The organism is Shewanella frigidimarina, from assembly GCF_003797125.1.
Classification (GTDB): domain Bacteria; phylum Pseudomonadota; class Gammaproteobacteria; order Enterobacterales; family Shewanellaceae; genus Shewanella; species Shewanella frigidimarina.
This window is the reverse complement of sequence record NZ_RKKE01000001.1, coordinates 1-115,343: the sequence shown is the minus strand read 5'-3', so window position 1 is coordinate 115,343 and position 115,343 is coordinate 1. Positions and strand designations below refer to the sequence as shown.

93 protein-coding genes, 3 tRNA genes and 1 riboswitch are annotated in these 115,343 nt (G+C 41.3%); of the genes, 38 read left to right on the top strand and 58 right to left on the bottom strand.

Features of this window, described 5'->3' with window-relative positions; all coding sequences use genetic code 11:
- The first annotated feature begins 377 nt into the window (after window positions 1-377).
- Together EGC86_RS00485 and EGC86_RS00480 are read left to right on the top strand one after the other, a co-directional pair.
- Window positions 378-1,112 (top strand): MlaA family lipoprotein, encoded by a 735-nt coding sequence (locus tag EGC86_RS00485; protein ID WP_425376018.1) that lies wholly within the window; start codon window positions 378-380, stop codon window positions 1,110-1,112.
- 46 nt (window positions 1,113-1,158) lie between these two features.
- Window positions 1,159-2,280, top strand: coding sequence for a response regulator (locus tag EGC86_RS00480; RefSeq protein ID WP_123776291.1), 1,122 nt, complete (start codon window positions 1,159-1,161; stop codon window positions 2,278-2,280).
- A gap of 358 nt (window positions 2,281-2,638) precedes the next feature.
- Here EGC86_RS00480 and EGC86_RS00475 read toward each other — a convergent pair whose 3' ends face one another.
- Window positions 2,639-4,147, bottom strand: a complete 1,509-nt coding sequence (locus EGC86_RS00475) for a peptide MFS transporter (protein WP_123776290.1) — start codon at window positions 4,145-4,147, stop codon at window positions 2,639-2,641.
- Window positions 4,148-4,680: 533 nt separating this feature from the next.
- Between EGC86_RS00475 and EGC86_RS00470 the strand changes: the two genes are divergently transcribed.
- The 5 genes from EGC86_RS00470 to EGC86_RS00450 all read left to right on the top strand — a co-directional run bounded on the left by EGC86_RS00470 (window position 4,681) and on the right by EGC86_RS00450 (window position 8,497).
- Window positions 4,681-5,328: an OmpA family protein gene (locus EGC86_RS00470; RefSeq protein WP_123776289.1), complete on the top strand. Its 648-nt coding sequence runs from the start codon at window positions 4,681-4,683 to the stop codon at window positions 5,326-5,328.
- 25 nt (window positions 5,329-5,353) lie between these two features.
- Window positions 5,354-6,187 carry a mechanosensitive ion channel family protein gene (locus tag EGC86_RS00465; protein WP_425376016.1) on the top strand — a complete coding sequence of 278 codons (834 nt, stop codon included), beginning with the start codon at window positions 5,354-5,356 and terminating at the stop codon, window positions 6,185-6,187.
- A gap of 67 nt (window positions 6,188-6,254) precedes the next feature.
- The gene (gene tpx / locus EGC86_RS00460; RefSeq protein ID WP_123776288.1) at window positions 6,255-6,848 is read left to right on the top strand and encodes a thiol peroxidase; all 594 of its coding nucleotides are present in this window, start codon (window positions 6,255-6,257) and stop codon (window positions 6,846-6,848) included.
- A gap of 46 nt (window positions 6,849-6,894) precedes the next feature.
- A complete protein-coding gene (ltaE, locus tag EGC86_RS00455) occupies window positions 6,895-7,905 on the top strand; it encodes a low-specificity L-threonine aldolase (protein WP_123776287.1) in 1,011 nt (336 codons plus the stop codon).
- A gap of 223 nt (window positions 7,906-8,128) precedes the next feature.
- Window positions 8,129-8,497, top strand: coding sequence for an acyl-CoA thioesterase (locus EGC86_RS00450; RefSeq protein WP_101086475.1), 369 nt, complete (start codon window positions 8,129-8,131; stop codon window positions 8,495-8,497).
- Window positions 8,498-8,637: 140 nt separating this feature from the next.
- On the opposite strand, the gene EGC86_RS00445 is transcribed toward EGC86_RS00450, so the two are convergent.
- Both EGC86_RS00445 and yiaY read right to left on the bottom strand, forming a co-directional pair.
- Window positions 8,638-9,003, bottom strand: a complete 366-nt coding sequence (locus EGC86_RS00445; protein ID WP_101086476.1) for a cytoplasmic protein — start codon at window positions 9,001-9,003, stop codon at window positions 8,638-8,640.
- A 267-nt stretch (window positions 9,004-9,270) separates the two neighbouring features.
- Window positions 9,271-10,419, bottom strand: a complete 1,149-nt coding sequence (yiaY, locus tag EGC86_RS00440; RefSeq protein ID WP_101086477.1) for an L-threonine dehydrogenase — start codon at window positions 10,417-10,419, stop codon at window positions 9,271-9,273.
- 402 nt (window positions 10,420-10,821) lie between these two features.
- Here yiaY and EGC86_RS00435 point away from each other — a divergent pair, with 402 nt between their 5' ends.
- The 3 genes from EGC86_RS00435 (at window position 10,822) to EGC86_RS00425 (ending at window position 16,382) form a co-directional block, all read left to right on the top strand.
- Window positions 10,822-13,884: an EAL domain-containing protein gene (locus EGC86_RS00435; RefSeq protein ID WP_123776286.1), complete on the top strand. Its 3,063-nt coding sequence runs from the start codon at window positions 10,822-10,824 to the stop codon at window positions 13,882-13,884.
- Between the two features lie 141 nt (window positions 13,885-14,025).
- A complete protein-coding gene (locus tag EGC86_RS00430; RefSeq protein WP_123776285.1) occupies window positions 14,026-15,297 on the top strand; it encodes a DEAD/DEAH box helicase in 1,272 nt (423 codons plus the stop codon).
- Window positions 15,294-16,382 (top strand): CobW family GTP-binding protein, encoded by a 1,089-nt coding sequence (locus EGC86_RS00425; protein ID WP_123776284.1) that lies wholly within the window; start codon window positions 15,294-15,296, stop codon window positions 16,380-16,382. The genes EGC86_RS00430 and EGC86_RS00425 overlap by 4 nt, the downstream gene beginning before the upstream one ends.
- A 183-nt stretch (window positions 16,383-16,565) precedes the next feature.
- On the opposite strand, the gene EGC86_RS00420 is transcribed toward EGC86_RS00425, so the two are convergent.
- The 3 genes from EGC86_RS00420 to nadK form a co-directional block, all read right to left on the bottom strand.
- Window positions 16,566-19,370 (bottom strand): FAD-binding and (Fe-S)-binding domain-containing protein, encoded by a 2,805-nt coding sequence (locus EGC86_RS00420; protein WP_123776283.1) that lies wholly within the window; start codon window positions 19,368-19,370, stop codon window positions 16,566-16,568.
- Between the two features lie 91 nt (window positions 19,371-19,461).
- Window positions 19,462-21,114 carry an L-lactate permease gene (locus EGC86_RS00415; protein WP_123776282.1) on the bottom strand — a complete coding sequence of 551 codons (1,653 nt, stop codon included), beginning with the start codon at window positions 21,112-21,114 and terminating at the stop codon, window positions 19,462-19,464.
- A 330-nt stretch (window positions 21,115-21,444) separates the two neighbouring features.
- Window positions 21,445-22,323: an NAD(+) kinase gene (gene nadK, locus EGC86_RS00410; RefSeq protein ID WP_041413134.1), complete on the bottom strand. Its 879-nt coding sequence runs from the start codon at window positions 22,321-22,323 to the stop codon at window positions 21,445-21,447.
- 163 nt (window positions 22,324-22,486) lie between these two features.
- Here nadK and grpE point away from each other — a divergent pair, with 163 nt between their 5' ends.
- Window positions 22,487-23,092 carry a nucleotide exchange factor GrpE gene (gene grpE, locus EGC86_RS00405; RefSeq protein WP_011638240.1) on the top strand — a complete coding sequence of 202 codons (606 nt, stop codon included), beginning with the start codon at window positions 22,487-22,489 and terminating at the stop codon, window positions 23,090-23,092.
- 183 nt (window positions 23,093-23,275) lie between these two features.
- Here the strand turns inward: grpE and dxs are convergent, their stop codons facing one another.
- The 3 genes from dxs to xseB are packed head-to-tail and all read right to left on the bottom strand — an operon-like array spanning window position 23,276 to window position 26,321.
- Entirely contained in the window at window positions 23,276-25,141 is a 1,866-nt protein-coding gene (gene dxs / locus EGC86_RS00400; protein WP_123776281.1) for a 1-deoxy-D-xylulose-5-phosphate synthase, read from the bottom strand.
- A 22-nt stretch (window positions 25,142-25,163) separates the two neighbouring features.
- Window positions 25,164-26,045 (bottom strand): (2E,6E)-farnesyl diphosphate synthase, encoded by an 882-nt coding sequence (gene ispA, locus EGC86_RS00395; protein WP_011638238.1) that lies wholly within the window; start codon window positions 26,043-26,045, stop codon window positions 25,164-25,166.
- A gap of 39 nt (window positions 26,046-26,084) precedes the next feature.
- Window positions 26,085-26,321, bottom strand: coding sequence for an exodeoxyribonuclease VII small subunit (gene xseB, locus EGC86_RS00390; RefSeq protein WP_011638237.1), 237 nt, complete (start codon window positions 26,319-26,321; stop codon window positions 26,085-26,087).
- A 339-nt stretch (window positions 26,322-26,660) separates the two neighbouring features.
- Between xseB and pomA the strand changes: the two genes are divergently transcribed.
- From pomA to thiI, 3 genes are all read left to right on the top strand, one after another.
- Window positions 26,661-27,428 carry a flagellar motor protein PomA gene (gene pomA, locus EGC86_RS00385; protein ID WP_011638236.1) on the top strand — a complete coding sequence of 256 codons (768 nt, stop codon included), beginning with the start codon at window positions 26,661-26,663 and terminating at the stop codon, window positions 27,426-27,428.
- Between the two features lie 3 nt (window positions 27,429-27,431).
- The gene (locus EGC86_RS00380) at window positions 27,432-28,358 is read left to right on the top strand and encodes a flagellar motor protein MotB (RefSeq protein WP_011638235.1); all 927 of its coding nucleotides are present in this window, start codon (window positions 27,432-27,434) and stop codon (window positions 28,356-28,358) included.
- Between the two features lie 363 nt (window positions 28,359-28,721).
- Window positions 28,722-30,176 carry a tRNA uracil 4-sulfurtransferase ThiI gene (gene thiI / locus EGC86_RS00375; RefSeq protein ID WP_059744317.1) on the top strand — a complete coding sequence of 485 codons (1,455 nt, stop codon included), beginning with the start codon at window positions 28,722-28,724 and terminating at the stop codon, window positions 30,174-30,176.
- A 190-nt stretch (window positions 30,177-30,366) separates the two neighbouring features.
- Here thiI and EGC86_RS00370 read toward each other — a convergent pair whose 3' ends face one another.
- Complete coding sequence (locus EGC86_RS00370; RefSeq protein ID WP_011638233.1) at window positions 30,367-30,591, bottom strand: hypothetical protein; 225 nt, start codon at window positions 30,589-30,591, stop codon at window positions 30,367-30,369.
- Between the two features lie 179 nt (window positions 30,592-30,770).
- On the opposite strand from EGC86_RS00370, the gene EGC86_RS00365 reads away from it, so the two are divergent.
- The 4 genes from EGC86_RS00365 (at window position 30,771) to rlmM (ending at window position 34,114) form a co-directional block, all read left to right on the top strand.
- Complete coding sequence (locus EGC86_RS00365; protein WP_011638232.1) at window positions 30,771-31,682, top strand: transcriptional regulator GcvA; 912 nt, start codon at window positions 30,771-30,773, stop codon at window positions 31,680-31,682.
- Window positions 31,663-32,373 carry an alpha/beta family hydrolase gene (locus tag EGC86_RS00360; RefSeq protein ID WP_123776280.1) on the top strand — a complete coding sequence of 237 codons (711 nt, stop codon included), beginning with the start codon at window positions 31,663-31,665 and terminating at the stop codon, window positions 32,371-32,373. The genes EGC86_RS00365 and EGC86_RS00360 overlap by 20 nt, the downstream gene beginning before the upstream one ends.
- Window positions 32,374-32,548: 175 nt before the next feature.
- A complete protein-coding gene (locus EGC86_RS00355) occupies window positions 32,549-32,929 on the top strand; it encodes a DUF423 domain-containing protein (protein ID WP_011638230.1) in 381 nt (126 codons plus the stop codon).
- 96 nt (window positions 32,930-33,025) lie between these two features.
- Window positions 33,026-34,114, top strand: a complete 1,089-nt coding sequence (gene rlmM / locus EGC86_RS00350; RefSeq protein ID WP_123776279.1) for a 23S rRNA (cytidine(2498)-2'-O)-methyltransferase RlmM — start codon at window positions 33,026-33,028, stop codon at window positions 34,112-34,114.
- Window positions 34,115-34,216: 102 nt separating this feature from the next.
- Here rlmM and EGC86_RS00345 read toward each other — a convergent pair whose 3' ends face one another.
- Window positions 34,217-35,227, bottom strand: a complete 1,011-nt coding sequence (locus tag EGC86_RS00345) for an isocitrate dehydrogenase (protein WP_011638228.1) — start codon at window positions 35,225-35,227, stop codon at window positions 34,217-34,219.
- Between the two features lie 439 nt (window positions 35,228-35,666).
- On the opposite strand from EGC86_RS00345, the gene EGC86_RS00340 reads away from it, so the two are divergent.
- Entirely contained in the window at window positions 35,667-38,510 is a 2,844-nt protein-coding gene (locus EGC86_RS00340; protein WP_123776278.1) for a S9 family peptidase, read from the top strand.
- 96 nt (window positions 38,511-38,606) lie between these two features.
- Here EGC86_RS00340 and EGC86_RS00335 read toward each other — a convergent pair whose 3' ends face one another.
- From EGC86_RS00335 to EGC86_RS00315, 5 genes are all read right to left on the bottom strand, one after another.
- Complete coding sequence (locus EGC86_RS00335) at window positions 38,607-39,005, bottom strand: DUF3192 domain-containing protein (RefSeq protein ID WP_011638226.1); 399 nt, start codon at window positions 39,003-39,005, stop codon at window positions 38,607-38,609.
- 247 nt (window positions 39,006-39,252) lie between these two features.
- Window positions 39,253-40,020, bottom strand: a complete 768-nt coding sequence (xni, locus tag EGC86_RS00330; protein WP_123776277.1) for a flap endonuclease Xni — start codon at window positions 40,018-40,020, stop codon at window positions 39,253-39,255.
- Window positions 40,013-41,377, bottom strand: a complete 1,365-nt coding sequence (gene ppnN / locus EGC86_RS00325) for a nucleotide 5'-monophosphate nucleosidase PpnN (protein WP_011638224.1) — start codon at window positions 41,375-41,377, stop codon at window positions 40,013-40,015. Before ppnN ends, xni begins: the two co-directional genes overlap by 8 nt.
- 62 nt (window positions 41,378-41,439) lie before the next feature.
- Entirely contained in the window at window positions 41,440-42,996 is a 1,557-nt protein-coding gene (locus EGC86_RS00320) for a sensor domain-containing diguanylate cyclase (RefSeq protein WP_123776276.1), read from the bottom strand.
- A 202-nt stretch (window positions 42,997-43,198) separates the two neighbouring features.
- Complete coding sequence (locus EGC86_RS00315) at window positions 43,199-45,355, bottom strand: tetratricopeptide repeat protein (RefSeq protein WP_123776275.1); 2,157 nt, start codon at window positions 45,353-45,355, stop codon at window positions 43,199-43,201.
- Between the two features lie 201 nt (window positions 45,356-45,556).
- On the opposite strand from EGC86_RS00315, the gene EGC86_RS00310 reads away from it, so the two are divergent.
- A complete protein-coding gene (locus EGC86_RS00310) occupies window positions 45,557-47,383 on the top strand; it encodes a M61 family metallopeptidase (protein ID WP_123776274.1) in 1,827 nt (608 codons plus the stop codon).
- A gap of 90 nt (window positions 47,384-47,473) precedes the next feature.
- Here EGC86_RS00310 and EGC86_RS00305 read toward each other — a convergent pair whose 3' ends face one another.
- Window positions 47,474-48,031, bottom strand: a complete 558-nt coding sequence (locus EGC86_RS00305) for a glutathione S-transferase family protein (protein ID WP_011638220.1) — start codon at window positions 48,029-48,031, stop codon at window positions 47,474-47,476.
- Between the two features lie 17 nt (window positions 48,032-48,048).
- Entirely contained in the window at window positions 48,049-48,960 is a 912-nt protein-coding gene (gene rdgC / locus EGC86_RS00300; protein WP_011638219.1) for a recombination-associated protein RdgC, read from the bottom strand.
- 315 nt (window positions 48,961-49,275) lie between these two features.
- Between rdgC and EGC86_RS00295 the strand changes: the two genes are divergently transcribed.
- From EGC86_RS00295 to EGC86_RS00275, 5 genes are all read left to right on the top strand, one after another.
- A complete protein-coding gene (locus tag EGC86_RS00295) occupies window positions 49,276-50,220 on the top strand; it encodes a porin (protein WP_011638218.1) in 945 nt (314 codons plus the stop codon).
- A gap of 569 nt (window positions 50,221-50,789) precedes the next feature.
- Window positions 50,790-51,479 (top strand): phosphate regulon transcriptional regulator PhoB, encoded by a 690-nt coding sequence (phoB, locus tag EGC86_RS00290; protein WP_011638217.1) that lies wholly within the window; start codon window positions 50,790-50,792, stop codon window positions 51,477-51,479.
- 176 nt (window positions 51,480-51,655) lie between these two features.
- Window positions 51,656-52,951: a phosphate regulon sensor histidine kinase PhoR gene (phoR, locus tag EGC86_RS00285; protein ID WP_011638216.1), complete on the top strand. Its 1,296-nt coding sequence runs from the start codon at window positions 51,656-51,658 to the stop codon at window positions 52,949-52,951.
- 474 nt (window positions 52,952-53,425) lie between these two features.
- Window positions 53,426-54,397: a PstS family phosphate ABC transporter substrate-binding protein gene (locus tag EGC86_RS00280; RefSeq protein WP_011638215.1), complete on the top strand. Its 972-nt coding sequence runs from the start codon at window positions 53,426-53,428 to the stop codon at window positions 54,395-54,397.
- A gap of 562 nt (window positions 54,398-54,959) precedes the next feature.
- Entirely contained in the window at window positions 54,960-56,741 is a 1,782-nt protein-coding gene (locus EGC86_RS00275) for a M1 family metallopeptidase (protein ID WP_123776273.1), read from the top strand.
- Window positions 56,742-59,092: 2,351 nt separating this feature from the next.
- Here the strand turns inward: EGC86_RS00275 and EGC86_RS00270 are convergent.
- Window positions 59,093-59,578 carry a glutathione peroxidase gene (locus EGC86_RS00270; protein WP_011638213.1) on the bottom strand — a complete coding sequence of 162 codons (486 nt, stop codon included), beginning with the start codon at window positions 59,576-59,578 and terminating at the stop codon, window positions 59,093-59,095.
- A 150-nt stretch (window positions 59,579-59,728) separates the two neighbouring features.
- Here EGC86_RS00270 and EGC86_RS00265 point away from each other — a divergent pair, with 150 nt between their 5' ends.
- A complete protein-coding gene (locus EGC86_RS00265; RefSeq protein ID WP_011638212.1) occupies window positions 59,729-61,126 on the top strand; it encodes a magnesium transporter in 1,398 nt (465 codons plus the stop codon).
- Window positions 61,127-61,281: 155 nt separating this feature from the next.
- Here the strand turns inward: EGC86_RS00265 and EGC86_RS00260 are convergent, their stop codons facing one another.
- From EGC86_RS00260 to EGC86_RS00230, 7 genes are all read right to left on the bottom strand, one after another.
- A complete protein-coding gene (locus tag EGC86_RS00260; RefSeq protein ID WP_041413129.1) occupies window positions 61,282-61,443 on the bottom strand; it encodes a hypothetical protein in 162 nt (53 codons plus the stop codon).
- Window positions 61,444-61,597: 154 nt separating this feature from the next.
- Complete coding sequence (gene rfbD, locus EGC86_RS00255) at window positions 61,598-62,500, bottom strand: dTDP-4-dehydrorhamnose reductase (RefSeq protein WP_123776272.1); 903 nt, start codon at window positions 62,498-62,500, stop codon at window positions 61,598-61,600.
- Entirely contained in the window at window positions 62,497-63,528 is a 1,032-nt protein-coding gene (gene rfbB, locus EGC86_RS00250) for a dTDP-glucose 4,6-dehydratase (RefSeq protein ID WP_123776271.1), read from the bottom strand. Before rfbB ends, rfbD begins: the two co-directional genes overlap by 4 nt.
- Entirely contained in the window at window positions 63,525-64,094 is a 570-nt protein-coding gene (rfbC, locus tag EGC86_RS00245) for a dTDP-4-dehydrorhamnose 3,5-epimerase (RefSeq protein ID WP_123776270.1), read from the bottom strand. The genes rfbB and rfbC overlap by 4 nt, the downstream gene beginning before the upstream one ends.
- Window positions 64,081-64,968, bottom strand: coding sequence for a glucose-1-phosphate thymidylyltransferase RfbA (gene rfbA / locus EGC86_RS00240; protein ID WP_123776269.1), 888 nt, complete (start codon window positions 64,966-64,968; stop codon window positions 64,081-64,083). Before rfbA ends, rfbC begins: the two co-directional genes overlap by 14 nt.
- 77 nt (window positions 64,969-65,045) lie before the next feature.
- On the bottom strand, window positions 65,046-65,474 hold the full coding sequence (locus EGC86_RS00235; protein ID WP_123776268.1) for a copper resistance protein NlpE: 429 nt from the start codon (window positions 65,472-65,474) through the stop codon (window positions 65,046-65,048).
- 275 nt (window positions 65,475-65,749) lie between these two features.
- Window positions 65,750-66,883, bottom strand: coding sequence for a patatin-like phospholipase family protein (locus EGC86_RS00230; RefSeq protein ID WP_011638205.1), 1,134 nt, complete (start codon window positions 66,881-66,883; stop codon window positions 65,750-65,752).
- A gap of 356 nt (window positions 66,884-67,239) precedes the next feature.
- On the opposite strand from EGC86_RS00230, the gene EGC86_RS00225 reads away from it, so the two are divergent.
- The gene (locus EGC86_RS00225) at window positions 67,240-68,802 is read left to right on the top strand and encodes a response regulator (protein WP_207893025.1); all 1,563 of its coding nucleotides are present in this window, start codon (window positions 67,240-67,242) and stop codon (window positions 68,800-68,802) included.
- Between the two features lie 10 nt (window positions 68,803-68,812).
- On the top strand, window positions 68,813-70,177 hold the full coding sequence (locus tag EGC86_RS00220) for a sensor histidine kinase (RefSeq protein WP_165872313.1): 1,365 nt from the start codon (window positions 68,813-68,815) through the stop codon (window positions 70,175-70,177).
- A 65-nt stretch (window positions 70,178-70,242) separates the two neighbouring features.
- On the opposite strand, the gene EGC86_RS00215 is transcribed toward EGC86_RS00220, so the two are convergent.
- The 5 genes from EGC86_RS00215 to EGC86_RS00195 form a co-directional block, all read right to left on the bottom strand.
- The gene (locus tag EGC86_RS00215) at window positions 70,243-71,958 is read right to left on the bottom strand and encodes a proline--tRNA ligase (RefSeq protein WP_123776266.1); all 1,716 of its coding nucleotides are present in this window, start codon (window positions 71,956-71,958) and stop codon (window positions 70,243-70,245) included.
- Between the two features lie 114 nt (window positions 71,959-72,072).
- Window positions 72,073-72,687, bottom strand: coding sequence for an acyltransferase (locus EGC86_RS00210; RefSeq protein WP_011638201.1), 615 nt, complete (start codon window positions 72,685-72,687; stop codon window positions 72,073-72,075).
- A 4-nt stretch (window positions 72,688-72,691) separates the two neighbouring features.
- The gene (tsaA, locus tag EGC86_RS00205; RefSeq protein WP_123776265.1) at window positions 72,692-73,441 is read right to left on the bottom strand and encodes a tRNA (N6-threonylcarbamoyladenosine(37)-N6)-methyltransferase TrmO; all 750 of its coding nucleotides are present in this window, start codon (window positions 73,439-73,441) and stop codon (window positions 72,692-72,694) included.
- Between the two features lie 152 nt (window positions 73,442-73,593).
- Window positions 73,594-73,989, bottom strand: a complete 396-nt coding sequence (gene rcsF / locus EGC86_RS00200; protein WP_102036337.1) for an Rcs stress response system protein RcsF — start codon at window positions 73,987-73,989, stop codon at window positions 73,594-73,596.
- Window positions 73,990-74,150: 161 nt separating this feature from the next.
- Entirely contained in the window at window positions 74,151-74,561 is a 411-nt protein-coding gene (locus tag EGC86_RS00195; protein WP_011638198.1) for an H-NS histone family protein, read from the bottom strand.
- A 435-nt stretch (window positions 74,562-74,996) separates the two neighbouring features.
- Here EGC86_RS00195 and EGC86_RS00190 point away from each other — a divergent pair, with 435 nt between their 5' ends.
- The 4 genes from EGC86_RS00190 (at window position 74,997) to EGC86_RS00175 (ending at window position 79,667) form a co-directional block, all read left to right on the top strand.
- Window positions 74,997-75,746 (top strand): electron transfer flavoprotein subunit beta/FixA family protein, encoded by a 750-nt coding sequence (locus EGC86_RS00190; protein ID WP_059744357.1) that lies wholly within the window; start codon window positions 74,997-74,999, stop codon window positions 75,744-75,746.
- A gap of 1 nt (window position 75,747) precedes the next feature.
- Window positions 75,748-76,671 (top strand): electron transfer flavoprotein subunit alpha/FixB family protein, encoded by a 924-nt coding sequence (locus EGC86_RS00185; protein ID WP_123776264.1) that lies wholly within the window; start codon window positions 75,748-75,750, stop codon window positions 76,669-76,671.
- Between the two features lie 401 nt (window positions 76,672-77,072).
- Window positions 77,073-77,289, top strand: a riboswitch (Lysine riboswitch).
- Window positions 77,290-77,369: 80 nt separating this feature from the next.
- Window positions 77,370-78,929, top strand: coding sequence for a Na+/H+ antiporter NhaC family protein (locus EGC86_RS00180; RefSeq protein WP_123776263.1), 1,560 nt, complete (start codon window positions 77,370-77,372; stop codon window positions 78,927-78,929).
- A 159-nt stretch (window positions 78,930-79,088) separates the two neighbouring features.
- Window positions 79,089-79,667: a thymidine kinase gene (locus EGC86_RS00175; protein ID WP_101086537.1), complete on the top strand. Its 579-nt coding sequence runs from the start codon at window positions 79,089-79,091 to the stop codon at window positions 79,665-79,667.
- 127 nt (window positions 79,668-79,794) lie between these two features.
- Here the strand turns inward: EGC86_RS00175 and EGC86_RS00170 are convergent, their stop codons facing one another.
- The 10 genes from EGC86_RS00170 to EGC86_RS00120 all read right to left on the bottom strand — a co-directional run bounded on the left by EGC86_RS00170 (window position 79,795) and on the right by EGC86_RS00120 (window position 89,396).
- Complete coding sequence (locus EGC86_RS00170; protein ID WP_102037835.1) at window positions 79,795-81,585, bottom strand: acyl-CoA dehydrogenase C-terminal domain-containing protein; 1,791 nt, start codon at window positions 81,583-81,585, stop codon at window positions 79,795-79,797.
- Between the two features lie 529 nt (window positions 81,586-82,114).
- Window positions 82,115-83,416: a proton-conducting transporter transmembrane domain-containing protein gene (locus EGC86_RS00165; protein ID WP_123776262.1), complete on the bottom strand. Its 1,302-nt coding sequence runs from the start codon at window positions 83,414-83,416 to the stop codon at window positions 82,115-82,117.
- Window positions 83,416-84,909 carry a complex I subunit 5 family protein gene (locus EGC86_RS00160; protein ID WP_123776261.1) on the bottom strand — a complete coding sequence of 498 codons (1,494 nt, stop codon included), beginning with the start codon at window positions 84,907-84,909 and terminating at the stop codon, window positions 83,416-83,418. The genes EGC86_RS00165 and EGC86_RS00160 overlap by 1 nt, the downstream gene beginning before the upstream one ends.
- On the bottom strand, window positions 84,906-86,354 hold the full coding sequence (locus EGC86_RS00155) for a complex I subunit 5 family protein (protein WP_123776260.1): 1,449 nt from the start codon (window positions 86,352-86,354) through the stop codon (window positions 84,906-84,908). The genes EGC86_RS00160 and EGC86_RS00155 overlap by 4 nt, the downstream gene beginning before the upstream one ends.
- A 289-nt stretch (window positions 86,355-86,643) precedes the next feature.
- Window positions 86,644-86,952 (bottom strand): NADH-quinone oxidoreductase subunit K, encoded by a 309-nt coding sequence (locus EGC86_RS00150; protein WP_123776259.1) that lies wholly within the window; start codon window positions 86,950-86,952, stop codon window positions 86,644-86,646.
- Entirely contained in the window at window positions 86,952-87,608 is a 657-nt protein-coding gene (gene mbhE / locus EGC86_RS00145) for a hydrogen gas-evolving membrane-bound hydrogenase subunit E (protein WP_123776258.1), read from the bottom strand. The genes EGC86_RS00150 and mbhE overlap by 1 nt, the downstream gene beginning before the upstream one ends.
- Before the next feature lie 173 nt (window positions 87,609-87,781).
- A complete protein-coding gene (locus tag EGC86_RS00140; RefSeq protein WP_123776257.1) occupies window positions 87,782-88,114 on the bottom strand; it encodes a Na(+)/H(+) antiporter subunit B in 333 nt (110 codons plus the stop codon).
- A complete protein-coding gene (mnhG, locus tag EGC86_RS00135; protein WP_123776256.1) occupies window positions 88,102-88,401 on the bottom strand; it encodes a monovalent cation/H(+) antiporter subunit G in 300 nt (99 codons plus the stop codon). The genes EGC86_RS00140 and mnhG overlap by 13 nt, the downstream gene beginning before the upstream one ends.
- On the bottom strand, window positions 88,388-88,666 hold the full coding sequence (locus tag EGC86_RS00130; RefSeq protein ID WP_123776255.1) for an MrpF/PhaF family protein: 279 nt from the start codon (window positions 88,664-88,666) through the stop codon (window positions 88,388-88,390). The genes mnhG and EGC86_RS00130 overlap by 14 nt, the downstream gene beginning before the upstream one ends.
- 178 nt (window positions 88,667-88,844) lie before the next feature.
- Complete coding sequence (locus tag EGC86_RS00120) at window positions 88,845-89,396, bottom strand: Na+/H+ antiporter subunit E (RefSeq protein WP_123776254.1); 552 nt, start codon at window positions 89,394-89,396, stop codon at window positions 88,845-88,847.
- Between the two features lie 1,233 nt (window positions 89,397-90,629).
- Here EGC86_RS00120 and EGC86_RS00115 point away from each other — a divergent pair.
- A complete protein-coding gene (locus EGC86_RS00115; protein ID WP_123776253.1) occupies window positions 90,630-91,511 on the top strand; it encodes a universal stress protein in 882 nt (293 codons plus the stop codon).
- 138 nt (window positions 91,512-91,649) lie between these two features.
- On the opposite strand, the gene EGC86_RS00110 is transcribed toward EGC86_RS00115, so the two are convergent.
- The 8 genes from EGC86_RS00110 to EGC86_RS00075 all read right to left on the bottom strand — a co-directional run bounded on the left by EGC86_RS00110 (window position 91,650) and on the right by EGC86_RS00075 (window position 100,267).
- Window positions 91,650-92,306: a 3-oxoacid CoA-transferase subunit B gene (locus EGC86_RS00110; protein WP_123776252.1), complete on the bottom strand. Its 657-nt coding sequence runs from the start codon at window positions 92,304-92,306 to the stop codon at window positions 91,650-91,652.
- Between the two features lie 13 nt (window positions 92,307-92,319).
- A complete protein-coding gene (locus EGC86_RS00105; RefSeq protein ID WP_123776251.1) occupies window positions 92,320-93,024 on the bottom strand; it encodes a CoA transferase subunit A in 705 nt (234 codons plus the stop codon).
- 66 nt (window positions 93,025-93,090) lie between these two features.
- Window positions 93,091-93,981, bottom strand: coding sequence for a hydroxymethylglutaryl-CoA lyase (locus EGC86_RS00100; RefSeq protein ID WP_123776250.1), 891 nt, complete (start codon window positions 93,979-93,981; stop codon window positions 93,091-93,093).
- A complete protein-coding gene (locus EGC86_RS00095) occupies window positions 93,982-96,012 on the bottom strand; it encodes an acetyl/propionyl/methylcrotonyl-CoA carboxylase subunit alpha (RefSeq protein ID WP_123776249.1) in 2,031 nt (676 codons plus the stop codon).
- Window positions 96,012-96,827 carry an enoyl-CoA hydratase-related protein gene (locus EGC86_RS00090; protein WP_123776248.1) on the bottom strand — a complete coding sequence of 272 codons (816 nt, stop codon included), beginning with the start codon at window positions 96,825-96,827 and terminating at the stop codon, window positions 96,012-96,014. Before EGC86_RS00090 ends, EGC86_RS00095 begins: the two co-directional genes overlap by 1 nt.
- A gap of 38 nt (window positions 96,828-96,865) precedes the next feature.
- The gene (locus EGC86_RS00085; RefSeq protein WP_123776247.1) at window positions 96,866-98,473 is read right to left on the bottom strand and encodes a carboxyl transferase domain-containing protein; all 1,608 of its coding nucleotides are present in this window, start codon (window positions 98,471-98,473) and stop codon (window positions 96,866-96,868) included.
- 88 nt (window positions 98,474-98,561) lie between these two features.
- Window positions 98,562-99,731, bottom strand: a complete 1,170-nt coding sequence (locus tag EGC86_RS00080) for an isovaleryl-CoA dehydrogenase (protein ID WP_123776246.1) — start codon at window positions 99,729-99,731, stop codon at window positions 98,562-98,564.
- A gap of 125 nt (window positions 99,732-99,856) precedes the next feature.
- Window positions 99,857-100,267, bottom strand: coding sequence for a MerR family transcriptional regulator (locus EGC86_RS00075; protein WP_011638175.1), 411 nt, complete (start codon window positions 100,265-100,267; stop codon window positions 99,857-99,859).
- A gap of 318 nt (window positions 100,268-100,585) precedes the next feature.
- Between EGC86_RS00075 and EGC86_RS00070 the strand changes: the two genes are divergently transcribed.
- Both EGC86_RS00070 and gndA read left to right on the top strand, forming a co-directional pair.
- The gene (locus EGC86_RS00070; RefSeq protein WP_123776245.1) at window positions 100,586-102,502 is read left to right on the top strand and encodes a propionyl-CoA synthetase; all 1,917 of its coding nucleotides are present in this window, start codon (window positions 100,586-100,588) and stop codon (window positions 102,500-102,502) included.
- Window positions 102,503-102,755: 253 nt separating this feature from the next.
- Window positions 102,756-104,285: an NADP-dependent phosphogluconate dehydrogenase gene (gene gndA / locus EGC86_RS00065; protein WP_123776244.1), complete on the top strand. Its 1,530-nt coding sequence runs from the start codon at window positions 102,756-102,758 to the stop codon at window positions 104,283-104,285.
- Between the two features lie 70 nt (window positions 104,286-104,355).
- Here the strand turns inward: gndA and EGC86_RS00060 are convergent, their stop codons facing one another.
- The gene (locus EGC86_RS00060; RefSeq protein ID WP_123776243.1) at window positions 104,356-105,249 is read right to left on the bottom strand and encodes a 1,4-dihydroxy-2-naphthoate polyprenyltransferase; all 894 of its coding nucleotides are present in this window, start codon (window positions 105,247-105,249) and stop codon (window positions 104,356-104,358) included.
- Between the two features lie 207 nt (window positions 105,250-105,456).
- On the opposite strand from EGC86_RS00060, the gene tesB reads away from it, so the two are divergent.
- From tesB to EGC86_RS00045, 3 genes are all read left to right on the top strand, one after another.
- Entirely contained in the window at window positions 105,457-106,317 is an 861-nt protein-coding gene (gene tesB / locus EGC86_RS00055) for an acyl-CoA thioesterase II (protein WP_011638171.1), read from the top strand.
- 9 nt (window positions 106,318-106,326) lie between these two features.
- Window positions 106,327-106,728, top strand: a complete 402-nt coding sequence (locus tag EGC86_RS00050) for a YbaY family lipoprotein (protein ID WP_123776242.1) — start codon at window positions 106,327-106,329, stop codon at window positions 106,726-106,728.
- A 102-nt stretch (window positions 106,729-106,830) separates the two neighbouring features.
- Window positions 106,831-108,066 (top strand): MFS transporter, encoded by a 1,236-nt coding sequence (locus EGC86_RS00045; protein ID WP_059744391.1) that lies wholly within the window; start codon window positions 106,831-106,833, stop codon window positions 108,064-108,066.
- Here EGC86_RS00045 and EGC86_RS00040 read toward each other — a convergent pair.
- From EGC86_RS00040 to EGC86_RS00005, 8 genes are all read right to left on the bottom strand, one after another.
- Window positions 108,063-109,436, bottom strand: a complete 1,374-nt coding sequence (locus tag EGC86_RS00040) for a sigma-54-dependent transcriptional regulator (protein ID WP_123776241.1) — start codon at window positions 109,434-109,436, stop codon at window positions 108,063-108,065. The genes EGC86_RS00045 and EGC86_RS00040 overlap by 4 nt on opposite strands.
- 2 nt (window positions 109,437-109,438) lie before the next feature.
- Window positions 109,439-111,235 (bottom strand): sensor histidine kinase, encoded by a 1,797-nt coding sequence (locus EGC86_RS00035; protein ID WP_123776240.1) that lies wholly within the window; start codon window positions 111,233-111,235, stop codon window positions 109,439-109,441.
- A 100-nt stretch (window positions 111,236-111,335) separates the two neighbouring features.
- On the bottom strand, window positions 111,336-112,733 hold the full coding sequence (locus tag EGC86_RS00030; RefSeq protein WP_123776239.1) for a TRAP transporter large permease: 1,398 nt from the start codon (window positions 112,731-112,733) through the stop codon (window positions 111,336-111,338).
- The gene (locus tag EGC86_RS00025) at window positions 112,733-113,392 is read right to left on the bottom strand and encodes a TRAP transporter small permease (RefSeq protein ID WP_041413121.1); all 660 of its coding nucleotides are present in this window, start codon (window positions 113,390-113,392) and stop codon (window positions 112,733-112,735) included. The genes EGC86_RS00030 and EGC86_RS00025 overlap by 1 nt, the downstream gene beginning before the upstream one ends.
- Before the next feature lie 65 nt (window positions 113,393-113,457).
- Window positions 113,458-114,477 (bottom strand): TRAP transporter substrate-binding protein, encoded by a 1,020-nt coding sequence (locus EGC86_RS00020; protein ID WP_123776238.1) that lies wholly within the window; start codon window positions 114,475-114,477, stop codon window positions 113,458-113,460.
- 401 nt (window positions 114,478-114,878) lie between these two features.
- Window positions 114,879-114,954 (bottom strand) — tRNA-Ala (locus tag EGC86_RS00015).
- Between the two features lie 36 nt (window positions 114,955-114,990).
- A tRNA-Glu gene (locus EGC86_RS00010) sits at window positions 114,991-115,066 on the bottom strand.
- 132 nt (window positions 115,067-115,198) lie between these two features.
- A tRNA-Glu gene (locus tag EGC86_RS00005) sits at window positions 115,199-115,274 on the bottom strand.
- Between the last annotated feature and the right edge of the window lie 69 nt (window positions 115,275-115,343).

Here is a 115,343-nt window from a genome sequence, read left to right as displayed (position 1 = left end):
CAAACGAACATGTTTGTCTATTGAAATCAATCTACTTGTCAGTGAACAATATCAACTTCATTTACAATTTTTTGATTGATATTGTCAAATGGCACAGTATCCTTAGCTCCCTGTTACCTTTATTGGGACAACATATTGGGTTTTATTACCATTATAGTGAATGATTGCTGGTAACAAAGACGTATGAGTAAGGTCTGATTGCTAAATAGTGAATGATAACAGCCTTACACTTGCTTGCTAAATTATATCGACTTGAACAAAAATTGCTTTAATAAAAAGACAAAAATAGCAGTTTGTTGAGTAGTACCTTTTGTCATTTTAAAGAGAATTATATGAAGTATAAATGGATATTACTTCAGGTGTTTGTTGCAGTTAGCATGCCCGCGTATGCCGAAATCGAAGCACCTCAAGTTACCACATCATCACGACCTGCGGTTGAAATTAAATATAATGATCCTCGCGATCCATTTGAAGAAGTTAACCGCACAATGTGGGACTTTAACTATCTGTTTTTAGATAGGTATGTTATTCGCCCGGTTGCTCATGGTTATAAAGACTATGTTCCTAATCCTGTCAGAACAGGGGTTAATAATTTTGTTTATAACCTAGAGGAACCTAGCTCTCTGGTGAATAATACCTTACAAGGAAAATGGGTGTGGGCTGCTAATGCAGGAGGTCGTTTTACGGTTAATACCACCATCGGTTTACTGGGTTTAGTCGATGTTGCTGACATGATGGGGATGCACCGTAAACAAGATGATTTTAACGAAGTGTTAGGTTATTACGGTACACCAAATGGTCCTTATTTTATGGCGCCGTTTTATGGCCCAATTGTGACAAGAGAAATCGCCTCTGATTGGGTGGATGGTCTATACTTTCCTTTATCAGAGTTAACGATGTGGCAGTCAGTATTAAAATGGGGCTTAAAGGGCTTAGATGCACGTTCTAAAGCCATTGATCAAGAAAGATTATTAGACAATGCTCTTGATCCTTATGCTTTTGTAAAAGATGCCTATTTGCAGCATATGGATTACAAAGTTTTTGATGGTGATGTGCCATCTAGTCAAGCGGACGATGAGTTACTTGACGAATATTTAGATGAACTAGAATAGTCGAGGCATACAGGCACCTCGGCAGTGTAGTTTGCGAGGTTGTTGTATGGCGCTTACTGATGTCGAGATCCTCTTCGTTGAAGACGACCCGATATTTCGCCATGTCGTTGCTGATTTTTTGCAGGGACAAGGTGCTCGGGTTCAACAAGCATGTAATGGAGATGAAGGTATAGCCCTTTTTTCCGATGCTATTTTTGATATTGTTATTGCAGACTTAAGCATGCCTGGCCTTCATGGTTTGTCGATGCTTAAACAGATGCAGGATATTAATCCTGCTATACCCGCTATTGTTATTTCTGGTAATGATGTGATGTCTGATGTTGTTGAAGCATTGCGCATCGGTGCCAGTGATTATCTGACTAAACCTATTGCTGATTTATTCATTATTGAGCAGGCAATCATCCAAGCGATGATGTCAGCCGCTACGCCGATGAATGTTTCTGGGCAATCGCATTTACAAGAAATGAATGAGTTATCTTATCAAGAGCTCACTGATAACTTATGTTTACTTGAGCAAAATGCTCAAGCGGCCAAAAGTGTTCAGCAGCAGTTATTTCCTGCTTCGCATATCTATTATCCTAAAGCCGAAATCAATTACAGTTTATTTAAAAATAATGATGTTAGTGCTTACTTCATCGACTCTACTATGGTGGGGGAGCATCATTTAGTGATGTATATGGCACACTTTTCGCCTGAGGATAATAGCGCTGCTTTTGGCTGTGTCTTATTGCGCAGTTTTATTAATCAGAAACTTAAGCTGTTTAGAAATGGTTTAAGCAATACCTTAATCGAACCTAATAATATGCTGTCTTATCTTCATCAGCGTATGGTGAAGTCTGGGTTACATATTAATACCGATATTATTTATGTGTGCCTCGATTTAAGCGGCTACCAATTATCAATCGGACAATCAGGTAAAGGACTAAGGTGTTATTTACGTAACGGTAATGAACTCACTCCTCTTGCATTGCCCGAATCAGTACCTCTTGGCAGTTCAGGGTGGGATAAGCCGAGTATGCAAACTAGAACCTTATTACGGGATGAACAGATTTGTATTGGTACACATTTTTATGAGCATAAACAACAACTGCTTGAGAACCGCTTTACAGGGCTTGTTTATCAATCTGATATTAAAGCGGGTGGCTTCATGCAGTTAGCGTGTCGCTGATCATTGTTTGGACACTAGAAACCTAGAGCGCTGCTAGGACGCTTCGCGGCTAGAGGCTATAAAAGCAAACAGCATAGCGAAGCGATCCTAGCAGGATGAAGTCAGCTCTAGCAGCTAAGCGATCCTAGCAGGACGAAGTCCGTTCTAGTAGCGAAGCGACTCTAGCAGGACACAGTCCGTTCTAGCAGCGAAGCGATCCTAGCAGGACGAAGTCCGTTCTATTAGCTAAGCGACTCTAACAGCCGCAGGCGTTCTATTCCTTGACACTAGCAGCCCTTGATGTGGGTATATAAAAAATCCCCTCACAAGTGAAACTTGGAGGGGATTTTATTAAGAATAACAATTACATCAAAACCAATTAACGTTGAATTCCTTCGTGTTCGGCCGTGACTGCAATTTCTTCTTCTAAAACTTGTTCTTCAGTATCATTTTTGTTTTCTGCACCGTGCATCCAGTCAACTAATTTATCTGACATTAGGTATAAAATAATACCTGAGACGACTGCGGTAATACCGATCCCAGCAAAAATTGCCATTGCGTTTGCGAGTTGTTCTTCGACTTCGCCGCCATGACCAATTAACGAACCTACTAGGCCGCCAATTTTGTTTGCTGCAGCAATAAATAGGAACCATGCACCCATCATTAATGATGCGATACGCAGTGGAGCCAGTTTAGTTACCATAGATAAACCAATAGGTGATAAACATAATTCACCCATGGTATGGAAGAAGTAAGCTCCTACTAACCACCACATGCTTGATTTAACTGAAGCGTCGCCGCCCATTTCGAATACTGCGCCCATCATGAATAAGAAACCGATGGCCAGTAAGAATAAACCTAACGCAAATTTAACGGGTGAGTTAGGTTCGTTTTTACCTAAGCGGATCCAAATAGAGGCAATCACTGGAGCAAAAACAACAATAAAAATAGCATTGAGTGATTGGAAGTAAGTGGTAGGTACTTCCCACGAACCAATCATACGATCAGTGAAATTGTTAGTGAACAAGTTCATTAATCCGCCTGCTTGTTCGAAGCCAGCCCAGAAAATAATGGTGAATAATCCCATTACCATAATGACTTTAATACGGTCACGTTCAATCTTTGTTAGCGGTTCACTTCTGGTTTCACCTTTAGCTGCATTTTTTCTTTGTTCTACTTTAGCTGCCGGTTCGACACCGATGTCGCCAAGTAATTTTTGCGCAAAGAAAAACTGAATAATCAATGATAAAATCATACCAACACCGGCGCAGAAGAAACCTGCTTGCCAGTTGTTGATAAACACGTCTTCACCACCAATAACAACTTCATGACCAAATGAAGTGTAAGCCCAAGCAACGATAAAGCCTGACAAGGCTGCACCCAAGTTGATACCCATATAAAATATGGTGAATGCGCCGTCACGACGATGATCACCAGCAGGGTATAAATCACCTACCATAGTGGAGATATTTGGTTTAAATAGACCGTTACCTATAATTAACGTCCCTAAACCAATATAAAACATCATGGTTTCTAAACCCGGCATCCAACTATGTGGTGCTGCAAGCGTAAATTGCCCCGCTGCCATTAAGAAGCCACCAATATAAATGGCTTTACGTTGACCCAATACGTTATCAGCTAGCCAGCCACCAATTAATGGTGTTAAGTAAACTAAACCGGTAAAAGTACCATATAGTGATAATGCGTCTGCTTGGCTCCAGCCTAAACCACCACCTGCTTCATTGCTTTGGACTTTATCTACCAAATAAAGTACTAAAATTGCACGCATTGCGTAATAGCTAAAGCGTTCCCATAGTTCTGTTGTAAAAAGTAAGAACAGCCCCTTAGGGTGTCCAAACAATGTACCTTGTGGTTTTGCGTCACTCATTAAGTCTTCCACCTTAAGCTTGTGATTGCCTGTGAGAAAATATCGTCACAGAAATAATTGTTTGCAAGAGTTGTCTATGACTGCTTTATCAACTAACACCTGAAATATCGAGTGTTTGACCGTGATAACGCAGTACTGAGCAACTTTATTGTTTATTTTTTATAATAAATAATGTCAGTTTGACGCTGAATGTTAACCAAACATCAAAAAGCTAACCTTATATACCCTTTTCATGCCGATAAAGTCAATGTTAATGCGGGGAACAGAGAGGTTAAGCTTGTTATAAAATGTGTCAATACAAACAATCAACTACCAGCAATGTTAGCGGTTTGTTTTGTTTTTGTTGCTAAGCTGGCCGGAAGTTAATAAGGTTTTCAGGCATGGTGCCGATACCTATATCACGCTTTAGTGAGACTTTAGTTAAGCGTGATTGTGCAAGGTGTTGATTATAAAGTGTTGTCTTTTAATTTAAGTCATAAACAGTTAAAATACGATTCATTAACAAATTTCGATGTCATGTCGAAGGGGTATTTATGACTTTTGTTCGAACGGTGACATTGATCTTAATTGGCTGTTTTATCTGCACTGCCCATGCCTGGGTTGACACAGATTTTGACGGCGTTCCTGATAAAAAAGATGCTTGTAATGATACCCCTGCTAATAGCGTTGTTATGGCAAATGGTTGTATTGATACTGAGTTATTGATTGTTGATGAGGATGCCGAAGAGGATGCTGAGTTTGATGAAGCTGAATTAGGCGCGACAGTAACAAATAATTCGGCCCTTATTGCTGAACAATGTCGTCAACAACGAGATGTTTCTGTGGCAGTAGATTGTTTTGGGTCTATTCTTCAACCTGTGTATTTTGATTTTGATAAATCAGTAGTGTTGTTAACTCAGCGACCAACCTTGGTTAGGGTGCAGCAATACATTGAGCAACATCCTCAAGTGGCTATTCGTTTAGAGGGACACACTGATAATATTGGTAGTGATGCTGTTAACCGCTCACTATCACTTAAACGTGCAGCCACCATTAAAGATTTACTCGTAAATGAGTACCAATTTCAACCGACGTCGATTGAGATCGTTGGCATGAGTAACAAAATTCCGGTCGCGGATAATGCCACTATAGAAGGGCGTCAGCGTAATCGACGAGTAGAATTTATTATATCGGCAGAATAAGACTGCTATTAAAATGGAGAAAGAAATGGAACATATAGAAGGTTTAGATGCTTTAGTGGAGCAGGCACCTGAGTTTTTGATGACTTATGGTCTTAAAGCGCTAGCTGCTATTGTTATTTTTCTCATCGGTAAGTATTTTTCCGGTGTAGCAAAACGCATAACAACCAAATTATTGACCAACCGCAAAGTGGATACAACAGTCGTTTCGTTTGTGGCAAACTTAGCGTGGATGTTGGTGTTTGTATTTACTATTGTCGCCACACTGGGTCAAGTTGGTGTGCAAACTGCGTCATTGGTTGCGGTTATCGGTGCCGCTGGTTTAGCGGTAGGTTTAGCATTACAAGGTTCACTTTCTAACTTTGCATCAGGTGTATTAATGGTGCTTTTCCGTCCATGCCGCGTAGGTGACTTTATTGAAGCCGCTGGTGTTGCCGGTGTCGTTGATGAGATTACGATTTTCTCAACACGTTTACGTACTGGTGACAACAAAATGATTATCGCGCCTAACTCAGCGATTATGAATGGCACTATCACTAACTATTCAGCACTAGAAAAGCGTCGTATCGATTTAACGATTGGTGTTTCGTATACTGCTGACATCGCTAAAACTAAGAAGGTATTAGCGGATATTTTAGATAACAACCAGTTTGTGTTAAAAGATCCTGGTTATACTATCGGTCTAGCTGAGCTTGCTGATTGTTCAATTAACTTTGTCGTACGTCCGTGGGTTAAAACACCAGACTATTGGACTGCGCGTTTTGAATTACTTGAGCAAATCAAGAATGCATTAGATGCTGCTGAGATTGAAATTCCATTCCCACAAATGGATTTACATGTGAAAGAAGTTCCAGCAAAATAATCTAGCAGGCAACTTAATATTTTAAAAAACCAGCATTTGCTGGTTTTTTTATACAAGGAATTTTTTCATGAAGCTATTTTCAACCTTTGCAGCAATCACATTATTATCTTCATCTGTTATGAGTGTTTCCAGTTTTGCCGGCGAAAAAACCATGATTACCATGGGCGGTAATCCTGTTGCTTTAGAAGGACGCATACCGAAAATTAATACGGTTGCGCCATTATTTACTGTGGTAGATGAAAAGTTTAATCCGGTTAGCCTGAGTGATTTTAAAGGTAAGACCGTGTTGATTAGCGCAGTACCGAGTTTAGATACTGGTGTGTGTGCATTACAAACCAAGCGATTTAATAAAGAGTTTACTAAATATGATGCTGATGTGGTTATGTTAACCATTAGCGAAGATTTACCGTTTGCTCAGAAGCGTTTTTGCCAAACCGAAAATGTGGATAAAATTAAAGTGTTGTCTGACTCTGTATGGCGTGATTTTGGCGAAAAGTATGGCTTGTTAATTAAAGACCGTGGTTTATTAGCGCGTTCAATTTTTATTATTGATCCTCAAGGCACATTGAAATATAAAGAGTTAGTGACTGAAGTAAGTGAACATCCAGACTACGATGCTGCCTTAGCGGCATTAACAGAAATATCATCAGCGGCGAAGTAGTTGCTTAGCTTCGATAAAGTTGAGCGAGAGAGGATAGATATGCAGCATGATTGATTTTCGAAGTGATACGGTGACTCAGCCGACAGAAGCAATGCGTTTAGCCATGTCGAGAGCGGAGGTAGGTGATGATGTTTATGGTGATGACCCGACCGTCAATAATTTACAAGATATGGCCGCAGAGATGTTTGGCTTTGATGGAGCTTTGTTTGTCAGTTCTGGTACACAAGCTAATTTATTGGCGTTGATGTCTCATTGTGAGCGCGGAGATGAGTATCTTTGTGGCCAACAAGCTCATAACTATAAGTTTGAAGGTGGCGGGGCGGCGGTATTAGGCAGCATTCAACCTCAGCCTTTGAATAATCAAGCTGATGGCAGTATTTTATTAAGTGATATTGAAGCTGCGATTAAGCCTGATGACGTGCACTTTGCTCGAACACGGTTATTGAGCTTAGAAAATACCATTGGCGGCAAGGTATTAAACCAAGATTATTTATCCCAGGCACAAAGTCTTGCGTTTAATCGTGGGCTTAAAATCCATTTAGATGGTGCCCGGGTTGCCAATGCTGCGGTAGCGCAGGGCATTGCTATTGCCGATATTACTCAATACTTTGACTCTGTATCGATTTGTTTATCAAAAGGCTTATGTGCACCGATTGGGTCGATTTTGTTAGGCGATGAGCGATTAATTGGTAAAGCGACACGTTGGCGTAAAATGCTCGGTGGTGGAATGCGTCAAGCAGGTATTATCGCTGCAGCGGCTAAGTTGGCGTTAACTGAGCAGGTCGATCGTTTAGCGGATGATCATTACAATGCAAAAACCTTGGCTTTGTTGTTGGCTGAAATGAGTGAGTTTGCTGTCGATGTTAGTTTGGTGCAGACCAATATGGTTTTCGCCACACTCGCAGAACATATCGACCCTAAAATGCTTACTGCCAAACTGGCCGATAAAGGTATTATCATTAGTCCGAGCCGACAGTTGCGCTTGGTGACTCATAAAGATATTAGTGCTAATGACATCAGTGTTTTTGTGAATACGTTGAAGCAAATTATTCGCTAATCAATATCAGTTAATATTCATTTTAAAGGCCATACTCAGTGTGGCCTTTTTCTTTTTTGGTGCGAAGATGCATTTATTTTGGGCATTCTGAGAGTTTTTTAATTTAAAAATTTATTTATCACATTGATTATTAAAGCTTAATATACTTGGCTTGATCGTTGCTACTTATTTAGAGGTATGCGCTTAACAACGCAAAATTAATAAGTCAGATAATGAGGTCACTATGAAATATTTCTCACGTCATATCATCATGCCTATTCATCTTAATAGCACTCAAAGCTTATGTTGTGGCCAGTTATTAAGTTGGGTTAATGAGGAAGCAACAATTTTTGCCAGTTGCCAAATGCGCAGCCAATTCCATATTGCCAAAGTGATATCGGAAATTAATTTTATGGCACCGGCACAAACAGGCGACATTATCGAGTTTGGATTTGAGCTAGTAAGCTTAGGTCAAAGTTCAGTCACTGTTCGCTGTAAAATACGTAATAAAGTCAATCATGCGCCGATTGCTTTCATCGATAAGATGGTATTTGTCAACGTGAATGAGAATGGCTTACCCATTCCGCACGGTATGCGAGCCAATGCCGCTTAATTGTATTTCTATTATCGTGGGTTCGTGTTCGTAAGTATGTGTTACGACAGGGCAAGAACTTATAGCCATTGACAATAAAACCGCAAAAAATAAGGAGCTATGATAGCTCCTTAATGTTGATGGTAAATCGACTTGATGTATTATTCGACTTTAGCGATACGCTGTTGATAATCATCGATTAAATGCTCCATTATTTGATTCGGAGAAGCATCTTGGCAGCAGTTGTCTAAATAGATTTTAAAAGTGACAAGGGCATGGCCATCATGCTTAAGGCGGCTACTTTGCATGGCAAAATAAGCTTCTTCATTATCGGCCTTTCGAACCACAAAATCGTCTAGTTCAAATGATTTGGTGCCAGAGAGGTTGTGCCATTTAGTGATACGGTCTAGAGCAATTTCACAAGATTGGTTTACTTCGATATGGTTGAGCCATGTTGCAGCTTGTTCGTTTTCTTTATAGTGCGGGCATCGAACGGTGTAATTATATATATGAGTGATTGCTGTCATTGTTTACCTACCTATTCGCTATCTAAGTGTTTTCACTATAGACCTTATTTTTTATATTGGTCAATCCTTATTTCAAGAACTTAGATCTAAGCATCACTTTTTACTAAATTAAAAATAAGCTGTTGTCATTGTTGATTTTTTACATTAAACGGCAGATAAAAAAGCCCGTAATAAAATACGGGCTTTATGCTGTGCTATAAAACGAGTTTAGCTTAATTCTGGTTAATAACTATTTGATAATTGCTTATTATCCCTTGTTGAGGTTAGTTATAAAGCGTTTGTGAAAATTTGACAGATCTCTTGATGTGTCGCTTGTTTCGGGTTAGTAAAGCCACAAGCATCCTTGAGAGCATTGTCTGCTAAAGTTGGGATGTCTTGTGCTTTTACGCCTAGCTCGGTTAAATTAGCAGGAATGTTAACCGCTTTTGATAATTGCTTAATGGCGTCGATGGCCGCTTTAGCGCCTTGCTCGTCTGTCATTGCTGCTATGTCGACACCCATAGCTTTTGCGACATCAGCTAAGCGTGCAGGCACAACTTGGGCGTTATAGGTTTGTACATGAGGTAGCAATAATGCGTTACAAACCCCGTGTGGTAAGTCATAAAAACCGCCAAGTTGATGTGCCATAGCATGCACATAACCAAGGCTGGCATTATTAAAGGCCATGCCCGCTAGAAATTGTGCATAAGCCATGTTTTCTCTGGCTTGAATGTCATCGCCTTTTTTAACTGCATTAATTAAATTGGCTTGGATCAGTTCAATAGCTTTGATTGCACACGCGTCGGTGATGGGATTGGCTGCAATAGATACATAAGCTTCAATTGCGTGTGTTAATGCGTCCATCCCGGTTGCAGCAGTCAGTGATGCTGGCTTTTCTAGCATCAGTTCAGGATCGTTTACAGATAGAATAGGTGTGGTATTTTTATCGACAATGGCCATTTTAATGTGCCTTGCCTCATCGGTAATAATACAAAAGCGGGTCATTTCACTTGCTGTGCCTGCGGTAGTGTTAATCGCGACTAAAGGCATTTGTGCTTTAGTTGATACATCCACACCTTCATAATCTTTAATGCTACCGCCGTTGGTGGCCACGAGTGCGATTCCTTTAGCGCAATCGTGCGGTGAACCGCCGCCTAAAGAAATAATCACATCACACTGATTGGCTTTTAGTAGTTCAAGGCCTGCAGCAACATTACCTGTTGTTGGGTTAGGTTGAACGCCATCAAAAATAACCACTTCAATACCATTGGCATTGAGTTTATCTGCAACCTTCGCCACTAAACCAATACTCACTAGTGGTTTGTCGGTGACAATAAGTGCTTTGGTAAATCCAAACGCGTTGATGTCTTTAATCGCTTCATCTACGCTGCCTTGACCCAGAATGTTGACGCTTGGAATGAAAAATTTAGTCGCCATATTGATTGTCCTTTATATAGAATTAAGTTTTCTCTGAATTAAACATACCAATAACATTGCAGTTATTATGTGACGTGAAGCTCGTTAACGTCGATTAAGTCACAATCAATAGGCCGTTTTATTACCAACACGACATTTTCCAAGTAACTGTGATCTAGGGTGATATTTTTGACACCGACACTATGGTTGGTCGGTTATTGCGCATTTTGTTGTGTTGGATAGGATGACAATTTCTCTTAAATAATATTATCGAAATTTCAGATGAATATTATGCCCTTTATATATAGAATGGTTTACGGTATAAAGACGAAAAATCATAGTGTTAGTTTACTTCTACTATACTAAATAGAGACAGCTTGGATGCTAATGTGCTTGTTAAGGATGGATAAGGGAAATGTATAGATGTTTGGTCTAAATGTTTTTTTCTCAATTTTAGAAAATGCAGCGCTATTACTTGCGCTAGTTTATGTTTACTCACTCTCTCCTACGCATCAACGTAAGGTGACGCCTTTTTTATGGCAATTTTTAATGGGCGCAGTTATTGGCACTATTGGCGTTGTTATTATGATGGATCCCTTGGTTCATCAACAGGAAATATTGTTTGATGCCCGCTCGGTAGTACTCTGTTTAAGTGGACTGTTTTTTGGAGGTATTCCAACACTTGTCGCAACCATTATCATGGCGCTTTATCGCTATCATTTGGGCGGCGTTGCTGTATGGGTTGGTATATTTGCGTTAAGCAGTAGTGCTGTCATTGGATTAGTGTGGCGTCGGTACCGTCGGCATGAATTAGATCAAATTCGTTATCGTGAATTCTACCTTTTTGGCGTTTTTGTTCATTCCCTATTGTTGTTATGGCTATTTTTATTGCCATTTGATCAAGCGTTACACGCTATCAGTGTTGTGTCTTTGCCTATCATGCTGGTATTACCTTTATTGACTATGGTCATCGGTCATTTACTTGCAAAAATAGTGTTTCGTGGGCGCGATATTCAAGTCAAATTACAAGAAGATTTTCTTTTCAACAATCAATTTGATATTGGCAATATTGGTATTTCTATTACCACTAAAACTAAGCATTGGTTGAGAGTTAACCCCTATTTATGTCGAATGTTCGGTTACAGCGAAAATGAATTAAAGGCGTTAACGTGGGCTGAATTAACACACCCAGATGATTTGAATAAAGATTTATTATTATTTGAGAAAATGAGTAAAGGCGAACTCAATGAATATGAAATTGATAAGCGTTTTATTGCCAAAGATGGTTCGGTCATTTATACCCATGTGACAATTGCCTGCCGCCGTCATGTTCAAGACAATACTTTTCTAGTGATTGCCGGTTTTCTCGATATCACTCATCAGAAACAAGCCGAGCAAGATTTATTGCAAAGTAACGAACAGCTTGCGCTAGTACTTGATAGCAGTGAGCTAGGAGTGTGGGACTGGGATGTACAACACAATCGTATTAGTACTAATCGATACAGTGCTGACATTTTAGGTTGTTCAATGGAAGAGCTTAATCTACACCCTAAACTATGGATAAATGCGATACAGCTAAAAGATAAATTTAAGTTTCTTCGCAGCATTAATGAAATTGTAAAAGGCCGCTGCATAAGCCAACGTGTAGAATATCAATTAACTAACATGGACGGCGACAGTCGATGGATTTTGCAAACTGGAAGGGTCGTTGATGTTGATGATAAAGGTAAACCGCTTAGAGTGTGTGGCACTCATAGCGATATTACTGATATCAAGCAGGTTGAAGATTCGCTAAGTATTGCAGCATCTGTATATCAAAACTCCAGTGAAGCCATGAGTGTGTTTACTGCAAAGGGCATTATCATTGATTCAAATCCTGCATTTTCTTTTATCACTGGATTCAGTCAACAAGACATACAAGATAAACATTTACGTATGTTTGAAACAGATCTTCAACCCCAACATTTTTATCAACAATTAAGCCAACAGCTTAGTCAGCAGGGACATTGGCATGGTGAAGTGTGGATGCGCCGTAAAAATGGTGAAAATTACCTTATCTTATTAACTATTAATTCTATCATTCGAACAAAGTCGCAGGGTGCGCGATTTGTTGCGTTATTTTCCGATATTACCGAGAAAAAGCAAACTGAAGAGTTGATATGGCGCCAGGCTAATTATGATGCACTCACCGGTTTGCCAAATCGTAGGATGTTGTTAACATTTTTGAATCAAGAAGTATTTCATTCTGACCGACAGCATAATCACTTTGCTTTGATGTTTTTAGACTTGGATTATTTTAAAGAGATTAACGACACCTTGGGCCATGATATGGGGGATGTGTTGTTAATTGAGACGGCGGAACGTCTTAAAAACAGCGTACGCGAAACCGATGTTGTTGCCCGTCTTGGTGGTGATGAATTTACCATAGTGTTAACTAACCTTGAAGATACTCATGGAGTCGAACGTGTTGCACAACAAATACTTAAACGACTTTCCGAGCCTTATTTATTAGGTGATCAAACGGCCTATATTAGTGGCAGTATTGGTATTACTTTATTTCCAGACGATGCCAAAACAACCGAAGCATTATTAAAGAATGCCGATCAAGCCATGTATTCGGCAAAATCCCATGGTCGTAATCGGTTTAATTATTTTACCTCCGCAATGCAAGACAATGCACAAAAGCGAATGTCGTTGATTCAAGACCTTAAAGTGGCGATTATCCAGCAGCAATTTGAGTTGTATTATCAGCCTATTGTGGATTTAAGCCGTCAGCAGATCATCAAGGTTGAAGCGTTAATACGTTGGAACCATCCAACCATGGGGTTAATCCCACCTGCAGATTTTATCTCTATTGCTGAAGAGACTGGGATGATAATCGACATTGGTAATTGGGCTTTTTATCAAGCCTGCGAGCAAGCCGCTAAATGGAAGGCACAATTTAATTGCGATATTCAAATTAGTATTAATATGTCACCTGTACAGTTTAAAGACGAGTCGACCGATGTTGATAATTGGTTTAAGCAGATGTCTTTGCTCGCACTGCCAACCAATAGCATTTGTATTGAAATCACTGAAAGTTTACTGCATGACATTGAACCTAATGTTGAGGCTAAATTACAGGCTTATGGTAATGCTGGTATGCAATTGTCGCTTGACGATTTTGGTACTGGTTATTCATCCTTACCTTATTTAACCAAATATAATGTTGATTACCTTAAGATAGACAAATCTTTTGTGGGTCGTTTGGCTGCCAAAAATAATGATATGTGTTTGTGTGAAGCCATTATCGCAATGGCGCATAAACTCGGCATCAAAGTCATTGCTGAAGGTATTGAAACCGAAAGTCAACGGCGTTTATTGGCGTTTGCTGGCTGTGATTATGGCCAAGGATATTTATTTTCGCATGCCTTGTGCCGTGATGATTTTGAGCAAAAGTATTTAGTGGAGAAAGCAATACCATTGCAGGCTAGTCAGCAGATGTAACGCTCATGCAGTGACTCTTATTTCAAATCCTGCATGATCCATCGTGATGATATGGCTAATGCCATTACTAATGTAATAGTTAATGACGTTTAGATTAGTATACAATAGCGACCTATTTTTATTTGTGTTATTGGGTCTGTTATGTCATTTACGTCGCTAGGGTTACCGCCATTATTATTAGATGCGGTTAATCAATCTGGGTATCAAACTGCTACTCCTGTCCAACAAGCTGTGATCCCACTAGCGCTAGATGGCCGAGATGTGTTGGCCAGTGCCGAAACCGGTACCGGAAAAACAGCTGCTTTTGCGTTACCTTTACTAAGCCATTTGATGAATCAAGATCATTCAGACTTATTGCCAGCAAATCGTTTACGCGCATTAATTATGACTCCGACTCGTGAGTTAGCGATTCAGATTGAGCAAAATTTAGTTAAGTACAGCCAGTTTATCAATCTGACCAGCTTAGCCGTTTATGGTGGCGCGAGTATCAATCCTCAGCGTAAGGCATTAGAGCAAGGCATAGATATTTTAGTGGCAACGCCAGGACGATTGTTTGACATTATTGGCCAGCATGAATTGGATTTATCTTTTGTTACCCACCTAGTGATTGATGAAGCTGATCGCATGCTTGATCTTGGTTTTGTTAAAGATATTGAAAAAGTGAAGCGTTTAATCGCCAGACAACACCAAACTATGATGTTTTCTGCTACTTTTTCTGAAGACGTTAAAACCCTTGCCGCTAAAATGCTAAACAACCCTGAATACGTTCATGTTGAAACCCAAACTACAGCCGCTAATGTTGTCCAGCAAGTGTACCAAGTGGATACCCGCCGTAAAGCCGAACTGTTATCTGAATTAATTGGTAAGCATAACTGGCAGCAAGTTATGGTATTCACCAGCCGCAAAGAAACAGCAGATCATTTATACCGTGAGTTAAGCTTAGACGGCATTAAGTCATCGGTATTTCACGGTGATAAAAGCCAAGGGGCTCGAAATCGTGCCTTGGAAGAGTTTAAAACTGGTCAATTACGGGTGTTAATCGCTACCGACTTGGCCGCTCGAGGACTTGATATCCAAGCTCTGCCAAGAGTCATTAACTTTGAATTACCTGAAGAATGTGAAGATTACATTCATAGAGTAGGGCGTACTGGCCGTGCGGGATTAGGCGGTGAAGCGATTTCTCTGGTGAGTCCACAAGAGCTTGAGTTGCTTGGCGCGATTGAACAACTTATTGAACAATCATTGCCGATATTGGTGCCGACAGGATACGAGGAAGGGGCGCCATTACCTGCTCGATATCGCGATGTTGCGGCAGAGAAACCGAAAAAAGTACTTAAGTACAAACGTGGTAAGCCATCGCAAACTGATGTGAAGCCTACTCGAAAGGGCAAATACGCTAAAGCGAAAAAATGATCACCAAACCGATTAACACCAATATTATTACTGGTTTTCTGGGCGTGGGTAAAACCACGCTCATTAGCCAGTTATTAGCTCATAAGCCCAAAGGCGAAGTGTGGGCCGTGCTGGTAAATGAGTTTGGCGAAATAGGTATTGATGGCGGGTTGTTAAATGCTACCGCTGCTGGTAATGAAAATAGTGATCCTGATGCTACACCAGCAAAACCTGCCAGTATTGTCATAAAAGAAGTGCCAGGTGGTTGCCTGTGTTGTGTCTCTGGCTTACCTACTCAAGTCGCGATAAATCAGCTTATTCAGCAGACTAAACCGGACCGGTTATTGATAGAGCCTACTGGGCTTGGACATCCTGCCGAAATCGTGAAGTTATTAACATCTGAATATTATCGAAATGTTATTACTTTGCAAAGTAGTGTATGTCTGGTTGATGCGCGTAAAGTCAGCGATCCGCGCTATCAAAATCATGGTACGTTTGCGCAGCAATTACAAATGGCGGATGTGCTGTTGGCCAACAAAGCACAGCATTACACTGAAACAGATCATGTACAGTTACAGCAATTTCTCAGCACGTTACATTTACAACAGGCACCACTTATTAATGTCGATAATCATTTTACTGATGTTGACCTAATCCAACAGCTATTGTTGCGCTTAAATACCCCGACAAAGTATCAAACGATGCAAGCGGGACAACGGCTATTAGGGCGGAAAACGCTTATGGATAACTGGCTGTCTAACGAACCACCACTGAGCGATATCGATACTCCTGAATTTTCTCCAGCGGGGGTTATTCACAAAACTAACCAGGGTGAAGGCTGTTACAGTAGTGGTTGGGTATTTTCAGCAGAACATTGTTTTCATTTTGAGCAATTCATGGCGTGGGTAGACACGGTTAAAATGGAAAATGTGCTGAGATTAAAAGCTATTGTTATCACCTATGATGGGGTGTTGAGTGTCAATATGGTGGATGATAAGTTGATGCTTAATGAGCTTGATGATGCGTTAGATACTCGGGTTGAAATTATTAGTGATATGCCACTTGAACATCAACGATTACAGCAACAGTTACTGGCGTGTTTATAGGCTTAGTCTGAGTTGGACTGCTCGTTTTGATAGGACAATTTGATTGGATAGGACAATTCGTTGAGTCCAATAATTAACGTTGAATATGAGAATTAGTGTTAAGTATGCAAACAAAAATTAAGGGCATTGATATAATATCAATGCCCTTATTGTTTACGCTATTTACTGTGATTGTCCGTTAGTTTAACGAGTACATTCTTCTAGTAAATAAGCTAAATGGCGATAAGAAATACCACTGTGTTGGGTTAAGCCTACTTCACACATTCTGTTAGCGTAGTAACCTTCTTTCGTTTCTGCTGGGATGAGTTTCTTAATGTTACGCAGTGCGCTGGCATTAATTTCAGGTTTATAAAGTCCTTTCTCACCCGCATAACCACAACAACTAATGCCTGCTGGCAACACTACATGATTAGCACATGCATCAGCAATGGCTTGTTGCTTAGGTTCTAATTTCATCTTACGGGCACTACAGCCTTGGTGTAAGGTGACGTTCGATTTCTTGGTGATAGCCATATTAGGTAACAATTCGTCGTGCATAAACTCGACTAAGTCAGTTATTTTGACCTTAGGATTACCCGTTAATGTGCGATAAGTACAAGATAGTGCATCAACCACCACAGGTACTTTGCCATTTTCAGACAATTTACTGAGTGCTTCAATCAGTTCATCACGCTTAGCATCAGCGTTTTTAAAATCACCTTTTGATTCCCACATCTGTCCACAACATAAATGACGGGTATTCTCTGGAATAATTACATTGTAGCCAGCACGTTCAAGTAAAGTGATAACCACTTCTGGCAGAGTGCGGTTGTCAGGATCTTTTGGTGTTGGGCCAAAGGTTCTGCCACCACAAGCAGGGAAGTATAAAACCGTTTGCTGACCCGGTTTGTGGGCTGATGGCTTAGCCACTTTGCCACCTTTAGGGAAGTCTGGATTCCAATAAGGCACTTCTTTCGTAATTAAACGACCGGCTTTCATCAACGAGTTGGTAATGCCATCGCCAGTCACTTTGTGCAAAATACCTAAGATGTCAAAACCTGTGCTGATCACTTGGTTTACTGCACCAAAATGCTTGGCCTGGAAGTCGAGTACTTTTTGTTCTGTAGTGGTGATGTAAGGTGTACGTAATTTGCGCACTAACTGCCCCATGCTGTTATCAACAGGGCAAGCAATAGTACACAACTGACATGCTGCACAGGTATCAATAACATCGTATTTAGAGCTAGCACGCATTTCTGCTGCCGCTTTTTTATCACCTGATTGTTCTAAGCGTTCAATTTCTCGTAGTACCGCAATACGTTGACGAGGAGAGAAATTTAGCGCCGATGTAGGACAAGTTTTCTCACAAAATCCACATTCAATACATTTGTCGACAAAGTCATCTACCACTGGACAAGGTTTGATGTTTTTTACATGTACTAGCGTGTCATCATTGAGGATTACCCCAGGATTTAACAATTTACTTGGGTCGAAAATCTGTTTGATTTGCTTCATTAACGTATAAGCGTCAGTGCCCCATTCCATTTCGACAAAGGGGGCTACAGCTCGACCAGTACCATGTTCTGCTTTCATAGAACCATCGTACTTATTGATCACCATTTCAGCGACATCTTGCATGAAGTCTTGGAAACGATTGATGTCATCTTGAGAGGCAAATGTTGGCGTAATAATAAAGTGGAAGTTACCCGCTAAAGCATGACCATAAATGACCCCTTCAGGGTAACCGTGTTTATGGAATAATGCGGTTAAGTCTGCTGCTGCACTGGCTAAATGCTGTAATTCAAATGCAACATCTTCAATAATAACCGATGTACCTTTAGGTCTTGCGCCGCCAATAATTGGGAACAAACCAGAGCGCATAGCCCAATATTGGCCAAATACTGCTGGATCATTACTGAATTCTGTTGGGCGTTCAGTGTCAATGTGAGCGATTTTTGTGATTACATCTTGCGTATATTGCACTAATGTTTCTGGATCATTAGCACGACACTCAATTAATAAAATAGCTGAACCTTCTGGTAGATCGCTTAACCATTTAGGCATGCCTGTTTTACCGGTAACCGACTTAATCGATGCCCAATCAAGTAGTTCTGCTGCGGCTACACTATCACCTTTAATCGGTGGTATTGCGCTTGCGGCATCTTCCATATTGAAGAACACCGCCATAGCAGAAGCTTTAAATTGCGCTTCTTCAACCGTGTGGTAAGTAACTTCATTGACAAACGCAAGTGTGCCTTCTGAACCCACAATTAAGTGATTAATGATGTCAAATGGATCGCTAAAATCCACTAATGCATTAATGCTGTAACCCGTGGTGTTTTTAATTGAGAACTTTTTATGGATCCGAGCTGATAGTGTTGGGTTATTCTGTGTCAGTTGTGCCAAATCGGTTAACGCAGTTAGCAACAATGGATGCGACTTGCTAAACGCCGCTTTTGAATGCGGGCAACCTGTGTCAAGTTCAGTACCATCGGCAAGCATTAATTTAACTGATTTAATGGTTTGATAACTGTTCTGTGCGGTACCACAACACATTCCAGAGGCATTATTTGCCACCATACCGGCAATTTGCGCAGAGGCTAGTGTGGCAGGATCGGGACCAATTTTTTTATTGTAAGGTTTTAATGCCATGTTGGCATCTGAACCAATGACCGCAGCACCTAGAGTGATTGAATTTCTATCTTCACTAATTTCAATGTTTCTAAAACCATCATGACCCAAAATAAGTAAAATGCCATCACCAATTGCTTGGCCAGATAAACTGGTGCCGGCAGCGCGAAAGGTTACGGGCACATTATGTGCTCTGGCGATATTAAGGGTTATTTTAACTTGTTCTGGAGTATCTGCGTGTACCACAATTTCAGGTACGATACGAAAGTAACTGGCATCAGTTGACCAAGCAAAACGACGCACTGGATCATTAGATACGGCGTGACTGCCGAGCTGTGACGTTAACGTATCCATCACTACTTGATAATTAATAGTCATAACATGCTCTCTTTACACTCGAATGAACGGCAGGCATTTTGTGCCTGCTGTTGTATTGTTATCGTTAGAATATAAGTAACTTTATCGTTAATTAGAATCCACCCCAGATAACAGCAATAGTGCCTGCAACTAGGGCATAACCCAGTGCTATAGGCATTGTTTTACGAATAATTTCAGATTCACGACCAGCCATACCTACCACAGTAGCAGCAGCCACGACGTTCATTACACACATCATGTTGCCCGCATTGGCTCCAATGCCTTGCAACGCTAACGCGATGGCGTGATTCATGCCGATATTATCTGCAACTGAATACTGCAAGCCTGAGAACATCATGTTTGAGAATGTCGCAGAACCCGATAGGAATGCACCAAAAATACCGACAATAGGTGAAACCCAAGCCCAAACTGAACCCATGCTATTGGCCAGTAGGTCTGCTAATGCAACAGGCATTGAAGCTAGACCTGCACCATTTTCTCCTGAATTTAGGAATATTTTCACCATAGGTACTGATGCACCTAGTGAAATGATTGTTGGTAACATTGAGCGACAAGAAACGGTTATTGATTGCTTCATCGCAGTTGGTTTCATTTTAAATAAGATAAAACCGAATAAACATACAACAACAAAGAAGATCCCCGGTGCATATAATGTAGCAAAGCCAGCTTTAAGCTCTGTGCCTAATAAACCTGTCCAGCTGATGTTAAAGCCGAGTAACCAGCTTTTAAATGGAGCAACGACACGAGATAAGACTAATAGCGACGCCATAATGATGTATGGAGACCAAGCGGCAATTTGTGAAAATTTAACCGGTGTTTGGTTAATCGCTAATTCTTCATCTGATTTATTGTCGTTTTCGGTAAAGTCACACCAAGGTGTTGATGGCAGTAACCAGCCTTTTCTCGCGACAGGGATAACTAACGCCATACCGACAAGTGCGCCAATAACCGATGGAAACTCAGGACCTGCAAAGTAGTTAATTAACCATGCTGGTATGGTAAAGGCAAAACCGGCAAATATTGCAAATTTCCAAACTTGTAAACCTTCTTTAATTGATTTGTTGCGACCAAAAAAGCCTGTTAATACGCAAACCATCACTAACGGAATTAATGTACCTGTTATTAAGTCGATGGTGATCATGTGTTTAGCAATATACTGTGCATAACCAGCGAAGGTGCCACCATGTTCAGCAATTTGAGCTGCCGCCATGTTAACACCGCCTTCTGTTAGGCCTTGTTCCATCCCAAATAGCACTGGTAAACCAATTGCACCAAATGACACTGATGTTGAATCAGCAATCAAGGCCACTACGGCAGCAGCAATGGGTGGGATACCTAATAATACTAGTAGCGGTGCGCCGATGGCTGCTGGAGTACCGAAGCCTGCAGAACCTTCAATAAACGAGCCAAACAACCAGCAAATAATAATCACCTGAACACGTGCATCTGCACTGATGTTGGTAAAGCCAGAACGAATCGTGTCCATGGCGCCAGAATATTTAAGGGTATTTAACAAAAATACCGCGCCAAAAATAATGGTTAGCGGCGTTAACGCAGCGAGAAGACCTTCAACTACAGATGCCGCAAGAAGTTGCGTATCCATTTGCCAAATAAACATTGCTACAAGGCCTGTAGCGACCATGGATATGGGCATTGCTTTAGACGCTGGTAAGCGCATAAGCACTAAGAATACCATTACGCTAATAATGGGGGTTAAGCTTGCTAGTATTTGTAATATTGTCATGCATACCTCGTATCACTATAAGTGGGTACTAAATTGTTATTATTTGTTAGCATTTGGCTAACTAGGGCGTAATAGACGTTATTTAAGTGTTAAAAGTGTTGATCGAGATCATCTAACACACGAGAAAGTGCATTAGCCGACAGAACTGTGAAGCGAGTCTGATACGAGGTTTTTAGTGCGTGTTTGAAGTCACGTTTTTTAGGGATGTGGCAGTTCATATAAAGTAAAACCAAGCGAGTTATCGATTGGCTTACAATATAATTAATTAGCATTTGGTAATGTGAAGGGGCTCACTAGAAAAGTGATAGGGTTGTGACCGAGCTCAAACTGTTAGAAAAGTTTACTTCCCCAACCTAATTTGTTACGTAATACGTGAAAATAATTATGACCTTTTGGATGGATGAGTCTTAGGCGTTCATTTGAACGGCGAATAAAAATTTCATCACCGGGTAATACGGCTAAATGGACATGACCATCACAGCTGACTTCAAGGTTTTCGCCATTTTCAGGTGATACCACTAATTTAATGGTGCTACAGGCATCGACTACAATGGGTCTGCAAGACAAGGTATGAGGAAACATGGGTACTAAAATAAGTGCTTGCAGATTAGGGGTTAATATTGAACCGCCAGCGGACAAAGAATAAGCTGTTGAACCTGTCGGCGTGGACACGATCATGCCATCAGCGCGTTGGCTATACATAAACTGTTCGTCTATATAAACCTCAAACTGGATCATATGAGCAATTTTTCCAGGGTGAAGTACTGCTTCATTTACGGCGGTATTACTGGCAGTAATTTTACCGTGGCGGTGAACTTCAGCCTCCAATAAAAAACGATGCTCAGTTTCAAATTCACCGCTGAGAACTTTAGACAAGGCCTCTTCGAAGTTATCGGGAGGTAAATCGGTTAAAAAGCCTAAGTTACCCCGGTTTACACCAATCACTGCAACATTGAAACGAGCCAATACTCGGGCTGCACCTAGCATATTGCCATCACCACCCACTACGATGGCTAAGTCACAATGCTCACCCATTTCAAGTAGGTCCATTGAGCACACATCTGCTCCTAGCTCTGCAGAGACACGTCCTTCAACGATCACCTTAAAGCCCTGCATGCTTAACCAATGATGCAAACGAGTTAACGTGAGGTTAGTCCCTTGATGATGTGGTTTACCGATGAGACCGATAGTCTGGAACATTTTAGTCATATTCGAGTTTGTTATGCCTTTAGGCCTTGAAACATAAGAATTGATCCCCATAATATACTCAAACTTATTAAAAGTGTGAGATTTGCTGTTAAATTATCAGTAAATGGCCACTTTATTTATTGTCGTAGAATACGAAATAACGCATTTTTTAGCTGGAGTGAAAATGAGCAACGAATCGAACAACACATCGCAAGATCAAGTGGAAGAAGCGGTAACTCCTGAAATCGTAGTTGATGAGGCAAGTTTGATGGATGAATTAACCCAAGCAAATTTTCGAATTGAAGAACTAGAGCAACTATTGGCTGAGTCTGAAACTGCGTTAGCTGAGCGTAAAGATGTTGAAATGCGCGCAGCGGCAGAAACACAGAACATTCGTACTCGCGCGGCAAAAGATGTCGAGCAAGCACGTAAGTTTGCCTTGGAAAAGTTTGCTAACGAACTATTACCTGTAATCGATAATATGGAACGCGCCTTACAGGGTACTAACCCTGAAGATGAAGCGACTAAAGCGATTTATGAGGGTGTCGAACTGACCATGAAAGGCTTTTTAACTTCGGTTGAGAAGTTTGGTGTGACTCAAGTTAATCCACAAGGCCAAGCATTTAACCCTGAACATCATCAAGCTATTGGCATGCAGCCAAGTGCTGAGTATCCTGCGAACACTGTGATGATGGTAATGCAGAAAGGTTATTTATTGAATGACCGCTTACTGCGTCCAGCGATGGTGATGGTATCTCAAGGCGGTGGCAGTGTGGATGTTGAAGCTTAACGATAACGTTAATCTCAATACTCGCTTGTTGACTCTAGCGTTGTAGTCAATAGCATTGTAGTGCTATTCGACTTAGTGCTATTCATCTAGTTACCGGCACTATGATAACTAGAACGTTAGCAACAAAAAAGGACTGAATTTTCAGTCCTTTTTTGATTATCTGCCAGTAAGAATAGCGAAATATTAAGCCATAAAGGCTTGGATTTGCGCTAAAATACCTTGGGCATCAAGTTGCAACTCTGCGGTGATTTCATCAGGTGCACCGTGTTTAATAAACTCATCAGGTAAACCAATCTGTAACACAGGTTTCACAATCCGCATTTTGTGTAATGCTTCAATCACTCCTGAGCCTGCACCGCCCATAATCGCGTTTTCTTCAACGGTAACGATGACATCATGGCTATTGGCAAGTTGTTCAAGCAAGCCTAAATCTAGTGGCTTAACAAAGCGCATATCGGCAATGGTTGCATCCAGTTTTTCAGCTGCATCGGTAGCAGCCTCTAGTGTGGTACCAAAGTTAACAATAGCAATTTTTTGACCTTGACGGGTTAACACCCCTTTACCAATGGGTATCATCGTCATGGTGTCAATTTGTTCCGCCCCTGTAGCAAAACCACGAGGGTAACGTACTGCAGTCGGCCCATCTTGATAGCAATAACCGGTATAGAGCATTTGGCGACATTCATTTTCATCTGATGGCGCCATAATAATCATATTCGGAATACAGCGCATAAAGCTTAAATCGAATGCACCTTGATGAGTTGGGCCATCTGCACCAACAATGCCACCACGGTCAATGGCGAATAATACTGGTAAACGTTGTAAAGCCACATCGTGGATAAGTTGATCGTATCCGCGCTGTAAAAAAGTCGAATAAATAGCGACTACAGGCTTTAGTCCTGCACAGGCAAAACCTGCTGCTAATGTGACTGCATGCTGTTCGGCAATGGCAGCATCAAAATATTGGCTTGGGAATCGTTGTGAAAATTCAACCATACCTGAGCCTTCACGCATAGCGGGCGTAATAGCGACTAACTTGTCGTCTGTTGCGGCCATGTCGCATAACCATTTACCAAATACTTGTGAAAACGTAGGCAAACCTGGTTTAGTTGTCGGTTTCTTAAACTGGCTGGGATCAAACTTAGGCACCGCGTGCCAACCGATAGGATCTTTTTCAGCAGGTTCGTAACCACGACCTTTTTTGGTCATGATATGCAGTATCTGTGGGCCTTTGAGGTTGCGCATATTACGCATTGTTTCAACGAGCGAATCAACATCGTGGCCATCAATTGGGCCAATATAATTAAACCCTAGCTCTTCAAATAGCGTTGCAGGCACAACCATGCCTTTAAGGTGTTCTTCGGTACGCTTAGCCATTTCTTTAATGACTGGCATCCCTTTAAGAACTTTTTTACTGTTTTCTCGAATGGTGGTGTAAAAACGGCCTGACATCAATTGTGCTAAATGATTATTAAGCGCGCCAACATTTTCAGAAATCGACATTTCATTGTCATTCAGTACCACGAGCATGTCATTGTGCAAGTCGCCAGCATGATTAAGGGCTTCAAATACCATTCCCCCCGTCATGGCACCATCACCAATTACAGCAACCACTTTTCGACCCGCACCTTCTTTTCCTGCTGCAATCGCCATGCCTAATGCGGCACTAACAGAGGTGCCAGAGTGACCCACACTAAAGGTATCGTATGGGCTTTCTTCACGCCATGGGAAAGGATGTAAGCCATTCTTTTGTCGAATGGTGTGCATCTGTTCACGACGATTGGTCAGAATTTTATGTGGATAAGCTTGATGCCCTACATCCCAAACTAACTGATCAAAAGGGGTATTGTAGACATAATGAAGTGCCACAGTTAATTCAACTGTGCCTAGGCCAGAAGCAAAATGTCCGCTAGAAATAGCAACAGACTGAAGTAAGAACTGTCTGAGTTCATCAGACACTTGTGGAAGTAAACCTTGAGGTAACTTCCTTAATTCTTCTGGTGTATTAGCTTTCGCTAGTACTGGAAATTTAGAAATATCGAAGCTCATAGCGAGATTGTCTGACTCTTTATTATAATCTTCGCTCAATAATGTAGTGGGCGAAGTCTGCAATTAACTGGCTATTGTATGGTAATTTAGTCAGCGCTGATAGTGCATCTTGTATTAGTTGTTCTGCACAGGCTTTGGCACCATCGAGACCTAATAGTTTCGGGAAAGTGCTTTTATTCGATTGCTGATCGCTGCCTTGTGGTTTGCCTAGCTCTTCGGTGCTAGCGGTAATATCTAAAATATCATCTTGCACTTGAAAAGCTAGCCCAAGCGTATGGGCATATTTCATCATTAATTTGTAATGCTCATCGGGTACGTCAGCAGCAATTAAGGCAAGCTCAACCGCACAACTGATTAACGCTCCGGTTTTTTTATTATGTAATTCGGTTAATCGGTCTAAATTTATACTGTGATCTGTAGCACTCAAATCAATCGCTTGCCCACCGCACATACCCTGATAGCCTGATGCTTTCGCGAGTACTCTGACCATCGCCAGTTGTTGCTTCGGATGTAAATCATTACAAGGGGCTGTGATAATTTCAAAAGCCAATGTTTGCAATGCATCACCGGCTAAAATAGCGGTGGCTTCGTCAAATGCAATATGCACAGTAGGTTGGCCACGACGAAGAGCATCGTTATCCATTGCCGGTAAGTCATCGTGTATTAACGAATAGGCATGAATACACTCAATGGCAGCAGCGGCTTTATCAAGTGCATTAATGTTAACACCTAACATGTCACCTACACTGTAGACCAAAAATGGTCTTATGCGTTTCCCGCCCAATAGCGCGCCATGCAGCATCGCTGCTTTTAAATCTGGTGCAGCGTCATCGAGCAGCGTTAAATGTTGGTTAAGAATTCCATTAACGCGATTTTGGTATGTTGTTATTGCTTCAGCTAACACGTATCAATACCTATTATTCAATACACACTATGTTGACGATTATTCACTTTCAACAGTGAACGACGCTAATTCGGCATCATCTTCATTTAATAAGATAGAGACTTTTTGCTGTGCTTGCTCAAGTTTGGCTTGGCTTTGACGAACTAACTTAATGCCGCGCTCAAACTGTTTAAGTGCATCATCCAGCGACACTTCACCTTGCTCCAAATGAGCAACAATGGTTTCAAGTTCAGTTAATGATTGTTCAAAACTGAGATTTTCAGGTTTTTTAGCCACGAGTTATATTCCTTTCATTCAGCGTGTGACAAGGTATATCAGCCCAGCGTATCGGTCAAATACAGTCGCTGGTTATTTGCTCAACAGCACGCTTTGTTATTGAATTTTGTTTAGAATGTACAAAAACAAGCTAAACTTGAGCCAAGTTTGTCCGATAACAAGTCATGATTTAACATTACTAGCGAAAAATAGTATTGAAACTTTTGCTGTAATACATAACGATGGGCATTGTTATCAACACAAAATGCTGACGGATTATTCGGGTCGTATAACGTGCGCTAACAGCACGGTGGAAGTAGCACAAATAAGCAGCGTAATGACTGCGATTGAGGAGAGGTTGTGGATTTAGCTACCCTAATAGGTATTATCGGTGCTTTTGCATTTATTATTGGTGCAATGATCACCAGTGGTGGTATCGGATTATTTATCGATGTACCGTCAATTTTGATTGTTGTGGCAGGCTCTTTATTTGTGGTGATGATGAAATTTAACCTAAAGCAATTTTTAGGTGCAATAAAGATTGGTATGAAAGCCTTCATGTTTAAATTAGATAAACCTGAAGACTTGATAGAACAAGCTGTCACCATGGCTGATGCTGCCCGTAAAGGCGGTTTTTTAGCATTAGAAGAAGCGGTTATTACCAACACCTTTATGCAAAAAGCCGTTGATATGTTAGTTGATGGCCATGACGGTGATGTGGTGCGCAACGCATTAGAAAAAGACATTGCATTAACTGAAGAGCGTCACAAAACCGGGGTGGGTATTTTTAAAGCCATGGGCGATGTGGCACCTGCAATGGGCATGATTGGTACTTTGGTTGGTTTAGTGGCGATGCTATCTAACATGGACGACCCCAAATCCATTGGCCCTTCAATGGCAGTAGCATTGTTAACGACTCTCTATGGTGCGGTGATTGCCAACATGATCGCCATCCCGATGGCGGATAAATTATCATTACGAATGAACGAAGAATTGCTTAATCGTAATTTAATTATGGATGCGGTTTTAGCGATTCAAGATGGGCAGAACCCACGAGTTATTGAAGGATTTTTGAAGAATTATTTGGCTGAAAGTCTGCGAAAAATTGATACAACGGACGGAGAGTAACTCATGGCTAAGGCCAAGTGTGATTGTCCACCCGCTGGCGCCCCTATGTGGCTGGCCACATTTGCAGACTTAATGTCGTTGCTGATGTGTTTCTTCGTGTTGTTGCTAGCGTTCTCTGAAATGGACGTGATGAAGTTTAAACAAATTGCTGGCTCTATGAAGTATGCATTCGGGGTGCAAAATAAAGTTGAAGTGAAAGACATTCCTAAGGGGACGTCTGTTATTGCGCTTGAATTCCGCCCTGGTCGCCCCGATCCCACGCCTATTGAGATCATTAATCAACAAACCAATGAAATGACTCAGCCGACGATAGAATATCAGGCGGGTGAAGAAGACAGTGCTGGTGGTACTCAAAAGCAAAGCGGTGAGCAACGTGGTGGCAATGCAGCCGCAACAGCGCAACAAGAAGCTGAAGCTGTTAAAAAAGACGCAGCCTCTTCGCAAGAAAACATTAATGATCAAGTTAAAAAAATGGCTGAAAAACTCAATGAAGAAATTGTTGATGGTGCCATTGAAATTGAATCTTTAGGCCAACAAATTATTATTCGTATCCGTGAGAAAGGCTCTTTTGCTTCTGGCTCAGGTTTTTTACAACCTAAGTTCAAACCGATTGTGCGCTCTATTGGTGAGTTATTAAAAGATGTTCCCGGCATTATTACTGTGTCAGGTCACACTGATGGTGCAGATATCAATAATGAGCTTTACAGCTCAAACTGGGAACTTTCAAGTCAACGAGCTGTTGCTGTAGCTCATGAGTTAAGAAGAGTCTCTGGTTTTGATGAATCCAGGATGAAAGTAGTTGGAGAGGCATCTAATCGACCATTAGTCGCCAATGATTCCAATGAAAATCAAGCTCGAAACCGTCGTGTTGAAATCTCTATCGAGCAAGGTAAAGCTAAAGAGTCGAATGAAATAATAGTGACTAAATAGTTTGCCATCAAATGTTAAGCGCAATCTCTGTAGATTAACGAGGTTGCGTTTTTTTTGTTCTAGCAATATGGTTTTTAGTCATAAAATGGCTTTTAGCTATCGATATTCACAAGCCGAACACTATCAACTATGTCTCGACCTATGACGAATAACAGATAAACAAAGTGAATATGTTTGGTTAATAGGCATCCTTTGGTATAATCCGCAAATTATTGCATACGCTTTACTCTGCGCTTGATGGCTTAAGCTAACCGAGTAGACAGAGCTTTGCTGTTTTTTTATTTATTATCAATGTATTACTATCTCTTTACCGAGTAACACCGAGTGTAGTTTTATTGTGATGGTTATACCTGTGGACGCCCCATGAAGTTTATTGTAAAGCTGTACCCTGAAATTATGATGAAGAGCAAGTCGGTAAGAATGCGCTTTACCAAAATGCTTGAAACTAATATACGTAATGTGCTTAAAAATGTGGATGAAGGTGCAAAAGTACAACGGTTATACGATCGTATCATCGTGCAAGTACCGAGCGATAAACCTGAATTGTGTGACGTTTTTGCAGAGCGACTAGCGTGTATTCCAGGTATTGCTCATGTGGTGCAAGTGAGTGAGTACAGTTTTGATTCGATCGATCATATTTATCAGCAAGCTTTGCCTAAATACCGTGATGAAATTGCCGGTAAAACTTTTTGTGTCCGCGTAAAACGTTCTGGTAATCATGACTTTAATTCAATTGATGTTGAGCGTTATGTCGGTGGTGGATTAAATCAACACACTGAGGCGCTAGGGGTAAAACTTAAAGACCCTGACGTAACCGTTAATCTTGAAATCAATCAAGATAAGCTTTACATGGTTGAACGTCGCATTCAAGGTTTGGGCGGTTTTCCTATGGCGACACAAGAAGATGTGTTGTCACTTATTTCGGGTGGTTTCGATTCTGGTGTGTCGAGTTTTCAGTTTATTAAAAAAGGCGCTCGTACCCATTACTGTTTCTTTAATTTAGGTGGCGCTCAGCACGAAATTGGCGTTAAGCAAGTCGCGTATCACCTGTGGAAAAAGTACGGTGAGTCTCACAAAGTACGTTTTGTGTCAGTGCCATTCGAGCCCGTGGTTGAAGAGATTTTAGAGCGTATTGATAACGGTCAAATGGGTGTGGTACTTAAACGTGTAATGATGCGTGCAGCGACACGTATTGCTGACAAATACGGTATTCAAGCGTTAGTCACAGGTGAGAGCTTAGGTCAAGTATCTAGTCAAACACTGACTAACCTAAATGTTATCGATCGCAGTACCGATTTATTGATTTTACGCCCGCTTATCGCAATGGATAAACAAGATATTATTAATCAGAGCCGTATTATTGGCACTGAAGATTTTGCGAAGTCTATTCCCGAGTATTGTGGTGTGATTTCACAAAAACCTACAGTTAAAGCGGTATTATCTAAGGTTGAAGCAGAAGAGCTGAAATTCTCTGAAGATTTAATCGACCGTGTAGTAGCATCTGCTGTGGTAATGGATATTCGTGATATTGAAGCTGAAATGAACCAACAAGTGACCGAAACTGAAACGGTTAAAGACGTGGCTTCAGGTGAAATAATCATTGATGTTCGTGCTCCTGAAGAAGAAGAGCGTAGCCCATTATTAATTGATAATGTAATGGTTAAAGCGATTCCATTCTTTAAGTTAGCGACCCAATTTGCCGATTTAGATAAGTCTAAAACGTATTTATTGTATTGTGACCGTGGTGTGATGAGTAAGCTGCAAGCCTTATACCTTGTAGAGCAAGGCTATACTAACGTTAAAGTGTATCGTCCTTAAGTCTTCGAAACGACACCGTCTTTGCGGTGTCGTGACTTGGAGCTATTTGGGGACTTATCCTCTTTAGTGTTGGTTGAAGCGGTGAGCTGGAGCAGTAATACGCTTTGAGTGCGACGAATCACAGACAATAAAAAACCGCATTTAATGCGGTTTTTTATTGTCTCAGTAACGTGCTTAAGATGAACTGACTCTAATTAGCTTGAACCGCTTCTGAAGTTTTTTGTTGTTCATCATTGTCAGCAACTAAAATGCTGTTAACATCATAATTGATATCAATTTGCATCGCTTCAATGCTTTGCGATAATTCAGCATGTAAATCGATCATATCGATAGGTTCTAGTTCAGTCGCTTGAGCAGAAGATAAACCCATTATGGATGTTAACGCGACTGCAAAAATAGTGTTTAGGTTGAACATTGGGGGTGAGCCTCCAGGCTAATAAGTCACATTTGCCGGACTATCCCAGTAACATCGTAGAGATTGTCCAACTGTATTTTCAATGATGCTAATTTAACCAAACACAGTGTTCTTTACAAACGACAAAAAATAACGATAATCATTAGAAAAACTAATTAAAAAACGAGAGATTGATCACTATGTCTAGACGATTACCTCCTTTGAATGCAGTTAAAGCATTTGAAGCTGCAGCACGACATTTGAGCTTTACCCGCGCCGCAGAAGAGTTGTTTGTCACTCAGGCTGCAGTGAGTCATCAAATTAAAGCATTAGAAGATTTTTTAGGGCTAAAACTATTTAGGCGTAAAAATAGATCATTATTGTTAACAGAAGAAGGCCAAAGCTATTTTCTGGACATTAAAGACATTTTTATTGAGCTCGGCGAGGCGACTAATCGCCTGCTTGCCCGAAGCGCGGTGGGATCGTTAACGGTGAGTATGTCTCCGAGTTTTGCTATTCAATGGTTAGTGCCTCGTTTAGCTAAATTTAGCGAAAAAAATCCTGATATTGATGTGCGTATTAAAGCGGTAGACAGTGATGCCAGTTCGTTAACGGATGATGTCGATGTGGCTATTTATTACGGTCAAGGTAATTGGCCTGGACTACGTGCTGATAAACTGCGTAATGAAGTACTGATTCCCGTATGTTCGCCATTATTACTCAATGGTCCTAAGCCATTAATTCAGCCTAGTGATTTAAAACTCCACACTCTATTACATGATTCCAGCCGTCAAGATTGGCAGGCATGGTTTAGGCAATGTGGCGTAACTGACATCAATGTCAATCAAGGGCCTATATTTAGCCATTCTTCATTGGTGCTACAAGCAGCTGCGCATGGTCAAGGTGTGGCATTAGGATATAGCGTACTAGCAAGACCTGATATCAAAGCTGGGCGCTTAGTGTGCCCGTTTTCTGAGGTGCTGGTGAGCAAAGATGCTTATTATTTAGTGTGTCAGCAAAATCATTCTGAAATAGGTAAAATTTCAGCTTTTAGAGAGTGGATGGTTGATATGTTTGCAGAGGAGTCGCGTAGTGAGTTGCTTACCGGATAATACGCCAGTGTTAGCTGATGATTTTCTTTTGCAAGGTCCTAAAAGTGACACTTTGATTGTTTTTGCTCATGGTGCTGGGGCGAATATGCATCATCAATATATGACTTCGATGACCGATAAGTTAATCGCTCAAGGCTATCAAGTGTACCGATTTAATTTCTTGTATATGCAGGCCAATATGCAAGATGGTAAACGTCGTCTGCCTGATCGAGCACCTAAATTACTCGCGCACTATGAACAGGTGCTGCTAGATATTCAACAAAAAATGACGCTGGGTCTTATTAATTGTCAGCGAATAATCTTAATGGGCAAGTCAATGGGTGGCCGTATGTCGGCAATATTGACCAGCTCAGACCATCAATTACAACAACCTCTTGTTAAAGATGTTGCCAATAAAATTAGTGCAATTGTGTGTTTAGGCTACCCTTTTATTCCCCTCAAAGGTGGAGAACCAAGACTTGCGCCTATTCAGCACAATTCAATTCCGATGTTGATTGTTCAAGGTGAGCGAGATAAATTTGGCGATCTTCAACAAGTGCCCAATTGGGCTTTGGGTGAACATGCAGAAGTCTGTTGGATTGGTGATGGTGACCATAGTTTGCAACCGCGAAAATCTTCTGGTTATACCCTTGAGGGCAATCTTAATCATGCCATCGAGAATATTAGTCAGTTTATTACCCGATTAGGTTAATGCTGTAACGCTATGTTTTACGCATATGCGGTGTCTATTTTGCTGATAGCTTGATCAACCCCAGCATCAATATTAACACTACATGAATACTAACGGTGATGGTTTAAGTCACGAAAATCAGCTTGCTTCAATAGTATGATGCATTGTCGATTTATGTTGTATGAGGTTAAGTAAAATGAATAAAGGTCTATTATTGTTTGCCACATTAAGTGGTTTTATGGCTGTTGCACTGGGTGCTTTTGCTGCTCATGGGCTTAAAACTATCGCACCACCGGAATTAGTGAGTATTTTTAAACTCGGGGTCGATTATCAGTTTTATCATACCTTCGGATTGATTGCGTTGGCTTTTTCTGCTCATTGGATCCCATCTAAGTTGATCAACTGGGCTGCTTATAGCTTTATTGCCGGGATAATATTGTTTTCTGGTTCGCTATACCTTTATGCCTTTACGGGGGCTAAATGGATTGGCCCAATTACGCCTATGGGCGGGTTATGCTTCTTAGTGGGGTGGTTGTTATTTGCTGCGGCGATTTGGCATGCAAAATCAGCAGAATAATGCCTTAGCTAAATTCTCCCACCTTGAGCATTTTTGAGTATAATAGCGAGATTATTGTCTCGCTATTATGCGAATATCCTTACGCTAAGGCTCCAAATGAAAAACCTATTCCTATTTTGTCGCTCAGGCTATGAAAAAGACTGTGCGGCAGAAATTCAACAACGGGCAACTGAATTAAATGTGGGTGGTTTTGTTAAAACCAACATCAACGATGCCTATGTGATCTATCAATGTTTTGACGATAATGGTGCCGATACGTTAGTTAAGGAATTGGCGCTTAGTTCATTAGTTTTTGCGCGTCAGATGTTTGCCGCTGGTGAGTTGTTGAGTGATTTGCCTGAACAAGATCGAGTAGGGCCTATTGTGGCTTCATTGGTCGCGCTCTCAAAATGTGGTGAGCTACGCGTTGAAACGCCTGACACCAATGAAGCAAAAGAATTATCTGCATTTTGTCGCAAATTGACAGTGCCGTTACGTAAAGGTTTAAAAAAGAGCGGCGCATTGCTTAACGCTGAGAGTGACCGTCGTCCAATTATTCATGTGTGTTTTATCGGGCCTGGCAAAGCGTATGCGGGTTATTCGTTAAGCCACAATAGTTCGCCACACTTTATGGGTATTCCTCGGTTAAGAATGGCTGCAGATGCGCCTAGTCGTTCAAGCCTTAAGCTAGACGAAGCTTTTGGAGCTTTTTTAACTAAAGAAGAACAAGAAACACGTTGTCGTAGTGGGTTAAATGCTGTTGATTTAGGCGCTTGTCCTGGTGGTTGGACTTACCAATTAGTTCGCCGTGGGATGATGGTTGCTGCTGTTGATAACGGTCCAATGGATCCAAAATTGATGGAAACAGGCCAAGTGAAGCATTACCGTGCAGATGGTTTTCGTTTTGAGCCACCGCGTAAAAATGTGTATTGGTTAGTGTGTGATATGGTTGAAAAGCCAGCCCGAGTTGCTGAATTAATGGAAGCATGGGCGATTAATGGTTGGTTTAAAGAAGCTATTTTTAATCTTAAGTTACCAATGAAAAGCCGCTATAAAGAAGTTAGCGTGATTTTAGAAACCATTGGTGCCATTTTAACTGAAAATGAAATTGATTTTAAAATGCAGTGTAAGCACCTTTATCATGACCGCGATGAAGTGACCGTGCATTTATGGATATTTCCTGAAAAGGGTGTGAGCTACGCATAAAAATACTATTGCGCCGCTAACAAAAAGCCCCTTATGCAACATTGCATAAGGGGCTTTTTAGTTAATGACAGATAACTCAGTCATTAACGTAACCATATGGAATTATCCTAGACGATCGAGTACCGCTTGAGTGAAGTCGGTAGTGCCGTGAGTACCGCCTAAATCGCGGGTAGTACGGTCGCCTTCTTCAATAACAGCCGATACTGCGCTACGGATCATCTCAGCTTTATCAGACATGCCTAAGTACTCTAGCATTTGAATCGACGCTAAAATTACTGAGGTTGGATTGGCTAAGTTTTTGCCTGCGATATCTGGTGCACTGCCGTGTACCGCTTCAAAAATAGCGGCATCGCGACCGATGTTTGCACCTGGAGCCATGCCTAAACCGCCTACAAGACCGGCACATAAATCAGACAATATGTCGCCAAATAGGTTAGTGGTAACGATAACATCAAAGTTTTCTGGGTTCATAACCAGTTTCATACAAGTGGCATCAACAATCATTTCTTCGGTGGTGATGTCTGGGTAACGCAGGCTCACTTCACGAGCCACTTTCAAGAATAAACCTGAAGTTGATTTCATGATGTTAGCTTTATGAACGATAGTGACTTTTTTACGATTTTCTTTACGTGCAAGTTCGTATGCGAACGTGGTGATTTGCTCTGCACCTTGACGAGTAATGATACTGGTTGCTTCGGCTGTTTGACCATCGTCAGAGATTTTTTGACCTAAGCCTGAGTACATACCTTCAGTGTTTTCACGGACGGTAATAATATCAATGTTTTCATAACGCGCTTGGGTTCCCTTAAATGAAATCACCGGGCGCACGTTAGCATAAAGACTGAACTTTTTACGTAAGCTCACATTAATAGAGGTAAAACCTTCACCGACAGGTGTGGTTAATGGTCCTTTAAGCGTAATGCGATTTTTCTCGATAAGGTCTAAAGTACGTTGCGGTACTAATTCACCGTGTTTTTCTAACGCCGTTAACCCTGCATCAGCAAATTCATATTCAAAGTTACATCCTGCTTTATCGAGGATTTTTAATGCTGAATCGATAATGCTTGGGCCAATCCCATCACCTGGGATCACGGTTATTGTACGTTTTGACATGAATAGTCCTTCCACGGTTGTGGTTACTGCAATTGATAGACCGCATATATGACACGGCTAGGTGACGATAAAAAGCGTCGTTTTTCTGCGGCGTATTTTAACGACTTTTAATGTTTATTTACAGAAAATAGTGAGTATTATCACATTATTTCCGTTATTTTTAAGTCAATTCTAATTTGATTGTTTTACTATGAACCTTTGTTACAAATCGTTTACTTGTAAAGTACCTTAATGCTGAAGATTTATCGGCGGTTCAATGTTTTATTGGCAGCATTAGCTTATTCTGTAAGCATTTTTTATAAAGACGACTTTGGTCGCATGTCGTGTTTTTTGCTGGTTGGCTTAATGTTAACTGGTCAATATTGAGATAATCCAACACGATGATCTATTGCGGTGATCTATAACAATAATCAATTAACGTTACCATTAGAGGAAAACTGTGAAATTATTCAATTTAATTCCATTGGCAGTCTGCCTGTCATTTAGTGCCCATGCGGCCCCGCAACGTGCACTGTCCCTTGATGACATTATGCATTTTGAAACCCTACAACAGCCTGTTATTTCTGATGATGGCAAAGTGATTGCAGTACAGGCTACTCCTGATAGAGGCGATAGTCGTGCATTAATCCGTTTTAGTGATAACAATAAACAGTATGAAATTGCTAATGGCACCGATGTTAATGTCAGTGCTGATGGAAAATTTGTGTTGGCGACTATTGAAGCGAGCTTATTTGAACGAGAAACCGAGAAGAAAGCCGATTTACCTCATGAAGTGGTCTTACTGAATACTCAAAATGGCAAACAGCAGAAATTTGAAAATGTAGATTCCGCCTTGTTTAGCGACAATGGTCATTTTTTAGTGGTGAAATTTAACGTTAGCAAGCCTGAATCTACCGATGAGAAATCGGAGTCTAAAGCGTCTGAATCCACTGCCTCTGAATCTATTATCTCTGAATCAACGGTAGCCGAAAATACTGCTCAATCTGAAGATGATACTCATGCTGAAATTGAGGAAGCTGATAAAGGTGCTGATGTTCGGTTAATTAATCTGGCTACCAATCAACACTCGCAGCTATCTGATGTGACACAATTCGCTTTTGATAAAACTGGGAAGCATTTTGTTGCAGTCGTCAATCAAGGTGAAAATCAACTACACCAAGTTGTATTGGTGACATTGGATGACCAAAAACAGCGTCAGCTTTATGGTAGTAGCGATGAACATATTGAAGCATTAGCGATCAGCGATGATGGTCAATATGTTGCCGTGACGAAAGGTGCCGCGAGTATGACACGCTATGGCCGTGAGCATGATATGTTGCTTATTGATGTAGAGCAGAATAAACAACAGCAATTTGCTCAGTCTGAAGGTTGGACATATAACCAATACTCAAGCTTACAGTTTTCAAAAGACGGCCAGCGTTTGTATGTTGGTCGAGTCCCCAAAGTCGAACAGCAAGCTGAATTAGCTGATTATCAAAATGCCAATGATGTCTTTAATCCAAATATTATCACGGCAAAAAAGCAGTTACGTATTTGGCATGGCGATGATGCCAAAATTAAGCCTCAAGAAGTCAAAGAATATGAGCAAGAATTAAAACGCACTTATTTAGCCGTTTTACACTTAGATTCAAATAAGTTAGTCCAGTTAGCCGATAAAATGGTGCCAGATGTCACTTACGGTGAACAAGCACGTTTTTTATTGGCCAGTTCTGATGTGCCATATCAAAAAATGATCACCTGGGCAGGCTTTTATCGTGATGTGTATTTGGTTGATGTAAACAACGGTAATAAAATTCCTGTGTTAACTCAGCAACCCAGTGATGCAATGCCTACACTGTCACCTAATGCTAAGTTTCTGGCTTATTATCAGCAAGGTAACGTGTTTCTGTTAGATATTGCATCTCAACGTCGAGTTAATTTGACTTCTAATATTACGACACCTTTTGCTGATGAAGACCATGACTATCCCAGTGCTGCACCCGGTTACGGTTTTGGCCCTTGGTTAGCCGATGATAGTGCGATAACCGTTTATGATAAATATGATGTATGGCAGTTTAGTACCACATCTAACCAAGGGTTTATGCTAACCAATGGCGAGGGGCGAAAGCAGAAAACTCAATTCAGGCTAGTTGGCTTAGTGAAGGATGAATTGTTACCCGCGGTAGTGAGTGATGCTGAAACTGTACTATTACAAGGTTATAGTCATCTATCAAAAGCAAACGGATTTTTTAGCGCTCAAATTGGCATAGCGGGTGTGAAGCGCTTAACCGAAAGCAACAGTAAATTAACGTTGCTTGCCAGAGCGAATAAAGCCTCGACAGTGGTGTTTTCGAAACAGCGCTATGATTTGTATCCTGATTTATATATTGCAGCTAATACCTCACCACAGAACGCCCAACAGGTGACCCAACTGGATAAGCAGCGTAAACCCTTTAAATGGGGAAATGCGGAGCTAGTACATTGGCGAGATGGTGACGGCGTTAACATGGATGGAGTCCTCATTAAGCCAACAAATTACCAAGCCGGTAAACAGTATCCAACCTTAGTGTATTTCTATCGTTTTATGAGTGATAGGTTGCATGCGTTTCCTGATATGAAACTCAATCATCGACCTAACTTTGCTTGGTATGCAGATAATGGATATGCGATTTTCTTACCTGATATTCGTTTTGAAATTGGTTATCCGGGGATTTCCTCAGTTAAAGCCTTGACCGCTGGCGTCCAAAAATTGATAGCGATGGGAGTTGCCGATCCTGATGCTGTTGGTATTCAAGGGCATTCTTGGGGCGGCTATCAGAGTGCTTATGCGGTAACCCAAACTAATATCTTTAAAGCGGTTGTTACTGGTGCTCCGGTGTCGAATATGACCAGTGCTTACAGTGGTATTCGCCATGGTTCAGGACTAGCAAGACAATTTCAATATGAAACCGGTCAAAGTCGAATGGGTGAGAGTCTGTTCAAGGCACCACAAAGGTACATTGAAAACTCGCCTATTTTTTATGTTGATCGCATCCAGACACCCATGATGATTATGTTTGGTGATAAAGATGATGCAGTGCCTTGGGAGCAGGGGATTGAGTTGTATCTAGCAATGCGTCGTGCAGGCAAGGATGTGGTGTTTTTACAATATGAAGATGAGCCACATCATTTGAAAAAGTATCCCAATAAACTTGATTATACCATTAAGATGAAGCAGTACTTCGATCATTACTTGAAAGGTGAGCAAGCCCCTAATTGGCTTCGCCAAGGTGAAGCTTATCAGGAATATAAAAAAGTAGATTAAACAGCTATCAATGTTTATCTAAATGAACAAAAAAAACGCCCTATGCTGATACAGATAGGGCGTTTTTTATTATTGATACCACAGATATAGAACGAGTTATTGCGGATCTTGATGGGTTATTGGCACAGCAAAATATTGATCTTCAGTGTCTTGTCCCCATGCAATCAGCAGATTATCTCTGAATAACAATGGCGTGCACTCTTCTTTAGTGGTTTCACCGTCTGATTTTATATGGTGGGTACGGTAATACATCACTTGATATTGTCCATCTATGCCGGTTTTGGCTTCGACAAAATCTGCACTGCCTAATAATGTTCTGATCTCATCAAGGCTTTGACCAAAGCTGACTTCGCTCATTTTTTGTAAATTGAACGCCTGGCGATCATCCCAAGCTCTGTCTTCTGGCTGTGGTTCATAAACAAAAATCACCACGGCAACAAACAGTAAATAGGCAGTGAAAATTCCACCGATGATATATGTCACTTTATTGTTCATAATCTGGATAATCCATTATGGTATTAATGTCGTTGACTGTATGTAAGCTCAACTCTGGATAATAAACGGTTATCATCTAGTATTTAGTTCCGCTATCTGCATTGTATCGGCTTACCATAAACCTACTATTATGAAGTAAAACCCTTGGTAACATCCGTGGCAAGAGTGATATAGCAGACTCTAAATACATTCGTTTTAACGCTATAGCCCATCCTTTATCCAGAGTGGCAGTTAGCTTATTATGACATTAGTTTGTTATCGGATTGATCCTAAATTGTTTCAAATTAATATTCAGTGGAATATCGCATTGTAACTGGGCTAATTTATAACTAATTCTGGCTATCTCTTTTCCTTCGGCTAATTTAAGTGCTTGCTTGGCGCCAAGGTTATCTAAAGAGCGATATAAATTAGCCAGCGTTCTAAATTTATTGAGTAAATCAGCTGCTGACTTAGGGCCTATCCCCATAATTCCAGGTATTTTATTGCCGCTGTCACCTGCTAGTGCAATAAAGTCGAGCATTTGGTATTGCTCTATTCCCAGTTTCTTTTCATATTGTTCAACATCAAAAACCTGTTGATTAAAATGATCCCACAAGGTGAGATTTTTAGTTGGTAACTGGCTAAAGCCCTTGTCGGTTGACACGATAATCACTTCTCCCTTATTGCTGATCATTTTCATCGCAATGGTGGCGATAACATCATCGGCTTCAGATTGAGCGTCAAAGGAGTTGATATCGTGTTCTGCAAGTGTGGCTTTGATATTTACTAGGCCATCACTTAATGCCGTTGGCATGGGTTTACGACCTTTCTTGTAATCGCTGTACAGTGTTTTGCGCCAGGATGGCTCATTGCCATCCCAAACGACCATGCAATGGGTTGGTTGATGTTGCAGCAACATTTTTTTAGATGCAGCTAAAACGCGTTCTTGAACGCTAGTAATATCGTTTTCATCAGGTAACACCGCATGAATGCGGCGTACGAGGTTGAGTCCGTCAATTATGAGTAGTTTATTCATTTGTTTTTATTATGTCGTAGCAGGGCACGTAAGCGCTTCCTGGCAGTTTCATTCGTTGTTGTTTAACAAAAGCGTTTAATAGCTTATCCATCATGAGCATAAGCTTAGCATCACCTTCAATCTTAAAGGGACCAAACTCTTGAATCAACTTGATGGTGTCGCCTTTTACATTACCAGCGACAATACCTGAAAACGCTTTACGTAAGTTAGCGGCAAGCTCTGCCTTGTTTTCTTGAAAATAGAGATTTAAATTTGCCATAACTTCATGGGTCGGCGCAAAGGGTAATTGAAATTCGGGTTCAATTTTGAGAGACCATTGATACTGGTAAGCATCGCATTTTTCTTTACGGTAGATTTTTACCTCTTCCATTCCTTGCTTCATTATTTGCGCCACTTTGGCTGGATCATCAATAATGATTTGATACTTACTCTGTGCTTCTGCGCCTAATGTCGCCCCGATAAACTCATCGATAACGGTAAAATACTCTGCACTTTCAGCTGGTCCAGTTAACACTAGTGGAAAGGATGCATGGCAATTGTCTTTATTTAATAAAATACCTAAAAAGTAGAGTAATTCTTCAGCCGTTCCGGCTCCGCCAGGGAAAATGACAATACCATGGCCTAAACGGACAAAGGCTTCTAGGCGTTTTTCTATATCGGGTAAAATAACTAATTCATTAACAATTTGGTTGGGTGGTTCTGCTGCAATAATACTGGGTTCGGTTAAACCTATATAACGGGCATTATGAACACGTTGTTTTGCGTGGGCTATTGCTGCGCCTTTCATTGGGCCTTCCATTGCGCCAGGGCCGCAACCGGTGCAAATATCTAATCTACGAAGCCCTAGTTGGTAGCCGACATCACGGGTATATTGGTATTCAACTGCATTGATGCTGTGTCCTCCCCAACAAACGACTACATTAGGATCTTTCATTGGCGAGATAGCTTGAGCATTGCGTAAAATATCAAACACAACATTGGTAATGTGGCTAGCATTGCTTAAGTCAATATGCTTTAAATTTTCGTACTTGTTGCTGATGTATATAATATCGCGGAGAACTGCAAACAAATGTTCTTGAATACCGACAATGATTTCACCGTCGACGAAGGCTTGTAGAGGAGGGTTGATGAGTTCAATTTGTATGCCTCTTTCGCGCTGTAAAATATTAAGGCTAAAAGATTCATAGCGAGTAAACAGTTCTTCAGAACTGTCGCTGATAAGCCCTGAAGCTAACACTGCGAGTGAGCAATTTCGATATAATTGGTAAAGGTCACTTTTTGCGCCTTGTTTTAGGCGCTCGACTTCTAATTGAGAAAGCTGATCTAGACTACCACGTGGACTAATTTTTACTATCATAAGCAACTCCTTTGGACTCGAGTATTTGATGCCGAGTCCAAAGAAAATCGTCTTGGGATGGGCTAGATATCAATTACGACTCGGTCTCTGCCGTTGTTTTTTGCTTGGTATAATGCAGCATCGGCTCTTTCGAAAGCTTCTTCAAGCGTTTCGTTTTCCATGACTTGTGCAGCACCTATAGATAATGTAACTGTAATTCTCTGATTTTTAAACTTAAACGGAATATTTTTGATTTTCTCTCTTACTCGATTCAATAATTGAGAGATATGCTCATCAGTAACATCAGGTAATAGTAATACAAATTCCTCACCGCCATAACGAGCGACAAACTCACTATCACGTAATGAATTTTTTAATGCCATAGCGATGACTTGCAAGGTTTTATCGCCGGTACTGTGGCCAAAGTTATCGTTAATATTTTTAAAGTGGTCTATGTCTGTAATGGCTATCCACAGTGGCGTTTTAAAGCGGACATGGTTGCGATATTCTTGCTCCATGCGATCTTCTAATGCCGTACGGTTTGCCAATTGGGTAAGCGGATCGAGAAGGTTGAGCTTTTGATGTTCAAATAGCTTTTCTTTGTAACTATTCGCTTCCTGGCTCATTGAATTGAGCTCTTTACGCATTGACTCTATTGATTTACGTAAGATGGTTTGCTCACGTTGTTCTAATGCCTCTTTACGAGACAGTGAATCGCGAAGTGAAGATAACTGCACTGTCAGTTGAATCTTTAATTGGCTAAGATCATAGGCATCTACCACTAACTCGTCGGCGTTATTGACGCGTAAATTGATTTCTTTATTTAATTGGCCTTTAAGTTGCTCACAACGTTGGTTATTGTTATGGGTGTTATTGACCACATCGCGAACGATAGTCAGAGCATCATTGAGGGCAAATAAAAAGTCTTGTGATGCGTTTTTTTCGCGAGCAATATTCTCTAACAGCAGGCTCAATATCGATTGGTAAGATTCCAGTAAGTTATTTAAGCTGATATCACCAAGTAACACTTCTTTTATAACTAGAATTTGGTCGCGTTGATCTTTTCTAAATTCAATTTCAGCAATTTTAGCGGCAAGCTCTTTAGCTAGCTGAACATGGTGAGGCAAAATTTCGTAATTATCGGCATCAGCAAATTCGTGTTTTAAAATTTCTTCATAGAAAAAAATCAATTTTTCTACTTTAGGGATATATTCCCATACGGTATGGAATGGTTTGCCTAATTCTTGTTTAAAGTAGGTGATTTCTTTTTTGAGTTTGTCTGGCGCAGAGTTAATTCGTTGGATCTGACGGATCACTCGATTGAGCCCATTACGACTGTCTTCTAAACGAGTCATGGTATGGCTATATTGAGATTTTAATAGTCTTTCGATATCGACGAGTTCTGGCAGTGCCTCGTCAATTTGCTCAAAATCGTGCATATGATGGCGCAATTTAGCCAGTTTATTATCAAGTTCTAAATTTTGCCCTTTACAAGCAAGACTCAGATGAGTAATAAATTGAATCAATGTTTTCAATTTATCATTGCGATCGATATTAATCTCTTCCAGAGCAAGTTTAGCTGCATAGAGCTTTTGCTTCATCAACGAAATTTGAGTTATCGCTGTATTTGACTCATTCATTTTGCAGTGCCTACTTTCATTCTTCAGCTAAAGGCATCAATTGCCGTGATTAGGATATTAATTTAGACAGCAAATGGAATTCACAGTAACTAACCTATCATCGGCTAACATTATAGTAATGTTATCTCAATAATGTTGTGCAGCAAATCCAATTACCGTACTAAATCTCATAACTGGCTACAGTTGCATGTTTATTAAACGATTAGTTTTTCGGCCAGTTGATATCTTGGGTGTTACGATTACTTTCCGCACGAATGATGCCGCGATTAAGTGCTTGAGTCAGATTTAAATATAGTGGGCGCATAAAAACAGCCGCTGGTGCAAAATTAAGTGGTCGCAATGACACATAAGCGGGTTGCTCGGTTATCTCCATTGCTGCAGCTAGTGCGAATTGCAATGTTTCAAATTGTAATTCTGCACTGATGCTGGCATCTGGGTTGCCCAGTAATGGTAAATTAATGTGGCCAATACTGGCATGTTGAACCGCGGATAAGCTAGCAAAGTTAGGAATGGTAAATTGGGTCTCTTGTAATTGTTTAAGACACTCAATGACAGCATGTAGGATATTTTCGGCGTCATATTGCTTATCAAAATAACATGCAATTAATCCTGAACGAATGATAAACACTTCAGTATCTAGATGTTTACAGAACTGGCTATTAAAATGTTGCATTAATACTACAGACTCAGTGAGGCCAAGCTGAATATCAATATTGTTTAATTTATTAATATTCACAAGCGCAAGCGTTTTAGATTCTGTGTGTTTTAGTGTGCTTATCCGTTGAATAAATGCCCTGTAACCTTGTGCTTGTGTTATTGGGTCTATGGTATTTAAACGTTGGGCGTTAAGGTATAAAGTATTTCGTTGCTGAAATTTTCTGTAGATAAATATCAACACGATAATCGCAATACTAAAACCGAGAATTAATACTAAAATGATAAATTGATTGTATTTATTTTTCGCAGTTTGTTGTTGTAGTTTATTTTGCAATAAACCCAGCTCGAATTTTAGTTTTTGTTCAGTGAGTTCAGAGAAATCATTTGTTTGTTCGGTTTTTTCTTGCGATGTATTGATCAGTTCAACAATGGCATCGACTGTTGCAAGTGCTGCGTTGGGATTGTTAGTTTTTCGATATGCGGTAGATAAATAGCCTAATGCTTCTGTTTGCACATCATTTAAATGTTTCTTTTTAGCCAGTTCAATAGCCTTACTCGCATGATCAATCGCCTCATTCCACATGCCTTCACTAGTATTTATTTGGGCAAATAGTAGTTCGTTGTGTACTAAGTAATGTTCTACTTTTCGAGCCCTAAATATATCATTTGCACGTTGCATTACGTTCAATGCTGCTTGGATATTATTTAATTTGAAGTAAGCTTCGCCTAAGTTGTTGTAGGTGAGTCCGATGGCTATTTCATTTCCCATACGCTCATTGACTTGCTGGACATTTAAATAATAGTCAATGCTTTTATTCCATTGATCTTGGCCTGCGTAAATCATTGCGATAACCGTTAAGGTCTCGGCTAAGTAGACATCTTGGCCTATCGCTTGAAGTATTTCGGCCGCATTATGAGCATATTTTAGTGCATCATCCCATTGTTCTAAATCTCGGTATGTACGCGCAAGATTAAGTTGTGTATGTGCTTTAATTCCTGGGTAGTCTAGGCTATTAGCTAAACGAAATGCTTCACTATAATGCTGTAGTGACTTGGCTTGGTCGCCATTAAGATTGTAATAACGACCTAACTGGGTTTCGGCATCGGAGATAAAATAATTATTGTGTAATTGGTAAGCAATATCGCGGTAACGATTTAAGTGAGAAAATGCTGGAGTAGGTTGAAGGAGCAGTGAATGTAACATGCTGAGTTGTTCATGAAGCGTTGATTTAAACAGCGTGCTTTCTAAACTGACATCTGTGTTTACCATATTCAGCGCATCATTATATTCAACTATCACCTGATTATATTCTTGGTTTTGACGCCCTTTAATCCGCGCTTTAAGCATAATGACGACAGCTTGTTCAAGTGTGGTTGATGCTATCGCGTCTAATTGTGTTATGAGCAATTCGGCATCTTGATATTTAGTTGGTGATGTCAGTTTTGCTTCTAAATTGAGCCTAGCTAATAGCTCTAAATCACGATGGAGTTCATTTGGAGGGTAACTTAATTCATTAGCGGCTTGCTCAAACTCCACATTATTTGAAAATTGTAACGGGAACTCGGTGGCCCTCATTAGCTTTGTATAAAGCTTTTGTGGATTTTCTTTGAACAATATTTCTTGCTGCTCAATATCCCTTGCCGAAACCATTGAACTTAATAGTATCGAACATAATATGACCAAATAAAAGCAACGCAGCATAGTCAGAAATACCTTTTATAGTGTTAGTTAACGTGGACTTCATTTCACGTGATATGAATAAATAAACGTACGTTGATCTGATGTTCGTAGAGAGTGTTTTTCACTAAGTTGCAAATTGCCACTGTGTTAATGAGTCTAGATCGTTATAATTGTTCGGAATTTAAAATAAAAACAATAGAATCATACCAGAAGGAACCTAGAGTGAAACCTACTTCTCTTGCAATTTTAACCAGCAGTGCCATTTTTTCGATGAGTTGGGCAATGCCAGCACTTGCAGATGTCGATTACCATATCGATATTAATCAACCTACACACCATTTAGCTCAAGTGAGTGTTTCATTTCCTCCGTCGGATTTGGACGTATTAACGGTTAATTTACCGGTATGGCGAACGGGTCGTTATCAAGTATTACCCGTTGCAGATGGCATAAGATTGTTTCATGCGACCGACAGCAAAGGGAAGTCATTACCTTGGAAGCGTACCGCCAGCGGTGAATGGCAAATCGCCTTAACTAAACCTACATCGGTGAAGGTTACATATCAATTGCATGCCAATGAGCTTGGTGAGCGTTTACGTCACATTGATAGTAGTCATGCTTTTTTAGATGCCAGTGGTGTCTTTATGTATAGCCCTGAATTTCGTCAGCAACCTGTTACTGTCAACATGGAAGTACCAGAAGGTTGGAAAAGCTATTCTGGCATGGATAAAGGCAACACATCACATTCATTTAAAGCAGCCAATTATGATGTGTTAGTTGATTCGCCGATAGAAACCGGCATAAACCAGCATGTCAGCTTTGAGGCTGATGGTCGTGATTACGACGTGGTATTTTGGGGCGAAGGCAATTACGATACTCAAAAAATTGTCGCAGATCTCACTAAAATCAGTGGCCAGGCATCGGCTATTTGGCCTGATTACCCGTTTAAGCGATATGTTTACATGGTGCATGCAACCAGTGGTGCTCGTGGCGCAACAGAACATCTCAACTCTACCATTATCCAACTACCACGATTTAATTTTCGTGAACGCGAAGATTATTTGCGTTTTATTAGTACCGCTTCGCACGAGTTTATTCATACCTGGAATGTTAAAGCTTACCGACCTCAAGGGCTGGTTCCGTATGATTATCAGTCGGAAAATATGACCGATTTACTGTGGATGGCTGAAGGCTCCACCAGTTATTTCCAAAATCAATTATTGTTACGCGCTGGAGTGATAACAGCCAAAGAGTTCTTTGACGATTTAAGTCAACGTATTGTGCTTAATCAACATAACCCAGGTCGTGAAGTCCAATCTGTAGCAGAAGCAAGTTTAGGCCAGTGGAGTAGCACTTGGGGCGATTATGCGGTTAATCACAGTGTGAATATTTACTCTGAAGGTTACTTGGCTTCAATGGCACTTGATTTTAGTTTGCTAAGCGATACGCAACTTGCTCATTCATATAGAGATGTCCATAAAGCGCTTTATCAACAATACAAAATTCCATTAAGTTATAACGTCGCGGACGTGCAATCTATTTTAAAAAACCTTTCTGGTAAAGATTACCAGTCGTGGTGGACTGAATATGTAAACCAACCATTTAGTTTACCTTTTGATGACTTGTTGGCACATGCTGGTTTGATCACGACTTATGGTCAATCTCCTAAAACAGAAGTAGATGCTGGAATGATGTTGTCTGGCTTATATAACGATTTAATCATTGCAAGTGTGCTAAAAAATGGCCCAGCTTGGAATGCGGGTGTTGCTGCCGGAGATGAAATTGTTGCGGTTAATGGTTTAAAGGTTACCGCGGATGGTTTAACTAAACGTCTTAATGATTTTAATGTTGGTGATACGATTAAACTAAGCATATTCAGGGATGAGCGTTTAAAAGAAGTGAGTTTACTCCTAACTGAACAACCCAAAGGTGACTTATCAATTGCGCCTGTGGATAAGGTGACTGATGCGCACAAAGCGTTTTATAAAGCGTGGTTGGGGGTTAAATGGCCGTTTAATGACGAGGGTGAGTGGATTAACACTACTGACTAAATCAACTAGGGTCACAGTGCTTTGAGCACTGAGATACCAGCATTGAAGAAAATAAAATGCCCTGTTATCAGGGCATTTTTATGTCAAGGATTACACCGGTGGAGCCGTTTCGATAAAAAATGGCTCTTTTTCTATTGTGGCTAAAAATATTTTCAGTTTTGGATAATCTTCGATATCAATCCGTTGGCGGAAAACCGCCCAACTTAAATAACAACCTAAGCGCAATTGCACATCATTAAACGGTCCGTATAGCGGTAGTTCGAATTTTTCAAATTCAGCTAGTGTTGCGTTAATGCGTTGGGCTTGTCTGATTGTGTAATCAAAACGCTCAATATCAACGCCATCACGAGATAAGAAAAACAAGTTAATTGAACTGTCTAGCGCAGTATTGATCATGCAAAACTGATCTAGTTCTACCACGGTATCAAGGTACGTTTTTGATGACTTGTGACGGATGTAGCGCAAGATAGCGCTTGAATCCGTTAACGATAGCTCACCATCGTGTAAAAAAGGTACCCGCTTAGTTGGGGATAGCTTTGCGCTGCTAGCCTGATCTGTTTCAATAAATTGATAATCTAATGTTGATTCCAATAAGGCTATTCGGCAATGCCGAACAAAAGGAGACGTAAAGCTACCGTAAAGTTTCATGGGTTACCCTTATGGTATTAGACGCTCTGCTCTAAAGGACCAAATGCTTGATTTACCGCATTGACGAAAGCTACTAACTCACTGCCCATTAAGGCAAAATCAGCGTCTAAACGTGCTAATGGATCTTCAGTACCAACTTCATCATTACCTGCTCTAAACTCTTCAGAAAACTTAAGTCGTTTAATACTGGCATCAGACTGCATCAAAAAGGCAATTGACTGGCCAAAATGTAATGCCAATTTGTGCACTTGCTTACCTGTTGCAATATGGGCTAGTACTTCATCTTCTTGCAGCACTTGTTGTTTGAAGCGAACAATACCGCCTTCATCAGAGTCTGATTTAAGTTCGGCTTCATCCTGCATTTCAAAAGGTGCAGGCGCTTCACCCGCTTGTAACCATTGCGTTAGCGTTGACTCGATTGGTGTGGCATAACTTAGCGGGATTACCGGTAAGCTGCCTAAGGCTTTGCGCAATAACGCTAATAGTTCTTCTGCTTTAGTTGCACTAGAACTATCGACTAAAATCATCTCTAGCTCAGGCATGATAAGAGCATGAGTTTGGCTACGACGAGAAAATGCACGAGGTAATAATGTTGTGGTGATTTCGTCTTTAATGGTGTCTTTTTCTTTTTTAGTGACTTTACGATTTTCTAACTCTTCAATCTCTGCCACTTTTTCATCTAGCGCTTCTTTTATCACTTGACCTGGAAGAATTTTTTCTTCTTTGGTGACACAGAGTAAGTGACGGTTTTCAGCGCTGTGTACTAATGCCTGGCCTTTTTTACCTAGGGCATTTGAGAAACCAAATTTACTGATATCTTGGCTTGAACAAGGTGAGAAGGTGAAATCTGCTAAGGCATTTTCTAATGTTTCAGTGTCGGTTGTGAAAGGTTTGTTGAAACGATACAAGGTGAGATTTTTAAACCACATAGAAGGCTCTCATTAATTAAAGAAGAAAAAGACAATAAGCTAAGTTTACGGGATAGAAGCGAAGCGGTAAACCTCCAAAAAAGTGCTCTGCAAGGCTAATTGCAATCGTACAAATCAGAATTCATCAAATTGTCACAATTGAATTTAACATCCTGAAACTACTGTTATAGCTAGGTTTCGAATATTTTTATCGCTGAAATGTCGACGAATATAAGTCATTAATCAAGTAGTGAAATATTTCTGAAACATTTTAGAGGCAGAATTCCGCTCGTTCCAAACCAATAACCATGACGAATTTAGCGTCGAAAGGATGAAATGATGAACGTTTTTTGTAAAACTCTATTAGCCTCTGCAATGGCAGTCTCAGTAGCTTCAAGTGCATACGCCGCAGATCCTCTTCAAGTTTACGGCAAGTTAAATGTAACAGCACAATCAAATGATGTTAACGATGAAACTGAAACGACTATTCAAAGTAATGCATCACGCTTTGGTGTGACTGGTGAGTTCGAATTAAGTCAGAAGCTTGAAGCTTTCTACACTATCGAGTATGAAGTCGATACCGGTGACGATACTAAAGAAAACTTTAAAGCCCGTAACCAGTTTGTTGGTTTAAAAGGTAACTTTGGTGCCGTATCTGTTGGTCGTAACGACACGATGTTAAAAGTTTCACAAGGTAAAGTCGATCAGTTCAACGACCTTGCTGGCGATATGAAGACCATGTTTAAAGGTGAAAACCGCATGGCACAAACTGCCACTTACTACACGCCAATGTTTGGTGATTTCCAAGCAGGTGTGACTTATGTTGCATCTGGTGATTCAGACCAAGTTGTTGGTGACAACACTACTGGTGAAGATGGTGTGAGTATGGCTGTTATGTACGGTGATGCAGGCCTAAAAAGCACACCAATATATGCAGCGATTGCCTATGATTCAAAAGTAAAAGGTTACGACACTGCTCGCGCCACGGTTCAGGGCAAAATAGCAGGTCTAGTCATTGGCGGTATGTACCAGCAACAAGAAAAACTAGACAGTGGTATCAAAGATGATGGCTTCGTATTAAGCACGGCTTATGGAATCAATGATGTGACCTTAAAAGCCCAATACCAAGACATGGAAAATAAAGGTAATTCATGGTCTGTCGGCGCTGATTACAAATTAGGTAAGCCTACTAAGTTGTTTGCTTTCTACACTGCCAACTCATTTGATTCAAATGATCAAGATGATAGTTATATCGGTGTAGGTTTAGAGCACAAATTTTAATCTGAATGAGTATGTGGATTTAGGTAATAACCAAAAAAGGGCTTAGGCCCTTTTTTTCGTTTAATCTTCACCACTGGAATAAAATAGCAGAGGAGTCGATAGTAACGATGTTATTTTGTGTCTGAAACCTCAAATAAGTCTATGTATTGCTCACAAACGTATTGGTGTGTAATGGAATACCTGTTGTAAGCTGGTGCTGCGCTGATAGCGGAGTAAAGGGAATTAGTGATCCACTTATTAGCTTGAGTTGAGATTACTGAACCTCACAGTGGTATTAAAGTGCCCTATAAATAATATCTTTTAGCCTCCATTTCACCGTTATTCTTTTGTGTTGATAAGCTTTATTTACCCGTTTTATTGGCGTTATGGCCAATGGAATACGCTATATTACCGGGTTAGCAGGTTATTTAAAAACGGCTTGCTGCTTGTTTTAAGTTACATCACATTAACAGCAATGAATTTTTTATGACAAAAAGGCGTATTTAATGCCAGTATTAGCTGTTAGATCATAAATCTGTAACAAAAGTGTCCAATAATAGTCTCGTGGCAAATTAACGTAGAAACCCAATATGACAGCTAGGATATTAATAGTAGAAGATGAATCAGCAATCCGTGAGATGCTGACATTTGTGATGGATCAACATGGTTTTACGACAGCTGCAGCTGAAGATTTTGATTCTGCAATTGAGTTGCTTAAAGAGCCATACCCTGACTTAATTTTATTGGATTGGATGTTCCCTGGTGGTAGTGGCATCCAATTAGCTAAACGTTTAAAGCAAGATGAATTTACTCGTCAGATCCCCATTATTATGCTGACAGCACGTGGGGAGGAGGAAGATAAAGTAAAAGGCCTTGAAGTGGGCGCTGATGACTATATAACTAAACCTTTTTCACCTAAAGAACTCGTCGCACGAATTAAAGCCGTTTTACGCAGAAGCGCACCTACGCGATTAGAAGAAACCATTGATGTGCAAGGATTACAACTCGACCCTGTGAGTCACAGAGTGACCGTTGGTGACGCCGTGCTCGATATGGGACCGACAGAGTTTCGTTTGTTGCATTTCTTTATGACTCATCCAGAGCGAGTTTACAGCCGTGAGCAGTTACTCGATAACGTTTGGGGCACCAATGTGTATGTTGAAGATCGAACTGTCGATGTGCACATCAGACGTTTACGAAAAGCCGTAGAAGAGGGTGGACATGATAAATTGATCCAAACTGTTCGTGGTGCTGGTTATCGATTTTCAACCAGAATGTAATTCGTATTGGCTGCTTGAAAAGTTCTGCTATATTAAGCAGGGCTTTTTAAAAACTGTTTTTTTCGCTGTCTAGCCATAATAGTCGATTTAGGCTATCTTGTGGTTCCTCGTTAGCCCTAATAATCAGTAACGGCACTGAATGTGTTGGCGGCGTTACTTTCGTATTTAGGTAGCCTATGTTTATCTCGTACTCTGGATATCGTTTATTTTTCCGGTTAGCTTTATTGCTTGTTTTATTTATGCTTATCGGCGCTTTATTCAATCAAGTTGTTATCGTAATGCTATTAGGCTCGATTGCATTACTTGTGTGGCATTATCGTCAACTTACTCGTTTAAACTTCTGGTTATGGAAAGATAAAAAGCTTACGCCTCCTCAAGGGCGTGGAAGCTGGGAGGGGGTATTCAATGGAATATATCGCCTGCAAGGCAAGAATCGTCGTCGAGTGGGTCAGTTAGCGACTTTATTAGCTCGTTTTCGTCAAGGCGCTGAGGCCTTACCAGATGCGGCAGTAGTACTTGATGCAGAACATAATATCTTATGGTGTAACAAGCTCGCTCAATTAATCTTAGGCTTTGTTTGGCCTCAAGATAATGGTCAGAGAATTGATAACCTTATTCGCCATCCTGATTTTTCGACTTATATAAAGAAAGCACAATACAAAGAACCATTAGAAATCCCTTCTCCGGTGTCAGATAAGCGATTACTTGAAATTCGAGTAATGAGCTATGGCGATCGACAATTGTTGTTAATTGCTCGAGATGTCACTCGAATTCATCAGTTAGAAGGTATGCGCAAAGATTTTGTGGCTAACGTTTCCCATGAACTTAAGACCCCACTGACAGTATTGCAGGGGTATTTAGAAATTATGCAAACCATGGAAGACGCAGACTCTCCTAATCACAAACCACTATCGTTGATGCAGCAACAGACGACTCGAATGCAATCTATGGTTGAGCAATTGTTGGCCCTGTCGCGCATTGAAGATGCTGTGGATATTGATTTATCGCAAACGGTTAATATGTCATTGATGATGGAAATTCTTAAAGAAGAGGCCAAAGCCCTTGCTGGCACCGACTATACATTAGTGTTTAATTGCGAACCGGGTTTGAATACCCATGGCAATGAATTGCAATTACGCAGTGCTTGCTCCAACTTGATTTCAAATGCAATACGTTATACCAGCCCTGGTGGAACGATTTCGGTTAATTGGCAAAGTGTTGCAACCGGAGCGTTGTTTTCGGTGGCAGATACTGGGGTGGGTATCGCTCCACAACATATTAACCGCTTAACTGAACGCTTTTATCGAGTAGATAATGCGCGTTCAAGTAAAACTGGCGGCAGTGGTTTAGGGTTAGCGATAGTAAAACATGCTTTAAACCATCATCACAGTGAGCTTAAGGTGACGAGTGAGTATGGCAAAGGCAGTATCTTCAGTTTTGTTATTCCATCGCACTTGTTAGTTCGGCAATAGATAGCATCTAGATGTGCAATCCTTAAAAAGCAGCATTCGTGCTGTTTTTTTGTTGCTGCACCTTAATTCAAATAACTAATAATAATGACCTAATCAGTTCAAAACAACTAAGGAATGTTAATGTAATTAGTCTTAGGGGGATAGTGTTGAATCAATCGCTGGTAAGGCATAAATTGCTTAAATTCAACCATTATTATGAATGTCATAATATAGCGTTATTGCTATAATTTTAAGCAGTAATTATCTTGTTTATAATGTGTTTAGTGGTTATTTATCTATTGTATAAATTAACCTTTTACCATCTATCTTTGGTAAGTAATTGATCTTAATTGGCTTTTTATTTGTTTTATCAAATAAGTCAGTTTTACTGCTAGTGTCACACAACTGTCATGTCAATGTCATAGACTTGTCATCAATGAGGTCGATACTGACTACGTTTTAAAAACTTAGTACGCTTAATTCTGGAGCATTAAAATGAAACTGAACAAACTTGTCGGCGCGATTACTCTTACAGCCGCTGGCGTATTCTCAGCAGCATCTATGGCTGCTATTGATCCTACTTTACCAATATACGAAAAAACCAGCGGTGTTTCTGGTAACTTGTCTTCGGTCGGTTCTGACACATTAGCAAATATGATGACGTTATGGGCTGAAGAGTTCAAACATATTTACCCTAACGTTAATATCCAAATTCAAGCTGCAGGTTCTTCTACTGCGCCACCAGCGTTAACTGAAGGAACTTCTCAGTTCGGCCCAATGAGCCGCAAGATGAAGCCTAATGAAGTTGAAGCGTTTGAAAAACATTATGGCTACCAGCCAACGGCAGTACGTGTTGCAATTGATGCACTAGCCGTATTCGTACACAAAGATAACCCAATAACAGGCTTAAGCATTGAACAAATTGATGCGATTTTTTCTTCTACACATAAGTGTGGCGGTAAAGAAATCAACCGTTGGGGGGATGCCGGTTTAGATGGTAACTGGGCTGCAAAAGACGTTCAGCTTTACGGTCGTAACTCAGTGTCTGGTACATACGGTTACTTTAAAGAAAAAGCGTTATGTAAAGGCGATTTCCGTCCAAACGTAAATGAGCAACCTGGTTCTGCTTCAGTCGTTCAGTCTGTATCACAGTCATTGAATGCCATTGGTTATTCAGGTATTGGTTACAAAACTGCTGGTGTAAAAGCTGTCGCTATCTCTAAGAAAGGCGATAAGTTTATCGAAGCGACGGCTGCTAATGCTGCTGACGGTACTTACCCGCTTTCTCGTTACTTATATGTTTATGTAAACAAGCACCCTAACAAAGACCTATCGCCAATGGATCGTGAATTCTTACGCTTCGTATTGTCTAAGCAAGGTCAACAAATTGTTGAGAAAGATGGTTATGTGCCATTACCAACATCTGTGATTACTAAAGATTTAGAGAAAGTGGGTATCAAGCTTTAATTAGCGAACTTTCTGTAAACTTAAAAAGGCCTCTTTGAGGCCTTTTTTGTTTTCTTGCGTTGAAAAAAAGATAAAAAAAAGCAACCTAACTAAGAGGTTGCTGCTATTGCTAAGGGCAATACTGTCGATAGATTGTTACTACTATCAAATAGGAGAATGATGATGAACAAAAAAACGCTACTAGCTGTAAATAAAGTAATGCAAATTCGGTTCATATATTCAGACTAGTCATTTTTAAGTTAGTTCCCTTGGAGGTAAAAAAAAGTGCTTATTTTTATTTAAAAATAAATTTGAGTCGAAAATTCGGATATCAATGCACTGGTAAAAATTAAATGGGAAGCTATTTTTCGATAGGACCCATTAAGTTTAAAGCAGTATAAAGCGAAGATTGGCATTGCGCAGAGCCCACTTTGTTGCTTAATGAATCTATATGCTTTGAATTGATAAGCGTGGCAACTCTGAGTGATGAGGTTTTAATGCGACTTTTTACAGCATATTTTTAGATGCAAATGCTATTATCTTTGCTAAATTTCATGTTTTATTCTCTCGGTAAGGATTTTTTGTGACTTCAAAATGGGACGTACAACACGATTACCATTCAAGTGCCAATACTGATGCTTTATGCGTGCATCATCTTGAACTTAATATTGTGGTTAATTTTGACTTACAGCAACTTAATGGCATTGCCAGGTTACAGTTTACCCGAAAAATGGCTGCACTTTCATTAGTGCTAGATTGCCGAGACTTGATCATAGAAGATGTCACTGACAGCGATGCTAATGTGTTGTCGCATTATGTGACTGATGTGAATGCCATATTGGGTCAAAAGCTGGTTATTGATGTGGGGGAACACTTAACTGAGGTGGTCATCCATTATCGTACCTCACCAACAGCACAGGGGCTGCAATGGCTTACACCAGAACAAACGCTAGGAAAAAAATTACCTTATCTGTTTAGCCAATCGCAACCCATTAATGCTCGCAGCTGGATACCCTTACAAGATACCCCAAAAGCACGCATAACGTTTAATGCGACCGTCACCGCTCCGCAAGGTTTACGCGCGGTAATGAGTGCTGAAAATACACCAGAACTGCCAGATAATGGTGTGTTTGAGTTTTGCATGAACAAACCTATCCCAACACACTTATTAGCCATTGCTGTTGGAGAGTTAAGCTTTCAAGCCACTGGACCTCGAAGTGGTATTTATACTGAACCCGATATGCTTGCAGCTGCAGCTAAAGAATTTGAAGATACCGAATCAATGATCTTAATGGCAGAGTCCATACTAGGACCCTATGCTTGGGGCCGTTATGACATGATTGTATTGCCACCGAGTTTTCCTTTTGGTGGCATGGAAAACCCTATGCTGGCATTTATGACTCCCACCCTAATTGCTGGGGATAAAAGTCTTGTTTCAACGGTTGCTCATGAATTAGCCCATTCATGGACAGGCAACTTAGTCAGTAATGCGACTTGGCGAGACTTATGGCTTAATGAAGGATTTACCACTTACTTTACCAATCGTATTGTTGAAGCTATTTATGGTAGAGAGCAGGCAGAACTTGAATGGGTTATCGAGTACGGACGTTTGCAAGTGGAAATCGAATCTACTCCCTTAGCAAACCAAACTCTACCAGCCAATGTACAAGATCAAGATCCTAATCTGGCATTTAATCGGTTTACCTACGATAAAGCATCGATGTTTGTTCATGAACTGGAAAATCGATTAGGGCGGCCTTCATTTGATCGCTTTCTATTTGGTTATGTTGAGCATTTTTCGTTTAGCGCGATTACCACCGAAACGTTCATTGATTATGCAACACAGACATTGCTGGTGGAGCATCACGATAAATTAACCCTCTCAGAACTCAATGAGTGGGTGTACGGGCAAGGATTACCACTATGGTTTAAAGGCCCTACATCAAGCAGCTTGGATAAAGTTGATTTGGCTGTGGAAGCTATCGTCAAAGGCGCTTTGGCAAGTGAGTTGTTGGTGAGCGATTGGCGAGTTCATCACTGGCAATATTTTCTGACTCAATTACCGCTAATGGTAAGCCAAGTTACGTTATTAGATTTAGATGAGACTTTTACATTAACAAACAGTCCTAATGCAGAAATAGCGTGTGATTGGTATCGCGTCGCCATCCGTAATCATTATGATCCTGTCTTACCTGCATTAAGTGATTATTTATGCCGCATTGGCAGAGGTAAATTTGTAAGACCTTTGTTTGTTGAATTACAAATTGCTGGTTATCAACAAGAGTTGGCTGAAATCTATACAAAAGCCCGTGCTGGTTATCATCCTTCATTGCAAATTCAGTTAGATAATTTACTCAATTTTTAACAAGAAAATGTTATGACCTTTTTACATCAAAAAAAGACAAAAAAATGGCAGCCATATTGGCTGCCAAAATAACTCTTTACGGGTTGTCATTAACAATGCGCTAGCGTGTTAACACTTCCCAATGGGGATGATGATGAACATTAAAATGGTGTAGCAGTAACTCAATCCTAACTGAAGTTTGAGGTAAGAAGGATAAATCACTAAGCAGTGTAATCAATTAACTCCGGGGGAGAAGGCTAACTCATCATACTGCACTTACTTCAAACTACATTTTAATCATTACATACTTGTTCGTACAATAAATAAGACCGGGTGATATCAGGAAAGTTCACAAAGAAAATGACTTTTTTTAATTTATTTTTGTGATAGTCACTTTTTTGAGCTATCCGGTCGATATTTTTGGAGGAAGGATGCATTTTTTAAATTAGAAATAACGTTAGAGTTAACCTGGATTCGATAATATCGATTATTAAAGCGTTTGTAATTAGGTGCTTATGTTGATTTAAGTTCAGAGGTGAACTCAAGTAAGTTATTGGTTATGCATATGGCCGTGGTAAATGTCGCTGATGAGGCTTTTTGGTTTTATCAATGTAAAAGTACAAAATTAATCCAAAAAAAAGGGCAACCAATTTGGTTGCCTAAGTCGTTCTTTGTGGGGAGCGATTAACGGTGCGCTAGCGTGTTAATACTTCCCAAATAGGGATGATGATGAACAATGAACATTAAAACGGTATAGCAGTAAATCAATCCTAACTGAAGTTTGAGGTAAGTAGGATAAATCACTAAGCAGTGTAATCATTTATCTCCGGGAGAGGAGATTAACTCATTATGCTGCACTTACTTCAAGCTACATCTTTTTCGTACAATAAATAAGACCGAGCGTAATCAGGAAAGTTCACAAATAAAATAATTTTTTTTTATTTATTTTGTCAGAGTAGATTTTTTGATTTATTTGCTGATGTTTTCGAAGGGCTGGCGAGGTTTTTGAAAGCTAAAATAGCATTGAAGTGAACTGGAAATCGATACTGTAAATTTTTTAATTTTTTGGGATTAATTATTTAAAATTAGTTGTTTACTGTTAGTTTAGTTCTGAGGGGAGCTCAAGTAAGCTATTAGTTATGCATATGGTCGCGGTAAATATTGATGATAATGATTTTGGTTTTATTTGTGTAAAACACAAAATGAACATAAAAAAAGGGCAACCAATTTGGTTGCCTAAGTCGTTCTTTGTGGGTTGTGATTAACAGTGCGCTAGCGTGTTAATACTCCCCAAATAGGGATGATGATGAACAATGAACATAAAACTGTCGCGACAAGTAAATACAAAAGTCAGTAATCAAACCTTTGGATACACACTAAAACGTTGGAGGAAGACGCCTAGCGAGTAAATGTTCTTACTTGTTACCTATATTCTGACTAACGCTAATTAGAAAAGTTCATTAAATAAAGCAATAAATTTAAAAATAAATAATCGGTGGGTTTAATTCTTCTTTGGTGACCGAATATTGTGCTATGTGAACGATGTTAATCATGACATCACATCTGTTGTTTCGAGATCCTAAGCACTGGTTTTACAGAAAGATTTCGGGCTCTCAATATCGAAATCGACTTAGCGAAACTCATTAGCTTACTTACTGTCAGTTAAACGGTATCACTTGTTTAGGTGAGGTGATAAATATGTGCAGTGCTAGTCAGCTCCAACTCTTGATAACAGCTGGGGTAAATTGATGAGAATGGTTTTATGTCATGTTGGTAATATCAAACTTGCCTATTTTTGCTACTTGTCAATTTACGCTAGTAGGGCGCATTGACACATTAATAGCGTGTTGAGTTCAAGCCAATACACTCAAGTTAGGAGGCAAAGCTCTGTGTGATAGTCGGTAATTATCCCATGTTGAGTTCTCTATATAGAAAACACATCACTAGGCTAGACCTCAGCTAGATCATGCAACTCATTTTAGTTGAGTTGTGCAATCAACAGACATAAAAAAAGGCAATCAAATGATTGCCTATCGATCGACTTAGCGATCAAGGGGACCGCGCTAGAAGTCCCAGGGAGATGATGAACAAAAGTGAATATCACTGTTATTAAGTTTGAGTACCTAATGGTTTAAAAGTTCAATATAAATGTATATTTTTATCAAAATATGGATATTAATTTTATACTGATTATTTATCAGTGACTTAAAACTTGCACTTTTGTAATGAATTTATGTCGTTTACGTACTGCTATTGATGAATATCGTCTCGTACTAAGCTGTGGGTAAAAAGCTGGGTGATTAACATGACATCAATTACCCAAACCCACTTTCATTGATTCTCGGTACTCAATTACGCTATAGACGTTATGATTATCCAAGCAGTTTTTCAATGACAGCGTTGAGATCTTCTGGTTTTGTGGTTGGTGCATATCGTTCAATCACGTTTCCTTGTTTATCGACTAAAAACTTAGTGAAGTTCCATTTTATCGACTCACTACCTAAAAGGCCTTTGGCAGACTTTTTAAGATGTTGATATAACGGATGGCTGTTACTGCCATTGACTTCAATTTTACTAAATAATGGGAATGTCACGCCAAAGTTTAGTTCGCAAAATTGACTGATCTCATCTTCATTACCTTGTTCTTGTTTGCCGAATTGATTACAAGGAAAACCTAAAATAACTAAACCGCGATCTTTATACTGTTGATATAGTGTTTCAAGTGCTTTGTATTGTGGAGTGAAGCCACATTTACTTGCAGTATTAACAATAAGCAAAACGTTATCTTTAAAACTCTCCATAACAACATCATTGCCTTGAATGTCTTTTACGGAAATAGGGTAAATTGCTGCGGTCATGTGATGCTCCTTTATATGAAAGGTAAACTATAATGGGAAAGTGCTTAGCTGGCAATTAAGTTGTTGGCAACCTAATTTATCTGTTTGCTTATCAATATCAATTTCAATATAGTTGCGCATATTTTACTATCAAGAATTAAGGGCGGGCTGATGAGTGAATTAAAGAACGAACTTAGTTCTGAAGATGAAATCGACACCAGTTCACAACCACAGGCTGATGTCAGTCACGTGGTACATTTGTTAACTGAAGCCGAAGGTGATGAACAGGCCGAAGTGTTCAGTGAAATCTTGACTGAAGCAGAACCAGGCACAATTGCTTTATTATTAGAATCGTTACCGCTTGATGAACGTTATGAACGTTGGCAGCAAGTCGATGTTGAAGAGCGTGTAGACGTTCTAAACTTAATGCGCGCCGATCCTCGTTTAGGCATTGTTAAGAAAATGCCAGATGAGGAATTAGACTTACTCTTTTCTCAATTAAGTCCTGAAGACCTTATTGAATGGAGTGATTCATTACCTGACAACATTACCGATCGTGCATTAGCACAGATGGGTGAACGTCAGCGTAAGCATTTCGAACTATATGACCAATATTCTGAAAATGAAATCGGTCGTTATGCTGATCACCAGATGTTGGCATTAAGTCTTACATCTACCGTAGCACAAGGACAACGCTTTTTTCGTCGTATTGACTTAGATTGTAATGACCATCTTTTTTTAGTCGATCAAAACGATAAATATTTAGGTACAGTGCGTCGTTATGACGTTTTCAGAACTGCAGATCTTGATACTCAATTGCAGGTGTTAAAATGGGATGACAGCCGAGTAATATCTGCTGATTCATCTTTGATCGAAGCAGCCGAAGCCATTGAACATAGCCGCGAACTTGAATTACCGGTTGTCGATGAAGACGGTATATTAATTGGCCGAATGACACTGCGAACAGCTACAGCATTAGTGCGTGAACATTACGAAGCACAATTAATGGCAACTGCTGGTATGGATGAACACGACGATTTATTCGCCCCAATTGTGGTGGGAGCAAAGCGTCGTGCCGTGTGGCTAGGGATTAACTTACTCACAGCATTTTTAGCATCTGCTACCATCGGATTATTCGAAAATGTATTGTCGCAAGTCGTCGCGTTAGCGGTATTGATGCCAATTGTGGCTTCAATGGGGGGCATTGCAGGTAGCCAGTCGTTAACGTTAATGATCCGCGGTATGGCAATGGGTCAGATTTCTGCTGGTAACGTGATGTCGTTGATGAAAAACGAACTCGGTATCGGTGCGCTAAATGGTATGTTGTGGTCAATTGTCATCGGTATTATTGCCGGATGGTGGTTTAACGATACGATAATGGGTGTAGTTATTGCCTGTGCTATTTTAGTGAATATGGCTGTTGCTGCTATTGCTGGTGTGATGGTGCCGATGATCTTACAGCGCTTTAATCAAGATGCGGCGTTATCTGGTTCGGTTATTTTGACCACCGTAACCGACGTTGTAGGCTTTTTTACTTTCTTGGGATTAGCCACCATATTTTATCTGTAAAGTGGCAATACTTGTTACATCAGTAAACTACTGATTTAGCATCGTCCAAAGTTTTATTTAAATGGTCGTGAGTTCGTCAAGGCCATTTTTATTTCAACAAAAAAGCAAGTTGCAGGCAACTTGCTTTTTAAACTTGATGAGAAAATCCTGTTAAATTATTTCCACTTAGCAGGCGCGAACTCCATTTCTGCATTATCGTCAAAGTAACGGCGCTTAGTATCACGGCGGCGTTGCTTTACTTTTTTCGATTTTGGTTTTCCCTTGATGTTATCGCCCCATGGCGCATCATCTTCATCAAATTCAAATGAGTGTGACATTTTCAACATTCCAGATAACTGTACCTCTGTTGGTACAGCCTCTTTTTACCTAAAGTTAATGACAAGCTAAAGCGAAATATTTCATCCTTGATGGTAAAAATTATTGCACGTAAAGATGACACTGATATGACAATTCATTTTTTACTGTAAACAATCAAACTTTACTCAGCACCAGCTCATTAAGGCATTGAGCTAATTGTTGTTGCCAAGGTTTTGGTATGGCGAGTGTGTGTGATAAGCGGGTGTCTAACACACTGAAAGCGGGTCTATTAACGATAGAAGCATATTGTTCTGATGTAATAGGTTGTAAATAAATTGACTGAGGTAATAAGCCTAACGCTATTCCTTGTGTTTTGATCTCTTGAGCAAACTCATACCAAGTACACTTACCTGAATTACTCCAATGGTAAATCGCTGACCATTGTTTTTGTGAACACAGTTTCCACAGAAAACGTGCAAAATCGTCAACCATTGTCGGGCTGCCCGTTTGGTCGTTAACAACTTTGATGGGGTTGTCTGCGCTTGATCCTATCGTTTGTTGATTATGTGACTGCGTCATTAACTTTAGCATAGTGGTAACAAAATTATTGCCGCTGTGATGGTAAAGCCAAGAAGTTCGCACAATACAAAATAGAGCAGATTGATAGCTCAATAATGTCTCTTCGGCGAGTAATTTTGACTGCCCATAAGCATTAATGGCTGATGGTTTTTGTGTCACTGAATAAGGTGTCGATGAGCGACCATCGAATACATAATCAGTCGACAATTGAATTAGTTTGATTCCATAATGACTGGCTGCTTTTGCCATATACTCAACGGCCAATGCATTGATTTGCATTGCTGCGACTGGGTTTATTTGTGCTTTTTCTACGTCAGTATAAGCCGCGCAGTTAATGATGATATCGGGCCGATAAAAAGCTAACGCTTCATCAATAAGCTGTGGCTGAGTAATATCAACTTGTTGATGGCTCAGTTGGATTAGTTCTACAGTTTTGGGTTGAGCACGTTTTAAGGCTCTGGCGAGTTGACCTGTTTGACCAAACGTTAATATTTTCATTGATAGTGAGCCAAATACCACTGGACGGTTTGGCGTAAACCATCCGAGAAGTTATGTTTTGGTGTCCAATGCAATGTAGTAGCCAATTTACTCGCATCAATAGCATAGCGGCGATCGTGCCCCGGTCTATCAGTAATATGTTGAATGAGTGAGGAAAAACCATTGCTACTTGCCAACTGATGATTCGGCACTAATTGGGTTAGTTGTTGGCAAATTGATGCCACAACCTGAATATTAGTTTGTTCATTATTACCGCCAACAGTATAAGTTTCACCCACGTTACCTAAGGTTAATATCGTGATTAACGCTTCAACGTGATCATCAACAAAAAGCCAGTCTCGAACTTGTTGGCCATTACCATAAATAGGAATTATTTTACCCGCAAGGGCTCGGGTAATGGTGAGCGGGATAAGTTTTTCAGGATGTTGGTATGGGCCGTAATTATTTGAGCAATAACTGATCAAAGTTGGTAAACCATAGGTTCGATGCCAAGCTTTCACTAGGTGATCACTTGATGCTTTACTTGCGGAATATGGCGAACTTGGGGAGTAGGCGCTTTGTTCATTGAAATATCCGGTATCGGGTAAATCTCCGAACACTTCATCTGTCGAAATATGGTGAAAACGAAATTGCCTAGCCTTATCGCTAGATAAGCCATTATAAAATTGCCTGCTGGCTTCTAGTAGTTGATACGTGCCTACTATATTGGTTTGAATAAATTCAGCTGAGCCTGAAATGGATCGATCAACATGAGTCTCCGCCGCCAAATGCATCACGGCATCGGGTTGAAACCGATTAAACACTTCTGTTAATAATGTGCCATTACAGATATCACCTTCGATGAAATGATATCGTTCACTTTTATTTATCATCTTAAGGCTTTGAGGATTAGCGGCATATGTCAGTTTATCGATATTAATGACGCTGTGATTCGTAAAGCCTAGGATAAATCGGATTAATGCAGAACCAATAAACCCACAACCACCAGTAATCAAGATTGTGAGTGCTTGTCCGTTTTTATATGTCATTTTATGAGACCAAATGAGATTATCTTAGGGTTTATGGTCGGATTATCTTTGTCTGAGACGATAGGAGCAGGGTGCTGTTTTAAAGGCCATTGTATATTGAGTATGGGGTCATTCCATGCGATGGTTTGCTCATCGTCTGGTTGATAATATTGTGAACATTTATAAATAATATCAGCGATGTCAGACAATACGTAAAAGCCGTGTGCAAATCCTGCCGGGATCCACATTTGATAACCATTTTCGTCGGAAATTTCCTGACCTATCCACTGGCCAAATGTTTTAGACTCTTGACGAATATCGACAGCAACGTCAAAGATAGTACCTCTGGGCACACGGATTAATTTACCCTGAGGAAAGTGCTGCTGAAAATGCAGTCCGCGTAAAACATTGTTCACCGAGCGAGATTGATTCTCTTGAACGAGCTGAGGGACATCCATATTGTTTTGGATAAATGCATCACTAAAGCCATTTTGGCGTAATGTTTCCATAAAAAAACCGCGTTCATCAATGAACTTACGTGGACTAAAAATCATCACGCCTTCGAGGTGAGTGTTAATATATTTCATCAGGAAAGTTCTTATCTAATAAAGACAGTAGATACTCACCATAACCACTCTTTAGGAGTGGTTCAGCCAGAATTTTGAGTTGAAAATGATCTATCAATCCCATTGAATACGCTATTTCTTCAGGACAAGAAACTTTTAATCCTTGACGTTTTTCTATGGCAGCTATGTACTGAGTTGCTTCTGCTATCGCATCTGGTGTGCCAGTGTCTAACCAAGCTGTACCTCGGCTTAATATTTTAACATTCAGGTTATCGAGTTCTAAATATTGATTAATTACGTCGACTATTTCAAGTTCACCTCGTAGAGATGGGGTGACTGTTTTTGCGTACTCGCTGGCATGGCTGTCAAAAAAATACAGTCCAGGCATCGCAAAATGAGATTTAGGTTCTGTTGGTTTTTCTGTAATCGATATGACGTGATTATTTTCACTGAACTCAATGACACCATATGCTTGAGGGTTAGCAACATGGTAGCCAAATACGGTTGCGCAAGACATTTCATTTACGGCTTGCAATATATGTTGCAATTGGTGTCCGTAAAATAAATTATCCCCTAAAATCATTGCACAAGGGCTGCCAGCTAAAAAGGGTTCGGCAATAATAAGTGCTTGTGCAAGCCCTTCAGGCTTTGCTTGTGTTGCAAATTCAATGTTAATACCCCATTGATGGCCATTGTCCAAAAGTGCTTTGAAAAGAGCTAAATCTGAAGGGGCACAAATAAGCAAAATATCAGTAATACCAGCTTGCATAAGAGTGCACAAAGGATAATAAACCATCGGTTTATCGTAAATGGGTAATAGCTGTTTACAAACCACTTGGGTGATAGGGTATAGCCGAGTGCCTGAACCTCCAGCTAATAAAATGCCTTTTCTCATCAAACTTTCTTTAAGTGACTAATAAAATAATCTTAGCACAGCTAAGATCAATTAAGCAGGTTTGTTATTGATGTTATTCAGCGTTGGGGGGGGGATATTTGCTGGCCTAGTCCTTCGATTTTATCGACCCTGTATCGATCTGCGTCTGGGCCTTTAATTCGCCTAAATTTTACATCTAACAAATATAAATGATCGGAATAGACTTGATAAATATGCCCACGATCTAAAATGATAATATTACCGCTTTGATCCCATTTGAATGTTCCACTACCACGATAAGGATTGGGATCAGTGCCTAAACGAATTGTGTGGATGGTATATTGGTTCGGTTGGGTTAGTTCAAGAGTGGTATCCATCCCATCACAACTCGGACAAGGGAATACACCATGATATACACCTTGCCATTGCAAAGTTGTTTTACTACTTGAAGTGGTATCTATAGTTGAGATGTCTTGTTGGCCGCAACCGACGATTATTAATGCGATCATTATCCATAAATTTTTCATCTAAAATCCTTTTAGATACAAAATTGTCGCGCATGTAACGCTCGGCAGTTTTGATGTTCTGTGTCTCAAGTTAATGATTAACAATTTAAAATAATATCCACTTTTATGGAAGTGACTATGTAAAGCATGTCTATTTGACTCAAGTTAAACTTGTATGACGATGATGATTTTAGTATAGATAAGCAAAGCGCTCTTGCGCTTTTATTACCTATTGATCCCGATGCTAATTTCCGATGTTAATATATAGGTATATCATAGATTTTAAGTCTTAATGGTTAAACTTTAGTCTGTATATCGAAAAATTGTTTTATTTCATCAATTCTATCCATTGCATCTTGATAGCCTAAATCAATCAAGGTGGTGGTATAGCTTTTTTCGAATAATAAGTACGACACAATACTTGAGTCAGACTGTCTGTTAATACCAAATAATTTCAATAAAGTTTTGATTGCAAAAGGCATGTCATCATAAAACCGTTCCGCAATTCGGCTTAAATCTTGACTTGGTTTCATCACTAAAGTATCGATATGGCGTAAGTTCAAGGTTTCACGGTCTTGTGGGGATATCATTGATAAGGTGTTGTTGACCCGTTGCAGACGCTCTAAATCGCTGTTCAATGTATCCGAAAAAATGGTATCTAATAAATGTCCGGCGATTGTTGCTGTTTTAGGGTGATATTCAAACTCGATGGGAAAGTGTTTGTGTGGGCTGTCTAAATTAATCACAAATATTTTATTAGCGCCAAGGTGGATTGGGCTTGATAGTGGTGATAATTGATGGACAGACCCATCACCATAATAGGCTTGATTAAGTTTAATTGATGGGAATACCATCGGAATAGCTGAGCTTGCAAGTAAGTGCTCAGTATTTAATAAACTGCGAATACCGACTCGTCTAGCACGTTGCCAATCATCAATGTGTTCGTTACCTTGATAGAAAGTATATGAACGTGAATTGTTGTAGCATGAGGAGTCGATACTGATAGCTTTGAGTGCATCATTACCAATATTACGATCAATTCTTTTAAAATCGATAAGATTATTCAGCAACTCTCGTAAGGGTTGATTATCCAGCAGGCTACCTGCATCAGTATTGACTTTGTCATCTTGAAGACCTTTGATAGCCATTCGTCCCAAATGTCTCAACACTTGAGGGATAGACGTGCGATAGACTTTATGGGTTTCAAAATGACGCCACACCCAATCCAGTTTTTTTATGGCTAAATGGAAGCAAGATGCATGGGTTGCTATCGATATTGCATTAATGGCACCAGCAGATGTACCACAAATAATATCAAATGGGACATTATGATTGCGCGGGTAAAACTGCACTAGCGCTTTTAATACGCCAATTTGATAAGCAGCCCTGGCCCCACCACCTCCTAGTACTAATGCTGTTGATACTGGCAATCTCGATCCTTTAATCTGTTAAGCATGCTTGATTCTAGTATGAATTCTTTTTGTGTTATACACCAGCTACCAATAAGTCGACTATGTTATTTATTGTCTATACTTTATCAATATTCTATTTATTCTAGGCGTAAACCTCTTAAAAATGAACAGTAGAACATGGATATGATCGCCCCTGTACAAAGTAAATCGAGATAGATAATAAGATCTAAACTGGTTTTTTTCTCGTATGTCTATATTTACTTAAATGATGTGGATCAGGAATGAGCACATCATAATTTTTTGATGTTTCGATGGTTACGTGTTAATTTTTTGTTAATTAACACTCGTTGATAATCCAATTTTAAGGATGGCATGTGGCTCTGTTTAAGACAACATCAGCAGTATCGGTTGATAACGATACAGTAAATAAAGCAAAGCAACTTTCTCCTTGGAAGATTGCCATCATTGATGATGAACCAGGCATACATGATGTGACTAAGTTCGCATTGAGTCATTTTGAGTTAGAAGGGAGAAAACTCGCTTTTTATTCAAGTTTTAGCGCTGAAGAAGGATTCATTTTACTACGTGATGAGCCTGATATCGCGCTTGCATTTATCGATGTTGTGATGGAAAACGATCACGCGGGGCTCGATTTAATTGAACGTATTCGAGGTGCGTTAAATAATCACAGTACAAGGATTATTCTTCGCACTGGCCAGCCGGGCTGTGCTCCTGAAGAAAGGGTGATCAGAGAGTTTGATATCAATGACTACAAAGCAAAAACTGAATTAACCGCTACCAAACTTAAATCGTGTGTTTATGCTTCCTTGCGTTCATACCGTGATATTAAAACAATTGAACAAAGTCAGCTTGGGATGGAGAAAGTCATCCAAGCTTCTTCTTCAGTGCTATTAAGCCATACACTGCACAATTTCGGCAGTGCCGTTCTTGAACAAACATTGCAATTACTTAATTTGAATAGTTCAGCGCTCTATTTAACCAGTTTTCGTAAAGATCTCTACCAAGATACTCATATGAACCTATTAGCAGCGACTGGCAATATGGTCAGTTACTCTGAAATAGAAAATGTCCAATCACTTCCGGGTGAAGTAAAAGAGTATATTATTGAAGCCATTAGTTTAGAGAAGTCGATAGTTCACGATAATATTTATGTAGGCTTTTATAAATTTGGCCAAGATGTAACCAGTATTTTATACCTCCAACACGACAGCGCATTAACACCGTTGCAAGTCAGGATCCTTGAATTATTTGCCGCTAACGTCAGTCTGACCTTTGAAAACCTTTCAAGCAAAGAAAACGTCCAACAAACACAACGCGAACTGATCTTAATTATTGGTGATGCGATTGAGCAGCGCAGTAAAGAAACCGGTGCTCATGTAAGGCGTGTGGCGGTGATGAGTGAAATGCTGGCTAACTATATTGGTATGAACGATGATTTTGTTGAAACCATGCGCTATGCCGCCCCTTTGCATGATGTGGGTAAAATAGGTATTCCTGAAAGCATTTTACATAAACCAGGTAAGTTGACCGATAGCGAGTGGGAGATAATGAAAACCCATGCAGAAAAAGGCTACAACTTACTTGCGGCATCAAATCGTATCATAGCCAAAATGGGCGCTCGCATTGCCTATACACACCATGAACGATGGGACGGTAATGGCTATCCTCGTGGGTTAGTTGCTGATGCTATACCTATTGAAGGTCGCATTATGGCTATTGTCGATGTGATTGATGCACTTTTGTCAAAACGCAGTTATAAAGACGCCTGGTCAGCTGAAAAAGTAAGAGATTATTTAATTGAGCAGTCAGGTAAGCAATTTGATCCTTTGATGTGTGATGCCAGTTTAACCTTGCTTGATAAGTTTGTTGAGATACAGCAGCAAATGCCAGATGAACCTGCACAAAGCACACATTAAGCCAAAGATTATGAATCAGAATTTAGAGCAAGTATTACTGGCTGTCAGCCAGTCTGAATTGATTGATACCGGCGACTTAGATTCGGCTTCAAAATTGATTATCGATTCAGTTTGTCGCGGACTTGACATCGATAGGGCGGGTATATGGCTGTTAACCGAAGATAACCAATCAATCGGTTGTTTTTTATTAGTTGATAATCAAACTAAGCAAAATAATATCACGCTAACTCGCTTAGAATTTCCGGGGTATTTTAGCGCCCTAGATACAGAAAGAACAATTGCTGCCAGTGATGCGATGACAGATCCTGCGACCTGTGAGTTTAAAGATATTTATTTGCGTCCCAATGCAATCACAGCCATGTTAGACAGCCCAATAAGACATGCTGGTAAAATGATCGGAATTGTCTGTTGCGAGCATAAGGGGGGCATTAGGCATTGGAGCCGTGATGAGCAATCATTTGTGAGCTCTTTGGCTGATTTGTATGGTAGGGCTGTCAATGCGAAAAAGGTCAAAGCTTATCAAAATGAACTTGAATTGAATAATGTTGCCTTAGAAGCTGAAGTTGAAAAGCGAACTGCGGAGTTAAAAAATGCGATAAATAACTTACAAGCGACACAAGCCAGTTTAATAGAGAGCGAAAAGCTTGCCGCCTTAGGTAATCTTGTTGCTGGTGTTGCACATGAAGTGAATACTCCATTAGGTATTTCGGTGACATCAACCAGTCACTGTATCGATGAGTTAACTAAACTCAAAACCTTATTCGCCGCGGGTGAATTAGAACAACAAGACTTTGAAGAGTTTATCCATACACTCACTGACGGATTACATTTAATTGAACGTAATTTATCGCGTGCCGCAGAGTTAGTTCATAACTTTAAACGCACAGCAGCTGACCAGCTTATTTTAGAAAAAGAGCAGGTTAATTTAACTGAATATTTGGAGCAAATATCTTCCCCTCTTAGGCCATTAACCCGTAAGCAAGGTATCGAACTTGATATTCAAATAGAACCAGACTTGGTTGTTGAATCTTATCCTGGTGCTATAGCACAAATCTTTACTAATTTGGTGTCCAATTGTTTTCGACATGCATTTCCTGCTGATTTTGTAGGACAAAAGCGAATTATATTAGGCGCAAATTACTGTGGTGATGAAATAAAGATGTTTTACAAAGATAATGGTAAAGGCTTGAGCCCTGAAGTAAAGCGTAGAATATTTGAACCTTTTTTTACTACTGCACGCAACATTGGTGGCACAGGGTTAGGCATGTCTATTGTGTATAATCTAGTAACGCAAAAATTAGGCGGTAGGCTTGAGATTATTTCAGAGTTGAATCAAGGCCTTGAAATCGATATTTATATCAAAAATATTACATAAAAGTGTTTTGCAGCGATAAAAAAACGCACTCTAAAGTGCGTTTTTTCAGGTTATATCGTTAATAACTAGCCTTTAGCAGCATTTGTTAAAAACGCCACAATCTCATCGAATGGAATATCTTGTTTCTCACCCGTGCGACGGTTTTTATATTCAAATACACCAGCATCAATATTGCGATCGCCAATCACGACAACATGCGGCAAGCCAATGAGCTCCATGTCGGCAAACATAACCCCAGGACGCTCTTTACGATCATCCATCAATACTTCAACACCAGCATCAGCCAGGTCTTGGTAAAGTTTTTCGGCAATGTCAGCTACACGATGTGACTTATGCATATTCATTGGCAAAATGCCTACAGTAAACGGTGCAATAGCTTCAGGCCAGGTAATGCCACGGTCATCGTTGTTTTGCTCAATAGCAGCAGCCACAATACGACTCACGCCAACGCCGTAACAACCCATCAATAACACTTGGGCTTTACCGTTTTCGTCTAACACAGTGGCATTCATTGATTTAGAATAACTTGTTCCCAACTGGAAGATATGGCCGACTTCAATACCACGAGCCATGGCATACGTACCTAAGCCATCAGGCGTTGGTTCACCTTCGACCACATTACGGATATCCGCAGCAGTCGCTAGAGGCAAGTCGCGGTCCCAGTTAATACCAAAATAATGCTTATCTTCAGCGTTAGCACCCGCGGCAAAATCGCTCATCACAGTGACACTATGATCAACAATAATTGGCATCGTTAAGCCAACAGGTCCTATAGAACCAGGACCTGCTCCAACTGCAGCACGAATTTCTGCTTCTGAAGCAAATTCAAATGGTGACGCGACTAATTCAAGCTTGTCGGCTTTAATTTCGTTAAGTTCGTGATCGCCACGGATAACTAATGCAACTAATGGCACTTCGTCAGTAGCACCTTTTACGATTAAGGTTTTAACCGTTTTAGTGATGACTACATTAAATTGCTCAACTAACTCAGCAATCGTTTTGGCGTTAGGCGTATCCACTAACGTCATTGCTTCAGTCGGCGTGGCAAGAGTATCGGTTGGCATTGGTGATTCGGCTTTTTCAATGTTAGCGGCATAATCGCTACCCGTTGAATAAGCGATTAAATCTTCACCACTGTTAGCCAGCACATGGAATTCATGCGACATGCTACCACCGATAGAACCAGTATCAGCCAGTACTGGACGGAATGATAAGCCCATACGAGTCAGAATATTGCTGTATGCGGTATGCATAGCGTGGTAAGTGTTATCCATGGTTTCTTGATCTAAATGGAAAGAATAGGCATCTTTCATCAAGAATTCGCGCGCGCGCATGACGCCGAAGCGAGGGCGAACTTCATCACGGAACTTAGTTTGTACTTGGTAAAGTGTTAGCGGTAGTTGCTTGTAAGAACTTAATTCTTTACGGACTAAATCAGTGATCACTTCTTCATGGGTTGGCCCTAATACGAAGTCACGATTATTACGGTCTTGGAAACGTAATAACTCAGGACCAAACTTATCCCAACGACCCGTTTCAACCCATAGATCTGCAGGCTGGACTAACGGCATTAATATTTCGATAGCACCTGTTTTGTTCATTTCTTCACGAACAATGGCTTCAACTTTACGTAAAACACGTAAACCTGACGGAAGCCAAGTGTAGAGACCTGAAGCATTACGACGGATCATACCGGCTCGTAACATTAACTGATGACTAATCACCTCTGCATTAGCAGGGGTTTCTTTTTGTGTTGAAAGCAGGTAGTTGCTAACTCGCATTCCCGATGTCCAAAATAGTTGCTATGAATTAGCATCATTTTAGCACCTGAATCAATGATGTCACCTGCTAATTCGACTCAAAAGATGGCTTTGTGATACTTAAATGGTAGCTGGCTATTTTTTATCGCGTCGGTCGCCAATAACTCGGGCTGGATTACCAGCAACAATAGCAAAATTGGGTACATCTTTTGTGACAATGCAGCCCATGCCAATCACCGCACAATCTCCAATGGTGACACCGTCAACAATGCCCGCCTGAGCGCCAATCCATACATCTTGGCCTATCACTACACCTTTTGATGTCGCGGGTTGTTTATAAATGGGTTCGCTGGGTGACATACCATGGTTAAAGGCATAAATCGTGACGTTGTTAGCAATACGAGTTTGGTTGCCAATTTTGATACCATTTCGGCCCCCGTCTATACTACAGCCATGGTTAATGGCCACTTCATTGCCTAGGGTGATTGGACCATGCATAAACACATCAGCGGCAATCATGCATTGGTTACCTATAGAGATATCACGACCCGGTTCGGCAAAAAGCTGAGCTTGTGGGGCAATAAAACACTGTTCACCTATATGAATGGTTTCAAGCTGACATAACCGTTGTTGAATGTCATCTTGCCAAGGTTTTGCCCATGATAAATGCTTTGGTTTAAGTGAAAAATACAGCCATGGCATCCATGATAAGCGTTTCTTATGTTGTGCTTGATAATCTATGTCTGCCATTAATTTAATCCTTCAACAGTTCAACTTTTGTCGGCTTGAGTTCTAACACTTCAATACCTTGAGCTGTGATATGCCAAAAGATATCTAAGTCGTATAATGCCACTTGATAAAGTTTGGGATCGTTTTTGGCTTTTTTGTATGCAGGACGAGGATCTTGCGACAACACACCGTCTATAAGTGCGGCAAGATCTTGGTATTGTTCTTGCTGGCTATAGAGGTTGATCTGCTGAGTGGCTAAGGTTGTGTAAGTAAGTGGAACTAATATCGGTGCATCTTGGGCAATGCCACCCTGTGCATCGATAATAACATCTGAGAACGGAATATAAGGTTTGATATCGACAATCGGCGTGCCGTCTAATAAATCCATTCCAGATATTACTAAGCACACTTTACCTTTACGATTAACCACTCCGTGCAATTTAACAACGGACTGACCGATTCCATTTGGCCGAAATGTTGAACGAGTTGCAAAGACACCTAATTTTTCATTGCCGCCTAAACGGGGAGGGCGAACGGTGGTTTTCCAACCTTGAGCCAGATTTTCATGGAAACAGAATAATAACCATAAGTGTGAATATTGCTCTATTCCTCTAACGGCATCAATGTGATTAAACGCAGGTTCAAACTCTATATAACCTACCGCATTGACTAAACCTGGCTGACGAGGAATACCAAACTTTTGTTTGTAAGGTGTTCTGCATATTGCAACAGCATTTAATTGGCTGCTAAACGGAACGCTAGATTTATGATTCATTAGATCTGTTTGACTGTGTCGATCGTTGCTTTGTGTCATGCGATACCTGAATTAAGCAAACAAAGGGAGTTATAAATCAAATATAGAAAATGTTGATGAGTGTTATATGAGCACTCATCATTTATGGGCAGTCAATATAATATATTGAGTTGTTATTTTTCTGTAGGAGTTTTAATGGCTTGACCGACACAAAGTGCACGGCTAAAACAACTATTGTCTGCTTCAGTAATCATAAAACAGCTTTTAACCACAAAACCATTTGCGCCCATATCTGCAGCAGCTCTTCTGGCATTGGTTCGTGCTACGGCCATTTGTGGTGGTGCATCTTGTTTGGTTTCTTGGCAGGCTTCGCCTTCAACTAAACCTAAAGTTTCAAACGTTCCTTTAGGTTGATCACTACCTTCATATAACGTTACATCACCGACTTTAAAATAATCATTGATCGCTTTACTGTCTAAATTACTTTTGAACGTATAATCACTCGCACAAGCGCTCAATAATAGTGCTATACCTGAGGCAATAAATGCATATTTAAGAGGAAAAGTCATAGCCGTAGCCTTCTATTAATGGGGAATGGATCAACGACGGTTAGTTTACCTTTTCTCTTGCCGATGATAAAGCGCTCAAATGCTATAAAAAAAGAGCTTACCGAAGTAAGCTCTTTTTTATTTTAAAGGATAACGGTGTGGTTAACCCTTAATCAGAATAATTATTCCATACCAGGAATTAAAAATTCGCTCATATTTTTGCCGCTATCAACTTGTTGTTTGAATACGGTAGGCATACGACCTTGGCCAGTCCATTGAATTAATTCACCATCAACAGTGATTTGATATTTTGGTGGACGTGGTGCACGTTTGGTTTTAGCTGTTTTAACAGAAGACGTCACGTCACCTAAATCTTCAATTGATAAACCACTGTTTTCAATTTGAGCAAGAATTTCAGCAATACGAGCGTTACGCTCTGCATTGGCTTCAAGTTCTAATTTCTCTTCTTCTTGACGTTCGGTAATGATTTTTTCTAATTTCGCCGCTGTTTCACGTAAATCATCAAGAGACAATTCTTTTACTGCAGCTTTAAAACGACGGCCGTGGGTTAATATGTCTAAAAAGTCACTCATGTTGTATAGTTTCCTAATGATTTATTTATAAAATAAAAGTTATAAGAGATAAAAAGTATCAACGTTCCGTGTAAGTTTCAGTACTTCATATTGTTTATTTGGGTCGTTATTATTAATATAAGTCAGATTAATTCTCTGATTATTACTAACACAGCTTAATCAATACTGAATATAGCTATAATAATAGAAACTATTTGGCATTGAATCAAATAAAATCATCTAATTATGCAATTAATTTTAATTAAGCATTCCCATTAAGTAATTAATGATCCACTACTTGTTTAGTTTGATTGCCACCACAATAACAAAAAATATGTAAACAGTCGTTTGACTTTGATTGACGTTAACGTTAACAGGACGTAAAGTTAACCCATCTTGCATTGGCGAACGCCAGTGTGTTGTCCATATACATTGAAGGTGTAGGAAGGAAAACCTATGAAAGTATTGGTGCCTGTTAAACGCGTAGTTGATGCCAATGTGAAAGTCAGGGTAAAAGCTGATAACACAAATGTTGATACGACCAACCTTAAAATGGCGTTAAACCCATTTTGCGAAATAGCGGTAGAAGAAGCTGTTCGCCTCAAAGAAGCTGGCATTGCCACTGAAGTTGTAGTGGTAAGTGTTGGCCCTAAAGCGGTGCAAGAACAATTAAGAACCGCAATGGCACTGGGTGCCGACCGAGCGATTCATATTGAGACCGATGAAGAGTTAGTGCCTCTTTCGATTGCTAAGCTGTTAAAGGCAGTGCAAGAAAAAGAGCAAGCACAACTTGTTATTTTTGGTAAGCAGTCAATTGACGGCGACAATAACCAAACGGGTCAAATGCTCGCAGCATTAACTGATATGCCACAAGCGACATTTGCATCAGAAGTCAAAATTGATGGTGACATGATTACGGTTACTCGTGAAATCGATGGCGGACTACAAACGCTGAAAATGCCTTTGCCTGCGATTGTGACGGTAGACTTACGTTTGAACGAACCTCGTTATGCTTCATTACCTAATATTATGAAAGCTAAACGCAAACCATTAGAGATTATGGCTGTGGCTGATCTTGGTGTGAGCTTAAGAGCGCATCAAACAGTACTTAGCGTCACTCCTCCTGTTGAGCGTAAAGCGGGCATCATGGTGTCTTCTGTTGAAGAGTTAGTTGATAAGTTAAAAAATGAAGCGAAGGTGATCTAATATGACCATTTTAGTATTAGCAGAACACGATAATGTTAGCTTGAAAACTGACACGGCGAAAGTGGTTAGCGCTGCAGCAGCCATTGGTGGTGATATTCATGTGCTGGTTGTTGGTGCAGATTGTTCTGCCGCGGTGAGTGCAGCACAAAGTCTAGCGGGTGTGAGTAAAGTATTAGTGGCAGATGCCGCTCAATATGGCGCTCAATTAGCTGAAAACGTATCAAAGTTAGTTGTTGAAATTGCGGCTGATTACGAGCATATTTTAGCGGCGGCAACCAGTATAGGTAAAGATACATTGCCTCGCGTAGCAGCATTATTAGACGTTGCCCAGATTTCTGAAGTGATTGAAGTTGTAAGCAGTGACACTTTTGTACGCCCTATTTATGCGGGTAATGCGCTTGCAACTGTGCAAAGCTTAGATGCTAAAAAAGTCATGACAGTGCGCTCTAGTGCATTTGATGTTGTAGCATCAACAGGCAGTGCTGAAGTCGTCAACTTAAGCCAAACAATAGATTCAAAAACTGAGTTTGTTTCTCAGTCACTCACTGAATCTGCCCGTCCTGAACTCGGCAATGCAGGCATTATTGTGTCTGGTGGTCGTGGTATGGGCAGCGGTGAAAACTTTGCTATTTTAGAACAACTCGCCGATAAGTTAGGCGCAGCAGTAGGTGCATCACGTGCAGCTGTTGACGCAGGGTTTGTACCTAACGACTTGCAAGTAGGCCAAACAGGTAAGATTGTCGCCCCTAACTTGTACATTGCAGTGGGTATTTCTGGCGCGATTCAGCATCTTGCTGGTATGAAAGATTCAAAAGTGATTGTGGCCATTAACAAAGACCCTGAAGCCCCTATTTTTCAAGTAGCGGATTATGGTTTGGTTGCCGACTTATTTGAAGCGGTACCGGCATTGAATAACCTCGTTTAATCTGACGTTAACTCGTTAGGTGGGAAGTTGATTAAGTTAGTTTTTTCAATCGACTTTAAAGCACTATTATACGTTTTGTTATTCGATTAAAAGGTTTCTACCTATACGGTAGAAACCTTTTTTATTGGGCTAGTCTTGGATTTAGTCTTAGTTTTAGTACTGATTTTGATGATAACGTTAAAAAATTCAGTTCAAATATCGACGGTTTAATGCGGTTGCCGTTTTTGTGTCCATTACATTAGTGTGCATTTGATTTAAAAACGTTAAACTAATGCTGTTCAATTGTTGTTTAAGTTGGCGTTGTTGTTATTTGTGGTTCTGTTTAGTGCTTTTTACTGGCGCAGAATATGCGATTTATGATTGTATGTTCGCGTTGTTTGTCATGAGCTTTATGTACAAACAACAAAAGTAGAGGTGCGTTGCATAAAAGTCATGTTGAATTGGGTGATGCCAATAATTCGACATAAAAGGATGCAATGCCGAAATAAATGAGGTTATCAGCTTCATTTGTTGGGGCAGTTCTCGAAAGGGACTGCACTGTCATAGTGTTTTTATCGACATGATAAAAAGAATGATATTCATATTAAATGGATATTGCTGTGGAGTGCTACTAGTTAAGTTAACGCATACACTTTCTGTGTATGTTTAGCCTTATTTCTAGTTTTTTCTCCATTCGTATCCAACGAAGAAATAATTAAATTATGATAATAAGTTATGCCGATTCGGCACTTTCTGTTTTGCCACCACTTGTGGCTATTACTCTGGCCATTTTAACTCGTAAAGTATTGCTATCTTTAGGGGTAGGCATTGTTTTTGGCGCCTTATTACTGACCGATTTCTCATTGGTTAGCAGCGGCGAATATATCTTAAATACCGCTAGCCAGTTAGTTTGGAAAGACGCAGCGCTGAATAGTTGGAATGTGTACATTTTAGGCTTTTTGATTGTGCTGGGCATGATCACAGCATTGATCACCGTTAGCGGCTCAGCCCGTGCTTTTGCTGATTGGGCTAAATTGCGTATTCGTAATAAACGTGATGCCAAGTTAATGACCATGTTTTTAGGCTGCGTAGTGTTTATTGATGATTACTTTAACAGTTTAGTCGTCGGCTCGATTTCACGTCCAATTACTGACCGCTACCATATTTCGCGTGCCAAATTGGCTTATATTCTTGATTCCACCGCCGCACCAGTGTGTGTTATTTCTCCCGTGTCTAGCTGGGGGGCATACATTATCGCATTAATTGGCGGTATTTTAACTGCCCATGGATTTACCGATTCTGGCCATTTGAGTGTCTTTATTCAAATGATCCCAATGAACTTTTATGCCATTTTCTCGTTATTATTATTACTGTGTGTAGCAACGTTTAGCTTAGATGTAGGCCCAATGCGTCAGCATGAATTAAATGCACTGCGTGGTAATTTGTTTGATGAGTCAAAAGGCCAACCACCTGGCGCAGTCACAGATTTACCTGAAGCCGATACCGGTAAAGTGATTGGCTTGTTTTTACCTATCGCGGTATTGGTGTTCGCGACAGTGTATTTTATGGTTTCAAGTGGCGCTGATGTGTTAGCAGCAAAAGACTTACCGTTTAATGTACTCGGTGCATTTGAGAATACTGATGTTAGCTCGTCACTATTTTTTGGCTCTGTTATTGGTCTTATTGCAACACTCATTCTTGCGATTCAGCAAAAAGTTGATTTGTCTATGTTACTCAAAGGAATGTCGGTTGGTGCGCGATCTATGTTGCCAGCCATTTACATATTGCTTTTTGCATGGACAATTTCGAGTGTGATTGGTCAGCTTGAAACCGGTAAATATATGGCAAGCTTAGCCACTGATAATATTCCATTTGCCTTACTCCCTGCAGTGTTATTCTTGTTAGCGGGTATTACCGCATTTTCGACTGGCACAAGTTGGGGCACGTTTGGGATTATGTTGCCTATTGCCGCAGACATGGCGATGGGAAGTGATAGCACGATGATGTTGCCAATGTTGGCTGCGGTGTTATCTGGTGCGGTATTTGGCGATCATTGTTCGCCCATTTCTGACACCACCATATTGTCGTCAACCGGCGCCAGTTGCCATCATATTGATCACGTTGTTACTCAACTGCCGTATGCCTTAATTGCTGCTTTAATTAGCTTGGTCGGTTACACCGTATTAGGTTTTACTGGCTCATTAATCGCAGGGTTAGTTTGCTGTAGCGTGTTGTTTGTCATCAGCATTGTGATATTACACTTTTGGGCTAAGAAGTAATTTCTTAAACTAAGCCCTAGTGTATGTAGGTAAATGTCCAATTTAAGCTGTGATGGAAATGCCGTACTCATAACGAATACGGCATTTTTGTTTGTCGTTGTCATGTTAAAACAGTTACTATATGCAACATAAACAGACCAACTATTAGGACGCATAATTTTGGCGCAACTGTACTTTTATTATTCGGCAATGAATGCCGGTAAATCGACTTCATTACTACAGTCTTCTTATAATTACCGCGAGCGCGGGATGCATACTTTAGTGATGACGGCATCGATAGACAATCGTTATGGTGTCGGCAAAGTGTCATCACGTATCGGCATCGAAACCGAAGCGCAGGTGTTCGGTAGCACTGATAATTTAATAGAGTTAATTTCGACGTCGAATGATGAGCAAAAAATTCACTGCGTATTGATTGATGAAAGTCAGTTTTTAAGTAAAGAACAAGTTAGGCAGATCACACACGTTGTTGATAATCTTGATATTCCAGTATTGTGTTATGGCCTTCGTAATGATTTTCAAGGCGAACTATTTCCAGGCAGCCAATATTTATTAGCCTGGGCTGACAAATTAGTTGAGCTTAAAACGATTTGTCATTGTGGCCGTAAAGCAAACATGGTCGTGCGTCTTGATCATGATGGTAAACCGATGCGTGAAGGCGAGCAGGTTGCCATTGGCGGTAATGAAAGTTACGAGTCGGTTTGTCGTAAGCATTTTCGTGAGTTTTTGTGGGATTAATGGTCAGTTTATTTGAGCTGAGCTGACGTTAATCAATATTTATTTAAGCCACATTTAAAGACTCGACACAGAATAAAAAAAGCCGCTTCAAGTTAATTGATGCGGCTTTTTTGTGTATCATTATTTATTAAAAATCAGCTTCTGCGAAATCAACAATATCTGCACTGCTCGATTCAATTTGTTTGCGTAAACTGCGGGTTTGACTACCCCAATAGCTCATAAAGAATTGTGCTGTTTTAAGTTTAGCTTGGTAAAAGCCAGTCTCTTCAGTACCTGCTTCTAATGCGGCTAATGATGTTGCCGCAACGCGAGTCCACATCCACGCTAGCGCTGTAATACCAAACAACTGCATATAGGCCATTGACGCTGCACCAATAAGATCAGGATTCTTGCTGGCTGACTGCACAATAAAACCGGTGGCTTTTTCAAGATCGCCTGCTGCATCCATTAAGCCTGCAAGATAAGGTTTCATTGCGTCATTACCAACGTTTTGCTGAATTAATTCCTTCACCATACCTGACCACAGGGTTAATGCTGCACCTTTGTCGGCAAGTAATTTGCGGCCGACTAAATCGAGAGCTTGTACTCCATTTGTGCCTTCGTAAATCATTGCAATACGGATATCACGTACAAACTGTTCCATACCCCATTCATTAATATAACCATGACCACCATAAATTTGCTGGGCATCAACACACGCTTTAAAGCCTTGGTCGGTGACAAAGCCTTTAACAATTGGTGTAAATAATGCCGCAAGTGCATTAGCTTGTTTGGCTTTTTCTGGATCGGTATGACGTTCTACTTGGTCAAGCCACAGTGCTTGTTGACCCATTAACGCACGTGTACCTTCATTGAACGACTTTTGTGATAACAGCATACGACGCACATCGCCATGGACTAATAATGAGTCAGCAGCTTGTTCAGGCTGCTTAACGCCACTTAATGCACGGCCTTGAATACGCTCTTTGGCATAAACGAGAGCATTTTGATAAGCAATATCTGATACGCCTAAACCTTGAATACCCACACCTAAACGTGCTTGGTTCATCATGGTAAACATGGCTTTTAGACCTTGATGTGCAGCACCAACAAGCTCACCGATAGCGCCGTCAAAATGCATGACACATGTTGAGTTACCATGAATACCCATCTTATGCTCAAGACCTGTTGCGCTAAGCTTGTTAGCTTCGCCTAAGCTACCATCGGCATTCACTAAAAACTTAGGTACAGCAAATAGTGAAATCCCTTTAACACCTTCCGGTGCATCAGGTAAACGCGCTAATACTAAATGAATGATGTTGTCGGCGAGATCGTGATCGCCAGACGAGATAAAGATTTTTTCGCCGCTAATGGCAAATACATCGTCACCCGCAGGAACCGCTTTAGTACGTAATAAGGCTAAATCTGTACCCGCATGAGACTCGGTTAAGTTCATGGTACCAGTCCACTCGCCACTGACCAGTTTTGCTAAGTACTTTTGCTTTAGCGCATCACTGCCGTGAACATGAATGGCTGAATAAGCGCCATGGGTTAAGCCTGGATACATGGCAAACGCCATATTAGTGGCGGTTTTCATTTCGGTTGCGAATGTACCGATAACTTCAGGTAAACCTTGGCCACCAAATTCAGGATCACAGGTTAATGTTGCCCAACCATCTTGTACGTATTGTTTATAAGCTTGCTTGAACCCAATAGGGGTAATGACCTTACCATCAACCAGTTTACAACCTTCTAAGTCACCGCTGGCATTGAGTGGCAACATGATGTCGGTGCTGAAATCGGCAACACCTTGCAAAATTGCATCAGTGAGATCCGCATCTATTTCATCAAAACCGCGTAAATCAGTTTGTTTATAGACATTAAGCAGTTCAGACAGAATGAATTGATAATCGCGAAGAGGAGCTTGGTAAATAGGCATAAGATCATTCCTTGGTTATGTTGTATTTTAGTTTGGTCTCGGCAACAAGGTGCAGCTTGTTACTGGTCCAATCAGATAGTTGATTTCTCTAACCTTACCCAATTTCGAGTAAAAACTCAGTATTATTTTTACGTAAACGTAAACTTAATAGTATGTGTTCAACGTATCGATATGTTTACTCTGAAATATGTGTGTTGTTAACTTCTTTGTTAATACAGTAATCACCTTTGGAAAGTTCAGTACTGATGAACTTTTTTGCTTTGCTAACGAATACATAATCGTTTTGTCCGGTTTGTATAATTTCAACTCGGAATAGCAGATGAGATAAATTAATCTATCAAAATTATTTTGAAGCTTAAGACTCTAAAAATATAAGTCTTTGAAACTGCAGAAATCTCACTGGTTAGCAGGAGTTAAGATGATGCAAGATTTAATCAAGGATCCACAAGCTAGTTATTAAATTCGTAGGGATACTTCAGGTTCTAATCCAATTTTATTATGTTCTATTAAGTAACTTGTCTTACTGAGTCTACATAGCATCCAGCAGCAAAAGAACCAGAGTCACAATAACTAAGAGTATAAATAGAGTGGTCGCAATTGACCAACGCTGCAAAAAGTATTCACCGGTGCCGAACGTGTTCTGCCATCCTCGCTTTTGCCTGAGTCCCTTACATCTGGCAAACCATGAAGAGCGAAGTTCTGGCAAAGTCTCGTTTCCCATCCCCCCTCCCCAACGAATGAAGGCATCAAACCAACGCTCTACAGACAATTCCGTCAGGTTCTCATTGCTCGATCCGGATGTTTCGCCTTCATCCTTGAACCACTCAAGCCCTGCGGTCATCAATGCCAGTCCCCATCCTAGAGAGGCAATGAAGACATGGGCTGAGTCTCCATATTGATTCCATAGGGCAGGTTTGATCAGCCCCGTCCCCAAGCCTATAACAAAGCTTCCCGTCGCAATGAAGAAAACACAGATAAGTCGCTGTTTCCATTGAACCCGCGAAACTGACAGCATGGCATAAAAGATTGTCGTAAAGCCGATCGCTAGCAGCACAGCTCCAGCCATGGGTGCGGCAAGTTCACCCAACGGCAACCAACGCAGGCCACAAAGCAAGCCCGTGGCGACGGGGCCTAGCCACAACAGCAGCGCCATCGCCGGCCGAACCGAGTAATAAGACAAAGATAGCCATCGATGTAATGGCCACACTCCTACCTTGAGGGCGATACCGACAATTACCATCGACAGATAAAAAGATGATGACTCTGATAGCGTCATTGCTTTGGTTAGGGTAGCGAAGTCCAGATATTCTGTTGTTGCGGTGGCCATCATCATGGCCTCGAATAGCAGGATGTCTGCTAGGATCAGTAGCACCAGATATATCCGCCCAGCGCGGCGAGTAGTTTCGTCACCATGAGTAAGCAAGAGGCCAATACACGCGTAGCTCATCAGAGTCGTAAAGCTGAAGAAGACAATCATATCCGTTGCCAGCACTGCGCCAATCTGCCCCACTAGAAATAATAGCAGTAAGCTAGTCTGTGGATTATAGCCGTCACATTTGGCTGGAGTAGGCACAAAGGCTGCTCCAACGCCCCACACCACCACCGACATAGCCAGCCACCAACGCGATAGCGCGTCTATACCCAACCCAGCGCCCAGCCAAAACCAGGGCAGTTCAATAGCAAAATCCACAGGAATAAACACAAGCGTAGCAGCTGGCAACAGCGCCATATGTATCGGTCTGGGTAGGTGAGTATGCAGTGCAGGGAACGCCAACAGCAGCGGCAGGCCTAGTGCTGATAAAAGTAGGGATACACTCACTATGGCGTTCATTAGGCAAATCCTCGACTCACAATTAATCGAGTCCATTCCAATAGGTTAAACGGTGCAAACGCCAAAAGCCCCAAAGCCAATGTCAACAGTGCAGTAACTATGGGGGGGACAAGTAATGTCCAAGCCGTCTCTTTGTTTCCAAAAGATCGTTCGGCCGGCCAGCTATCGGGAGGGGCCTTAAACCAAGCTGTATACAATATGGGTAAAAAGTAGGCGGCATTGAGGGCACTACTTACCGCCAGAACATATATCACCCAGCCTTGTCCTGCGTCCAATGCCCCCAGTCCTAGATACCATTTGCTAAAAAAACCTGCGAGCGGCGGGGCACCTATCATACCGAAGGCGCCAATGGTGAATGCCGCCATGGTCCAAGGCATCCGACGTCCGACCCCGTTCATCTCGCTGATTTTATGAATCCCTAGGGTCTCGGCGAGGTTACCAGCGCACATAAAAAGGGTGATTTTTTGCACTCCCTGATGCACCAGGTGGATCAGTCCTCCCAGCGTCGCGATAGGACTGGCAAGCGCTATGCCTAGCACTATATAGGACACTTGGCTGACTGTAGAAAATGCGAGTCGACGTTTAAGTTCGTCCTGAAATAAGGCGCGCAGCGAGCCATAAATTATGGTCACAGCAGCCAGTATTGCTAGGGGTAAGGTTAGCCCCAAACTGTTGGCAAACTCGATGCCATACACATCGTAAACAACCCGTATTATGCCGAATGCGCCCGCCTTTACCACTGCCACGGCGTGCAGCAGCGCACTTACAGGCGCTGGGGCAACCATGGCCTGCGGTAACCAGCCATGTAGGGGGACCAAAGCCGCTTTTACCCCCAATCCGGCAATCAACAAGCAGAAGATTATCATCAGCGTTGGGTGCAAAGAGGCATCAAGACCGGACAAAAAACCGCGGTCGGTGAACTCCAGAGTGCCGGCAAGCGTATACAACCACACAGAAGACAGCAGTAGCAATGCGCCCCCGATGATAGTGTAGATAAGGTAATTTCTGCCGGCCTGGCGTGCGATTTCGGTTCCGCGGTGTACGATCAGTGGGTAAGTGCAAAGAGTAAGTAGTTCATAAAACAGCAGGAAGGTAATCAAATTCCCCGCAAGGGCAACACCTGTCGTGGCAGTAACACACAGACTGAAGAAGCCAAAAAAGCGGCTGCGATGAGGTGAACCCTCCAGATATCCAACGGCATAAACGGTAGTGACCAGCCACAGTCCGGAAGAAAGTGTCACGAAAAGCATCGCCAATGGGCCAGAACGCAGAACCAAATCGAGTCCTGGTAAGAGGGTTAGACGAGCCTCAAAATGATAGCCATGTAATATGCCCCAAAACATTCCCCCGACCAGCACAATCTTAAATAGCGCACCTGCCAGATTAAGGATTGTGCGGGTGACGACACGATCCTCGGGCAAGCAGAAAATTATCAGCCCCGGCAAGAAAGAGCTGGCGAGGATCAACAAGGGCAGAGCCGTACTCCAATTCATCCGCTATGTCCTGTGCCAAAGGGGGAACCCATTTCTAACATTGCCAACGGCCAGTATGTGAACAAGCCCAAGAGCACTGCTATTAAAGCCAACCCTAAAGCGCTCCACTCCATCGTGGCCGGTAGTGTTACCGTTCGGCTTGTTGGTTCGTCATGAGTAAACACATGAGCAATGACTTTGAATACATAGCCAGCGGCCAGAAATCCACCAAGGAGCAGAATAATTCCCCACCACCACTGTCCGGATTCTATTGATGCCTGCAGTAATAACCACTTGCCAATGAACCCTCCACTTGGCGGTAGCCCCATAAGGCTGATACCCGCTAGGGCGAATGCCGTCAATGTCAGCGGCAGACGTTGGGTTATTGAGCCGAGCTCCGCTATGCGGTCATGTCCCGCAAAAAACTGAATATTACCCGCCGCCATGAACATCGCCGCCTTAGCCATAGCATGGGAAAATAACATATATAGTGCTCCCTTCCAGGCAATGCTCGTCCCCAACGGAAAAGCCAAAAACAGATAGCCCAGTTGCGATACTGTCGAGTAGGCAATAAGTAATTTTAGCTGTGTTTGGCGCAGTGCTTGAATTCCGCCCCAAAGGACGGCCGCGGCGCCGAGCAGTCCCAGAAAATTAGCGAATGCCGCCCCCTGCGTTTGAAAGAACTCCAGCCACATGCGTAGCAGAATATAGAAGGAAGCTTTGACCACCAATGCGGACATAAGCGCACTCACGGGGGCTGGGGCTGAAGCATGGGCGGGCGGTAACCAAAAATGCATTGGGAAAAGCGCTGTTTTGAGCAGTAGGCCGGTACTTATCAATCCCACCGCCGTCCACATCGCAGGTGACGGTTCTACTCGTTGTGCTAGTATTGCAATGTCCAGACTACCAACACTGTGGTAGATAAGGGCAACGCCCAACAGATAGAACAAGGAGCCCAGTAGGCTTACCAATAGATAACGCATTGCTGCAATCAAGGCGTCGGCGCCACCTGCTAATGCCACAAGGGCCACTGCCGTTAATCCCAGTAATTCCAGTGTGACATAGAGATTGAAGATATCAGCTGACAGAAATAGTGCATTGAGCGCCCCGCACAGGAATAACCACAACGGCCAAAAATGCCTCGCTTTGTCGCGACTGAAATAACTGCTGGAATAGATGCTGATACCTAAACCTACCAGTGCCGCCATCAATAGCATTAGTAGACTCAGACCATCTGCGTAAAGGTCGATGCCCAATGGCGCCCCCCAACCACCCATAGGGTAGCGCAGCGAGCCTAGTGCTTTGAGTTGCCAGCCGAGCCTAGTGACACATGCCAAAACAACCAAGGAAGTCAGCAGACCCAGTGACTTCGCTTTTGCCGGAAACAGGAAGCAAGCCATACTCCCTATCAAGGGAAAGATGATCGGCATCACAATCCACGGGATTTGCCCCAAAATTAACTCCATGCAGCAATCTTGTCCTTTTTAGTATTCAGTGCCTGCCCAACATTAGTGAAGAGCTCTTTACACGCACGCTGTTTGCATTATCACTCATCGGCGTTTATTCACTTAGCCAGTTGCAAACAAGGCTATGTCATTGAATAGGGCGCCGGGGTGAAGCATAAATATTCCGCTAATTTAGTCTGGTAGTCCTTTCTTGCTATGTTGTCATTTTTGGTTATTTAGTTTTTACGGCACTCAATCATTGAGACAATATGAAATGGCCTATATTTTCTCTGTTCTGGGTTCCGAGGTCTCATTCACAATCTTTGTCGGGGAATTCGCTTTTCCCAATTGCCTTATTTATTTTTAACATCAAAATGAGCGCCAACGCAGTGGCTGATACGGCCACCACGATACCGGTAATGACCATGGCATGAGGTACAGTATCTGGTTGGACATTATGATTACGGGAAGCCAACGATACCAAAACCAGAAACACCCCGGTGCACATCACATTGATAGCCAGTATTTTGCGCAACAAATTAGCGTAAACGATTAAGGAATATATACCTAAAATGAACAAACCCACGCCAAGCAGTGCATAGAGGTAAATATTGCTCATTATTCTTCTCCCTTTGGCCGTCCACCGAGGAAGAGCGCTGCCAATGTTGCGCCAATGGAGAGGGTAGCTGCAGATTCGATAATCAACATCAGCTCACTGGCCACAGTAGGAGGGTATCGCAAAAATTCACTTCCGATCAGCAACGCCCCCGTACCTACCATGACAAACATAGCTAGACCCAAGACTAATAGCACTCTCAACGGAAGGCCTGAGTAACGATTGTTTACCCGCCATCCGCAAAGCCGTAGCAGTACACCTGCCGCACCCAGTAAAGCGCCGGCCTGAAAAGCTCCCCCCGGTGCATCAGCTCCTGCCCACACTAAGTAACCGGCCACCAAAATAAACACGGGAATCAGCTGACGAGACATGATGTCCAGAATCTGGTCAGGGGCTGATCCGCGATAAATGGGCATTTCGTCCAGAGACCATACGCCAAGTAGAGCTGCCAGTAAGACTCCCATCTCCAGCAAAGTATCGTAACCACGAAAGTTTAGCAGCACCGCACTCACAGGATTGTGTGCGCCACTGATCGTCATGTTGTCGGTCAGCATTGTTGGCAGCTCTTGCGCAGGATCAGGTATAGACAATACGGCATAACTGAGTACAACACCGAGCACCAGCAATAGTGGCAACAATAACCAAGGTCTTGTATCCATATCATCTCTCCTGATTTTGAGCTGCCACCTGACGTTGGCTGGGTAGCAGCTTATAAAAGGAAACCACACAGAAATCTCTGACGAGGGGAAGGGGAGTCATAATGCTGCCAATATCTATCAATGACATATTATTAGCATCAGGTTCATACTGATTCGAGTATCCAAGTATCTTTTTACTCATCATTTGTATCACCTTCAATCGATTTATGCGGAATAATTGGCTGCGCTTCCTCACTGTTAGACTCATCAACACGGGGATCCTTTAGCCGCGCATACGCGGCCAGTAACAGGGCGCCAGTCAGGCCTGCACCAATAGCCGCCTCAGCCAGAGCGATATCAGGAGCATTGAGCCTTACCCAAGCTAAAGCCATTAATAATCCGAAACTGATAAACAGCACAATCGATTTGAACATATCTGGGCTGGCGAGAGCTTGCCAGGCTAGGTAAAATAAGCCGATTACTAACAGGCTATCAAACCCCCAGTAAAGGAGGCTTAACGTTTCCAAGGCTTGATACCTCGCTGCAATGCACGTCTTGCAATCAAATGGGAAGTGGTTGCACTGGCAAGCATCACAAAAGCCCAGATAAGTAGCAATTTCCCAACGATGACCCAGCTTTGTGCCTGAACTGCTAATCCTGCGACCACCATACCCAGACCCACGTTGTCGGCTTTGGTCAAAGCATGCAAGCGAGTGTATACATCTGGAAATCGCAATAAGCCCAGAGTGCCTGCTAGGAAGAAGGCGCCCCCAGTGAAGAGTAGGATGCTGGATAGGACATTAATGAGTGTCATGCTTTGTCTCCCTATCGCCCCAGACTCGCCGGACAAAGGTTACCGCGGTTACCGCAGCAAGTAAGGCGAATACTAATGCCACATCATGAAGAGCTGGTTTGTCTGTCGCTTGAGCCAGTAATAACATTACCGCCACTGATGTGGTGCCAAATAACTGTGCCGTTAACATGCGATCAGCTGCCGTGGGGCCGCGTAACACCCTCCACATTCCAACAATGAGGTTCAGTAAAAGGAACAAAGCCAGTGAGACATATAGAGTTTGCATACGGATTTAATCGTCCAATTTAGCAGGCGTTTTAAGGCCTAGTGGTTTGATTGCGTTTAGGAAGCAATTAATCTGATTCAGGATTGATTCCGCAGTATTCCCCATAATAAAGCCATATACATCTAATACATTCCAGCTCTTGCACGCCAACTTCGTTGTTTCCAGCAGGCAAAACCTTTTATAAAATATTTTCATTGCATTCATCTCCTTTTCCATCGTGCAAAGAGATATTGAACATTTTGGCAACTATTTTTTCTAACGTCATTAGTTCCGACAACACATTTTTTCGTGTATCAAGCACATGAACTTTTAAATGGTTTTTCCCCAAATTGACACTCAATGTACCAGGTAGCAGACTGACAGTATTAGCCATGAATACACGGGATATTCCTGGTGGCAGACGTAAGGGGAAATCAATTAGGCCCGGGGCTATGGGAATTTTTGGATTTAATGCGCACCACGCTACATTGGCGCCACCACGAAGTGAGTTCCAAATAAAAAAAGGCACGAAGCGTACAGAGTGAATCACCGAGCAGGAAAAAGGAGATACCAGTACCATACTTATCAACGTAGCAACGAGCACTATCGGAGCGCCAACCAACCATGAGTTTACTGACCCCTCAGTAAGCATTACCCACATAAAGGCAAAAGCAACCACACGAAACCATGCTATTCGAAAATGAATATTCATCAAATCGTTCAACCAGCTTTTACTTGATAATCTACTCATCCTTTATCCCCTAGAGTCATTTCGTTATATAGTGTTATACATCCATATACGGCATCATTATCAGGAGCAACCCTTACTTCTCCTAACCAGCGACAGCAGCCAATCTATGAACTGCTAATTTACTAAATATGCTTTGTAAAATGCTCGATTATTCGTAGTGGCGCAATTATTTATCGTTCTCCACACAAAGTGTAGATGGTGATCCCGTTTAGTTCGTAGTATTTCTGAATGGGTACAATTGGACTCCACCAAAAGTGAACGTTGCTAGCGCTATTTACATAATTAAATGACCAGAAAGCTTTTTAATTTAGTTACTTCTAGTTATTGATAGAAGCAATATTTACCTACATTTATGTAATGGAACCTAGCGCACTTCAGAGAATTCCTGTCCAGATAGACCAATCTATTTATAACTTCGAGTGACGAATATTATGGTATTTAATTGCTTACTGCATCATCAAAAATTATTTTTCTTCAATGTGGTGAAAACTAAAAAGTTTATATATTCATAGTGTTAGTTATCACCTAATCACATTTTTTTTAATACCACCATTTGAGAACATCACCGTGTATTAAAGGGAAGATCCAAAGGTAGTGGTCAACAATTATTGGCCAAGGTTTTAGGAGCATTCCAATATAAACATTTAGATTAATTTGGCATCAGCCCATCATTATATTGAGTAGCGTAGTATCACTGTAATATCAGGTACTGTAATTTTGACGTTTTTATCTGCTTCTGAAAAATTGGAACAACCACATATCGGTATCCTTTTTTACTTCAGGCTTCAAAAAAAGCATTCCATTGGAGTATTAATCTCGCAGTGGCTTCTCCTACTGCGATTGGCCTCTTTGTCGGTCACTAAGTTCATCCAAAACTCTATCAGCAACCAGAATGAGTGACATAACAAAGTTGTCTTTTGCCATATCTCTGCGCTAAGTTGGTTAATATATAATTGATTCATATTGCTTTACAAAAGTTGATTTCGATCAACTTTTGTACCGATACTTGAGCACAAACTTACGCTATTGGCTAATCTAAAAATAGTTACTTGCTCATGTTTTGCTCAGTTTTTTAACTTCATTTTTGCTAGTGGAGTATTAGCGAGATAATTAGTTGGGGAAGCCTACTCATCAGCTTTGTTAAGCTTACCGATAGATGTTTGTTTAATGGAGTAAATTGATTTTTTTCAAGCGTTTTGCACAGTAAAAATTGGCTTGTATAAGGAGATTTAAATGGACAAAGTGTTTATTATTGCACAAATGGAACAGGCGCATACCGACGCAGTAGCCAGCGGTTTGCAACTGGCAAAGCAATTGAACAAAAATGCGGAAGTCTTTGCTTATTCTTATGCTTATTTTAGTGGTCCTGAAAGTTATAACCCTCGTTTAGTCAGCGTTGCTCAAAAACAGTTAATGGATCAACGAGAAGCTGAATTAAAGCAGCATCTCTTGGATCTTAAAGGTGAAGATATTCCGGTACACATGGTGTGGAGCAAATATTTATTTGAACATGCCTGTCATCATTCTATTCGTCATGGGTTTGATCTTATGGTGAAGGCTGTACATCATGCCGACCATTATTTACCCACTGACTGGCAGCTGATACGCCATACGCGGATCCCGTTATTATTGTTAACCGATAATCCACTTAATAAAGGCAATGCAACGTTGATGGCTGTCGATCTTGCTACTCATGATCCTATTAAACAACAGCTCAATAGCGTTGTGGTGGCATATGGTAAGCAACTTGCAGAAGCTACAGGGACCAAATTACATTTAGCTTTTGTGCTTAGGGTACCCAAAATATTACGAGATATGGATTTGATTGATACACATGCTCTTGTTAAAAAGGCATATAAAGATCATCAAAAACAGATTGCTCAATTTAATATGGATCCCGAATGTATCCACATTATTGCTGGTGAGCCTGAGCTGTGCTTGTTTGAGCTAGCCTGCAGATTGAAGAGTGAATATTTTGTGATTGGTGCTCGGCAACGAGAAGGATTATTAGGACGGATTATAGGTAATACTGCTGAGTTGGTTTTAGAGCGAATGCGCAGTAACGTATTGATTATTCCAGCAGATGATCAACTGCTTGCGCCTTTAACCTGGTAGTTTTTCTGCAAATTAACGGTCACATCAACGAACCGTTAGGTACTTTTAGTTAGTTGTCATTTTAAAAAATACAAAAAGCCCGCATTACTGAGTATATCCAGAGTGGCGGGCTTTGTTATATTAACCATTTAAGATTAATTAAAAAGTCATTTCTGGCACATGGTCTGGTACCACTAACTTACCAGCTGTTTTTGTGACGATTTCTTCAACAGACACGCCAGGGGCACGTTCAAGTAAATGGAAAGCGCCATCTTTAATTTCCATAAAGGCCAAATCTGTCATTACGCGTTTAATGCAACCATAACCCGTCAATGGCAGTTCGCATTTTGACAATAACTTTGAGTTGCCGTATTTGTCTGCATGCATCATGGTGACAATAATGTTGTCAGCGCCAGCGACTAAATCCATTGCACCGCCCATGCCTTTAATCAGTTTTCCTGGGATCATCCATGAGGCGATAGAGCCGTTAACATCAACTTCAAATGCGCCTAACACGGTGAGATCTACGTGGCCGCCACGGATCATCGCAAAGCTTTCTGCTGATGAAAAGAATGACGCGCCAGCCACTGCGGTAACCGTTTGTTTGCCGGCGTTGATAAGGTCGGCATCAATGTTTTCTTCTGTCGGAAACTCGCCCATGCCGAGTAAACCGTTTTCAGATTGCAGCATCACTTGCATGCCTTGAGGAATATAGTTAGCCACAAGGGTAGGGATCCCAATACCTAAATTAACGTAAAAACCGTCTTGTAATTCTTTTGCTACGCGCTGGGCGAGTTGTTCTCTGGTCAGTGCCATGGTGTTGTCTCCCTTATTTCGCAGCTTTGACGGTACGTTGCTCAATTCGTTTCTCAAAGCTGGCTTTGATAACGCGATCAACATATATACCCGGTGTATGAATATGGTTTGGATCTAACTCACCTGGTTCAACAATCTCTTCAGCTTCAACCACGGTAATTTTACCTGCGGTGGCCATCATTGGATTGAAGTTAGCGGCGGTTTTGCGAAACACCAAATTACCCATGGTGTCGGCTTTCCAGGCGCGAACTAAGGCAAAATCTGCCGTTAATGATTCTTCTAATACGTAGTGACGACCTTTAATTTCACGGGTTTCTTTTCCGTCAGCAATCGGCGTTCCGTAACCTGTCGCGGTGAAAAATGCCGGAATACCCGCGCCGCCAGCACGAATTTTTTCAGCCAATGTGCCTTGTGGCGTGAGTATCACATTAAGCTCACCAGACAACATTTGTTGTTCAAAGGTGGCATTTTCGCCAACATAAGAGGCTATCATGGTCGAAATTTGATGTTGTTTAAGTAATAAACCTAAACCAAAATCATCAACGCCAGCGTTGTTTGAAATAGCGGTTAAGCCTTTTACACCCAATTTAACCATGTGGTTAATTAAACCTTCAGGAATACCACATAAACCAAATCCGCCGACCATAATGGTCATGTTGTCATTCAGTCCTGCTAGTGCTTCTTCATAGCTGTGGACGACTTTATTGAATCCTGCCATCTTGTTGTCCTTATTTGTTATGTTCCAAGGGCAAGCGATTTGCCTCACCCCTGTGAGTATATGTGATTATGTTCTGATTGCATTTGCCACTTTAGACCCATTACTTCGGCCTAATGCGTGGCTAATGGTATCGCCCGCCAGTGCAAGCTTAGCGAGGTCAATACCGGTATCAATCCCCATGCCATGAAGCATATACACCAAATCTTCTGTGGCGAGATTGCCCGATGCCCCTTTTGCATATGGACAACCACCAAGACCAGCAACTGAAGCATCAAACACGCTGACACCGGTTTCAAGGCAGGCAAGTATGTTGGCTAACGCTTGGCCGTATGTGTCGTGAAAATGCAAAGCTAACTTATCAACAGGAACCACTTTGGCGACAGCCTCAACCATTTGCCGGGCTTTATTGGGAGTGCCAACGCCGATGGTGTCGCCTAATGAGATTTCGTAGCAACCCATCTGGAAAAGGATCTCTGATACTCTAGCGACTTCACTCACTGCAATGTCGCCTTCGTACGGACAACCGAGTACACAAGACACGTAGCCACGCACTGCAATCCCATGTTGTTTGGCGGCTTCCATTAACGGAATAAAGCGCTCGATTGACTCATCGATTGAGCAATTAATATTTTTTTGACTGAAGCTTTCTGATGCTGCGCCAAAAATAGCCACTTCGTCCGCACCTGCAGCAAGGGCTAGTTCAAACCCTTTTAGGTTAGGTGTTAATGCACTGTAAACCACACCAGCTTGTCGTTTGATTTGCTGTAATACGGCATCGGAATCGGCCATTTGTGGCACCCATTTGGGTGACACAAAGCTGCCTGCTTCAATACGCTTAATACCTGCATCACCAAGTTGTGTGATTAGCGTGAGTTTGTCTGCAGTGGTCACCGGCACTTCGTTTTGTAAACCGTCACGCGCGCCGACTTCAAAAATGCTCACTTTAGTCGGTAACATTTACGCTTCCTCGACGTTAGCTTCAGAGGCTAATGGTTCAACGTTTAATAATTGTGCACCGTCACTGACAAGCTCACCGCTTTGGAAATAAAACTCGCTCACCACGCCATCAAACGGCGCTTCGATGGTGTATTCCATTTTCATGGCTTCCATCACTAATAAACCTTGGCCCGCTTTGACTTGTTCGCCCACTTCCACTAAATGAGTCACAACAGTGCCATTCATTGGTGCTTTAAGCTTATCTGCATGGTTAATCACTTCTTCAATCACTTGAGCCAATATGGCTTTAAAGTGATAACTGCCAGAAGGTAAAAAGAGCGTAAAGTCATCGCCTTGATGGCTTACAGGGATTTTGCTCTTATGGCCATTAATCTCAGCTAGGAGTAAATCGGCTTTAAGTTCACCCGCTAACGTCAACATTTGGTCATGTAAACACAATTGATATTGTTCGCCAACGGCAGTCAGTAGCAAGTCATGCTGTTGTACTTCGGCGGATGCGTCAGTTAATAACGACACACGATGCACGCTTGAACTGTTTAGTCTAAAGCCGCTCACTAGGCCCCAAGGTGAATACGGGTCAGCACTGTTTATGGCCAACGCTTTTGCCGCTTGTTTACGTGACAACACTTGGAAAAGTCCTGCTAGTGCTAACGCGGTATCTGCTTCAATAGCAGCGTCACCAATTAAGGTGTCGCCATAACGCTCAATAAAGTCAGTACAGAAGTCTGCCGCAGCAAAAGCTGGGTGTTCAGCAATGTTGGCTAAAAACTCGATGTTATGTTTAAGGCCACTGATTTGGTATGACTCAAGTGCGTGTACTAAACGTTGTAGTGCGCGAGGGCGCGACTCATCCCACACAATCAGCTTGGCGATCATAGGGTCATAAAAGTTACTGATGACATCGTTTTCACGAATACCTGAATCGATACGCACGTGACGATTTTGTTCTGGTTCACGTAAAAAATTGAGCTTACCGCTGGCAGGTAAAAATTCGTTTTGCGGATCTTCAGCGTAAATTCGCACTTCAAATGAATGACCATGAATACGCACTTCATCTTGGCGCAGCGGTAATTCACCACCACTGGCGACAACTAGCTGCCATTTTACTAAGTCTTGGCCAGTCACCATTTCGGTAACAGGGTGCTCTACTTGCAAACGGGTGTTCATTTCCATGAAGTAGAAGCTGTTGTCGGTATCCAGTAAAAACTCAACGGTGCCTGCGCCAACATAATCAATGGCTTTGGCGGCAGCAACGGCGGCGTTCCCCATTTGAGCTCGTAGTTCGTCTGACAAACCGGGGGCTGGTGCTTCTTCAACCACTTTTTGATGGCGACGTTGAATTGAGCAGTCACGATCAGATAAGTAAATAGCGTTGCCTTGAGTGTCGGCAAACACTTGCACTTCAACATGACGTGGTTGACGTAGGTAGCGTTCCATTAACAGTTTGTCATTGCCAAATGACGAGCTGGCTTCACGACGTGCTGATTTAATAGCTTCAAGAATTTCACCGTCGTTTTCAACGATGCGCATTCCTTTACCACCACCACCATAGGCAGCTTTAATCAGTAACGGGAAGCCAACAGCTTTGGCTTCTGCTATTAACGTAGCATCCGTTTGATCGTCGCCATGATAACCCGGCACTAAGGGCACATTGGCTTTTGACATGATTTCTTTAGCGGCACTTTTACTGCCCATCGAATCGATAGCATCACTGCCAGGGCCGATAAAGGCGATACCATTTTGCTCACATTTACGAGCAAACTCGGCATTTTCAGACAAAAAACCATAACCAGGGTGAATGGCTTCCGCGCCCGATTTTTTAGCTATCTCGATAATTAAATCAGCTTTTAAATATGAGTCCGCTGGGGCGCTGCCACCTAGATAAAACGATTCATCTGCCATGGCTACATGGCGGGCATCTTTGTCAGCATCGGAATAAAGGGCTATGGTGCGAACACCCATGGTTTGAGCCGTTTTAATAATACGGCAAGCAATTTCACCACGGTTAGCAATCAGTAATTTGGTAAACATTATTGGGCTCCTTGTGGATCAGATTTAGCGGTTTGCCATGTTGGCGTACGTTTTTCAAAGAAAGCATTAAGGCCTTCTTGACCTTCATCTGATACACGAATCCGAGCAATTTGCTCGCTGGTAAAATTGAGCGTAGCGTCGTCAATCACGCCGTTTTCTAAATGCGATACGAGATTTTTTGCCCATGCCATGCCCTGAGGACTGTTGGCATTAAATGCGGTGATAAAAGGAGCCGCCGCTGCATCTAAGTCGTCGTTAATTTCGTGAATAACTTGATGAGTTAAGGCAACATCAGCACTAAAGCGTTCAGCGGTCAGCATAAAGCGGCGTGATTGGCGATTACCCATGGCACGAATCACATACGGACTTATCACAGCAGGGATAAGCCCTAGCTTCACTTCGCTTAAACAAAAGCTTGAACGGGTGTTAGCAATGGCGATATCGCAGCAGCAAATCAGCCCTAATGCACCACCAAAGGCTGCGCCTTGTACTAAGGCAATAGTTGGTTTTGGGAACTTGTCTAACACGTGCATCAGCTTGGCAAGCTGGTGGGCATCAGTCAGGTTTTGGTCAAAGTCCATCAGTGCTTGTTTGCGCATCCAATTGAGGTCGGCGCCAGCACTGAAGTTTTTGCCATTAGCACGTAATATCAACATATTGCATTGACTGTCTTTGGCAAAGTGTTCGATAGCCTGGATCATCTCGCTAATCATCACTTCATCAAAGGCATTATGTACTTCAACTCGGTTTAAAATGAGCTCTGCCACCCCTTGTTCTAGGCGGCATTCAATGAACTTATATTGGTTTGATAACATTATTTATTACTCCTTAATTAGCTGAATTAACCGCACAATTACATGCGGAACACCCCAAAGCGGGTATCTTCAATAGGAGCATTTAATGCTGCCGATAAGGCTAAGCCGACCACGTCGCGCGTTTGTGCCGGATCAATAATGCCATCATCCCAAAGTCGGGCACTGGCATGATACGGATGACCTTCTTTTTCGTATTGCTCAACAATTGGTTTACGGAAGGCTTGTTCATCTTCTGCTGACCATTCGACCCCTTTACGAGCTAAACCATCGCGGCGCACTGTGGCTAATACGCCAGCAGCTTGTTCGCCGCCCATTACCGAAATACGGGCGTTTGGCCACATCCACATCATGGTCGGTTCGAATGCGCGGCCACACATGCCGTAGTTACCTGCGCCATAACTGCCACCGATAATCACGGTAAACTTAGGCACGTTGGCGCAAGAAACCGCGGTCACCATTTTGGCGCCATGTTTTGCAATGCCTTCGTGTTCGTATTTTTTACCCACCATAAAGCCGGTAATGTTTTGCAGGAATAACAGCGGAATTTTACGTTGGCAACATAGCTCAATGAAGTGAGCGCCTTTTTGGGCCGATTCCGAAAACAAAATGCCGTTATTGGCCACAATTCCTACTGGATAACCATGTATACGTGCAAAACCACACACTAAGGTTGCACCGTAGTTGGCTTTAAATTCGTCAAAGTCAGAGTCATCAACCACACGGGCAATGACTTCTTTTACGTCAAACGGCTTTTTAAGATCGGTACCAACAATGCCGTACAATTCATGGATATCGAACTTAGGTGGTTTGACTGGGCTTAATAAGCTTTTGATTTCTTTTTGATGATTAAGACGCAGTACTGCACGGCGAGCGAGTTCAAGCGCGTGGTCGTCATTTTGCGCTAAATGATCGGCAACACCCGATATTTTAGTGTGAACTTCTGCACCGCCAAGTTCTTCTGCACTGACTTCTTCACCTGTCGCTGCTTTCACTAATGGAGGTCCGGCTAAAAAGATGGTGCCTTGATCTTTAACAATAATAGACTCATCGGCCATTGCAGGAACGTAGGCGCCGCCTGCGGTACACAAACCCATGACGACAGCAATTTGCGGAATACCTTTGGCTGACATTTGCGCTTGGTTATAAAAAATTCGGCCGAAATGATCGCGATCTGGAAATACTTCATCTTGGCGGGGTAAATTAGCGCCGCCTGAATCGACTAAGTAGATACACGGTAAGTGGCAACGGTTGGCAATGTCTTGGGCACGTAAATGCTTTTTAACGGTAATCGGGTAGTAAGTGCCGCCTTTTACGGTGGCGTCGTTGGCGATAATCATGCACTCAACACCACTGACGCGGCCGATACCAGCAATGACACCAGCGGCTGGAACTTCTTCGTCATAGACTTCGTAAGCGGCAAATTGCGATATTTCTAAGAAGGGTGAACCCGGGTCGAGCAGCTTTTCAACGCGCTGGCGTGGCAATAATTTACCACGAGATAAATGGCGTTCTAATGCGACAGGGCCGCCACCTTGTTCGATTTTATTTAGTTTTTGTTGAAGATCATCGACCAATAACGCCATGCTGTCTGACTTGGCTTTAAATTCGTCACTGCGAGGATTGATACGGCTGCTCAGTTGCGTCATTTCTATATCCTTAATGAAGCAAAAAATAGGGGGCTTGATTAAGGCGACATGACACGCTTGATATGCCGCCTTCGTACTGGAATGCTAGTTACTTTGACTCGTTAAACAATTCGCGACCAATTAACATGCGGCGAATTTCAGAGGTGCCTGCACCAATTTCGTAAAGCTTAGCATCACGTAATAAACGGCCAGTTGCGTATTCATTCACATAGCCATTTCCGCCCAGTAATTGAATGGCATCTAAGGCCATTTTAGTGGCAAGTTCTGCACTGTACAAAATAGCGCCAGCGGCATCTTTACGAGTGGTTTCACCACGGTCACAAGATTTAGCCACACTGTAAACATAAGCGCGGGCAGCGTTCATACCCGTGTACATATCGGCTAACTTGCCTTGCACTAGTTGGAATTGACCAATTGACTTACCAAACTGTTCGCGTTCATGAATGTATGGCACCACTATGTCCATACAAGCAGACATAATGCCTAATGGGCCACCAGACAACACTACACGTTCATAATCAAGGCCACTCATTAACACTTTTACGCCATTATTGAGGCCGCCTAAGATGTTTTCTTCTGGCACCTCGCAGTCTTCAAACACCAATTCACAGGTGTTCGAACCGCGCATACCTAGCTTGTCGAGTTTTTGTGCTTGGCTAAATCCTTTCGATCCACGCTCAACGATAAATGCGGTAATGCCATGAGCGCCTTTTTCTAAGTTGGTCTTGGCGTAAATAACATAGGTATGGGCATCAGGCCCGTTAGTGATCCACATTTTATTGCCGTTAAGGATGTAACGATCGCCTTCTTTGCGAGCATGCAGTTTCATTGACACTACATCAGAACCGGCATTGGGTTCGCTCATGGCAAGTGCACCAATGTGTTCGCCACTGACAAGCTTTGGTAAGTATTTAGCTTTTTGAGCGTCATTACCGTTACGGTTAATTTGGTTCACACATAAGTTTGAGTGAGCACCATAACTTAACCCAATAGAGGCTGATGCGCGGGAGATTTCTTCCATTGCGACAACGTGAGCAAGATAGCCCATGTTAGCGCCGCCATATTGCTCATCAACAGTAACACCTAATAAACCCATCTCGCCAAGTACTGGCCATAACTGATTAGGGAACTCATTGTCGATATCGACTTGGGCGGCCATGGGGGCAATTTCGTTGGCGGCAAAACCACGAACGGCGTCACGTAACATGTCAACATCTTCACCTAAACCGAAGTTTAAACTGGTATATAAATCGCTCATTTTCATGTGTCCTGTTTAATTTTTTATGGTCTGGTAAAACATTTGCTGCCAACGCTTTATGGTTGCGTTTTTGGCAGTGGGGCAAAGCTATTGGCTGAATTGAGTCAGCCAGTTATTTTTTGTAGTTATTTGGCTTTCTTAGTCGAATTGTCGGCTAATGCCGCTTTGCACTGTTGTTCGGCTGAATTTAGCTCCATTAGCACGACTTTAATGTCGTCCATTTGTTGTTGAAGAGCTGATTTTTTCTCGTTCACTAAATCAAGCATAGTTTGTAGTTGAGTTGAGCTGCTTTTATCCGCGTCGTAAAGTTCAAATAAACGTCGTGTTTCTGCTAAAGAAAATCCAAGGCGTTTGCCGCGTAAAATAAGTTTTAAACGCACTCGGTCTTTCAGGCTGTAAATTCGGGTTTGCCCGCGACGCTTAGGTTTAATCAAGCCTTGGTCTTCGTAAAAACGAATACTGCGGGTGGTGATATCAAATTCTTTTGATAAGTCACTGATTGAATATGTTGATTGAGGAATGTGGGTTGTGCTCATCATGTCACCAAAAGTGTTTCTTTTGATGCAAGATATATGAAGTTTACGTAAAGGTAAAGTTTGGTGCGGTTGTTTCAGCTTTTAAACTGTGGATATTGTGTTAATTTTGCTTGCCACTTATACCATAATTATACCTTAACCATCTGTTCTGTTTTGTATTTTTTTATATTTGTCATTTGTTCTGCTTAAGTTAAACACTCGATTGAAATTAAAGGTATTTCTCGCATTATGTAACGCTATTATCCCTTGGTCTAATAGGGCTATTTGATAAATTCTGCTCATAATCAATTTAATAAATGCTGATTAACGGAGAACAATATGGCTGAGTTAGGACTATCAATGCACGCACAATCGATAGCCGAGCCTGAAGTATTTTGGCAACAAGCGGCAAAATCCATTCATTGGGATGTTGCGCCAAAAAAGGTATTAGATGACAGCGACAAACCGTTTTATCGTTGGTTTGCTGATGGTAAGATGAACACCTGCTTCAATGCCGTTGATCGCCATGTATTAGCTGGGCGAGGCGAGCAAACTGCAATTCACTATATTAGTCCTGTGACGCAAAACGAATACTCTATTAGCTATCAATCTGTGTTGGCTCAAGTTAAACGCTTGGCTGGATTGATGGTGTCTCTTGGCGTCGAAAAAGGCGACCGAGTGGTTATTTATATGCCAATGGTGCCAGAAACCGCCTATGCCATGCTGGCATGTGCACGGATTGGTGCAATTCATTCTGTGGTATTTGGTGGTTTTGCCGCCAATGAGCTTTCGACTCGTATTAACGATGCAAAACCCAAGTTAATTCTGTCTGCTTCATGCGGTATTGAGCCTTCTGGTGTCGTACCGTATAAGCCTTTACTCGATGACGCATTATCTCAAGCACAACATCAAGTCGATCACTGCATTATTTTAAATCGTACTGAATATCAAGCACAACTACAGTCACCAAGAGATCTGGATTGGTACAGTTCACTGGTGGGTGCGCCTGACGCTGATTGCGTGTCGCTCGATGCGACCGATCCTTTATATGTTTTATATACCTCTGGTACCACTGGCCAACCTAAAGGTGTAGTACGTGATAATGGTGGCCATGCAGTCGCATTAGCATGGTCGATGAAACACATTTATGACATTGGTGTTGGCGATGTTTTTTGGGCGGCATCTGATGTTGGCTGGGTGGTAGGGCATTCATATATTGTTTATGGGCCATTGCTTGTGGGTGCGACGACCATAATGTACGAAGGTAAGCCTATTGGTACTCCCGATGCCGGTGCATTTTGGCGTATTATCGAGCAAAAAAATGTTCGTAGCTTTTTTACCGCCCCCACAGCTATTCGTGCCATAAAACGAGAAGATCCTGACGGCGAGTTTATTAAACAATTTGATTTAACTTGTCTGAAGCAAATGTATTTAGCGGGGGAGCGTTGCGATCCTGACACCTTAAATTGGAGTCAGCAGCAGTTAGGTAAACCTGTAATTGATCATTGGTGGCAAACCGAAACCGGTTGGCCAGTCGCGGCAAATTTGATGGGCACCGATCCGATAGAGATTAAAGCCGGATCGCCTGCGCGCGCAGTACCTGGATACCAAGTGGAGATTCTTGATGCTATGGGGCAACAAGTGGCTTCTAATGAAAGTGGTAATGTGGTGATAAAGCAGCCTTTACCACCAGGCACATTAACGACCTTGTGGCAAAATGATAAACGCTATATTGACAGTTACTTGTCTATGTACCCTGGTTATTACTTAACTGGAGATGCTGGTTACGTCGATGAAGATGGTTATTTATACATTATGAGCAGAATTGATGACATCATAAATGTTGCCGGACACCGATTATCTACCGGTCGATTTGAAGAGGTCTTATGTCAGCATGAAGCCGTTGCTGAGGCTGCGGTAATTGGTGTGCAAGATAAACTGAAAGGCCAGGTGCCCCTTGGATTAGTGGTTCTTAAAAATGGCGTTACCTTATCAGATGAAGCTCTTTATAAAGAGTTACTTGCACTAGTTCGTCATGAAATTGGCCCAGTGGCTTCATTTAGGCTAGTCAGTGCTGTGCAAAAGTTGCCTAAAACTCGCTCTGGAAAAATATTACGCGCCACAATGCGTAAAATTGCTGACAATCAAGAGTACACCATGCCAGCAACGATTGAAGACCCACAAACCTTGGATATTGTTCGCAATGCGCTGACTAGAATGGGTTATGCTAATGCACTAACTACTGAATTAACATGATGTTACTCTTCAATAATTAACCGTAGTATAAGACGCGGTGATTTTTAATCGAAACCATAAAAAACCAGTGTTTTTATGGTTTTTTCTATTGTGACAAGATGTTACCTCCTAATAAACAGATTGAGCATACATTGTAAAAAACAGCGTTTCCGCGTTTTGTGACTGGTAATTTAGTTACAAGAATCGCTATAATTGCCACCCAAATGGATTCGCACTACGCGATTAATCTCTGTGACCTGTGGAAACATACACTATGAATAACCACACCCAACAATCTCACATCGGCGTTATCGGCCTTGGTGTTATGGGCAAGAACCTCGCATTAAACATTGCTGACAACGGCTACCATGTTGCAGTTTTCGATTTAGATACTCCAAAAGTCAACGCCGCTGTGGCTCAAGAAGAAAGTGAGCGTAAAGCCGGTACGGCACCGCGCATGCAGTCATGTAATAATCTTACAGAAATACTGGCTAAATTAGTTGAACCTCGAGTGATTGTTTTATCTGTGCCTGCTGGTGGGCCTGTTGACGGTGTGTGTAAATCGTTAATCGAAGCTGGTATTGAAGCCAATGATATCGTTATTGATACGGGTAACAGCCTTTGGACCGATACGGTAGAACGCGAAGCACGTTATAAAGATAAGTTTGTTTTCTTTAGCTCTGCAGTGTCTGGTGGCGAAGTAGGTGCACGTTTTGGTCCATCGCTAATGCCTAGTGGAGATGAAAAAGCATGGCGTTATGTTGAGCCAATTTGGAAAGCCATTGCTGCTAAGGTGGATTCTGTAACAGGTTTACCGATTGAGCGTTTTGAGCCTGGCAATCCAGTAACCGAAGGTGAGCCATGTACGACTTATATTGGTCCTGCTGGTTCTGGTCATTACGTTAAAATGGTTCATAACGGCATTGAATATGCGGATATGCAACTTATTTGCGAAGCTTACCAGTTACTCAGTGACGGCTTAGGCATGTCTGCCCATGACATCGGTGATGTGTTCAATGGTTGGAATAAAGGTATTCTTAACAGTTACCTTATGGGGATTAGTGCTGAAGTCTTACAACAAGACGATCCCTTAACTGGCAAGCCGTTAGTTGAAATGATTTTAGATAAAGCAGGCCAAAAAGGCACTGGTTTATGGACTGCAGTGAGCAGCTTGCAAATTGGTTGCCCAGCGCCAACGATTGCAGAAGCTGTTTATGCACGCGCAGTGAGTACTCAGAAAAACTTGCGTATGCAGTTAAGCTCGAAGTTAGCAGGACCTGCACCAGTCAGTTTTAGTGATGCTGAAAAAGCTGAGTTTATTGCTAACCTTGAAGATGCATTATATTGCGCTAAAGTGTGCTGTTATGCTCAAGGTTTCCAGTTGATGGCGATGAATGCTAAAGAGCAAAATTGGTCTTTAGATTTTGCTGAAATTGCTAAAATTTGGCGAGCGGGTTGTATTATTCGAGCGACATTCTTGCAGTCTATTACTCAGGCTTATCAAGAAGATGCAAACCTAGCAAACTTATTAATGGCCGACACTTTTAGCCAGACATTGTCGCAAAAACACCTTAACTGGCGTAAAACGGTTGCAGCCTCTATTATGCAAGGCATTCCTGCACCTTGTATTAGTTCGGCTATTGCCTATTACGACAGTTACCGCTGTGAGACATTACCCGCTAATTTATTACAAGGTCAGCGCGACTTTTTCGGTTCACATACTTTTGAGCGCACCGATAAGCCCGCTGGTGAGAAATACCATTTAGATTGGAGTGCAAAACAACGCACTTTGTCTAAGGTGTAATTACGCTTACGTTAAAAAAGGCGCTTCATTTTACAATGAAGCGCCTTTTTTATTTAGCTAAGGAAAATGGTTAGGTCAGCGAAAAGTACAATCCAATGCTAAATAAGACGCTAAAAATCATCGTCAATTTAGCTGTTTGTCCAAGGATCGGATTTAATGCTTCACCTGAGTTATCGTAAAATTCGCGGCTGAGATTACGCGCAATGATTAATGATGCTCCCGATAATAATACAGGTAATCCATCGAGTGACCCGAGCAGGAATCCCGCGATAATGATACCAAATGGTAAATAGACAAAACTTTGGTACAACACTTTAGCTTGTGCTTCACCAATTCGTACCGCAAGGGTATTTTTACCTGCTTTAGTGTCGGTAGAAATGTCTCTAGTATTGTTGACTAGCATGATGGCCGCATTAAAAAAGCCAATAGCACAGCCAAGTAACCACGCTGTCATGGTGGTGGTGCCTGCTTGTAAATAGTAACTGCCAACAACGGCGACTAAGCCGAAAAATACAAATGCAGCAATTTCACCTAATCCATGTGACGCAAGTGGGTAGGGGCCTCCGCTATAACACAACGCGCCCAATATAGAGGCTGTTGCAAGAATGGCAATGGGCCAGCCACCGTGAACGATCAGTAATGAACCCACTAATAGTGATGTAATAAGGCAACCGATCATGGCGTTTCGTACTGATGAAGGCGCAAGTATGCCGCTTTGAGTGACTCTTATTGGACCGAGACGCTCTTCGGTGTCGATACCATTCTTAAAGTCAAAGTAGTCATTAGCGAGATTAACTGAAATTTGCAATAATACCGCACATAGCATTGAGGTGAAGGCGATGAGTAAGCTAAATTGTTCGAGCCCAATCGCGAGCATGTTTCCAATTAATAATGGACCGATTGCCGCCGGTAACGTACGAGGACGGATAGCCATAAACCATGATTGCATTGAGCTAGGTTGCATAATATTGTGAGACGCACTGTTGATTAGTTATGTCTAATAGCATACCAAATATTCAATAAGGCTGCAGATATGAATATTTGCGTTGCATCACTATTTTGTGATTTGTCACAAGATGACTTTAATTCAGCTATTACCATAGAATAAGCTAGAAAACATCAGCTTAACTGAGGTAACCTTAACGTTAATCCAAGTTGTAGAGAAGGTGTTATGAGTCAGGTATTAAACGATTTATTGTCATTGTTGTCACTTGAGAAGATTGAGTTAGGTCTGTTTCGCGGCCAGAGTCAAGATTTAGGCTTCGGGCACGTGTTTGGTGGCCAGGTGATGGGGCAAGCGTTAAGTGCTGCAAAACAAACGGTTAGTGAAGACCGTCATGTACATTCTTTACACTCATACTTTTTACGTGCCGGTGACGAAAAGCTGCCGATTATTTACGATGTTGAAAATATGCGCGACGGAGGAAGCTTTAGTGCGCGTAGAGTGAAAGCGATCCAGAAAGGTCGACCTATTTTTTATATGACCTGTTCGTTCCAAACGGTTGAAGAAGGCTTTAATCATCAAGATGTCATGCCTGATGTGCCAGGACCTGAAGGTTTATTGAATCAGCAAGAACTTGCCGTGACCATGCGTGATAAAGTACCTGCGAAAATGCTCGAAAAATTTATGGCAGACTCTCCGATTGAAATGCGTTTAGTTAACCCAGTTCATCCTATCGCGCCAAACACCACAGAGGCAAAAGGGTATGTATGGCTACGTGCCAATGGACAAGTACCATCGGATCACAGTATTCAAGAGTATTTACTCGCTTACGCATCGGATTTTAATTTTTTAGCCACAGCAACTCAGCCCCATGGGGTGTCTTTTTTAACTCCAGGTATGCGTATGGCCACTATTGATCATGCCATGTGGTTCCATCGCCCATTTAATATGGGAGAATGGCTCTTGTACTGTATTGATAGCCCCAATGCAGGCGGTGGACGTGGATTTGTTAAGGGGCAGTTTTTTGATCAGCAAGGACGTCTTGTGGCTTCTGCCACGCAGGAAGGTTTAATCAGAATGACCAAGTAGGACGCTAACATGTTAATAATTAAGAAATGGATACAGTTCGCCGTTGTCACTTTGATTGCCATCATACTGAATGGTTGTGTGACGATTGAGCCTGAAAAACCAGTGATTGTGAATGGTTATGCAGGTTATGCAGAAAAAATCGCCTTGCCACAGGGATGTAAAATTAACATCGCATTGATTGATTTCAATACTCCGGGGGCGATTATTTCTCAAAAAAACTTTGATATAGCCAGAGCACCCGTTCCATTTAAATTCACCTTACCTGCTGAGTTAGTCAAAAGCGGTGTTGATTACGGTGTTGTGGCAATGATCACTTATCAAGGTAATGCTATTTTTCAAACGTATGATAAGTTCCGTGTGATCAGTAACGGTCAATTTACCACTCAAGTGTTAATGAAACGCGTTAAATAACCACTTCGTAATCTAGTTCACAAACTCTTATGCCCGCCATTGATCTATTTATTTGGCGGGTAATAATCTGTTTTCTACCCTAATGTGCTGTTTAGGTTGTTTATGACAGAGTTATCTCAGACTTATCGTTCGCATGCGCAAACTCGTTTAATTTGGGCCTTGTGCATCGCTTCTATGGTGATTTACATTAATTTGTACACAGTACAAGGTATGCTGCCGTCTATAGCGGAACATTTTGATGTGTCTGGCGCACAAGCTACTTTGGTGTTATCGGTTACCAGTTTTACCTTAGCTTTTTCATTACTTTTTTATGCGGTTTTATCTGACCGGATAGGACGGTTGGCCCCTATTGTGGTGAGTTTATGGTTACTTGCTGCATCTAATATATTGTTGATTTTTGCTCAGACTTTTGATGACTTACTTTGGGTTCGTTTACTTCAAGGTATTTTGCTTGCTGCTGTTCCTGCGATTTCGATGGCCTATTTTAAAGAGCAATTGGCACCTTCCTTTATGCTAAAAGCTGCTGCCGTATACATTATGGCCAACAGTATGGGCGGCATCGCAGGACGAATTTTCGGTGGGTTAATGGCCCAAAATTTATCGTGGCAGTCGTCTATGGGGTTGATATTTTTGGTAACGTTAATGGGAGTGGCATTGGTAACGTATTTATTGCCGCGTAAAGAAATTAAGCCCCCAGTGGTAAAGCAAAAAGTCTCTTTGATGCATAAAGTAAAGCAAGACATCGATGGCTTTATGTTCCATTTGTCAGACTCGCAGATGCGCCTTGCTTATGCCATTGGTGGCTTAGCATTTATGATGATGGTTAATCAATTTAGCTTTATTCAATTGCATATTATGGCTGAACCTTATGGTTTAAGTCGCTTTAATGCAACCTTGATTTTTCTATGTTATTCAAGTGGCACCTTCGCTTCTTATTTGTCGGCAAAATGGATTATGCGCTATGGCTCGATGCCATTATTTAGGGTGGCGTTATGCTTGATGGTCGCTGGCACGTTGTTGACCTTAGTGGATACATTGACTGCTATTGTGGTGGGCTTTTTGATCAGTGCTTGCGGATTTTTCTTAACTCATAGCTGTTGCAATTCGTTTGTAGCTATCCGTGCAACCAGTCATCGTGCTAAGGCAACATCGCTGTATTTATGTTGCTACTATCTTGGTGCATCTCTGGGAGGGCCTTATTTAATGCTATTTTGGCACGAAGCAGAATGGAATGGAGTGGTTGTCGGATCGATGAGCCTTTTGGCATTGCTTTTAGTGGCTATCTGGCGTTTAGGGATACATCAACAACAGGTTATTGATGTATCCAAAGCGAGTTAACTCTCGATAAATTGTTTACGGTCTAAGTCAAACTTGCGCATTTTGTCGTACAAGGTCTTACGCGGTAATTCGAGCTGCTCCATTGTTAGCTTAATACTGCCTTTGTTATGGCTTAAAGCTTCTTCAATCAACATCCTCTCAAAGAACTCAACTCGTTGTTGAAGTGACATGCTAGTGTGCATAGTCGTGTGGCTGTCTAAATTGCCCGCAAAAGCGGCTTCTGCACCCAGTAATACATAACGCTCTGCTAAGTTGCGCAACTCGCGTACATTGCCTGGCCAGTCGTGAGAGGTTAGCACCATGGTTTGCTGGGGATTTAATGCAATGAGTGCTTTATGGTAACGAGCAGAAGCAATTCTGGCAAAATGTAAAAACAGTAATGGAATGTCTTCTCGGCGATCTCGTAGTGGAGGAATGACAATGGTCACCAGGTTAAGTCGGTACAATAAATCTTGTCTGAATTTCCCTTCTTCACACAGTTGTTGCAAGTTTAATTTTGTTGCGGCAATAACTCTTATGTCTAAATTTATCGGTGTATTTGATCCTAATCGTTCGACTTTACGATCTTCCAACACTCGCAGTAATTTAACCTGTAAAGCCATAGGAGTGCTTTCTATTTCATCTAGAAGTAGCGTGCCACCATTAGCATATTCAAACTTACCAATCCGGCGTTTGTCTATGCCAGTGAAAGCACCCGATTCAGCACCAAAGAGTTCACTTTCAATGAGGTTTTCAGGGATTGCACCGCAATTAATGGCGACAAAATTGGCTTTGTTACGATAGCTGTGGTCATGCAGATATCGGGCGACCAGTTCTTTACCTGCGCCTGTTTCACCTTCAATCATGATATCTGCCGGTGTGTCTAGCACTTGGTCAATAAGGTGGCGCATTTTCATTACACCAGGACTACTGCCTAAAATACGTGGGCCAGGTGCTATGTGCGATTCAAGTTCGCGTTTAAGTTTACGGTTCTCAAGTGTTAGCGCACGTTTATCTAATGCGCGTTTGGTCACATCGAGTATATGTTCGTTGTTAAATGGTTTTTCGATAAAGTCGTAAGCACCTTTTTTGAGTGCATCTACCGCCATGGCGATATCACCAAAACCCGTTAATAGTACTACAGGTAAGTCACTGTCTTGTTTTTTCAGTTGTTGCAATAAACTTAAGCCATCGAGTTGCGGCATATTGACATCAGAAATCACTATACCTGGCCAGTTAGCGCTTATTTGGTTAGCTATATATTGTGGGTTCGTAATCGCCAGCGCGCTGATATTCTCTAGTTTAAATAATTGCTGTAATACGATACCGATATGAGGTTCATCATCAACAATAATGACTTGATAATTATTGATGTCTTGTATTTGAGTCACGTTTACACTTCCTCGCGTAAATAAAGTGGCAAAATGATATGAAAAATAGCCCCACCGGGTATGGCATTCTCGACAGTAATAGAACCTTGCATTGACTCAATAATCCGCTGCGAGATGGACAACCCTAAGCCCAATCCTTGACGCTCACTGGTGGTGTAGTAAGGTTCAAAAATTTTGTTCATCTGGCTTTCTCTTACACCAGGACCACTGTCTTGGATACTTATATTGACCTTACTGTCGCAGTAGACTTCGATTTGTAATTGTCGCTCGGTAGATTGTTGCATAGCGACGATAGCGTTACTAATAAGATTAACGAGCACTTGTTGTAATCGCACGTTGTCGCCCCATATTTGGCATTTACCCGTTAATAATTTCAGCGATAACTTAACGCCCTGTTTGTCCATTTCAGGTTGAACAATGGTAAGTGCTTGCTCAATCGATTGATTAATTTCGGTGGCGTTATCTTTACCCTGAGATTTACGCGTAAAGCTTTTAAACTGACCAATAATATCTGCGAGCCTATCGGTGAGTTCTATCATGATTTTGATATTGCTGCTGGCATCTTCAATCATATTACGGCCAATGAAAGTTTGGGTGTTTTGCGCATAACTACGTAGTGCGGCTAGCGGTTGATTGAGTTCGTGGTTAATGCTGGCGGACAGACTGCCTATGACCGTAAGCTTTGCAGCTTGGATCAGTTCGTCTTGGGTATCTTTAAGTTGAGTATTGGCTTGTTCTAACTCTAATGTGCGTTCTTTCACGCGTTGTTCTAATAGGTTTTGGGCTTGACGCATCCGAAGAAAGTTTTTTCTTCGTTCTAAGCTGTAAATAATAAACAAGGCCAGTAATAAGTAAAGTGTCGCCGCTAGCAACATAATAGGCGGTAAAGACTCATATAACGGTTTCATGGGGGTTAGAATATGCACATTCCAGTTAGCATTAGGCATTAACTGGTGGCGTTCTAAATACTTCTCTTTGCCTTCAGAAGACGAGATTTGGTATACCTGAGTCGTGCTTGACTCACCTAAGGCAAAATTAGGGGTAATGCTAAGCTCACCAATGGGCCGGTTTGCATAGCGTTTTGATGAATTAAGTGCAAAACGTTTTGCCTGTGTTAGCGGCGTTAATGAATTAAATCGCCAACTATTAATGCTTGAAAGAAACACTATATTGTCAGGATCGCTAATCATAAACTCATATTGGCTTGCGATGGCAATGCCACTACTTTGTTGTTCAATCAAACTTATATCAACTTTCACAACCACTACACCCAATACCACTCCCTTGTGATATACCGGATTAGCAAAGTAGAATCCGCGCTTATTGGATGAGGTACCTACTGCATAATATCGTCCAGACTTTCCTGATATAGCATCAATAAAGTAGGGCCTAAACGAATAATCATGATTTATAAAAGAGTTGGGTACATCCCAATTGCTGGCGGCAATAGCAACTCCGAGCGCATCAGTAAGGTAAATATCTGACGACTCTGTAACTTGCTGTAATTCAGATAAATAAGCGTTAAGTTTTTCGATTGTTTGAGGATTGCGTTGATCAAGTAACCCTTGCTCTAAGATGGGGTTTTGCGCGAGCACTGCTGGAATATTTTCGTAGTGTGAAAGGGCGTTATCAATAAAAATTACCAGTTCATTGATTTGTTTTTCAGATTGTTCAGCAATGGACTTTGTGCCCTGTTCAAGTAAATACCAATACGTAACTTTTAGGGTCAGTAATAACCCGATGATGAGCATGATGCTCAGTACAATTTTACGTTTTTTGGTAGTCGAGAATGAAAGCATGCATATTCCCAATCGGTAATAGTTATGATGATTATTGAGCATGTGTAAAAAAACGAGCCTTAATAAATTAAGGCTCGTCTATAATACGCGAATTATCAAGCTAATAGCCGTTTAATTTGTCTATATACTCAGGTAAAAATAGTGAAATTTGAGGGATATAGGTAATCAACATCAAGAAACCGAGTAACAATACCAGCCAAGGCAGGCACGATTGAATTACCCACCCCATACTTTTGCCTGTTATTCCTGCTGTGACAAACAGATTGAGCCCTACAGGCGGTGTGAGCATGCCTATCTCCATATTGACCACCATAATGATGCCTAAGTGAATAGGATCGATACCTAACTGGGTTGCGATAGGGAATAATATTGGCGCCATAATCAACAGAATAGCTGAAGGCTCCATAAAGTTACCCGCAGCTAATAACAATAAGTTGACGATGATCAAAAAACCCCATGCGGGTAATCCAAATCCGACAATCGTTTCGGCAATAATATGTGGAATACGCTCGGTGGTTAATACGTGGGCAAACAGCATGGCATTAGCAATAATGAACAACAACATAATGCTAACTTTAGCGCCATCACGTACTACATGACGGATTTCTTTGTCGGTTGGAGTTTTAATAACGGCAAGCATCATGTGCCCTATATTGCGTAATGAGGCGACGATTAAAGACTCTTGTTTATTTCGCCAAGCAACATTCTTGAGTGGTCCAATATCCCGATAGCCAAATACTGCAATAAAGTAAGCATACACACAAGCTACGGCCGCTGCTTCAGTTGGACTGGCAACACCACCGTAGATTGAACCCAGTACAATAAGAATGAGTGCTAATCCACCCATTGCTTTAGCACTTGATATGCTTAGTGCTTTTATTCCAGGGAAAGGGCGCGAAGGCAGTTTTTTAATTCGTGCAACAATGTAGATTGCTAACATTAAAATACAACCCATCATTAAGCCTGGAATTAAACCAGCCATAAACATTCTAGCGGCAGACACTTCTGTCGCAGCTGCATAAACCAGCATTACAATCGATGGTGGAATTAAAATGCCTAAGGTACCTGAAGTAGTGATAACGCCTGCGGCAAATTTTTCTGGATAACCTGCGCGTACCATACCAACAATAACAATAGAGCCAATAGCAGCCACAGTTGCAGGTGATGAACCAGATACCGCGGCAAACAGCATACAAGCCATCACCGATGCCATAGCAAGACCACCGCGTATATGACCTACGCTGTCCATTGCAAAGTCAATAATACGTCTTGCTACGCCACCAGTAGACAAAAATGCCGATGATAGAATAAAGAATGGAATTGCCAATAAAGTGTAGTGTTCTGAAGTCGACTCATACAGTTTTAAAACTATTGAAGCGAGCGAATCATTTGAATATAACAAAATAGTTAGCATGCTTGAAAAACCTAATGCGATAGCAATAGGCATACCAATCATCATGCAAATAAATAAAGCTATAAATAGGGTTGCTATAGTCATTATTTCGCTTCCTTATCATTTTTTTCTAGTTGTTCTGATGATGTGGATAGCGCAGCTTCATCGATTAAATGCATGCTGTCTTTTGCTTCATCGGCCAGTTGGAAACCAACAGCTTTATTGCGCAAAATAGCGATAAATAATTCTATAAAACGCCATGTGAGCATTGAAAATCCGATAATTAAAATACTTTGAGATAACCAAATAGGAACAGCGCCATCTTCTATATCGATGCGCAATGTTTCCCAAGCAAAATCTGGATCCAATTGATGAATAAACCATGCAGGAAAGTCGATATCTTCCATTGGAATACCAATTTGGTACATTTGGCTAAGGTAGTCCCAAGCTCCTTTTAAAAACATTCCGCAGTAAATAATGCAACACAGGCACGCAAAGATAGCGACCGCTTTCTGTGGCTTACCAGATAGCTTAGACACAAACGCATCAACACCAATATGTGCTCCTACTTTCACGCCATAGGACATGCCAAATAGTACAAACCAACCACAAAGAGTAAGGGTCAGTTCTTGGATCCATAAAAAACCGGTATTAAAAAAGAAACGGGCAATAACTTCGCCAAAAACCAGCAGCGTCATTAATGTAATTAATAAATTAAGGAACCCTTCTTCAAAATAACCAAATAGTCTTGAAATCACGGTCATACTCCTTGAATAAAAAAAGGTGGTACTGATGCAAGAATGCATCAGTACCACGTCAAGTGTTGAGACTATTTAGTATTAGCAGCTTGTGCTGCATCAATCATGTCTTTACCAATTTGATCTTCAAACTTAGCCCAAACTGGTTTCATTGCGTTAACCCATTGCTGGCGTGCAGCAGGCGTTAATGTGACTAGTTCTGAACGCTTAGAATCAATAATCGCCTGTCTATCTTGGTTATCTTTTTCTGAAGCAATTTTATTACCAAGAGCAATCGCTTCATCAAGTGATGATTTAAAGATGGCACGTTTATCAGCGGGTAGACCTTTCCAGAAGGTATTTGAGGTCACTACCATATAATCTAAAACGCCATGATTACTTTCTGTGATGTGACTTTGCACCTCATAAAATTTCATTGAATAGGTATTTGACCAAGTGTTTTCTTGACCATCAATAGCGCGTGTTTGTAGCAGAGTAAACACTTCAGAGAAGGGCTTTTTAACTGGAATGGCACCAACAGCATCAAACTGAGCTGCAATAACGTCAGATGCCATAATACGGAACTTTTTGCCATTCGCATCTTTTGGTAATGCCAAAGGATCGTTCGCAGAAAACTGCTTCATACCGTTGTGAAGATAACCTAGACCAACAAGGCCTTTACGGTTCATCGCGTTTAATAATTTTTGGCCTGAATCTGATTGCTGAAAACGATCAACTGCGGCCATATCTTCAAACAAGAAAGGTAAATCGAAAATCTGTAGTTTTTTGGTAAAGCGCTCAAACTTAGATAATGATGGTGCCACAAATTGCACATCGTTTAGCAGAAGTGCTGCTAGCTCATTGTTATCCCCAAATAACTGTGAGTTAGGAAATACGTTAACAACATATTCACCTGGTAAACGTTGCTCAATTAATTCTTTAAACTTAAGTGCCATTTGTCCTTTTGGAGTATTTTCCGCAACAACATGCGAAAATTTAATTTCTATAGGTTCAGCAAAAACATTAAAGCTCGCTGCAAGAATAGCAGCAATAGTCGCTAGTTTAGCAATTGACTTGAGCGGATGTGTAAAAGTACTGGTAGATTTTTTCATGATAATTAACTTCCTTTTTTTAGTGTTATATTTTCCTCAAGGTGGTGACTTGTCCCAGAACAAGTACGCCATAAACGCTTTATGAGGATAGATAAAACATAGCAAGCATTAGGCCAGAATGTTAATTATTTGTAACTCAATGAAATATATTAACTTTAATTTAATAAGGAAACAGGAGAGTGATTTTATGTGTGGATTGTCACACAGCAAAAAAATCTTTATGGGTGGGATGTCACACATTTGCGCTGATCGTGATGTGAGGATGGTATTTGTTGCTGGCTGAGGAATGTGAGTTTATATGGACTTAATTAAAAGGAGGGATATATAAAAATTAGACATAAAAAAACCACCTTCCGGTGGTTAATCTATTAATGCAATATATGCATTAAATACCAAATAATTGGTGGAGCTACACGGGATCGAACCGTGGACCTCTTCACTGCCAGCGAAGCGCTCTCCCAGCTGAGCTATAGCCCCAAATTCTAGCTGACTAAAACTAAAATTTGAAAAATATGGTATCCCATAGGGGATTCGAACCCCTGTTACCGCCGTGAAAGGGCGGTGTCCTAGGCCTCTAGACGAATGGGACACATTTGATACGTTATACTCTGTATCGAGTGAATACTCATTGGTGTCTGTAGGCTAAACACCAGTGCTAAATAGATCATCAAACACATTTTCTAAAACAACAGTTTCGAATCATGTTCAACCATCTTAAATATGGTATCCCATAGGGGATTCGAACCCCTGTTACCGCCGTGAAAGGGCGGTGTCCTAGGCCTCTAGACGAATGGGACACATTTGATACGTTATACTCTGTATCGAGTGAATACTCATTGGTGTCTGTAGGCTAAACACCAGTGCTA

Excerpts from the sequence above, each read along its gene's own strand:
- EGC86_RS00420 (WP_123776283.1), bottom strand. The coding sequence starts at position 19,370 with ATGACTATTAATTATCAAGTAGTGATGGATACGTTAACGTCACAGCTC.
- EGC86_RS00080 (WP_123776246.1), bottom strand. The coding sequence starts at position 99,731 with ATGAGCGATTTATATACCAGTTTAAACTTCGGTTTAGGTGAAGATGTT.
- EGC86_RS00295 (WP_011638218.1), top strand. The coding sequence starts at position 49,276 with ATGATGAACGTTTTTTGTAAAACTCTATTAGCCTCTGCAATGGCAGTC.
- mnhG (WP_123776256.1), bottom strand. The coding sequence starts at position 88,401 with ATGACACTCATTAATGTCCTATCCAGCATCCTACTCTTCACTGGGGGC.
- EGC86_RS00025 (WP_041413121.1), bottom strand. The coding sequence starts at position 113,392 with ATGACCGTGATTTCAAGACTATTTGGTTATTTTGAAGAAGGGTTCCTT.
- EGC86_RS00095 (WP_123776249.1), bottom strand. The coding sequence starts at position 96,012 with ATGTTTACCAAATTACTGATTGCTAACCGTGGTGAAATTGCTTGCCGT.
- EGC86_RS00170 (WP_102037835.1), bottom strand. The coding sequence starts at position 81,585 with ATGCCTATTTACCAAGCTCCTCTTCGCGATTATCAATTCATTCTGTCT.
- EGC86_RS00450 (WP_101086475.1), top strand. The coding sequence starts at position 8,129 with ATGAAATATTTCTCACGTCATATCATCATGCCTATTCATCTTAATAGC.
- EGC86_RS00165 (WP_123776262.1), bottom strand. The coding sequence starts at position 83,416 with ATGAACGCCATAGTGAGTGTATCCCTACTTTTATCAGCACTAGGCCTG.
- EGC86_RS00265 (WP_011638212.1), top strand. The coding sequence starts at position 59,729 with ATGAGTGAATTAAAGAACGAACTTAGTTCTGAAGATGAAATCGACACC.
- EGC86_RS00050 (WP_123776242.1), top strand. The coding sequence starts at position 106,327 with ATGTTAATAATTAAGAAATGGATACAGTTCGCCGTTGTCACTTTGATT.
- EGC86_RS00085 (WP_123776247.1), bottom strand. The coding sequence starts at position 98,473 with ATGACGCAACTGAGCAGCCGTATCAATCCTCGCAGTGACGAATTTAAA.
- thiI (WP_059744317.1), top strand. The coding sequence starts at position 28,722 with ATGAAGTTTATTGTAAAGCTGTACCCTGAAATTATGATGAAGAGCAAG.
- EGC86_RS00305 (WP_011638220.1), bottom strand. The coding sequence starts at position 48,031 with ATGAAACTTTACGGTAGCTTTACGTCTCCTTTTGTTCGGCATTGCCGA.
- EGC86_RS00100 (WP_123776250.1), bottom strand. The coding sequence starts at position 93,981 with ATGTTACCGACTAAAGTGAGCATTTTTGAAGTCGGCGCGCGTGACGGT.
- ltaE (WP_123776287.1), top strand. The coding sequence starts at position 6,895 with ATGATTGATTTTCGAAGTGATACGGTGACTCAGCCGACAGAAGCAATG.
- EGC86_RS00470 (WP_123776289.1), top strand. The coding sequence starts at position 4,681 with ATGACTTTTGTTCGAACGGTGACATTGATCTTAATTGGCTGTTTTATC.
- EGC86_RS00260 (WP_041413129.1), bottom strand. The coding sequence starts at position 61,443 with ATGTCACACTCATTTGAATTTGATGAAGATGATGCGCCATGGGGCGAT.
- EGC86_RS00035 (WP_123776240.1), bottom strand. The coding sequence starts at position 111,235 with ATGCTTTCATTCTCGACTACCAAAAAACGTAAAATTGTACTGAGCATC.
- EGC86_RS00370 (WP_011638233.1), bottom strand. The coding sequence starts at position 30,591 with ATGTTCAACCTAAACACTATTTTTGCAGTCGCGTTAACATCCATAATG.
- EGC86_RS00110 (WP_123776252.1), bottom strand. The coding sequence starts at position 92,306 with ATGGCACTGACCAGAGAACAACTCGCCCAGCGCGTAGCAAAAGAATTA.
- EGC86_RS00070 (WP_123776245.1), top strand. The coding sequence starts at position 100,586 with ATGGCTGAGTTAGGACTATCAATGCACGCACAATCGATAGCCGAGCCT.
- EGC86_RS00060 (WP_123776243.1), bottom strand. The coding sequence starts at position 105,249 with ATGCAACCTAGCTCAATGCAATCATGGTTTATGGCTATCCGTCCTCGT.
- yiaY (WP_101086477.1), bottom strand. The coding sequence starts at position 10,419 with ATGGCGACTAAATTTTTCATTCCAAGCGTCAACATTCTGGGTCAAGGC.
- EGC86_RS00335 (WP_011638226.1), bottom strand. The coding sequence starts at position 39,005 with ATGAACAATAAAGTGACATATATCATCGGTGGAATTTTCACTGCCTAT.
- EGC86_RS00280 (WP_011638215.1), top strand. The coding sequence starts at position 53,426 with ATGAAACTGAACAAACTTGTCGGCGCGATTACTCTTACAGCCGCTGGC.
- EGC86_RS00270 (WP_011638213.1), bottom strand. The coding sequence starts at position 59,578 with ATGACCGCAGCAATTTACCCTATTTCCGTAAAAGACATTCAAGGCAAT.
- phoR (WP_011638216.1), top strand. The coding sequence starts at position 51,656 with ATGTTTATCTCGTACTCTGGATATCGTTTATTTTTCCGGTTAGCTTTA.
- EGC86_RS00150 (WP_123776259.1), bottom strand. The coding sequence starts at position 86,952 with ATGAGCAATATTTACCTCTATGCACTGCTTGGCGTGGGTTTGTTCATT.
- EGC86_RS00030 (WP_123776239.1), bottom strand. The coding sequence starts at position 112,733 with ATGACTATAGCAACCCTATTTATAGCTTTATTTATTTGCATGATGATT.
- grpE (WP_011638240.1), top strand. The coding sequence starts at position 22,487 with ATGAGCAACGAATCGAACAACACATCGCAAGATCAAGTGGAAGAAGCG.
- rfbB (WP_123776271.1), bottom strand. The coding sequence starts at position 63,528 with ATGACATATAAAAACGGACAAGCACTCACAATCTTGATTACTGGTGGT.
- rcsF (WP_102036337.1), bottom strand. The coding sequence starts at position 73,989 with ATGACTTTTCCTCTTAAATATGCATTTATTGCCTCAGGTATAGCACTA.
- EGC86_RS00465 (WP_425376016.1), top strand. The coding sequence starts at position 5,354 with ATGGAACATATAGAAGGTTTAGATGCTTTAGTGGAGCAGGCACCTGAG.
- EGC86_RS00380 (WP_011638235.1), top strand. The coding sequence starts at position 27,432 with ATGGCTAAGGCCAAGTGTGATTGTCCACCCGCTGGCGCCCCTATGTGG.
- EGC86_RS00130 (WP_123776255.1), bottom strand. The coding sequence starts at position 88,666 with ATGCAAACTCTATATGTCTCACTGGCTTTGTTCCTTTTACTGAACCTC.
- EGC86_RS00105 (WP_123776251.1), bottom strand. The coding sequence starts at position 93,024 with ATGGCAGGATTCAATAAAGTCGTCCACAGCTATGAAGAAGCACTAGCA.
- EGC86_RS00485 (WP_425376018.1), top strand. The coding sequence starts at position 378 with ATGCCCGCGTATGCCGAAATCGAAGCACCTCAAGTTACCACATCATCA.
- EGC86_RS00315 (WP_123776275.1), bottom strand. The coding sequence starts at position 45,355 with ATGCTGCGTTGCTTTTATTTGGTCATATTATGTTCGATACTATTAAGT.
- EGC86_RS00075 (WP_011638175.1), bottom strand. The coding sequence starts at position 100,267 with ATGAGCACAACCCACATTCCTCAATCAACATATTCAATCAGTGACTTA.
- xni (WP_123776277.1), bottom strand. The coding sequence starts at position 40,020 with ATGAATAAACTACTCATAATTGACGGACTCAACCTCGTACGCCGCATT.
- EGC86_RS00430 (WP_123776285.1), top strand. The coding sequence starts at position 14,026 with ATGTCATTTACGTCGCTAGGGTTACCGCCATTATTATTAGATGCGGTT.
- tsaA (WP_123776265.1), bottom strand. The coding sequence starts at position 73,441 with ATGAATCATAAATCTAGCGTTCCGTTTAGCAGCCAATTAAATGCTGTT.
- rfbC (WP_123776270.1), bottom strand. The coding sequence starts at position 64,094 with ATGAAATATATTAACACTCACCTCGAAGGCGTGATGATTTTTAGTCCA.
- phoB (WP_011638217.1), top strand. The coding sequence starts at position 50,790 with ATGACAGCTAGGATATTAATAGTAGAAGATGAATCAGCAATCCGTGAG.
- EGC86_RS00115 (WP_123776253.1), top strand. The coding sequence starts at position 90,630 with ATGGACAAAGTGTTTATTATTGCACAAATGGAACAGGCGCATACCGAC.
- rfbD (WP_123776272.1), bottom strand. The coding sequence starts at position 62,500 with ATGAAAATATTAACGTTTGGTCAAACAGGTCAACTCGCCAGAGCCTTA.
- mbhE (WP_123776258.1), bottom strand. The coding sequence starts at position 87,608 with ATGGATACAAGACCTTGGTTATTGTTGCCACTATTGCTGGTGCTCGGT.
- nadK (WP_041413134.1), bottom strand. The coding sequence starts at position 22,323 with ATGACTAAAATGTTCCAGACTATCGGTCTCATCGGTAAACCACATCAT.
- EGC86_RS00045 (WP_059744391.1), top strand. The coding sequence starts at position 106,831 with ATGACAGAGTTATCTCAGACTTATCGTTCGCATGCGCAAACTCGTTTA.
- tpx (WP_123776288.1), top strand. The coding sequence starts at position 6,255 with ATGAAGCTATTTTCAACCTTTGCAGCAATCACATTATTATCTTCATCT.
- tesB (WP_011638171.1), top strand. The coding sequence starts at position 105,457 with ATGAGTCAGGTATTAAACGATTTATTGTCATTGTTGTCACTTGAGAAG.
- EGC86_RS00220 (WP_165872313.1), top strand. The coding sequence starts at position 68,813 with ATGAATCAGAATTTAGAGCAAGTATTACTGGCTGTCAGCCAGTCTGAA.
- dxs (WP_123776281.1), bottom strand. The coding sequence starts at position 25,141 with ATGAGCTTCGATATTTCTAAATTTCCAGTACTAGCGAAAGCTAATACA.
- EGC86_RS00160 (WP_123776261.1), bottom strand. The coding sequence starts at position 84,909 with ATGAATTGGAGTACGGCTCTGCCCTTGTTGATCCTCGCCAGCTCTTTC.
- EGC86_RS00425 (WP_123776284.1), top strand. The coding sequence starts at position 15,294 with ATGATCACCAAACCGATTAACACCAATATTATTACTGGTTTTCTGGGC.
- EGC86_RS00475 (WP_123776290.1), bottom strand. The coding sequence starts at position 4,147 with ATGAGTGACGCAAAACCACAAGGTACATTGTTTGGACACCCTAAGGGG.
- EGC86_RS00185 (WP_123776264.1), top strand. The coding sequence starts at position 75,748 with ATGACCATTTTAGTATTAGCAGAACACGATAATGTTAGCTTGAAAACT.
- ppnN (WP_011638224.1), bottom strand. The coding sequence starts at position 41,377 with ATGATAGTAAAAATTAGTCCACGTGGTAGTCTAGATCAGCTTTCTCAA.
- rfbA (WP_123776269.1), bottom strand. The coding sequence starts at position 64,968 with ATGAGAAAAGGCATTTTATTAGCTGGAGGTTCAGGCACTCGGCTATAC.
- EGC86_RS00210 (WP_011638201.1), bottom strand. The coding sequence starts at position 72,687 with ATGGCAGACATAGATTATCAAGCACAACATAAGAAACGCTTATCATGG.
- gndA (WP_123776244.1), top strand. The coding sequence starts at position 102,756 with ATGAATAACCACACCCAACAATCTCACATCGGCGTTATCGGCCTTGGT.
- EGC86_RS00320 (WP_123776276.1), bottom strand. The coding sequence starts at position 42,996 with ATGAATGAGTCAAATACAGCGATAACTCAAATTTCGTTGATGAAGCAA.
- EGC86_RS00235 (WP_123776268.1), bottom strand. The coding sequence starts at position 65,474 with ATGAAAAATTTATGGATAATGATCGCATTAATAATCGTCGGTTGCGGC.
- EGC86_RS00355 (WP_011638230.1), top strand. The coding sequence starts at position 32,549 with ATGAATAAAGGTCTATTATTGTTTGCCACATTAAGTGGTTTTATGGCT.
- EGC86_RS00480 (WP_123776291.1), top strand. The coding sequence starts at position 1,159 with ATGGCGCTTACTGATGTCGAGATCCTCTTCGTTGAAGACGACCCGATA.
- EGC86_RS00155 (WP_123776260.1), bottom strand. The coding sequence starts at position 86,354 with ATGGAGTTAATTTTGGGGCAAATCCCGTGGATTGTGATGCCGATCATC.
- EGC86_RS00020 (WP_123776238.1), bottom strand. The coding sequence starts at position 114,477 with ATGAAAAAATCTACCAGTACTTTTACACATCCGCTCAAGTCAATTGCT.
- EGC86_RS00090 (WP_123776248.1), bottom strand. The coding sequence starts at position 96,827 with ATGTTATCAAACCAATATAAGTTCATTGAATGCCGCCTAGAACAAGGG.
- EGC86_RS00215 (WP_123776266.1), bottom strand. The coding sequence starts at position 71,958 with ATGCGAGTTAGCAACTACCTGCTTTCAACACAAAAAGAAACCCCTGCT.
- EGC86_RS00445 (WP_101086476.1), bottom strand. The coding sequence starts at position 9,003 with ATGACAGCAATCACTCATATATATAATTACACCGTTCGATGCCCGCAC.
- EGC86_RS00435 (WP_123776286.1), top strand. The coding sequence starts at position 10,822 with ATGTTTGGTCTAAATGTTTTTTTCTCAATTTTAGAAAATGCAGCGCTA.
- rlmM (WP_123776279.1), top strand. The coding sequence starts at position 33,026 with ATGAAAAACCTATTCCTATTTTGTCGCTCAGGCTATGAAAAAGACTGT.
- EGC86_RS00345 (WP_011638228.1), bottom strand. The coding sequence starts at position 35,227 with ATGTCAAAACGTACAATAACCGTGATCCCAGGTGATGGGATTGGCCCA.
- EGC86_RS00190 (WP_059744357.1), top strand. The coding sequence starts at position 74,997 with ATGAAAGTATTGGTGCCTGTTAAACGCGTAGTTGATGCCAATGTGAAA.
- EGC86_RS00120 (WP_123776254.1), bottom strand. The coding sequence starts at position 89,396 with ATGAGTAGATTATCAAGTAAAAGCTGGTTGAACGATTTGATGAATATT.
- rdgC (WP_011638219.1), bottom strand. The coding sequence starts at position 48,960 with ATGTGGTTTAAAAATCTCACCTTGTATCGTTTCAACAAACCTTTCACA.
- EGC86_RS00195 (WP_011638198.1), bottom strand. The coding sequence starts at position 74,561 with ATGAGTGACTTTTTAGACATATTAACCCACGGCCGTCGTTTTAAAGCT.
- EGC86_RS00415 (WP_123776282.1), bottom strand. The coding sequence starts at position 21,114 with ATGACAATATTACAAATACTAGCAAGCTTAACCCCCATTATTAGCGTA.
- EGC86_RS00365 (WP_011638232.1), top strand. The coding sequence starts at position 30,771 with ATGTCTAGACGATTACCTCCTTTGAATGCAGTTAAAGCATTTGAAGCT.